The organism is Pseudonocardia sp. ICBG1293 (genome assembly GCF_020131355.1).
In the GTDB taxonomy this organism is placed as follows: Bacteria; Actinomycetota; Actinomycetes; order Mycobacteriales; family Pseudonocardiaceae; genus Pseudonocardia.
Map to the genome: position 1 here is coordinate 572,871 of NZ_JAHLEL010000044.1, position 114,290 is coordinate 687,160.

The following is a 114,290-nucleotide window of genomic DNA, read 5'->3' on the forward strand; positions in this document are numbered from 1 at the left end:
CTCGCCGCCGGACGGATCCGGCGCACGATCGGCTCCTACGTCGGCAACAACAAGGAGTTCGCCCGTCAGTACCTGGCCGGTGAGCTGGAGCTGGAGCTGACCCCGCAGGGCACCCTGGCCGAGCGGCTGCGGGCGGGCGGTGCGGGCATCCCGGCGTTCTACACCCCGGCCGGGGTGGGGACGCTGGTCGCCGAGGGCGGGCTGCCCTGGCGCTACGCGGCCGACGGCTCGGTCGCCGTCGAGTCCCCCGCGAAGGAGACCCGCGAGTTCGACGGCGTGCGCTACGTCCTCGAGCGGGCGCTCACCCCGGACTTCGCGCTGGTCCACGCCCGCCGGGGCGACCGGCACGGCAACCTCATGTTCCGGCGCTCCGCACGCAACTTCAACCCGGACTGCGCGGCCGCGGGCCGGATCACGATCGCCCAGGTCGAGCACCTGGTCGAGCCCGGCGAGCTGGACCCCGACGAGATCCACACCCCGGGCATCCACGTGCAGCGGGTCCTGCACGTGCCCGACGCCGAGAAGCCGGTCGAGTTCAGGACGGTGCGCGACTCATGAGCCTCACCCGCGACGAGATGGCCGCCCGGGTGGCCCGGGAGCTGCCCGACGGCTCCTACGTCAACCTCGGCATCGGCATGCCGACCCTGGTCCCCGGCCACATCCCCCACGACCGCACGGTGGTGCTGCACTCGGAGAACGGGATCCTCGGCGTCGGCCCCTACCCCACCGACGACGAGGTCGACGCCGACCTCATCAACGCCGGCAAGGAGACCGTGACCGTCGCCGACGGCGCCGCGTTCTTCGGGTCCGCGGAGAGCTTCGGCCAGATCCGGGCCGGGAAGCTCGACGTCGCCGTCCTGGGCGGGATGGAGGTCGCCGCGAACGGCGACCTGGCGAACTGGGCCGTCCCCGGAAAGATGATCAAGGGGATGGGCGGGGCGATGGACCTCGTGCACGGCGCGCGCTCGGTGATCGTGATGATGGACCACGTCGCCAGGGACGGGTCCCCCAAGATCGTCGAACGGTGCTCGCTGCCGATCACCGGGCTGGGCTGCGTCACGAAGATCGTCACCGACCTCGCGGTCATCGACGTGACACCGGACGGGCTCACGCTGGTCGAGACCGCGCCCGGCGTCACCGCCGAGGAGGTACGCGAGAAGACCGGGGCGCCGCTGGCGTGAACGCGTCCCGGGGCGGCCCCGGGACGCGTCCCACCCGTCAGGCCCGGGGCCCGGCGTGCACCGGCATCGACGCCAGCCCCCGGACGAACGTGCTGCGCCGCCGCACGAGCTCGGAGGGCGGCACCGCGAGCGCGAGGTCGGGCCGGTCCGCGATGAGCCTGCCGATCGCCACCCGGCCCTCGATGCGGGCCAGCTGGGCGCCCAGGCAGAAGTGCACACCGTGGCCGAAGAACACTCCCGACGCGGGCTCGCGCCCCACGTCGAGCTCGTCCGGACGCTCCACCCAGCGGGGGTCGCGGTTGGCGGTCCCGAGGCCCAGCATGACCATCTCGCCCGCCGGGATCGTCGTCCCGGAGAAGGTGACGTCCTCGGCGGTGAACCGCATGGGGGCCTGGACGACCGGGGTGTCGAAGCGCAGCAGCTCCTCGATCGCGGTGGGCACCAGCGACGGGTCGGCGCGCAGCCGGGCCAGCTGCTCGGGATGGGTCAGCAGCGCCAGCACGCCGTTGCCGATGAGGTTCACGGTCGTCTCGTGCCCGGCCACGAGGAGCAGCACCGCCATCGCGACGAGCTCCTCCTGGGAGAGCCGGTCACCGTCCTCGTCGCTGACCGCGGCCAGGGAGGACAGCAGGGCGTCGTCGGGCTCGGCGCGCTTGCGCCCGATCAGCTCGGACAGGTAGCCGGACAGCTTCCCCATCGCCGCCATCGACTCCTCGGCGGAGGACTCGTCGACCATGACGTTCGACCAGGCCGCGAACTGGTCGCGGTCCTCGGCGGGCACGCCCAGCAGCTCGCAGATCACCAGCACCGGCAGCAGGAACGCGTAGCGCTCCATGAGGTCGACCGTGCCCTCCTCGGGGAGGTCGGCCAGCAGGTCGGCGGCGATCTGCTCCACCCGGGGCTGGAGCGCGTTCATCCGCCGCAACGTGAACGACCGGCCGACGAGCTTGCGCAGCCGGGTGTGGTCCGGCGGGTCCATCAGGATCATCATCGGGGTCGGTGCGGCGGACTGGCCCGCGCGCTGGTCGGCCGGCAGCGTGTGGCGCCAGTCCTTGCTCAGCCGCGGGTCGACGAACGCCTCGCGCACGTCGTCGTACCGGCTGATCAGCCAGAACGGTCCGTCCGGGCCCGTCACCCTCCGGACGGGTTCGTCCTCGCGCAGGTCGGTGTAGGCGGGGTAGGGGTTCTCCCAGAAGTCGCCGGAGAACAGCTCCCGGGATCCGGTCGTCGTGGTGGGGGTGGACGCCATGGACCCGATGATGCCAGCCGAGGTAAGCGACTGCTTACTCCCGCCCGTCACGTGACCCGGATCACCGCCGGGTCGAGGTCGACGTCCGCGGGCGCCGGATGACCCAGCACCACCGCCGCGGCCAGGGCGGCCAGCGCCGGCGCGGACTCGATGCCCGACCCTCCCTGGCCCGCGACGAAGTGGAAGCCGGGATGCTCCGGGCGCGCCCCCACCACCGGCGCACGCCCCGGGCCGAAGGTCCGCAGGCCCGCCCACGCGGTCCGGACCGACCGCAGCCCCAGGGTGGTCGCCCGGCCCACCCGGTCCAGGGCCAGGGCGACGTCGAGCTCGTCGGGGCGGGCGTCGCCCGGCTCGGCCGGGGTCTCGTCGGCCGGGGAGACCAGCACCGTGTCCGCCTCGGCCTTGAGGTACCAGCGCTCGGCGGCGTCGGCGATCATCGGCAGGACGGCGCCGTCGACGGTCAGCACCGACGGGTCCGGGACGGGACAGGCGGCGATGGTGCGCCGGTAGGCCCGCAGCCCGGCGCCGGGGACGCCCGCCAGCGCGGCGACGGTGTCGGCCCAGGCACCGGCCGCGTCGACGACGACCCCCGCGCGCACCCGGTGCCCGGCCGTCGTCGTGGCCGACCAGCCGGCCCCGTCGCGCCGCAGGCCGTCGACCCGGGCGCCGCGCAGCAGGGTGCCGCCACGGGCACGCAGGCCGCGCCGGTAGCCGTCGTGCAGGGCGGCGGTGTCGACGTCGCAGGCACCGGCGGTCCACGCGGCCGCGACCGGCGCGAGGCGCAGCACCGGGGCGCGGCGCCGGGCCTCGGCGGGGCTCAGCTCGACCGGGGCGCCGGGCTCCCCGCGCTGCTCGCGCAGGGTGGCCTCCAGGTGCCGGGCCGCCGTGTCGTCCTCGGCGAGGTGCAGCACCGGGCGCGGCGTCAGCAGCGGCGGGGTGCCGAGCAGCTCGGGCAGCGCGGCGTAGCGCGGCCCGGAGGCGTCGATCAGTGCGCGGAACGGCCCACTGCCGTGGCCCGGGATGTAGGTGGCCGCCGAGCGGGCGGTGGAGTGGACCGGGAGGTCGCCCTCGGCCTCGGCGAGCACGACGTCGGCGTGCGCGGCCAGCTCCCAGGCGACCGAGATCCCGGCGATCCCGCCCCCGACGACCAGGACGTCGGCGAGGTGGCTGTCCGTTCCCGTGCTCATGCCCGTGACGATAGGCACCGCGGAAAACCGGTGGCGGGTCCCGGGGCGACCGGCCTACCGTCACCGCCATGCTGATCCGGTTCCTCTGACGCGGCCGCGGAGCGTCGCTCCGCCCTCCCGCCGCAGGCCCGTGACGTCGTCCACCGGGTCCGGAACCGCTGCCGCCCGCGGGCGGCACCTCCGGCGTCCCTGCACGTCACCGGCCCACCCGGTCCACGAGTCCGATCCGATTCCCCGGAGGCCCGCATGCCCGCACCCGTGCCCACGACCCCGTCCGCACCCGCCAACCGTGCCGAGCGCCGCGCCGCGCGCCGCGGCCGCCGCACCGGCGAGGGCGGCCCGGCCGCACCCCGTACCGCGGGGCCCGCGCCGCACGCGAAACCGGTGCACGTCCGCACCGACTTCGCCGCCAGCCGCACCGGCTGACCCGCCCCGCGGCCGTCGCCGGACCGGGCACCGGTCGTCCCGGTGCCCGGCCCGGTGCGGACGTGGCAGGCTGGACGCCGTGACCGTCACCGTCTGGTGGGCCGCCCCGGCCGATCCCGGCGACCGCCCCGACCTCGTCGCGCTGCTCGACCCGCACGAGCGCGAGCGCCTCGGCGTGCTGCGCCGCGACGAGGACCGGGCCCGCTACCTGGCCGCGCACGCCCTGGCCCGGCTGGTGCTCGCCGAGCACCTGGCCCTCGACCCCGCCGCGCTGCAGCTCGACCGCACCTGCCGGTGCGGGAGACCGCACGGTAAGCCCCGTCTCGCCGGGCGCGGCGACGCCCCCGGCTTCTCCCTCACCCACTCCGGCGAGCTGGTCGGGGTCGCGCTCGGCGCCGGGCCGGTCGGCGTCGACGTGGAGGCGCACCGTCCGCTGGACGGGCTCGACGGCCTCGCCCGGCACGCACTCTCCCCCGACGAGCGCGCCGCCGGGACGCCCGCCGCGGCCGGCGTCCTCGTGACCTGGACCCGCAAGGAGGCGCTGCTCAAGGCGACCGGGGAGGGCCTGTCGAGCCCGATGGACGCGATCACGCTGTCCGCGCCGGACGCCCCCGCCCGGGTCCTGCACTGGGCCGGGGAGGCGGGGACCTGGTGGGTCGCCGACGTCGCCACCGGTCGCGACGACCACCCGGGGGCCGTCGCCGGGCCCGGCCCGGTCGCGCCCCCCGTCACCGTCGCCGACGGCGACGCGATCCTGTCGGTGCGGCGGGGCACGATGCACCGGTGATGTGCCGGTGACCGACCAGAACACCGCGGACACGGGGGCCGCCGGGTCCGACCGGTGGGTACTGCACCTGGACATGGACGCGTTCTTCGCCTCCGTCGAGCAGCTCACCCGCCCGACGCTGGCGCAGCGCCCGGTCCTGGTCGGCGGGGCGGGCCCGCGCGGCGTCGTCGCGGGTGCCAGCTACCAGGCACGGGTGTTCGGGGCCCGCTCGGCCATGCCGATGGGCCAGGCCCGGCGGCGCTGCCCGCACGCCACGGTCCTGCCGCCCCGGTTCCCGCTGTACAAGGCGCTGTCCGACGAGGTGATGGCCGTCCTCGGCGAGTTCTCCCCGGTGCTGGAACCGGTGTCGGTGGACGAGGCGTTCGTCGAGCCGCCCGACCTGGCCGGTGCGACGCCGGAGCAGGTGCACGCGTGGGGCACCCGGCTACGGGCCGCGGTGCGCGAGCGGACCGGACTGCCCGCCTCCGTCGGTGCCGGCTCGGGCAAGCAGGTCGCGAAGATCGCCTCCGAGCTCGCGAAACCGGACGGGCTGCGGGTCGTGGCCCACGCCGAGCAGGCCGGCGTGCTGGATCCGCTCCCGGTGCGGTCGCTGTGGGGTATCGGCCCGGTGTCCGGGGAGGCGCTGCGCCGGATCGGGATCGAGACGATCGGGCAGCTGGCCGCGATGGACGCCCGGGAGGTCGCCGGGGTACTGGGCGGGGCGGTCGGGGCCGAGCTGCACCGCCTCGCCCGCGGCGTCGACGACCGGCCGGTCGCCCCGCGCGGGGCGGCGAAGCAGATCAGCGCCGAGACCACCTACGACACCGACCTGACCGCGATGACCGCGGTGCACGCCGCGGTGGAGTCGATCTGCGTCGCGGTGCACCGGCGGCTGGTCGCCGACGGCCGGGCCGCCCGCACGGTCACGGTGAAGGCCCGGACCGGGGACTTCACCACCCACACCCGGTCGGAGACGACGCCGTTCGGCACCCGGGACCTCGCGACCCTGACCGCGGTGGCGCGCCGGCTGGCCGACGGCGCGGTCGGCGAGGGCGGGGTGCGGCTGCTCGGGGTGTCGGTGTCCGGGTTCGGCGACGAGCCGCCGCTCGCCCTGTTCGACGCGGTGCCCTCCGCGGACGGATGGACGACCGCACCCCGCGGTGACGACCCGGGCAGCGCCTCCCCCGGCGACCCGGGCGGCCCCGGCGATCCGGGTGGGACCGGCGACCCGGGTGGGACCGGCGACCCGGGTGGGGCCGGCGATCCGGGTGGGGCCACGGTGCCGGGCCCGGCCGGGGTCGCGGTGCTCGACGAGCCGGGTACGCCGTACCGGCCGGGCCGGCCGGACCGGGAGCCCGACCCCGACCGCCCCTGGCGGGCCGGTGACGACGTCGGGCACCCGCAGTACGGACACGGCTGGGTGCAGGGCGCCGGGCACGGCCGGGTGACCGTGCGCTTCGAGACCGCGCTGACCGGTCCCGGCCGCACCCGCACCCTCGACGCCGCCGACCCGGAGCTGACCCGGGCCGACCCGCTGGACAGCTGGCGGGCCCGGCCGGCCGGGGCGGACCCGGTCAGCCGATGAGCGGGCTGCGGTGCGGTGGGGCGACCCGGCTGCCCCGCGCCACCCGCACGGTGAGCGCCGGCGCGGTGCGGGCGAGCCCGTCGAGGACGGCGCCGAGACCGGCGTCGTCGGCCGGGTCGCCGCCGACCAGCAGCACCGCGGGGCCCGCCTCCCCGGCGGCCCAGCCGCCGATGCGGGCGACCACGTCGCGCGGGGTCACGGCCTCGACCCGCCAGGCCTCGGCGTAGAACAGCGCCGTCGACTCGGCCTGGGGGAAGGCGAACACCGTCTCGGCGTCGGCGAGCAGGTCGGCCACCGGCTCCTGGGGGTCGAGGGTCGGGGTGCCGGCCGGGTCGGTCCCGAGCACCACCAGGTCGTGCGTCATCGCGTGTCCTCCTCGAGGGTCCGCGCCCTCGTCAGTGGGAATGTCCGACGACGGAGCAGTCTCCTGGCTCCCGGATCGACGCCCCCCTCCCTGCCTTCCCGCCCTCGCGGGCGGTGGCGTGGTGCCGGGAGGGGCACTCCCCGGTGACAGTGGCGGGACCGCGCCGGACTCGCACCGGCTTCCTGCCCCCGTCGTCGTGGCGGAGCCCATCACGCGACCGGGTCAGCGGTCAACCGTCGCCGACGGGCCCACCCCCCGCAGGTGGTCCAGCAGGTCGTGCTCGGCCAGCGTCCCGAGCAGTGGCCCGTCCGGGGCGTCCCGTACCGGCAGGGCGGTCCCGCGGTGCCCGGACAGCACCCCGAGCACGTCGTGCACCGGGCTCCGCGGGCTCAGCACGGGCAGCTCCGGGTCGGGGGACGGACCGTCGGCGGGGCCCATCACCTGGCCGACGGTGGTCCGGCGCAGTGCCTCGTCGGCCGGGGTGTCGGCGGCCAGGTCGATCCCGCGGCGCAGGAGCTTGAGGGTGTAGATGGTCTCGCGCGAGACGAGGTTCGACAGGCCGGTCGCGAGCACCACCGCCGCCATCAGCGGCAGGATCAGCGCGTAGTCCCCGGTGAGCTCGAACACGATGAGCACCGCCGTGATCGGGGCGTGCGCGGCACCGGCGAAGACCGCTGCCATCCCGACCAGCCCGAACGCGCCGGGCTGCAGCTGCAGGGCCGGGAACAGGGCCGCGGCCGCGTAGCCGAACGCGGTGCCGGCGGTACCGCCGACGAACAGCGACGGCGCGAAGACGCCGCCGGAGCCGCCGATGCCGATGGTGAGGCTGGAGGCGAGGATCTTTCCGACGACGAGCAGCAGCAGGAACCCGAGGGCGTAGCGGCCCCCGACCGCGTTCTCCAGCACCGGGTAGCCGACGCCGTATATCTGCGGGAGCGCGAGGAGCAGGGCGCCCAGCAGGAGTCCGCCGACGGCCGGGCGCAGCCACTCCGGGCCACGCCACACTGCGTCGCAGGCGTCCTCGACCGCGTAGAGGATCCGGGCGAACGCCCAGCCCAGGAGCCCGGCGAGCAGCCCGAGCAGGGCGTAGAGCGGCAGCTGCGCGGGACTGCCGAGGTCGAAGTGCGGCAGGGTGAGGACCGCCCGGTCCCCGGCGATCACCTCGGCCACGACGTTCGCGGTGACCGAGCTGACCACCAGCACACCGAACGCCTCGGCGCCGAACGAGCGCAGGATCAGCTCCAGCCCGAACACCACCCCGGAGATCGGGGCGTCGAAGGTGGCCGAGATCCCGCCCGCGGCGCCGCAGGCGACCATCAGCACCAGCCGGGTCGCGGGCACCCGCAGCCACTGCCCGATGGCCGATCCGAGCGCGGAGCCGATCTGCACGATCGGTCCCTCCCGGCCGACCGAGCCGCCGGTGCCGATACAGATGCCCGAGGCCAGGGCCTTCACCCCGGCGACGGTGGCCGGGATGCGTCCGCCCCGCCGCGCGACGGCGAGCATCACCTCCGGCACCCCGTGACCGCGGGCCTCGGGAGCGAAGCGCTGGACCAGCGGCCCGTACACGAGCCCGCCGAGCACCGGCGCGACCAGCAGGAACCCGGCGCCGAGCCAGGGCAGGTGGTCCGAGGCGACCCGGCCGGCGTCGGAGAAGTCCTCACGGCCGGTGACCAGCCAGGTCACCCCGAGGATCAGGTCGTGGAACAGCACCGACCCGACACCGGCGCCCACGCCGATGATCAGGGCCAGACCGACCAGGCCCGGCCGGGTCCCGACGAGCATCCGGTGCAGCGCGCACCCCGCTCACCGCGCGCTCCCCCGGCCGCGACGGGCGCGACGGCCCAGTCGGTCTCCCCGACCTCACCTGCGGCGTCGGCGAAGCGGCACAGGGCGTCGCGGACCGCGGCGCGCTCGCCGGTGGGCAGGGTGCTGAGCAGGCGGTGCATCTCGGCGCGGCGCAGCCGGGTCACCTCGTCGACCAGCGCCCGGCCCGCCGGGCTCGGCGCCACCACGACCTCGCGGCGGTCGTCGCCGGTGCGGGTGCGCTCGGCCAGACCGCGCCCGACGAGCCGGTCGCACATCCGGGTGGCCGTCGACGCGGACACGGTCAGCGCCGCGGCCAGGTCCGCGGGGCGGCGGGTCCCGTACTGGGCCAGCACGACCAGCGCGCGGTACTGGGGCAGGGTCACGTCGCCGGTCGTGTCGCCGCCGGTGTGCTCGCCCGCCGCGGCCAGGGACCGGGCCACCACCGAGAGCATCGCCCGGCTCGCGGTCATCACCGCGTCGACGACGTCGTCGATCTCGTCCGTCATGCCGCCGATGGTTGCACACTGCAACATTGCGGTGTGCAATCAGTTGTCGGGGTCACCCCCCGACGGGCGCCTGCAACCCGGCGACGGGTCCGATCACGACGATCGCCGGGGGGCTGACGTCGTGCTCGGCGGCCACCTTCTCGGCGGTCTCCAGGGTGGCGCGCACCGACCGCTCGATGCGGGTGGTGCCGTCCTGCACCATGAGGACCGGGGTGTCCGCGGGACGGCCGTGGGCGATCAACGCCTCGGCGAACCTCCCGAGCCGCTCCACGGCCATCATCAGCACGATCGTGCCGGTCATCCGGCCCAGCGCGGTCCAGTCGGTGAGGCTGCGCGGGTCGCCCGGGGCGACGTGCCCGGACACGACGACGATCTCGTGCGCGACCCCGCGGTGGCTCACCGGCGTCCCCGCGACGGCCGGCGCCGCGAACGCGCTGGTCACGCCCGGGACCACGGTCACCGGCACGCCCGCGGCGGCGCACGCCTGGACCTCCTCGAACCCGCGGCCGTAGACGAACGGGTCGCCGCCCTTGAGCCGCACCACGAACTTCCCGGCGCGGGCGTGGGAGACGAGCAGCTCGTTGATCCGCTCCTGGGCCATCGCCCGGCCGTAGGGGATCTTCGAGGCGTCGATGACCTCGACCTCGGGGGACAGCTCGTCGAGGATGTCGCGCGGCCCGAGCCGGTCGGCGACGACGACCTGGGCGCGGGCGAGCAGCCGCCGCCCGCGCACGGTGATGAGCTCCGGGTCCCCCGGGCCCCCGCCGACCAGCGCGACGCCGGGCTGCGGCGGCTCGGCCGACTGGTCGACGACACCGGCGGCCAGCGCCTCGACCAGCGCGGTCCGGACCGCGGCCGAGCGTCGGTGCGCACCGCGGGCGAGCACCCCGACGGTGAGCCCGTCGTGCTCGCCGGTGGCGGGGGTGACCGCGGTGCCCTTCGCGCCGTCGTCGGCGCGCACGCAGAACACCCGCAGCCGCTCGGCCTCGGCGACGACCGCGGCGTTGGTCGACGCCTCGTCGGTCGCGGCGATCGCGTACCAGGCGCCGTCGAGGTCGCCCGGGGCGTAGCGGCGCGCGGTCCAGGTGATCTCGCCCGCCGAGGCCATCCCCTCGACCGCCGGGGTGACCTCGGGCGAGACGACCTCGACCAGCGCCCCGGCCGCGATCAGCCGGGCGACCCGGCGCTGGGCGACCTGTCCCCCGCCGACGACGACGGCGCGGCGACCGGCCAGGTCCAGTCCGACCAGGTACTGCTCGTGGTGGGCGTTCAACGACGTTCCTCTCCCGGGCACGGACGCCCGGCGGTGGCGGCGGATCCCCGGGCCGGGCCCCCGCTCGACGGCGACGACGGAGGATAGCCGGGGCCGCATGTCCCCGAGGAGCCCCCGGAGGCCAATCCCACACCCGCGTGCGCCCCGGCCACGGCGACCGTCACGCCCTGACCTGCGGTCTTGCCGACGATCAGGTGGGCGCCGTCCCCCGCGGCGAGCAGTGCGGCGGCCTCCGCGACCGAGGAGGTCCCGACCGCCGAGGCCACCCGCGCGGCCGGGTGCGGCACCGCGACGGCGGCCAGCGCCGCAGCCGGGTAGCCGCGCGGTTCCCGCGGCGCGACGGCGGCCCGCAGCCCCGGCTCGGCCGCCCGCCGGTCCAGGGTCGCGACGACGGCGTCGTCCAGATCCAGCCCGTGTGCGGCGGCGACCCGGTCCAGCAGCGCGCGCACCTCGGCCTCGGAGGTTCCGGGGCGCAGCCCCAGCCCGATCGTGATCACCGGCTGTGGAGCGGGGCGCTCGGCACGCGGACGTCCCGCTCCACGACCGGTGATCATGCGGGTGCGACCGGGGCACCCGTACGGGCCGCCGCGACGAACCGCGCGACGGCTCCGGGGACACCGGCCGGATGGGTGTGCAGGAACGACGCGTGCACCGCGGCGTCGGCGTAGCCCTCCGGCTCGCCGCCGCGCCAGGCCCAGGCGGGGGCGGCCCCGGCCCGCGGAGTGACCGCGCACCGGTGGAACTCGTGGGCCGCGGCCCGCTCCCCCGCCGCGAACAGCGCCGAGCCCGAGACCGCGACGGCGTCGCGGTAGCCCAGGGTCAGTCGCGGGGTCATCCCCGCCGAGGCGTCGAGCACGCCGCACATCGGGGTGCCGTCGAGGTCGCGGCACAGGTAGAGCAGCCCGCCGCACTCGGCGTGCACGGGGGCCCCGGACCGGGCGAGCGCGGCGACGGCGGCCCGCAGCGACGCGTTCTCGCCGAGCACGCCGACGTGCTCCTCCGGGAACCCGCCGGGCAGCACCAGCGCGGCGGTGCCGGCCGGGAGCACCGGGTCGCGCAGCGGGTCGAAGGTCGCGACGTCGGCGCCGGCGGCGGTGAGCAGCTCGGCGTGCTCGGCGTAGCCGAACCCGAACGCGGGCCCGCCGGCGAGCGCGACCACCGGCCGACCCCGCGCCGCGCCGCTCGCCGACCCCTCGTCCTCCCTCCCCTCGTGCACGAGCGGGCCGTTCGTACCGACCTCCGGTACGGACGGCCCGCTCGTGCACACCTCGGCGGCCGGGTCCCAGACGGGGCCGGTGGGCAGCGGGCGGGCCAGCGCGACGACGGCGTCGAGGTCGACGTGCGCGGCGACGAGCTCGGCCATCGCGTCCACCGCGGCCGTCGCGGCGGCGCCGTGCTCGGCGGCGGTGACCAGCCCCAGGTGCCGGGACGGCACGGCCAGCTCGGCGCGGCGCGGGACGGCGCCGAGCACCGGCAGCCCGACCTCCTCGGCCGCGGCCCGGCACACCTCGGCGTGCCGCGCCGACCCGACCCGGTTCAGGATCACCCCCGCGACCTGCACGGAGTCGTCGAAGCTGCGGAACCCGTGCAGCAGCGCGGCCAGCGAGCGGGACTGCCCGCGGACGTCGACGACCAGCACCACCGGCGCCCCGAGCGCGGCGGCGACCTGCGCGGTCGAGCCTGCGCCGTCGGCGATGCGGCCGTCGAACAACCCCATCACCCCCTCGACGACGGCGACGTCGGCGTCGCGGGCCCCGTGCCGGGCCAGCGGCGCGAGCCGCTGCGGCCCCTGCAGGACGACGTCGAGGTTGCGGCCGGGGCGGCCCGCGGCGAGCGTGTGGTAGCCGGGGTCGATGTAGTCCGGCCCGACCTTGAACGGCGCGACCCGGGTGCCGCGCCGCGACAGCGCGGCCATCAGCCCGGTCGCGACGGTGGTCTTCCCGCTCCCCGACGACGGCGCCGCGACGACCAGCGCGCGGGCGGGGTTCACCACTCGATCCCCCGCTGTCCCTTCTGGCCTGCGTCCATCGGGTGCTTGACCTTGGAGGTCTCCATGACCAGGTCGGCGGCGTCGACCAGGGCCTGCGGCGCGTCCCGGCCGGTGATGATCACGTGCTGCTGCCCCGGCCGGTTCACGAGCACGTCGACGACCTCGTCGACGTCGATCCAGCCCCACTTGAGCGGGTAGGTGAACTCGTCGAGCACGTAGACCCGGTGCGCCTCGGCCCCGATCCGGCGGCGGATCTCGGCCCAGCCCTCGGCGGCGTCGGCGGCGTGGTCGGTCTCGGTGCCCGCCTTGCGCGACCAGGACCAGCCCGACCCCATCTTGTGCCACTCGACCGGACCGCCCTGCCCGGTCTCGGCGTGCACCCGGTCCAGGGCCCGGAACGCCTCCTCCTCGCCGACCTTCCACTTCGCCGACTTCACGAACTGGAAGACCCCGATCGACCAGCCCTGGTTCCAGCCGCGCAGTGCCATCCCGAACGCGGCGGTCGACTTCCCCTTCATGACGCCGGTGTGCACGACCAGCAACGGCCGGTTGCGACGCTGGCGGGTGGTCAGCCCGTCGGTGGGCGTGACGGACACCTGTCCCTGCGGCACGGTGGTCCTCCTTCTCGGGCGGTGTCTCAGGCGGCGTGCGCGGACCGGGTCGCCCGGACCAGGTCGCCCACGCTGTCGGCGGTCAGCTCGTCGAGGGTGACCAGCTCGCCGCCCGCGGCGGCGGCGAGCGGCGCCGCGAGCCCGAGGCGCACGTGCCCGGCCTCGCAGTCGACGACGACGGTGTGCACCCCGTCCGCGGCCAGCAGCCCGGCGGCGCGACGGGAGTCGGCGACGGGGTCCCCGCCGTCGCGGGCGGGCACGGTGGCGCGCCCGTCGGTGAGCAGCACGACCAGCGGGCGGCGGCGCGGGTCACGCCGGCGCTCGGCGTCGAGCACGGTGCGGGCCTTCAGCAGCCCGGTCGCGAGCGGGGTCCGGCCGCCGGTGCGCAGCCGGGCCAGGCGCTGCTGGGCGGTCGGCACCGACGAGGTCGGCGGCAGCGCCAGCTCCGCGGCCCGGGCCCGGAAGGTGACCAGGCCGACCTTGTCGCGGCGCTGGTAGGCGTCGCGCAGCAGGCCGAGCACGGCGCCGGACACGGCGGTCATCCTCCTGCGGGCGGCCATCGAGCCGGACGCGTCCACGACGAACAGCACCAGGTTGCCCTCGCGACCCTCCCGCTCGGCGCGGCGCAGGTCGTCGCGGCGCACGACCAGGCCGGGGCCACGGCGACCGCGACCGGCCTGGTGCGGGGCCGCGGCGAGCACGGTCGCGGGCAGGTGCAGGTCCGCGGCGCGGGTGGTGCCGGCCCCGGACGGGCGGACGACCCGGCCGGTGTCGGTCCGGGCGCGCGACCGGCGGCCGGGGGCGCCTGCGCCGAGCCCCGGGACGGTGAACCTCGCGACGGTGGCCCGGCGCAGCCGCGCCGCCGACCCGACGACGACCGCGCTGCCCGCGCCCCCGTCCCCGCCGGCGGGGGCCCGGGTCCCGGCGTCCCCTTCGCCCGGGTCGGATGCGTCCCCACCCTGCTCCGGGGCCTCGGCCGCGGGGCGCTCCTCGGGGCCGGTGATGTCCTCGGAGCCGGTGGTGTCGTCGGAACCGGTGGCGTCGCCGCGCGGGGTACCGCCGGGGTCGCCGCGGCCGGGGGCGTCGTCGTCCTGCGGGCGGACCTCGTCGGAGCCGTCGGGCCCGGTCCCCCCGGACCCGTCCGGCCCGTCCTGGGGGTCGCCCGGGTCCTCGGGGCCCTCCGGCCCGTCGGGTCCGTCGTCGGGGTCCGGGTCGTCGTCTTCGGGGCCGAGGTGGTCCTCGGCGTCGGCCAGTGCGCGGTCGAGCTCGGCCTCGTCGAGACCGGGCTCGTCGAAGGGGTCGCGACGGCGCCGGTGCGGCAGCGCGAGCCGGGCCGCGACGCGCACGTCGTCGGCGGTCACCGCGTCGCGGCCCTCCCAGGCGGCGTGCGCGGCGGCGGCGCGGGTGATGACCAGGTCGGCGCGCATCCCGTCGACGTCGAACCGGGCGCAGACGAACGCGATCCGCCGCAGCTCCCGGTCGCTCACCGCGACCGCGGCGACGTGGGCCTGCGCCGCGCGCAGCCGGGCCGCGGTCGCGGTCTCGTCGGGGGCGAAGCGGGCCGCGAACCCGGCCGGGTCGTCCTCGAACGCGATCCGCCGCCGGGTCACCTCGACGCGGGTGTCGACGTCGCGGCTGGCCCGGACCTCCACGGTGAGACCGAACCGGTCGAGCAGCTGCGGGCGCAGCTCCCCCTCCTCCGGGTTCATCGTGCCGACCAGCAGGAACCGGGCGGCGTGCGAGACCGAGACGCCGTCGCGCTCGACGTGTGCCCGACCCATCGCCGCCGCGTCGAGCAGCAGGTCGACGAGGTGGTCGTGGAGCAGGTTGACCTCGTCGACGTAGAGCACCCCGCGGTGGGCGTCGGCGAGCAGGCCGGGCTGGTAGGCCCGGCGCCCCTCGGACAGCGCCTTCTCCAGGTCCAGTGAGCCGACCAGCCGGTCCTCGGTGGCACCGACCGGCAGTTCGACCAGCCGCGCCGGACGGCGCCCGCCCGCGGCACCGGCGGGATGCGGGCGGTCCGGGCAGGCCGGGTCCGGCGCGGCCGGGTCGCAGCCGAAGCGGCAGGCCTCGACGACGTCGTGCGCGGGCAGCAGCGCCGCGAGGGCGCGCACCGCGGTCGACTTGGCGGTGCCCTTCTCCCCCCGCACCAGTACCCCGCCCACCCCGGGGTGCACGGCGTTGAGCAGCAGCGCCAGCCGCAGGTCGTCATGCCCGACGACGGCGGAGAAGGGGAAGCGCGGAGGTCCTGCGGCGGGGGCGGTGCTCGTGCTCACGCCGGTGAGGCTGCCAGAGAAGAGGTCAGGACCGGGAGGTCCGGCGGCGCACCGTGTCCGATCACATGTTCAAGTGACGACGTGTCCAGGTGATGTTCGACCAGGTCGGCCAGCAGATCCGCCTGCCGGGTGCGTTCGGCCGCGAACGACGTGTCCTGCGCCACCCGGAACCCGGCCCGCCCCGACTCGTCGGCGAGGCGGGTGAGCAGCAGGCGGCGGAAACCGTCGTTCTCGGCGAGGCCGTGCCAGTGCGTGCCCACCACGTGGCCCCGGTCGCTGCCCTCCTCCCCGACCAGCCCCGGGTCCCCGGAGCGCACGACCCGGCCGTGGTGGATCTCGTAGCCGGTCACGGTCTCCCCCCAGGCGGTCGCGGTCGGGGTGGCGAGGTGCTTGTCGCGGTCGAAGGCGATCTCCAGGTCGAGCAGCCCGAGCCCGGCCACGGTGGTGCCGGGGGCGGCCTCGGCGCCGTCCGGGTCGGTGACGGTGTGCCCGAGCATCTGGTAGCCGCCGCAGATCCCGAGCACCGGGCGCCCGGCCGCGGCGTGCGCGAGCACCGCGTCGGCCATCCCGGACGCGCGCAGCCACGCCAGGTCCGACACGGTCGCCTTGGTCCCGGGCAGCACCACGACGTCGGTGTCGGCGATCCGGGACGGCTCGGTCACGTACCGCACGGCGACGCCCGGCTCGCAGGCCAGTGCCTCGGCGTCGGTGGCGTTGGAGATCCGCGGGAAGCGCACGACGGCGACCCGTAGCCACTGGGTGCCCAGCGGTGGCGCCGGGTGGCCGAGCACGCCGTCGGCGACGGCGGACAGCGAGTCCTCGGCGTCGAGCCAGAGGCCCTCGGCGAACGGCACGACACCGAGTGTGGGTCGCCCGGTGAGCTCGCGCAGCCGGTCCAGGCCGGGTGCGAGCAGGCGGGGGTCGCCGCGGAACTTGTTGATCACGAACCCGGCGACCAGGGCCTGGTCGGCGGGTTCCAGCACCGCGAGGGTGCCGAACAGGTGCGCCAGGACCCCGCCGCGGTCGATGTCGCCGACGACGAGCACCGGCAGCCCGTTGCGCCGGGCGAAGCCCATGTTGGCGAGGTCGGTGGCCCGCAGGTTGATCTCCGCCGGGGAGCCGGCGCCCTCGCAGACGACGACGTCGTGGGTTGCGCGCAGCCGCGCGAGGGAGTCGGCGACGACGTCGGCCAGCGCGGCGGTGCGGTGCCGGTAGGACAGCGCCGAGACCTGCCCGTCGGCGCGGCCGCGCACCACGACCTGCGAGGTCCGGTCCCCGCCCGGCTTGAGCAGCACCGGGTTCAGGTCGACCGAGGGCGCGATGCCGCTGGCGAACGCCTGCATGGCCTGGGCACGCCCGATCTCACCGCCGTCCGGGGTCACCACCGAGTTGTTGCTCATGTTCTGCGCCTTGAACGGCGCCACCGACACCCCGCGCCGGTGCAGCCACCGGCAGATGCCCGCGACGACCGCGCTCTTGCCCGCGTCCGACGTCGTCCCCGCGACGAGGACCGCTCCCTGCACCGCCACGGCGGAAGTATCACCCCGGCGGTGCCGTCGGTGGACGCGGCTACCCTGGGCCGCGTGCGTTTCCTGCTGCGTCCCGGGTGGATCGCGTTCGTCGTCGCGGTGGTGGCCTTCGCCGTCGCCTGCTACACGCTGCTCGCGCCCTGGCAGTTCGACCGGGAGTCCGAGCGCTCCGCACAGAGCCGGGCCATCGCGGCCGCCGACGCGACCCCGGCCGTCGGCTTCGACAGCCTGGTCCCGCCCGGTACCGCGATCGGCGCAGACGACCAGTGGCGCCGGGTCACCCTGACCGGCACCTTCGACCGCGCCGCGGAGACGCTCGTGCGGCTGCGGGTCGTCGACGGCGCGCCCGCCTTCGAGGTACTGACGCCGCTGCGGATCACCGACGGGCGGACCGTCGTGATGAACCGGGGGTCCGTGCCGGCCGCGGACGGGGGCGCCGTGCCCGCCTACGCGCCCGCGCCCGCCGGCCCGGTCACCGTCGAGGGCAGGCTGCGGCTGGACGAGACCGACCCGCAGGGCCGCCCGCCGCTGGTCGAGAACGGCACCCGGCAGGTCTACGTGTCCGACTCCCGCTCGGTCGCCGCCGCCACCGGCCTCACCCCGGTCGAGGGTGTCGTGGTGCTGGAGGCGGGCCAGCCGGGCGTGCTGGACCCGATCCCGGTCGCGCCGGTCGGTGGCGGGGCGCCGTTCAGCAACTTCTCCTACGCCCTGCAGTGGCTGACCTTCGGCGCCGTCGCACTGGTCGCCCTGGCCCTGTTCATCCGACTGGAGCTGCTGCAGCGCAACGGGCGACGCGAGACGGCGGGCAGCCTGCGCGACCAGCTCTCCGGGCGCGACGGCTTCGGTGACGAGCCCGACCCCGGCGACCGGGCCGCCGACAGCCCCCGCGACACCGCCGGGTCCGGCCCGGGTTCCGGCTGACTCCACGACCCGGCCGGGTGCGCCGGGGCCTTCGCTTCCCCGACCGCTTACCTGGTGAGCGAGTTCGTCCAAGCCCACCCGTCGCCCGCATCGGACCACCGCCGCCGGCCCCGGGGCCCTCATCTTCCGAATCCGCTCACCGGGTAAGCGAGTTCACCCGACCACCCCACCCGGCGCCCGCGCGCCGGAGCACCGCCGCCGGCCCCGGGGCCCTCATCTTCCGAATCCGCTCACCGGGTAAGCGAGTTCACCCGACCACCCCACCCGGCGCCCGCGCGCCGGAGCACTACCGCCCGCCCCGGGGCCCATCACTCTCCGAACCCGCTGACCGGGTAAGCGAGTTCACCCAACCACCCCCGCCGACCCGCTGCCGGGCCGCGAGACCCCGCTCGGAACGCTCGCCCGGTGGGCAGGTCACCTCCGATGCCGCCTCACCGACCGTGCCGGCGTGCCGCCCCGCCTCCCAGGACCGCCGCCGCCGCGACGGCGAGCAGCCCGGCCGCCCCGGCCACCAGCCGGGACAGCCGCGCGACGCGGTGCAGGTCGGCGATCCGGGGCGGGTGCCCGTCACCGAGCGACGGGCGGTCCTCGGTGCCGTGGGAGTAGACCGTCGGCCCGCCCAGGCGCAGCCCGAGCGCACCGGCGGCGCTGGCCTCGACCGGCCCCGCGTTCGGGCTCGGGTGCCCGGCGGCGTCGCGCCGCCACGCCCGCAGCGCCGTCGCCGGTGAGCCGCCCACCAGCGGCGCGACGACGACGGTGATCATCGCGGTGACCCGGGCCGGGGCCAGGTTGGCCAGGTCGTCGAGGCGTGCCGAGGCCCACCCGAAGCGGGCGTGGCGGGCGGAGCGGTAACCGACCATCGCGTCGAGGGTGTTCACCGCGCGGTAGCCGAGCAGCCCCGGGATCCCGGCGACCGCGCCCCACACCAGCGGGCCGACCACGGCGTCGGAGGTGTTCTCGGCGAGCGACTCGGTCCCCGCGCGGGCCATCCCGTCGGGGTCGAGCAGCTGCGGATCACGGGCGCACAGGTGCGGGATCCGGGCCCGCGCGGCCGCCACGTCGCCGGCGTCGAGCGCGTCGGCGAGCGCCGCGCCCTCGGCCACCAGGGAGGTCCCACCGAGCACCGCCCAGGTCGCGACGGCGGTCAGGCCCGCCCGCAGGACGGTCTCTCGGCGACCCCCGGCCCGTCGGGCCGCCGCCTCGGCCAGCGCACCGGCGGCGACCGTGCCACCGACCAGCAACGCGGTGTAGGCGACGCCGGGGGCGACGGCGTCGCGGTGCATCCGGCGCTCCAACCGGGCGGCGACGGCACCGAACCCGGCGACCGGGTGCCCCCGCCGCGGGTCGCCGAGCAGCGCGTCGGCGACGATCCCGGCGGCGAGCCCGGTCGCGCGGCCACGTGTTCCCATGCCGGGGAACCTAGGTCACCGGGCGTCCGTCCGGTGCCGGCCCGGTCGGGAACTCCTGCACGCCGAGCACGCGCAGCAGCTCGAGCCGCTCGCGGGTCTCGTCGTCGGCCGGGTGAGCACGACCAGGTGCTGGCCGAGGTCGGGTGTCACGAGGGTCTCGCAGTCCATCACCAGCGCGCCGACCCGCGGGTGCAGCAGCGTCTTGCGGTCGGCCCGGCGGACGGCGACCTCGTGTTCGGCCCACAGCTCGCGGAACTCGGCGCTGGCGGCGGTCAGCCGTGCGACGAGCCGCTCGAGCACCGGGTCCCCCGCCCGCCGCCCGGCCACCGCCCGCAGGTCCGCGACGACCTGGCGGGAGTGGCGCAGCTGCTCCTGCGGCGGGTGGCCGGCACGCTGGTCGGGCCGGGTGAACCAGCGGTGGGCGAGGTAGCGGTCGTCACCGGTGAACCCGGTCTGCTCCCCGGCGACCACTCGCGACATCGCGTTCTGGGCCAGGACCTCCCCCAGGTCGGAGATCACCATCGCCGGCGTGGCCGGCAGCAGGTCGAGCAGGCGCAGCAGCCCGGCGCGAGCGAGCCGGGCCACCCCCTCCCCCGGAGCGGGCCGGTGCCCGGCCAGGCGGAAGAGGTGGTCGCGCTCGTCGTCGGTCAGGCACAGGGCCCGGGCCAGCGCGGCGAGCAGCTGGGTCGACGGCCGGCTGCTGCGCCCCTGCTCGAGGCGCACGACGTAGTCGACCGACATCCCCGCCAACATCGCCACCTCCTCCCGGCGCAGGCCGGTGGCCCGCCGGCGCGGCCCCGCCGCGATGCCGACCTCGCCCGGGCGGACCGACTCCCGCCGGCGACGCAGGAAGTCCGCGAGCTGTTCACGTTGCACCCTGCCATGGTCCCCGCGCGCAGGCCGCCCGGCCAGGGAGCGCCGCTCCCACGATCGACGCTCCGCTCCCGCTGCCGGCCGGTGCGGCGCACGCTGGCTCCCATGCAGACACGCACCCTCGGCACCACCGGCCCCACCGTCTCCGCCCTCGGCCTGGGCGCCATGAGCATGTCCGGTCCCTACGGCCACGCCGACCGTGCGGAGGCCGTCGCGACCGTGCACGCCGCGCTCGACGCCGGCGTCACGCTGATCGACACCGGCGACTTCTACGGCATGGGCCACAACGAGCTGCTGCTCGCCGAGGCGCGGCGCGGGCGCGACCGCGACGACTACGTCCTGTCGGTGAAGTTCGGCGGGCTCGGCGGCCCGGGCCTGCCACCGCTGACCCAGGACTGCCGCCCGGTCGCGGTGAAGAACTTCCTCGCGTACTCCCTGACCCGCCTCGGCGTGGACCACGTCGACGTCTACCGCCCGGCCCGGCTCGACCCGCAGGTCCCGATCGAGGACACCGTGGGCGCGATCAGCGAGATGATCGACGCCGGGTACGTCCGCCACCTCGGGCTGTCCGAGGTGGACGCCGCCACCGTCCGCCGGGCGCACGCCGTGCACCCGGTCGCCGACCTGCAGATCGAGTACTCGCTGATCTCCCGCGCCGTCGAGGCCGAGGTCCTGCCCACGCTGCGTGAGCTGGGCATCGGCCTCACCGCCTACGGTGTCCTGGCCCGCGGGCTGCTCTCCGGTCACTACGAGCCCGGCAGGCCCGGGGACGCCCGCGCCCGCAGCCCGCGTTTCAGCGGGGAGAACCTGACGCACAACCTGGGCCTGGTCGAGACGCTGCGCTCGCTGGCGGCGGAGCGCGGGGTCACCGTGGCCCAGCTCGTGATCGCCTGGGTCGCCGCGCAGGGCGACGACGTGGTCCCGCTCGTCGGCGCCCGTACCCGGGAGCGGCTGGCCGAGGCGGTGCCCGCCGCCGACCTCGACCTGGGCCCGGCGGACCTCGCCGCGATCACCGACGCGCTGCCGGCGGGCTCCGCACGCGGGGACCGCTACCCGTCGGCGTTCATGGGGGCGCTCGGCGTGGGGAACTGACCCCTCGCGGTGGGCGGGCACGCGGCGGGCCGGGGAGGATCAGGGGCATGCGCACGGACATCGTCCCCGAGGAGATGGGCAGCGGCCCGTTCTACAAGCTCCTGACCAGCGTCGTCGTCCCCCGGCCGATCGCGTGGGTCTCCACCCGCTCGGCCGACGGCGTCGACAACCTCGCCCCGCACTCGTTCTTCACGGTGTCCTGCGTGGACCCGCCCATGATCCAGTTCACATCGGTCGGGAAGAAGGACTCGCTGCGCAACGTCTCGCAGACCCGCGAGTTCGTCGTCTGCCTGGCGAACGAGCCGATGTTCGAGCGGATCAACGCGACGGGCACGGACTTCCCCTCCGGGATCAGCGAGTTCGCCTCGGTGGGGCTGACCGCCGAGGCGTCCTCGGTCGTGGCGCCGCCGCGGGTCGCCGAGTCACCGGTGGCGCTGGAGTGCGTGCTGCACGCGAACATCGAGCTCGGCAACTCGACCGTCGTCATCGGCCGGGTCGTGCACGCCGCGATCGACGAGAGCGTGTTCGTCACCGACGAGCGCGGCAACTCCCTGCCCGACGTCCGCCGGCTCGCCCCGCTGGCCCGCCTGGGCCGCAACGAGTGGTCCCGGCTGGGCGAGATCCTGGAGATCACCCGCATCCCCTACCAGCAGTGGCCGGGTCACTTCGACGAGCGGTGACCCGGCCCGCCGGTCAGAGGGTGTACTCGGTGGGCGGCGTCGCGGCGGGGTCGGCGTGGATCTCGCCCTCCCGGCCGCGCAGCTCCACCCGGCGGATCTTCCCGGAGATCGTCTTCGGGAGCTCGAAGAACTCGAGGCGGCGGATCCGCTTGTAGGGGGCGAGGTTGTCGTAGGCGAACCGTAGGATCGCGGTGGCCGTCTCCTCGGTCGGCTCGTGTCCCTTCGCGAGCACGACGTAGGCCTTCGGGACGGCCAGACGCACCGGGTCCGGGGACGGCACGACCGCGGCCTCGGCGACGGCCGGGTGCCCGATCAGCACGCTCTCCAGCTCGAACGGGCTGATCCGGTAGTCGCTGGCCTTGAACACGTCGTCGGCGCGGCCGACGTAGGTGATGTAGCCCGCCTCGTCACGGGAGCCGACGTCGCCGGTGTGGTAGTACCCGCCGGCCATGGCCTCGGCGTTGCGCTCCGGGTCGTCGGCGTAGCCGACCATCAGCCCGGTCGGGCGGTGGTCGAGGTCCAGGCAGATCTCGCCCTCGTCGGAGACCTGGCCGGTGGCCGGGTCGACCAGCGCGACGACGAACCCGGGGATGGGCCTGCCCATCGAGCCCGGCTTGACCGGTTGCCCGGGCGGGTTGCCGATCTGCACCGACGACTCGGTCTGACCGAACCCGTCGCGGATGCGCAGGCCCCAGGCCTTCTCGACCTGCTCGATGACCTCGGGGTTGAGCGGCTCACCCGCCCCGACGACCTTCGTGGGCGGGGTCGCCAGACCGGACAGGTCGGCCTGGATGAGCATCCGCCACACCGTCGGCGGCGCGCAGAAGCTGGTCACACCGCAGGAGTCCAGGACCGACAGGACGGACTCGGCGTCGAACCGGGCGTAGTTCATGACGAGCACGGTCGCCTCGGCGATCCACGGCGCGAACACGTTCGACCAGGCGTGCTTGGCCCAGCCGGGCGAGGAGATGTTCAGGTGCACGTCGCCGGGCTCGAGCCCGATCCAGTACATCGTCGACAGGTGCCCCACCGGGTAGGACGTGTGGGTGTGCTCCACGAGCTTGGGCTTGGCCGTGGTGCCGGAGGTGAAGTACAGCAGCAGCGTGTCCGACGCCTTCGTCACCCCGTCCGGGGTGAACCCGGCGGGCGCCGAGTAGGCCTCACCGGTGTAGTCGCGCCAGCCCGCGACCGCGCCGCGGACCGCGATCCGGGTGTAGTCGCCGTCGACGGCGTCGAACTTCGCGGCGTCCGCCGCACCCACGACGACGTGCCTCGCGCGCCCGCGGTCCACCCGGTCCTGCAGGTCGGCGGGGGTGAGCAGGGTCGTCGCGGGGATGACGACGGCGCCGAGCTTCATCGCAGCCAGCAGGGTCTCCCACAGCTCCAGCTGGTTGCCGAGCATCAGGATGATCCGGTCGCCGCGGGCGACACCCTGCTCACGCAGCCAGTTCGCGACCCGGTTCGACCGCTCCGACAGCTCGGCCCACGTCCAGTGCGCCTGCGAGCCGTCCTGCTCGACGATCCACAGGGCCTTCCGGGCACCCCGCTGCGGGTCCGCCGCGACGGCGTCGAAGTGGTCGAGCGCGAAGTTGAACTCGTCGAGCTCCGGCCAGCGGAAGTCGCGGTAGGCCGTGTCGTAGTCCTCGCGGTGGGTCAGCAGGAAGTCGCGGGCGGCGAGGAACGTCTCCGTCGCCGGGCTGCCGGTCGCCATGGGGTGCACCTCGGTGGGCTCGTGCGGGGGGCCCGTGCCCCGGGCCCGTCGTGCGGGGCCGCCGGTGCGGCCGTACCGCGACCCTAGTCACTCCGCCGGTGGGTCGGCAGGGTCCGCACCGCGCGCCGCCGGCCCGCCCCGCGCACGGTGACGATGCGGGGCCGATCACGCGATGGTGGCGGCGAGGTCGGCCGTCCCGGGTGGGCCGGTGATCGTAGGGTGCCCGCGTGAGCGTGCCGAACCTGCCGAAGGTGACGACCCCCGACGTGTCGGTGTCCCGCCTGCGCGTGGGCCGGTACGGACCGCGGCTCCTGCTGCGCGGGCTGCTCGTGGGGCTCGCCCTGGTGGTCCTCGTGCTGTTGCTGGCCGGCTGTGGCAACGGCGAGCTGCCCGCGTCGTGGCGCACACGGTCGCCGGCCCCGACGACGTCGCCGTCGGCCACCCCGACGCCCACACCGACCCTCTCACCCTCCCCGACCCGCACCGCGGACCCGTCGCGCACGACCGACGCGCCGGCACCCGCGCCGGGACGCGGCGGCGCCGACGGCGGCGGGACGGGAACGGGCCGGACCGGGGCCCCCGGGGCGGCCGCGGCGCCGTCCCCGATGTGGCCCGCGGGCGACGCGGCCACCGCGAGGCGGATGCAGCAGCAGTCCGACGCCGGGGGCGACCCGTGGCTGCTCGACCCGGAGGAGGTCACGATCTCCTACGTCGGCAGCGAGCTCGGCTACCGCAACCCCACCGTCACCCGCCTCGGCGACGGCGTCTACGCCGCCACCGACGGCCGGTCCGCGCAGCGCGCGACGGTCCGGCTCACCCAGCCCGTCCGCTCCGGCACCGGCGGGATCTGGGTGGTCGACCGCGTCGACCGCAGCTGACATTCCGTCGCCGCGCGCCCGCCGACGACCGGGACCGCGCCGCCGCGGCGGGACCGCACCCCGGTCACGGCACGTCACCCCGCGTGACCGCATGCGGTCTCACACGGCGACCGACTCCGGTGCCCGCCTCGCGTTACACCCTGTGCGCGCCTTGGGTACCGTGAGGTGAATGACAGTTGGCGCGAACGGGTGAAAACCGGCGTCGGGTGCAGCGTCCGGGCCGGTTCCGACGATGTTCCGTGTGAGGCCGTCGCGGTTCCGCGGCGGTCGGGGGGTCCAGGAGAGGCGGAGCACGATGGCCAGCGAGTCGGTCCAGCAGGACGTCTTCACCGTGTTGCACGGGCAGGCGTCGCCGATCGTGAGCCGGTGGGCGTACCGCGCCGCGGACCCGTTCGCGATCTCGTTCTCGGTGCGCCGGTCCTCGGACCGCTGGATCGAGTGGCTGGTCGCCCGTGACCTCGTGATCGAGGGACTGACCACCCCCACCGGCATCGGTGACATCCGGATGGCGCCGCGCCGCATCGACGGCTACAACGTCGTCGAGCTGGAGATCCGTTCCGACGGCGGGTCCGCCGTCCTCGAGGTCGACCGCGACCTGCTGGCCCAGTTCGTCGACTCGACGCTGGAGATCGTCGACCTCGGCGAGGAGCACGACCGCCTCGACATCGACGGTGCGATCGCCCGGCTCACCGGCAGCGCGGCGGGGCCCACCACCCCCTGACCACGACCACGACGAGGGCCCCGGACCGCGGGACGCGGTACCGGGGCCCTCGTGTGTCGGGGGTCGCTCAGCGGTCCTGCTCGACCCACTCCGGGTCGGTCGCGGCGTCCCACTCGGCGTCGGCGGCCGCCTCCTCGGCGTGGTCGGCGTCGCGGGCGAGCTGGTCGCTGACCTCCGGGTCCCCGACCGGGCTCTCGTCGACCACCGGCACGATGCCCTCGTCGACGTCGTGCACGGCGGCCTCCTCGGCGCTGGCCGCGCCGCCGTCGATGCCGACGTCGGTGCCGTCGCCGTCCGCGGCGGGGTCACCGGCGGCCGAGTCGGTGGCGGCGGTGATCCGACCGGTGCGGCCCGGGTCGCCCTCGGGCAGCTCCTCGGGCAGCTCCCGGGCCAGCCGTGCCTCGTGCGACTCGCCCTCCTGCTGGCCCGCGGCGGTGACCGCGTTGTCCTCGACGCCGTAGGGGCGGTCCGGCGGGACGTAGCCGGAGTCCAGCGGGTCGGTGTCCGACGGACCGGTCAGCGCCTCGTCGGTGTCCAACTGCAGGGCCGACGCCATGTCCGGCGCCTCCGGCTGGAACTCGTTCTCGTCACCTGAAGCGGGTGCCATCGGTCGCGGGTCTCCTCGGTGTGCACGTCGTGTGTCGCGGTCGTTCGGGTGTCGCGGTCGCTCGGGTGCCGCGGTCGCTCGGGCGTCGCGGTCGCTCGGGCGTCGCGGTCGTTCGGGCGTCGCGGTCGTTCGGGCGTCGCGGTCGTTCGGGCGTCGCGGTCGTTCGGGCGTCGCGGTCTCTTCGGGGTATCGACGGTGCATACCCCGCGCCGTGCCGCGCCATGCGCCGCCGCCCGGACGCTACGGTCGCCGACACCGGACCCGCCGTGGCCGGCGACCGCAGCACCCACCGCCCCGAAGGAGCACTCCCCCGTGACCGCCGCCCCGTCCGCACGTTCCGGTGACAGCACCCGCAGCGCCCTGCTCGCCGCGGCCGCGGACCTGTTCACCGAGCACGGCTACGACCGCACGTCGGTCCGCGCGATCGCCGAACGGGCCGGGGTGAACCAGGCGCTGCTGTTCCGCTACTTCGGCAGCAAGGACGCCCTGTTCGCCAGGGTCGCCGCCGAGCGCGCGCTCGCCGTCCTGCACGACGGCCCGCCCGAGGAGCTGCTGACCCGGCTGCTGCGGTCCATCCTGGACCGCGCCGAGGGCCCCGAGCGGGACCTGTTCGGGCCCGTCGTGCGGTCGGCGGGGACGTCCGAGGCGGCCGCGGCCGTCCGGGTGGAGCTGGCCGGGGCGTTCACCGAGGCGTTCGCCGCACAGGCCGACGGTGCCGCCGACCGGGCCGACGCCGAGCTGCGCGCCGAGCTGGTGCTGACCTGGCTGCTCGGGCTGAGCCTGGTCCAGCCGCTGCTGCCCGGGGGCGCGGTCGGGCGGGCCGACCCGGACGCCGTCCTGAGTCACGTCACGCGCGCCGCCCGCACCCTGCTGGAGGCACCCGGGCTCAGCCGGTGAGCCGGTCCACCTCGGCGCGGAACCGCTCGCGCTGGGCCGGGGTCTCCCGGGTCCGCGCCAGGTAGTGGGTCGGGCGCGGGGCGCGGTCGTGCCAGAACCGGCCGGTCCCGACCGCCGACGCCGGCGCCGCCGCGAGCCACACCGCGGTGTCCGCCCCCTGGGCCGGTGTGCGGAGCACCGGCCCGACGACCTTGTCGAACAGCGGCAGCGACCCGGTGACGCCCGGGGTGCGTGCCCAGCCCGGGTGCAGGGCGTGCACGGTGACGTGCCGGGGGGGCCAGCTCGTCGGCGAGCAGCCCGGTCAGGACGACCTGCATCCGCTTGGTCCGGGCGTAGGCGGCGGTGCCGCCGTAGTCGCCGGTGCGGAACTGCAGGTCGTCGGCACGCAGCGGCTGGGCGTACATGCCGCCCGAGGACATGATGATCACCCGGGAGTCGGCCCCCGACCGCTCGGCGCCCGCCGCGAGGGTGTCGGCGAGCAGCCGGGTCAGCAGGAGCGGCCCGAGGACGTGCACGGCCAGGGTCAGCTCGTTGCCCTCCGAGGTCTCGCTGCGCTCCGGCGGCAGCAGCCCGGCGTTGTGGACCAGCACGTCCAGCGCGTCGACCTCGGTGGTGAACCGGGTCGCGAACGCCCGGACGTCGGCGAGCTCTCCCAGGTCACAGACCTGCACCGGGAGCCGGTCGCGGGACAGCCCCGGCACCGCGGCGAGGATCCGGTCCTGCGCCGCCACACCCTTGTCCCGGGAACGCACCAGCAGGTGCACCGTCGCGCCGAGCCGGACGAGCCCGGTCGCGATCGCCTCCCCCAGCCCACCGCCCGCGCCGGTCACCAGCGCGGTGCGCCCGGCCAGGGCTCCCCGGGGCGGGTCGGCGCGGGCACCGTTCCACCCCGGGCGCCGCAGGAGGTACCCGATCCGTGAGTAGCCGGGGACCAGGGTGCGGTCGAGGACGGTATCCAGAGCGCTGCCGAGCACGGACCGATCCGACCACAGCACCGCGCCGCCCGCGCGTCGATCAGCCCTGCAGACCCGGACCGGAGACGTAGGGGGTGCCGGGGACGTTCGCCGTCGGGAGCTTCGGGACGGCGTCGGTGACCGGGTCGGCGGTGGAGATCCGCTCCATCGCGCCGCAGCTGGACAGCGAGTACGACAGCGGGTTCACCGGCGGGGCGGTGGCCTTGTCCAAGCCGTGCTCGACCTTGCGGATCGACATGGTGCCGCCGGTCAGCTTGTACATGTTCCCGGACGGGTTGGGCGCCTCCAGGGTGCCGTTGCCGTCCTCGTCGACCTCCCACTCGCCGACGGTCTGGCCCCCGGGCAGCGGGTTGGTGCCGTCGAGGATGCAGGGGTTGTTGTTCGTGGCGCTGGAGGTGGCGCCGTAGAAGAAGGAGACGTAGCGGGCGTCCGGGTCCATGCCGGTCGCGGTGCCGGAGACGGTGTCGGAGTCGACGGTGGCGGTCCCGGCGACCCCGTCGGTGTTCTTCGAGGCCAGGTCGACCTGCGTGGGCCCGTTGCTCGGCCCGCCGACCACACCGGCCACGTCCGGCAGCCCGCCGAGACCGGAGTAGTCCGGCAGCCCGGCCGCCCGCGCGACACCGGACAGGTCCGGCAGCGGGCCGTCCTTGCCGGTCAGCGGGCTGGTGTCGGGCAGGCCCGCGATCTCGTTGAGCCCCTCCAGGGGGCCGCCCGCGGTGAGCCCGGGGACGTCCGGGAGCTCGTCGGTGCTGCCGTCGGTGACACCGGGGACCGACGGGAGCTCCGGCACGACGTCGCCGAGTCCGGTGAGGGTGTCGGTCGGGCCGGCCAGCGGGCTGTTGCCGGTGTCGGTCCCGACGACCGTGCCCACGGCGCCGACGGCGGTGTCGACCAGCGAGCCCGCCTGTCCGGCACCGGGCACCGCGGTGCCGGCCCCGGCCAGGGTCTCCGCCGGATCCGGCAGCGAGGTCAGCGGCTTCGTGGGGGTGTTCAGGTCGACGCCCTTGCCGAGACCGCCCGTGAGGTCGCCGAGACCGGGGACCGCGTCGAGCGGGCCGGTGGAGGGCCCGGCGGTGTCCTTCCCCTCCGCCGCACCGGCCGTGGCCGTGTCCTCACCGGAGCCCGCGTCCTTCCCGGAAGCCGCGTCCTTCCCGGAGCCCGCGGACTTCCCCGAGCTGCCGTCCTCTGCCGAGCCGTCGTCCTCTGCCGAGCCGTCGTCCTCCGCCGAGCCGCCGTCCTTCGCCGAGTTCCCGTTCTTCGCGGAGCTTCCGTCGTTCGCCGAGCCGCCGTCCTTCGCGGAGCCGCCGTCCTTCGCGGAGCCGCCGTCCTTCGCGGAGCCGCCGTCCTTCGCCGAGCTCCCGTCCTTCCCCGAGCCCGCGTCCTTCCCGGAACCCGAGTCCTCGGAGCCCTCGCCCGACCCGGAGCCGTCGCCCGACCCGCCGGAGTCCGAGGAGTCCGCTCCCGCACCGCCCGTCCCCAGCACCGAGCCGACGACGTCCGCGCCGGTCACCAGGTCACCCAGGCCGCCGGAGGAGCCCGACGGACCGGACCCGTCGTCGGAGCACGACCCGCCGGACGAGGTGGTGCCGTCCGGGCAGCCCGCCGAGGTGCCCGAGGAGTCCTCGTCGCCCGACCCCGTGCCGGCGAACGCCGTCCCGGCCGTTCCGCCGGAGGCCAGCAGCAGTGCCGCCAGGGTCGCCGGTGCGGCGATCCGGCGCGTGGTGCCCGCGGACGCGGCGGCGTGCCTGCGCCGCCCGCGGGCGGACCGGCCGGCGGCCACCGCCGCGGCGACGCCGGTGGAACGGTGGCCGGTCCGGGTGTGCTTGCCCATCTCGAGCAGTCCTTCCGCCTCGCCGCGGGCGAGGGTGCTGGGGAGCGGTGGAGGACGGCGCGGGCACCGGCGTGGCCGGGGTGCGGGGGCACCCCTGGGGAGCGGCCGGATCGTGCCGGGTCACCCGGCTCGTCCGGTTCGGGACGGTACGAAAGGGTGCCCGGTCGAGGTTGCTTTCCTGAGAGGGTCACGACCACCCGGTCGATCACGGGTCGGCTCCGGACGCCGAGTGACGGGTCCGCTGGACCGAACGGCGCAGCGATCTACGACGAACACGCTCCGCGTTCTCAGGATCACGGGAGGACCCCGTCGTACAACGAGCGGGCCGCGACGGAGTGACGGGTCGTCGCGGATCCGCCACCGCTCGTGCCACCCGGGGCGTCGCGGGCCCCCGGACGGGGAACTACTGCAGGCGCTCGCGGACGGCGTCGAAGTTGCGCTCCATCCCGGCCCGCCACTCCCGCAGCCTGCCCTCGACGATCCGCTCCTCCTTGTCCGGCCACCGCTCGATCGCCCGGGAGAGACCGGACGGCGCGGGTCCCATCCGGGCCCACTGGCGCAGCTCGGTGCCCTCGCCGTCGGGGGTGAGCTCGAAGCGCCACACGGCCGTGGCCCCGCCGTCGCCACCGGGCTCGACGGTCCACTCGAACAACCGCCCCGGCTCCCACCCCGTCACCGTCGAGACGGTGCTCCACTCCCCGATGGCGTCGTGCCGGTGGTGCCCGTGCAACCGGGCCCCGAGGCCCGGCTCGTCACCCTCGCCCCACGCGGCGCTCTGCATCTCGGTCGAGGCCCCGGCGAGGAAGTCCGGGTCGGTCACCAGAGCCCACACCGCCTCGGGCGGCGCGGCGACCCGGCACCGGGCCTCGGTGGTGGGTCCGTCGGCGTAGCGCATACGACCTCCTCGTCGTCGGTGCCACCGGCCGGTCAGCGCTCGTCGGCACCCCGGCGCAGCAGGTAGGTGTCCATGATCCACCCCTTGCGCTCCCGGCGGCGGCCCGGATGCCGAGGATCTCGTCGGCGACCTCGTCGAGCGGTCCGGCGACCAGCAGCTCGTCGGGCGTACCGAGGTAGGCACCCCAGTAGATGTGCAGCTCGCGACGCTGCTCGACCGGCAGCGTCGCGAAGGCGGTGCGGCCGTCGAGCATCACGACGACGTCGTCGACGTCGGCGGGCATCCCCTCGGCGATCCGGCGCCCGGTGGTGACGAGCACGGGACGGCCGACCCGGTTGAGGATCAGCCGGTGGGCGGCGGCGAGCGCCGCGACGCTGGAGATGCCGGCGACCGACTCCACCGCCCACCCGTCGTCGGTGGAGCCGGTCCCGGCCCCGCCGTCGAGGACCCGGTCGAGCAGGCGCAGCGTGCCGTCGTAGAGGGACGGGTCGCCCCACACCAGGAACGCGCCGGTCGCACCGTCGGCCAGCTCGGCGTCGAGCATCTCGCGGTAGAGCCGGGCGCGGCGGTCCTGCCAGTCGACGACGACGTCGCGGTAGCGCTCGTCGTCGCGCTCGACCGCGGCACCACGGTCGCGGCCCACCTCGGGGGCGGTGACGAGCCGGTAGCCGCCGTCCGGGCGGTGCCGGCGCAGGATCTCGGTGCGCAGGGCGAGGAGGTCGTCCTGCGACCCCCCGCCGTCGAGCCCCTTGTCGATGACGAAGACGACATCGGCCCGTTGCAGGGCGCGGACCGCCTGGAGGGTGAGGTGGTCGGGGTCACCGGCCCCGATCCCGATCACGAGAACCGTGCGCACCGGGGTGACCGTAATGGACCCCGCACGCCCCGCGGCACACCCCCGATCGGCCGCGCACGCCCTCTCCCCCGGCGCGCACGGCACCGGCACCCCCGTCACGCGGCGTCGTCACTCGGTAGTGTCATGGTGACCGGCGAGCCCCGACCGGGTCACCGGCCCACCGCCGACGACCGACCCCGCAGCGCCACCCCGGGAGGCCACGTCACCGTGCCCACCAGCGAGCCCACCAGCGAGCCCGACAGCAGGACCCTGACGATCGGACACCTCGTCGAGTCCCTAGACGACGGCGGCGTCGCCGCCGCACTGGGCGACCTCGCGGCCGCGGGCCCGGACGCCGGGTTCACCGTGGTGGTCGTCGCGCTGACCCCCTCCGGGCGGTCCGCGGTCGCCGGGCGCCTGGCCCGGGCCGGGACACCGCCGGTCGAGCTGAACGTCGCACCGTGGGACCCGCGTGCGGTGCTGAAGGTGCTCGCGGCGCTCCGCGAGCACGACGTGGACCTGGTGCACACCCACGGCGCGCGGCCCGACGTCGTCGGATCGGCGGCCGCGGCCCGGCTGCGGGTGCCCGCGGTCTCCACGCTGCACCACATCCACGAGCACCCAGCCGACCGTGGCGACCACCTCCGCCGGACCGCGAAGACGCTGGCGCGCAAGCGGTTCATGACCCGCACGATCGCGACGTCGGCGCTGCAGCGCGACTGGTACCGCCGCGCCGCCGGGTCCACCGAGGGACTGTCGGTGATCCCGGACGGCGCCGCCGACCCGGGCGAGGGCACCGCCGTGGAGCGTGAGCGGCTGCGCCGCGGCCTCGGTGTCGACGACCACGAGGTCGTCGCCGTCTCGGTCGCGCCGATGCGCCGCGGCCAGGGGCAGGACATGTTGCTCGACGCCGTCGCCGGGATCGGGCCGGACGAGCCGCTGACCGTCGTGCTCGGCGGGGACGGGCCGCTGCGGCCGTGGCTGGAGTCGCGGGTGGCCGCCGACGAGGCGCTGTCCGGGCGGGTGGCGTTCCGGCGCAGCACCGACCCGGTGGCGCTGCTGCGCGCCGCCGACGTGCAGCTTCACACCACCCGGCACGACACGATGCCCCGGATGCTGCTCCTCGGTCACGGTACCGGCACCCCGGTGGTCGCGACCCGGGTCGGCGGGATCCCGGAGATCGTGACCCGGGAGACCGGGCTGCTCGCCCCGGTGGACTCCGCCCGCATCGCCGACGAGCTGGTGCGGCTGACCCGCGACGCCGACCTGCGCGCCCGGCTCGGCGCCGGGGCCCGGCAGCGGTTCCTGGACCGGTTCGAGGCGGCGCCGTGGGCCGCCCGGCTCGGCGAGGTCTACCGCAGCGCCGCCGGGGTCGCGGGCGCGCCCGCCCCCGCCGAGCTGGACACCCCGGAGCCGGTGGGCCGCGGCTGACCCCGGCCCGGCCGGGCCCCGGGAGGGCGCCGACGGCCCGGCCAGGGACCGGGTCCACACCGGGCCGGCCGGGTCAGGACCGCGCGGGTACGGGCCGGTCGGCGATCGGGTTCTCCAGGGCCCCGACACCGTCGATCTCCACGGTGACCCGGTCCCCCGCCGTCATCGGTCCGACCCCGCCGGGGCTCCCGGTGAGCACGACGTCGCCGGGCTGCAGCGTGATCCAGCGGGTCACGTGGGCGAGGATCCGCGCCACGTCGAAGAGCATCGCCCCGGTGTCGGACTCCTGGACGGTGCGGCCGTTGAGCGTGGTCCGCAGCCCCCACGGCCCCGCCCCGGGATCGGTCTCGATCCACGGACCGAGCGGGCAGAAGGTGTCCGCGCTCTTCGCCCGCGCCCACTGCCCGTCGGCGCGGTAGTCGTGCGCGGTGACGTCGTTGGCGCAGGTCAGGCCGAGCACGTGCGCCCAGGCGGCGCGTTCGTCCAGGTCACGGGCCCGGCGGCCGATCACCACCGCGAGCTCGCCCTCGTACTCCAGGCGCTCCACCCCGGCCGGGCGCAGCACCGGCTCCCCCGGCCCGACGACGGCGTTGGGCGCCTTGAGGAACAGGGCGGGCCGCTCCGGGCGCGGGCGTCCCTTCTCGGCGAGCTGGCAGGGGTAGTTGCTCCCGACGCACACGATCGTGCGGGGGTCGCAGGGGGCGAGCAGGGTGAGCCCGGCCAGCCGCCCGGCGACGACTCCCGGGCCGGACGGGCCGAGCTCGCGGACGACGTCGCCGTCGTCGGTGGTCTCCACCCGGCCGGTACGGGGGCCGTGGGGGGTGCCGTAGCGGACCAGTCGCATCCGCTCACACCGTCCCGGCCGGGCCGAGCGCCTCGCGCACCAGCTCCAACGGGTGCCAGGCGGTGCGCCCGGCGCCGTGGAATATCTGCTGGCGGCACGAGACGCCGGTCGCGGCGACCAGGGTGTCGGCGGGCTCGGCGTCGATCGCCGGGAGCAGGCGGTCCCGGCCGACCTCCATCGAGGTCGCATAGTGCTCGGCCTCGAAGCCGAAGGACCCGGCCATCCCGCAGCAGCCGGAGTCGATCTCGGAGACCTCCAGCCCCGGGATGCGGCGCAGCAGGGCGAGCGTCGCCGCGGTCCCGACCTCGGCCTTCTGGTGGCAGTGCCCGTGGTAGACCACCCGCCGCCCGCTCAGCGCGGACCGCTGCGGCAGGACCAGGCGGCCGTCGTCGATCGCCTCCACGAGCAGCTCCTCGACCTGCCGGACCCGCTCGCCCACCGACCGGGCCTCGGCGCTGTCCGGGAGCAGGGCCAGGGTCTCGTCGCGCAGGGTGAACACGCACGACGGCTCGCAGCCGACGATGGGCGCACCGGCCGGGGTGTCCCGGGCGAGCGAGGTGACCAGCCCGGTCGCCTTGCGACGGGCGTCGTCGAGCAGTCCCTTGGACAGGCTGGACCGGCCGCAGCAGCCGCCGCCGGCGAGCTCCACCCGCCACCCGGCGCGTTCCAGCAGGCCGATCGCGGCCCGCCCGATGTGCGGCTCGGTGAAGGTGGTGAACGAGTCGGCGAGCCAGACCACCGTCCCGGACGGCGCGGCGGCCGCCGCGGGGCGGCGGCGCCGGTGCCACCGCAGCAGGTTGTCCCGGTCGAAGCGGGGCAGCGGGCGGCGCGCGGTGATCCCGACCGTCCGTTCGGCGAGCCGGCGCAGCGGCCCGACCCGGCCGGGCAGGTTGGACAGCGGTGCGGTCGCCGACCCGAGCCGGTTGAGCGTGCGGATCGCGCCGAACAGCCGCGAGCGCAGCGGCGTGCCGTGCACCGCGTGCTGCTGGTGCAGCGCCTCGGCCTTGAGCGAGGCCATGTCGACGCCCATCGGGCACTCGCTCTTGCACGCCTTGCACATGAGGCAGAGGTCGAGGATCTCGTGCAGCCGCCCGTCGGCCAGCCCGGCGGCCGGGTCGGGCTCGGACAGCGCCTTGACCAGGGCGTTCGCCCGGCCCCGCGTGGAGTGCTCCTCCTCGAGGGTGACCTGGTAGGACGGGCACATCACCCCGGCCGTGGTCTTGCGGCACAGGCCGATGTTCATGCAGCGGTCGGCGGCGTCGCGCATCCCGGTGGCGCCCGGGCCACCGATCACCTCGAACGACAGCGCGGTGGTCAGCGACGGGGCGGGCGGGAGCGCGTCGCGGTCGCGCAGGTTCTCGGTCATCGACGGCGCGTCGACGATCTTGCCGGGGTTCATGACGTTCCCCGGGTCGAACAGGGCCTTCACCCGGCGCATCGCCTCGTAGAGCTCGTCGCCGAAGATCTCCCGGTTGAACTCCGACCGGGCCAGCCCGTCGCCGTGCTCGGAGGAGTTCACCCCGCCGTACTCGGCGACCAGGGCCTTGACCTGCTCGGCGACCCTGCGCATGGTCGCGACCTGCGCCGGGTCGGTGAGGTCGACGAAGGGGCGGATGTGCAGGCAGCCGACCGAGCAGTGGCCGTAGAACCCCGCCTCCAGCCGGTTCTCCTGGAGGATCGCGGAGAACCGCGCGGTGTACTCGGCGAGGTGTTCGGGGGCCACCGCGGTGTCCTCGACGAACGCCAGCGGCCGCCGGGTGCCCTCGCCCGCGGCCATGAGCAGCCCGAGGCTGGACTTGCGGACCTTCAGCAGGGCGGCCTGCTCGGCGGGGGTGACCAGCTCCAGGGTGTGGTAGCCGTGGCCGTGGCGCCCCCACAGTGCGGCCAGCCCGCGCAGCTTCGCCACCAGCTCGGCCTCGTCGTCGCCGGAGAACGAGACGAACAGCAGCGCCGCGGGGTCGCCGACGAGGTGGTTGCCCAGGTCGGCGTACTCGATCTTGCGACGGGACAGGTCGAGGATGGTCCTGTCCATCATCTCGACCTGGTGCGGGTTGCAGGCGAGCGCGTCGCCGGTGGCCGAGATGGCGCCGTGCACGGTGTCGAAGTGGCCGACGGCGTAGACCGTCCGGGCGGGCTTGGGCACCAGGTCGACGACGGCCCGGGTGACGAGCACCAGCGTGCCCTCGGCGCCGACCACGAACTTCGCCAGGTCGAACGTCCCGGACTCGGCGAAGCCCGCGAGCCGGTCCAGCCGGTAGCCGCAGGCCCGGCGCCAGAACAGCGGCATGCCCGCGGCGATCGCGTCCTCGTTCCCGGTGACCAGGGCGGGGAGCTCGCGGTAGAGCCTGCCCTCCAGGGTGTCCGCGGCGGCGCGGCGGCGGCGTTCGGTCTCGTCGACCGGTTCGAGGCGCGCGGTGGAACCGTCGGACAGCACGACGTCGAGGGCACGGACGTGGTCGATCGTCATGCCGAAGGTCAGCGACCCGCTGCCCGCGGAGTTGTTGCCGATCATGCCGCCGATCGTGGCCCGGTTGCTGGTGGAGGTGTCCGGGCCGAACATCAGCCCGTGCGCGGCCGCGGCCCGGTTGAGCTGGTCCTGGACCACGCCCGCCTCGACGACCGCGGTGCGCGCCACCGAATCGAGCTCGACGATCCGGTGGAGGTGCCGCGACGAGCCCCGGCCCGACGGTCTGCCCGGCGAGGCTGGTGCCCGCACCCCGGCCGACGACCGGGACGCCGAACTCGGCCGCGGTGCGCACGGCCGCGGCGACGTCGTCGTGGGTACGCGGGAAGACCACGCCCAGCGGGGTGATCGCGTACATGCTCGCGTCGCGGGAGAACAGGTGACGGCTGTAGTCGTCGAAGGCGACCTCACCGGCCAGCCGGGACCGGAGCGTCTCCTCCAGGCCCGGGACGGCGACGGCGGGGGTGGTGGGACGGGCCAGCTCGGCGGTCATGGGACGGCGTCCTCTCGCGACGGTGCGGGGGCGGGCGGGGTGGGGGTCAGTCGGCCTGGAGCCGCTGCAGCGCCGCGTCGAGGCCGGAGCGGTCGACCGGCACACCCGCCAGGCCGAGCCCCATTTGGACGCCGGCGAGGGTCCCGGCCAGCGTGAGGTCGTTGAAGGCGCCGAGGTGCCCGATCCGGAAGATCCGGCCCGCCAGGCGGCCGAGACCGGCACCCAGCGACATGTCGAAGCGGTCGAGGATCACCGCGCGGACCTTGTCGGCGTCGACGTCGTCGGGCACGAGCACGGCGGTGAGCGCGCTGGAGTACTCGCGCTCGTCGAGGGCCAGCACCTCCAGGCCCCATGCCCGTACCGCGGACCGGGTGGCCTCGGCGTGGCGGGTGTGGCGGGCGAAGACGTTCTCCAGTCCCTCGTCGTACAGCAGGCGCAGCGCCTCGCGCAGCCCGTACAGGAGGTTGGTGTTCGGGGTGTAGGGGAAGAAGCCGCGCTCGTTGGCGGCGAGCATCGGCCCCCAGTCCCAGAAGGTGCGGGGCATCGTCGCGGTGCGCGAGCGCTCCAGCGCCTTGGCGCTGATCGCGTTGAAGCTCATCCCCGGCGGCAGCATCAGCCCCTTCTGCGAGCCGGCCACCGTCACGTCGACGCCCCACTCGTCGTGCCGGTAGTCGATGGAGCCCAGCGAGGAGATCGTGTCGACCAGCAGCAGGGCGGGGTGGTCGGCGGCGTCCATCGCGGCGCGGATCTCGGCGACCCGGCTGGTGACGCCGGTGGAGGTCTCGTTGTGGACGACGCACACCGCGGCGATCCGGTGGGCGGTGTCGGCGGCGAGCCGCTCGGCGACGACGGCCGGGTCCGCCCCGTGCCGCCAGTCGCCCGGCACGAGGTCCACCTGCAGCCCCAGCCGGCCCGCCATCTCCTGCCACAGCGTGGCGAAGTGCCCGGTCTCGAAGCACAGCACCGTCTCCCCCGGGTCGAGGGTGTTGACCAGCGCCGCCTCCCACGCCCCGGTGCCGGTGGCCGGGTAGATCACGACCGGCCCGGTGGTGCCGAACACCGGCCGGACATCGCGCAGCAGCTCGGCCCCCAGCGCCTGGAAGTCCGGGCCGCGGTGGTCGATCGTCGCGGCCGACATGGCGCGCAGCACCGAGTCCGGCACGTTCGTCGGGCCGGGGATCTGCAGGAAGTGCCGACCGGCTGCGTACGTCATGAGGTCCTCCACGCTCGGTGACCGGTGGTTCCGGATGACGGAATCCGGGTCTCGCGCTGAAGACGGTATACCGTCTACAGTCTGCCGTCGAGAGGGTGCAGCACGGTCCTCCCATCCCCGGCGGGCAGCCACCGGTGCCGCTTGACGGGGATGTGTGACCCTGCTGATACTCCGGATATCGAATTCGTTTTCCGCATTGCGGAGAAGCGGCCCGGCGACGTCGCGCGGACCGCGTCATCAGTTCCTGTCTGCGTCAGTGTCGACCACAGAGGAAAACGATGTCCATCGAACTCATCACCATCGTGGCACTCGCCCTGGTGTTCCTGATAGCGACGATTCTCCCGGTCCACATGGGCGCGCTCGCCTTCGGCGCCGCGTTCGTCGTCGGGACGGCGTTCGTCGGCGAGGACACCGACGACATCGTCGGCGGGTTCCCCGGCGACCTGTTCGTGATCCTCGTGGGCGTGACCCTGCTGTTCGCCATCGCCAAGGGCAACGGGACCGTCGATCGGCTGGTCCAGCTGGCGGTGCGGGCCGTGGGAGGACGGATCGCCCTCATCCCCTGGGTCATGTTCGGCGTCACCGCGGTGCTGACCGCGGTCGGCGCCGTCGTGCCGGCCGCCGTCGCGATCATCGCGCCGATCGGGATGGGATTCGCCCAGCGCTACCGGATCAACCCGATGCTGATGGGTCTGCTCATCATCAACGGTGCGAGTGCCGGTGGTTTCTCGCCGATCAGCATCTTCGGCAGCATCGTGAACGGGGTGGTGGGCCGCAACGGTCTGCCGAGCAACCCGGGACTGCTGTTCCTGTCGTCGTTCGTGTTCAATCTCGCGCTCAGCGTCGTGGTGTTCCTGATGTTCGGCGGTCGGGAGCTCGTCCGCCGTTCCCGCGAGTCGGCCGGCGCGTCCGCCGTGGGCGACGACCGGGTCGCCGTGGCCGCCGAGCCGGGCACCTCGCTCGCACTCGGCGGCGGCGCCGTCCCGCACAACCGGTCACGGACGGTCACCACCGGTCCGGGGTCGGGCGCGGTGGGACCGGGCGGGACCGGCCCGGCGGAGCCGGACGCGGACGAACCGCACCGCCCGCTCGAACGCGACCACGTGTTCACGATCCTGGGGCTGGTCGCGCTGGCCGTCGGCGCGTTGGCGTTCGGGCTCGACGTCGGCTTCACCGCACTGACCGTGGCCGCCGTCCTCTCGGTCATCTCGCCGTCCTCGGCCAAGGCCGCCGTCGGTCAGGTCGCCTGGCCGACGGTGCTGCTGATCTGCGGGATCGTGACGTTCGTGTCGCTGATGGAGCGGGTCGGCACCATCGACTGGCTCGGCAACCTGGTCACGACGATCGGGTCCCCGCTGCTGGCTGCGATCATCATCTGCCTGATCGGCGCGATCGTGTCCGCGTTCGCCTCGACCACCGGCATCCTCGGCGCCCTGATCCCGCTGGCCGTGCCGTTCCTGCTCGCCGGTGACGTGGGCGCGGTCGGGCTGATCATCGCGCTCTCGCTGTCGTCGTCGGTGGTGGACTCCTCACCGTTCTCGACCAGCGGGGCGCTCGTCGTCGCGAACGCGCCGGGCGACCAGACCGACCGCGTGTTCCGTGGGCTGATGATCTGGGGCTTCAGCATGTGCGCGGTGGCACCGCTGCTGAGCTGACTGATCTTCGTCGTCCCCGGCTGGGGCTGATCCGGTGCCGGGAACGGGAGCCGGTCCGGGCGGCGGGGTCCAGTCCGTCGTCCGGGCCTTCCGGATCCTCGACGTGCTGGCCGAGGCGGGCGGGGAGCTGTCGATCAGCGAACTCGCCGAGGCCGTGGACCTGCCCCAGCCCACGATCCACCGGCTCGTCGCGACCCTGCGCGAGCTCGGCCACGCCCACCAGGTGGCCAACCGCCGCTACACCCTCGGGCCCCGCCTTATCGGGCTCGGGGACCGGGCGTCGCGGGTGCTGGGGGTGCGCGCCGGGGACGACCTGCGCGCGGTGGCGGAACGGTTCGGCGAGACCGCCAACATGGCCGTGCTCGACGGCGAGCGCGCCGTCTACACCGCCCAGGTGCCCGGGCCGCACTCGATGCGCACGTTCACCGAGGTCGGGCGGCGGGTGCCGCTGCACAGCACCGGGGTCGGGAAGGCGCTGCTCGCCCAGCTGCCCACCCCGAGGGCCCGGCGGCTGCTGGGCACCACCGGGCTGCCCGCCGCGACCGACCACACCGTCGTCGACCCCGACCGGCTGCTCGACGAGCTCGCCCGCATCCGCCGGGCCGGGTTCGCCGTCGACGCCGAGGAGCAGGAGATCGGCGTGTTCTGCGTGGCCGTCCCGCTCGCCGGTGTGTCCAGCCCCGCGGCGCTGTCGGTGTCCGGCCCGATCCACCGGTTCGGGCCCGACCGGGTCGCCGAGGCGGCCGCGCTGCTGCGGACCGCCGCCGACGGCATCGGTGGGACGCTCGCGTGAGCGCCGCCGGTGCCTCAGCCGCCGCGTCGTCGGGCGAGCCACTCCTCGGACTCGGGCGTGCCGCCGTCGAGCCGGTCGACGAGGTCGAGCAGGAACGACGTGTGACCGTGCTCGGTCAGGGCCCGCTGCGCGACGTCCGGGTCCCCGGCCTCGACCACCGCGAGCAGCTCACGGTGGCGCTCGACGTTCTCCAGCAGCGTCTCCCGGCGGGCGGTCCGGTTCAGCGCCATGCACAGCTGCATCTGGAACGACAGCGCGCGGTAGGCCTCGGTCAGCCGGGAGTGCCCGGCCAGCGCGACGAGCGAGAGGTGGAACTCGAACTTGTGGTGCAGGAACCGGCTCTCGTCACCCGCCCGGCCGACCTCCTCGAACGCCGCCAGGGCCGCCCGGCAGCGCTCCAGGCGCTCCGGCACCCGCACCGGCACACCGAGGCGGACGGCCAGCGCCTCCAGGTCCTCGCGCAGGGTCACGATCTCGTAGACGTCGTGCCGGGTCAGCGTGCGCACGGCCGCACCGCGCCGCGGGTGGGCGACGACCAGCCCCTCGTGGGTCAGCGTCTGCAGGGCCTCGCGCAGCGGCGGACGGGACACCCCGAGCCGCTCGGTCAGGCGTGCCTCGACCAGCCGCTCCCCGAGCGCGAGCTCGCCGGAGAAGATCATCGCGCGCAGGGCGTCGGTCGCCAGCTCCGCCATGGAAGGCGGCGCCACGATCCGGCCGCCGGCGCCCGTCTGCACCGCGGTCACCGCATCCACCCTTCGCCCGTTTCCGTATACCGTATATCAACGCCGACGCCGACGACCCGGAGGGCTGCCGATGCCGACCGACCCACCGCTGACCGGAGTGCTCGTCCTGGAGGTGGGGGCCTTCATGGCCGCGCCGTTCGCGACGATGCAGCTCGCCGACCTCGGGGCCCGGGTGGTGAAGATCGAGCCGCCGGGCACCGGTGACCCGACGCGGTCCGCGGGACCGTTCCTCGACGGCGAGAGCTCCCCGTTCCTGCGGCTCAACCGCAACAAGGAGTCCGTCGTGCTCGACCTCAAGGACGAGCGGGGCCGCGCCGCGTTCCTCGCCCTGGCCGACCGCGCCGACGTGGTGGTGGAGAACCTGCGGCCGGGCGCGATGGACCGGCTCGGGCTCGGGTACGCGGCGCTGGCGGAGCGCCGCCCCGAGCTCGTGTACGCCTCGGCCTCGGGCTGGGGTGGTGACGGAGCCGGCGCGACCCGGCCGGGGCTCGACATCATGGCGCAGGCCGCGAGTGGACTGATGAGCGTCACCGGGGAGCCCGACGGCGACCCGGTCAAGGTGGGCGTCCCCGTCTGCGACCTGGTCACCGCGCTGTACGTGGCGCTCGCGGTGACCGCCGCCCTGCGGGAGCGGGACCGCTCCGGGCTCGGCCAGCACGTCGACGTCTCGCTGCTGGAGTCGGGTGTCTCGCTCGCGGTGTGGGAGGCGGGCATGTACCTCGGCGACGGCGAGGTGCCGGGGCGGCAGGGCTCGGCCCACCAGCGCTACGCCCCCTACCAGGCCGTCCGCACCCGGGACGGGCACGTGACGGTCGGTGCGAACACGTCCCGGCTGTGGTCGTCGCTGTGCACCGCGCTCGGGCTGGGACGCCTGGAGCACGACCCGCGCTTCGCCGATCCCGGCTCGCGGCTGGCGAACCGGGTGGCGCTGATCGACTGCATCGAGACGGTCACGACCACCCTGCCCTCCTCCGACGTGCTCGCCGCGCTCGACGCGGCCGGGGTCCCGTGCGCGTCGATCGCCGGGTACGACGAGGTGTTCACCGACCCGCTGCTCACCGGGCGGGACTTCTTCTGGGACGCCGCGCACCCGACCCTGCCGCCGGTCCGGCAGCTGGGGTCGCCGATGCGCTTCTCCCGCACCCCCGCCCGCCGGGACACCGCGGGGCCCCCGCTCGGCGCGGCGACCGACGACGTCCTCGCCGAGCTGTCGGACCCCGTCCGCGGAGGTCACGCGTGAGCCCGGAGGTGACCGCGGAGCTCGCGGCCGGCGTCCTGACCGTGACCTTCCGCCGTCCCGAGCGGCGCAACGCGCTGACCTGGGAGATGTACGAGGGGCTGGTCGCGGCCTGCGACCGGGCCGACGACGACCCCGCGGTCCGGGCGCTCGTCGTGCGCGGCGAGGGCGACCGGGCGTTCGCGGCGGGGACCGACATCGGACAGTTCCGCGCGTTCGCCTCCGGCGCCGACGGGGTGGCCTACGAGCGCCGCGTCACCGCCGTGCTCGACCGGGTCCGCGCCGTCGGTGTGCCCACCGTGGCCGCGGTGGCCGGGTACTGCGTCGGCGGGGGGCTGGGCATCGCCTGCGCGACCGACCTGCGCATCGCGACGCCCGGGTCCCGGTTCGGGGTGCCGATCGCCAGGACGCTGGGCAACTGCCTGTCCGCGCGGACCCTGGACCTGATGGTCGAGGCCCTGGGCCGCCCACTGACCGCCGACCTGCTGCTCACCGCCCGGATGCTCGACGCCGAGGAGGCCGCCCGCGTACCGGGGTTCCTGCACGCGGTCGTCGACGACCTCGACGCCGGGCTGGAGACGCTCGCCGGGCGGCTCACCTCCGGCGCGCCGCTGACGATCTGGGCCACCAAGCGGCTCCTGGACGACCGCGGCGCCGACGACACCGCGGTGATCGAGCGGGTGTACGGCTCGGTGGACTTCCGCACGACGGTCGCCGGATTCGGGCAGGGCGACGCGCCCCGGTGGACCGGCACCTGACCCGGGACGCCGGTCCCCCACCGGAGCGCAGCGCGGCCGCGCCCGGTCGACCGCCCGGGGGCCGGCCCCGGGGCGTGGTCAGCGACGGGGCAGCGGCCGGGCCCGGCCGGTCAGCGGCGGCGCCGTCCCGCCCTCGGCCTGCACCTGCCGCCGGGCCTGCAGGTAGAGCGCCGGACCGGACACCAGTCCCCGCAGCTTGCGCGCCCCCGCGCCGCTCGGGAGCGCCACGACGTCCTGCGGCGGCGGGGACTCCTGGACCGCGACGGGGGTGCGGGACGCTCCCGGTCCGCCGGCCGGGGCGGGCACCTGGTCCGGCCGGGCCCCCGTGCCGGTCCGCGGAGCCGAGGACTCGCGGCGCACGATGTCGCGCAGCCGCCCCAGCGCGGCCGGGAACCGGCGCACCGCCAGCCGGCGCGCCCGCGGGTCCAGCGCCACCTTGCCCAGGAACGCGCCCAGCCCGAGCGCGTAGCCGCCCATCTGCTCGCGCAGCTCCCCCGGCGACGGCCGGTGGTGGTGCCACACCCAGGCCGAGGGGAGGTAGGCCAGGGTGCCGCCGTCGAGCACGATCCGGACCAGCAGCTCGATGTCCTCGCCGCCACGGGTGGGCCGGCCCGGGCCCAGCGCCTCGTCGAACCCGCCGAGCACACGGACCGACTCGGCCCGCACGGCCAGGTTGGCGCCGATCCCGAACAGCCCCGGGGAGAACGGGAACACCGGGGAGTCCGCGGGTGGGTCGTCGAGCCGGAACCGGCGGGGCAGGAAGCCCTTGTTCCAGGCCAGCGCGACGTCGGCGGCCCGCTCCTCGGGGGTCTCCAGACGCGCGGCGAGCACCGGCCCGCTCAGTGCGGTCAGCCCCGGGTCCTCGGCGAACGCCCCGGCGATCCGCGACGCCCACCGCGGGTCGGGCTCGGTGTCGTCGTCGGTGAACGCGACGACCGCGGTACGGGCCTCGGCGAGGCCCCGGTTGCGCCCGACCGAGACCCCGCGCCGGGGTTCGCGCACGTAGCGGACCCGTGGGTCGGCGCAGTCACGGACGACCTGGCGGGTGCGCTCGTCGGGCGGGTCGTTGTCGACGACGAGCACGGTCACGTCCGGGTGGTCGCCGGCCAGCACCGCGGCCAGGCAGCGGCGGACGCTCTCCGGTCGTCCCCGCGTCGCGACGACGACCGTCAGCGGCTCGGCCGACACCGCGGGCTCGGCGGGTGGCTCCCGCCCGGCGACCGCCGCGGCGGCCCGGACGAGGTCCTCGGCACGCGCCCGCCCCCCGTGCAGCGCGACGTCGGCCTGGCCGACCGGGACGCCGCCGTCGGTGACCAGCAGCCGGGCCGAGCCGAACCGGGGCGGGACGACGAGGTCTCCGGTGCCGTGCCCGGCGCCGTGCCCACGGTGGTGCTCGAGCTCGCCCACCCAGACGGGGCTGCCTGCTCGGTCCGGCACTGCTGTGACCTCCTGGGGTGCTGGGTCCGGTGGTCGGTCTCCGGGGCCGCCCGGTGCCGGACGTCCCCCGGGTACCTACGCCGGGCACCGGCCCCCGGTTCACCGGGTGCGGCCGACCTCACGGCCCCCGCACCGGGCACGGGGACCGGCGCCGGCCCGTGCCCGTCCGGATCGTTGCAGAGCGCCCGGTACCCGCGCTCGCCAGGCACGGGACGCCCGTGCCGCGCTGCTCCGTCCGCCACGGCACCGACACCCTCCCGGCGCAGTGACGCGAGGAGGTGTCGCAGACCGCCGGCCGACCGGCCTGTCGGGTTCGTGACGGGCTGGTCCGTCCGGGGCATTCCCGGTGACGGTCCGCACCGTCGACCCGGGCCGTTCCCACCGTTCGGCGCAGCAGAACGACCGTACGACCCGAATGGCGCACCGTGCCCACCGTTGGACGCGGCCTCGGTGCGCGGATCGCTCCATACCGGCCGTTCGCCGCACACCCGGCGATCCTGTTCGGTGTCCGTGTCACGGACCGGTTACGGTCCCCTCGGCTGGTCGACGTGATGTCGGCTGGTGCGCCTGGTCGGTCGCCTGCTCCCCGCTGGCCGACACTCCCCCTGGCGCCCACCCAGCACGCAGCGGGCGGAGCCGTGTCCGGTCACGAGGACCGGGGCGGGTCCGGGGCGGCGAGGACCCCTGAATGACCACTGCACTCACCCCCGAACTGCATACCCCCGGCAACGACGTCCCCCGGCGTCGCCGGGACCGTGACGCCGGCGCCGGCATCTCCGCCGCCGAGCTCCTGGCCCGCTACTCCGAGGCCGGTTTCGACGCTCCGGCGACCGGTGGCCGCCGGGCCCGCCGTGCCGACGCCGCGGGCCCGGACCTCGAGCGCATCGACACCCCCGCCACCGGCCTCGCCGTGACGCCCGGCGGCTCCGACACCGACACCGACACGGTCGTCACCCGCGACGCACCGGACACCCCCGCCGGTGTCACCTCGCGGACCGCGATCGGCCTGCTGCGCGGCGGCTCGGACACCGGCCCGCTCGGTAGGCACCCGCGCACCGTCGTCGCGACCATGTCGGCGACGCTCGTCGGCGCCACCGCGGTGATGGGGGTCGTGACGACGCTCAGCTCGCCGGAGCAGTCCCCGGAGACCACCGCGGACATGGACCTGGCCGGCGCGGCCGACCAGGCCACGATGAGGCTGTCGGTCCCGGCCGCGGGCTCCGAGCACGGCGGCACCGGGACCAGCGACGCCGCCTCCACCCTGACCAGCGGCTTCGAGCACGTCACCGCGTCGGTCCCGCAGGCCTTCGAGAAGGCCGACGCGGCCCGGATCGCCGCCGTCGCCCAGAAGGAGGCCGCCGCGAAGTCGGCCGAGGCCCGGGCGAAGGCCGCGGCGGCGGCCCGCGACGGCGGCGGGGACGACGGCGACGGCGACGGCGGCGGCGGCGGTCTCGGCGACATCGTCGGTGGCCTGACCGGCGGCTCCTCCGACGGCGCCCAGGCACTCGCGCAGGCCAAGCAGCAGCTCGGCAAGCCGTACAAGTGGGGCGCCACCGGCCCGAGCGCGTTCGACTGCTCCGGCCTGATGGTCTGGGCGTTCGAGCAGATCGGCGTCGACCTGCCGCGCACCTCCAGCGCGCAGTCCCAGATGGACGGCACCCCGGTCTCGAAGAGCCAGCTCAAGCCCGGCGACATGGTGTTCTTCTACTCCCCGGTCAGCCACGTCGGCATCTACGCCGGCAACGGCAAGGTGCTGCACGCCTCGACCAGCGGCGAGCCGGTCAAGTACTCCGACATCGACGCGATGCCGTTCCACAACGCGGTCCGGGTCTGACCCGCCGCACCACCGACGTCCGAGGCCGGTGCCCCTGGGGAGGGGCCCGGCCTCGACGCACGTCAGGGGCGGACCCGCCCGTGTCCGGTCGCGGTCTCGAACGCGGCCGCGACCTCCAGCAGCCGGGTCTCGGCCCGCGGGGCGGCGACCAGCTGCAGACCGACCGGTGACCCGGCCGCGGTGAACCCGGCGGGCACCGAGACCGCCGGGCAGCCGGTGGCGCTGATCAGCGTCGCCGACCGCATCCACCCGAGGTAGTCGGGCTGCGCGACCCCGGCGACGGTCTGCGGGTACTCCTGCTCCACGGGGAACGGCTCGACCTGCACGGCCGGGCAGGCCAGCACGTCGTAGCGGGTGAAGAACTCGGTGACGACCTCGTGCAGCCGGGCCTGGGCCAGGTGCGCCCGGGTCAGGTCGGCGACGGTCAGCCGGCGTCCGGCGTCGACGTTCTCCCGGATCGTCGCCTTGACCCGGTCCGGGTGTGTGTCGACGACCGGACCCAGCCCGGTCAGGAACTGCCAGGCGCGCAGCGTGGTGAACACGTCGTCGGCCTCGTCGAGATCCGGGCAGTCCGCGGTCACCTCGGCGCCCATCGCCCCGGTGAACACCCTGGGGACCTCGGCCAGCACCGCGGCCGGGCCGGGGTCGACCGGGATCCGCCCACCGAGGTCGGGGGCCCAGGCGACACGCAGGTCGCCCGGGTCGGGGTCGGCACGGGGCGCGACGAACGGGCCGTCCAGCGACAACGGCGCCCGCGGGTCCGGACCGGCCAGCACCGACAGCAGCAGCGCGACGTCGGCGACGGTGCGCCCCATCGGCCCCTGCACCGACAGCACCTGGCGCGACAGCGGCGCCGGGTGCGACGGCACCCGCCCCGGCGTCGGCCGCAGCCCGACCACGTTGCACAGCGACGCCGGGTTGCGCAGCGACCCGCCCATGTCGCTGCCCTCGGCCAGCGGTGCCATCCCGCAGACCAGCGCGGCCGCGGCACCCCCGGAGGACCCGCCCGCGGTGCGCCCGGGCCGGTAGGGGTTGTGGGTCGCCCCGAACACCGGGTTCGTCGTGTGCGAGCCGGCCGCCCACTCGGGGGTGTTGGTCTTGCCGAGCCGGATCGCCCCGGCCGCGGCCATCCTGGCCACCACCAGGTCGTCGGTGCGCGGGACGTGGCGGGCCATCAGCGGCGACCCGTGGGTGGTGCGCATCCCGGCGGTGAGGTGGGTGTCCTTGTGCAGGGCGGGCAGGCCGTGCAGCGGGCCGTCCGGCCCGGAGCGGACCAGCCGGTCGTCGGCGGCGGCCGCGGCGGCCAGCGCGCCCTCGGCGTCGAGGGTGACGACGGCGTTGACCCGGCCGTTCACCGCGTCGATGCGCTCCAGGCAGGCCGTGGTGAGCTCGCGCGCGGACAGCTCGCCGGACGCGACGAGCGCGGCCAGCTCGACGGCGGGACGGTCGACGAGGGGGAGATCGGGTTCCACCCGCACACACCTACAGCGAACGGAGCCGTTCCGCGACCGCCTCGGGCAGCACGTCGGAGATGAACGCGCCCGCGCCGGACTCCGACCCGGCCAGATACTTGATCTTCCCGGGGGCCCGGCGGATCGAGTGCAGGCGCAGGTGCAGCCGGGCGTCGGCACGGCCGTCGCTCTCGCGCACCGGGGCCTGGTTCCAGCCCGCGACGTAGGGCAGCTCGTCGTCGTAGAGGGCGTCGAGGCGGCGCAGCACGTCCAGGTAGAGGGTCGCGAACTCGGCACGCTGGGCCTCGTCGAGGGCGGGCAGGTCCGGCGTGGGCCGGTGCGGGTACAGGTGCACCTCGACCGGCCAGCGCGCCGCCTGCGGCACGAACACCGTCCAGTGCTCCCCGGCGACGACGACCCGCTCCCCGGACGCCCGCTCGGCGGCCAGCTGCGTGTCGAACAGGTTCTCCCCCGTGGCCTCCCGGTGGGCCGCGACGTGGGCGAGCATCCGCTGCGGGAACGGCGGGACGTAGGGGTAGGCGTAGATCTGGCCGTGCGGGTGCGACAACGTCACCCCGATCTCGGCGCCCCGGTTCTCGAACGGGAACACGTAGCGGACCCCGGGCCGCGCACCGAGCTCGGCGGTGCGGTCGGCCCACGCCTCCAGCACCAGGCGTGCCCGCTCGGGGGTGAGCCGGGAGAACGGCGTGTCGTGGTCGTCGGTGAAGCAGACGACCACGCACCGGCCCGACGCGGCCTGCGGCACCGGGCCCGGCTCCGGCAGCGGTGCCCCGGGTGCCGACCCGAAGGAGGGGAACCGGTTCTCGAAGGCCACGACGCCGTACTCCGGGCTCGGGACCTCGGTGTGGCGGCCGTCGCGGCTGGGGCACAGCGGGCACTGGTCGGCCGGCGGCTTGTAGGTCCGGTCCTGGCGGTGCGCCGCGATCGTGACCCACTCGCCGGCCAGCGCGTCGTAGCGCAGCTGGGAGGCCGGGACGACCCGCGGCAGGTCCCGGTGGTCGACGAGCGCCGCGGGATCGCGCGGCGCGTGCTCCGGGCCGTCGAACCAGACGATCTCCCGTCCGTCGGCCATCCGGGTGGTCAGCTTCTGCACCTTCTGCACGTCCGTCACCTTCCGGGGCGAGCGATGATCACGCGGTCGACCTCGCCCTCGAGGACCGCACGGTCGGCGTCGACCAGACCGGAGTCGGTGACCAGCACGTCGGCCTCGGACAGCTCGGCGATCGTCGAGATCCCGACGGTGCCCCACTTCGTGTGGTCGGCGACGACGACCAGCTGCCGGCCGGCGTCGACCAGTGCCCGGTTCGTGTCGCGTTCGGTCAGGTTCGGGGTGGAGAACCCGGCGGCGGCGCTCATGCCGTGCACCCCCAGGAACACCGTCTCCAGGTTCAGCGAGCGCAGCGCGGCGATCGCGACCGGGCCGACCAGCGCCTCCGACGGCGTCCGCACCCCGCCGGTGAGGATGACCGTGGTCCCGCGGGCGTCCGCGCCACCGGTGTGGAACGCGTCGGCGACGGCGACGGAGTTCGTCACCACGGTCAGCCTCGGCACCGCGGCGAGCAGCCGCGCGAGCCGCCAGGTCGTCGTGCCCGCGGACAGCCCGATCGCGGCCCCGGGGGTCACCAGCTCGGCGGCCGCGGCGGCGATGGTGTCCTTCTCCTCCAGCTCGCACACCGACTTCGCGGCGAACCCGGGCTCGGAGGTGGTGTGCTCGCCGACGGCCGTCGCCCCGCCGTGCACCTTGTCCACCAGGCGGCGCCGGGCCAGCACGTCGAGGTCGCGGCGCACGGTCATCTCCGACACGCCGAGATGGTCGGCCAGCTCGGACACCCGTACCGCGCCGCGGGTGCGGACCTGCTCCACGATCACCTCGCGCCGCTGCTCGGCGAGCAGGCTCATCGTGTCCGGGCCGGACACCGTCGGGACGTCACCCACACAGAATGCAACACAACCGAACGTGCGGCAAGGGTCGACCGTGCGTGTCGGAGCCACGACGGTCCGCGGCCGAGGTCACCGAGCGGCCTCGAATTCGAGCGAAAGTGTTCACTTCTGATCGAGTCCGGTCTAGCTTGTGCGTTGGTCCGCGCACCGTGTCGTGGCGCACCGGTGCCGTCGTGCACCACCGGCCCGCGGACCGGCGATACACACGCACTCGACGGCGAGGAGCTTTCCGAGATGGAACATCGAGAGACGGCCCGGCGGGCCCCGGGAACCTCCCGGAGGGATGCGGCATGACCGCCCAGGAGGTCCTGCGCCTCAACCCCAACCTGGTCGACTACCTGCTGGTCGCGTTCTACTTCGTACTGGTGCTCGGCATCGGGTTCGCGGCGCGCCGCTCGGTGTCCTCCAGCCTCGACTTCCTGCTCTCCGGCCGGTCGATGCCGGCGTGGATCACCGGCCTGGCGTTCATCTCGGCCAACCTGGGCGCGATCGAGCTGATCGGCATGGTCGCCAACGGGGCCCAGTTCGGCATCCCGACGGTGCACTACTACTGGCTGGGCGCGATCCCGGCCATGGTGTTCCTGGGCATCGTGATGATGCCGTTCTACTACGGCTCCAAGGCCCGCAGCGTCCCGGAGTTCCTGCTCAAGCGGTTCAACAAGACCACCCAGCGGGTGCAGGCGGTGATCTTCGCGGTCGCCTCGATCCTGATCGCCGGGGTCAACCTGTTCTCCCTGGGCCTGGTCCTGGAGGCGCTGCTGGGGTGGTCGCTGTACCTGGCGATCCCGGTCGCCGCGGTCGTCGTGCTGGGCTACATCTCCCTCGGCGGGCTGTCCGCGGCCATCTACACCGAGGTGCTGCAGTTCTTCGTGATCCTCGCGCTGCTCATCCCGCTCACCGTCGCCGGGCTGAACCGGGTCGGCGGCTGGGACGGCCTGACCCGCGCGGTCACCGAGGGGCCGAGCGGCGGTGCGGACCTGAACGCCTGGCCCGGCACCCCGCTCACCGAGATCGCGAACCCGTTCCTGTCGGTGCTGGGCATCGTGTTCGGTCTCGGTTTCGTGCTGTCCTTCGGCTACTGGACGACGAACTTCGCCGAGGTCCAGCGCGCCCTGTCGGCCAAGTCGATGTCCGCCGCGCGGCGCACCCCGATCATCGGCGCGTTCCCGAAGGCGCTGGTCGTGCTGGTCATCGTGACCCCGGGCATGATCGCCGGGATCCTCGTCCCGCAGATCGCCGCGGTGAAGTCCGGTGGTGCCGACGCCGTCGAGGGCATCACCTACAACAACGCGCTGTCGCTGCTGATGAAGGAGGTCCTGCCCAACGGGATCCTCGGCGTCGCGATCGCCGGCCTGCTGGCCGCGTTCATGGCGGGCATGGCGGCCAACATCAGCTCGTTCAACACCGTGTTCACCTACGACATCTGGCAGGACTGGGTGCGCCCGGGCCGGGCCGACCGCTACTACCTGGGCGTCGGCCGGATGGTCACGATCATCGGCTGCGTGCTCGCCATCGGCACCGCGTTCATCGCGTCCGGCTCGGCGAACCTGATGGACTACATCCAGTCGCTGTTCAGCTTCTTCAACGCACCGCTGTTCGCGATCTTCATCCTGGGTCTGTTCTGGAAGCGGATGACCGGGCCGTCGGCCTGGATCGGCCTGCTCTCCGGTACCGCCGCGGCGGTGCTCGTCGACGTCCTGGTGCGTACCGAGGTCTGGTCGATGTCCAGCCAGGCGGGCAGCTTCGTCGGCGCCATCGCGGCGTTCGTCGTCGGCGTCGGAGTCTCGGCGGGGGTCTCGCTGGTGAGCACCCCGAAGCCGGACGCCGAGCTGGTCGGCCTGACCTGGAGCCTCACGCCCAAGGAGGCCCGCACCCATTCCACCGACGGTGACGACGCGGGCTGGTACCGCAGCCCGGGCGTGCTCGGTGCGCTGGTGCTCGCGATGACCGTCGTCCTCTACATCGCGTTCGGCTGAGCGGAGACCTGCGATGAGCTCGAAGAGTGCTGACCACACCCCCGGCGACCGCGCCGGGGCCGACGCCCCGGTCTCGACGACCGCGGCCAACCTGTTCGACCTGCGGTCGGTGATCGCCCTGCTGTTCGGGGTCTACGGCATCGTGCTGCTGATCATGGGCATCGTGTCGGGGAACGACCCGGAGAACCTCGCCAAGACCGGCGGCACGAACCTGAACCTCGACACCGGCATCGGCATGCTGGTCATCGGGGCGCTGTTCGTGCTGTGGGTGTACCTGCGGCCGCTGAAGCTGGCCCCGCCGGCGACCGACGAGCAGGACTGACCCGGACCACGCCGGCCGGGAGTGCCCTCAGCGCTCGCGGCCGGCGGGGGTCGGGTAGACCGGGTTGAACGCCGCGAGGGTGTAGTCGTCGATCCGGCGCGCCACGCGGGTCAGGCCGGAACGCAGGACGCGGAGGGTGTCGCTCATGGATGGGGTTCCCTTCTCGTACGGCGGTGGCACCGCCGGTGGGGGACGAGGGAGCCCGCCGGGTGAGGCGGACGGCCTCGTCACCGGACCCGACCAGGATGCACTGAATCGATCCCGACGCGCCGCCGATCGCGAGCACGGTCACGGTGTGAGGCCGGTCGCGCCGTGCGGGTGATCGCCCGCGACGGGGAGCACGAGATCGCGATCTCCCGGTCGCGCTTCCGCTGCACCGTGGCCAGGGTCCCCGACGTCGCGGCCGCCCAGGCCGTGATCGACCGGGTCCGGCGCGCCGGACCGGACGCCACCCACCACTGCACCGCGCTGCGCGTCGGCGACCCCCGCACCGGGGACCTCACCGCCCGCTCCGCCGACGACGGCGAGCCGTCCGGCACCGCGGGCGTGCCGATGCTGGAGGTACTCACCCGTCGCGGGCTCACCGACGTCGTCGCGGTGGTGTCGCGCTGGTTCGGCGGGACGAAGCTCGGCGCGGGCGGCCTGGTCCGCGCCTACTCCGGCGCGCTCGCCGAGACCCTCGACTCCGTCGGCGAGCTGCGCCGGGTCCGGCACCGCGCGCTGCTGCTCGCGCTGGGCCACGACCGCGCCGGGCGCCTGGAGCACGACCTGCGCCACTCCCCCTACCGGTTGTGCGAGGTGACCCACGGCGCGGACGTGACGCTGACCGTCGCCGTCGAGGAGGGTGCGACCGCGGCCTTCGCCGACTGGCTGGCCGCCCACACCGGCGGCGACGTCGAGGCACTCGACACGGGCCCCCGCGACCTCTATCTACCCTGAGCGCGTGCACATCCGCGCCGCGACCCGCGACGACCTCCCCGCCGTCCTCGACGTGCTCCGCCCGATCTTCGCCGACGGCCGCACCTACACCGTCCCGCCCGACGCCGACGACGCCTGGATCACCCGCATGTGGATGCTCCCGCCGCCGGCCCGGGTCGTCGTGGCGGTCCGGGACGGGAGGGTCGTCGGGACCGCCAAGACCGGGCCCAACCAGGCCGGGCCCGGCTCGCACGTCGCGACCGCGAGCTTCGCCGTCGACGCGGGCGGGGCCGGCCGCGGGACCGGCCGCGCACTCGGCGAGCACGTGCTGGCCCTCGCCCGCGCCGACGGGTACTCCGCGATGCAGTTCAACGCCGTCGTGCAGACGAACACCCGTGCGGTCGCGCTGTGGCACTCGCTGGGCTTCGCCACCGTCGGCACGGTGCCCGACGCGTTCACCCTGCCCGACGGGTCGACGACCGGCCTGCACGTGATGCACCGCTACCTGTGAGCTGTGCGGCCCGCACCGTTGCGGCTCTGTACGCCGGGAGTTAGCCGCGCCTACACTGCGTCTTCGTCGGACCTCACCACCACGGGGGCGCACATGACGGGCACGGGCACCACCGCACCGGCCGAACCGGTCAGCGTGGAGCAGCTGCGCCGGCGCGGCTGGCGCGGCCGGCTCGCCGTCCTCGGGCCGGCGTTCGTCGCCGCGGTCGCCTACGTCGACCCCGGCAACTTCGCGACGAACTTCTCCGCCGGTGCCGGCTACGGCTACCTGCTGGTCTGGGTGATCGCCGTCGCGAACCTGATGGCGATGCTCATCCAGTCGCTCTCGGCCAAGCTCGGGCTGGCGACCGGGAGGAGCCTTCCCGAGCTGTGCCGCGAACACCTCACGCCGTGGCGGAACCGGTTCATGTGGGCCCAGGCCGAGCTGGTCGCGATCGCGACCGACCTGGCCGAGGTGATCGGTGGCGCCGTCGCGCTGCACCTGCTGTTCGGCATCCCGCTGTTCACCGGCGGTGTGATCACCGGCGTGATCGCGTTCGTGCTGCTGGGGCTGCAGTCGCGCGGGCACCGGCCGTTCGAGCGGGCCATCGTGTTCCTGCTCGCGATCATCCTGGTCGGGCTGGTGTCGACGGTGGCACGCACCGACGTCGACGGGCCCGCGCTGGCCGCCGGCCTGGTCCCGGGGTTCGACGGCGTCGGGTCGCTGGTGCTGGCCACCGGCATCCTCGGCGCGACCGTCATGCCGCACGTGATCTACCTGCACTCCGCGCTCACCCAGCGGCGGCTGGTCGCCCGCAGCCCGGAGGACACCCGGTTCCTGCTGCGGGTCGGGCGCACCGACATCGCGCTCGGCATGGGCGTCGCCGGGCTGGTGAACCTGTCGATGCTGGTCGTGGCCGCGGCCCTGTTCGCGGGCACCGACGTGCCGGGCACCGACACCCTGGAGGGGATCTTCGCCGGGCTCGGCAGCGAGCTCGACGCCGTCGCCGCGTACGGATTCGCGATCGCGCTGCTCGCCTCCTCGGGCGTCGGGACCTACGCCGGGCAGGTCATCATGGCCGGGTTCCTGCGGCGGCGGATCCCGCTGCTGCTGCGCCGGCTGCTCACCCTCGCCCCGGCGCTGGTCGTGCTGGGCGCCGGGATCGACCCGACGCAGGCACTGGTGCTGTCCCAGGTGGTGCTGTCGTTCGGCATCCCGTTCGCGCTGGTCCCGCTGGTGTGGCTGACCGCACGCCGCGACGTGATGGGCGAGCTGGTCAACCACCGGGCGACCACGGCCGCGGCGGCCGCGGTCGTGGTCGGGCTGAACGCGTTCCTGATCTGGGAGGCGTTCGTCGGCTAGGGCGTGTCTCCTAACGCGCGTAGCCAGGTCACGATGGTCTTCAGGACGACCCCGCCGCGGTAGGTCACGGCGAGTTTGTCGTAGCGGGTCGCCAGGCCGCGCCACTGCTTGACCTCGCAGAACCCGCGTTCGACGACGTTGCGGCCGCGGTAGTCGACCCGGTCGAACATCGGTGGCCGACCGCCGCGGGAGCCGCGGCGTTTCCGGTGTCCCTGCTGGTCAGCCGGTTCCGGGATGACCGCGACGATCCGCCGTTCGCGCAGGTGCCGGCGGATCGCGCGTGAGGAGTAGGCCTTGTCGCCGCGGACCCGCTCGGGGCGGGTCCGCGCCCGGCCCGCACCGACCCGGTCGATACGCAGGTGACTCATCAGGTGCAGGAACATCGGGGCGTCACCGGCCTGGCCGGGACCGACGAGCACGACCAGCGGGCGGCCGTGTCCGTCAACGAGCTGGTGGATCTTCGTGGTCAGCCCGCCGCGAGAGCGGCCCAAGGCGTGATCGGGCGGCTCGACGCGCAGATTCTTGTAGTTCGATCCGGCCCCCTGTGTCGCGCCTGAGAGTCGCGGCGTGCTGGTGGGCGCGGATGATCGACGAGTCGACGCTGACCGCCCAGTCCACCAGACCGGCGGAGTCGGCATCGGCCAGCAGAGCTGCGAGAACGTGATCCCAGGTGCCGTCACCTGCATAGCGGCGGTGGCGTTTCCACAGCGTCTGCCATGGCCCGAACTCGACCGGGACATCGCGCCAAGCCACTCCGCACCGGAACCGGTAGATAATCCCCTCGACCACCCGACGGTGATCGGCGAACGGGCGCCCCGGCATCCCGTCCGACGAGGGCAACAACGGCTCGAGCCTGGCCCACTGGGCATCGGTCAGGACCACACGACGCAACACCCGATGATCATCCCGCAGTCCCGATTGGCAGAGTTAAGAGACACTCCCTAGCGGCCGCGCCAGACCGGGTCGCGCTTCTCGGCGAAGGCGGTGGCACCCTCGCGGGCGTCCTCCGAGGTCAGCACCGGGCCGACGACGGCGTCGTGGCGCTCCCAGCGGTCGGCACCCCAGTCCGGGCTCTCCCGCACGATCCGCTTCGACGCGGCCAGCCCGAGCGGGCCGTTCGCCGCGATCCGCCCGGCGAGCTCGAGCGCCGCGTCCCGCGCGCCGCCGTCGTCGACGACCCGGTTCACCAGGCCGGCGGCCTCGGCACGCGCGGCGTCGATCGGGTCGCCGGTCAGCAGCATCTCCAGCGCGAGCGCCCGGGGCACCCGGTTCGCCAGCTCCAGCGCGCCCCCCGCGGCCGCGACCAGGGAGCGCTTGACCTCCGGCACGCCGAACCGGGCACCCCGCCCCGCGACGACGAGGTCGCAGGCAAGCATGATCTCGAACCCGCCGGCGAGCGCCCAGCCCTCCACGGCGGCGATCATCGGGGTGACCGGCGGGCGCTGGGTGATGCCGCAGAGCCCGCGACCGGGCAGCGACGGACGCTCGCCGCGCAGGAACGCCTTCAGGTCCATCCCGGCCGAGAACACCCCACCCGCACCGGTGAGCACGCCGACCCGCAGGTCCGGGTCCGCGTCGAGCTCGTCGACGGCCGCGGCCACGGCGTGCGCCACGCTCTCGTTCAGGGCGTTCTTGGCCCGCGGGCGGTTGATCGTGATCAGCAGGACGCCGTCACGGCGCTCGACGAGCACGTCCTGCTCGGAAGCGGTCAGTTCTGACTGCTCTGTCATGGCGCCGACCCTAGACGGCCGGGGCCACCACCGGAACCGAGTGCTCCCAGTCCGCGAGCAACGTGCGCAGCGCGGTCACCAGGGCCAGCGGCTGGTCGATCATCACGTGGTGCCCGGCGCCGGGGATCTCGACGACCGGGGCGGCCCGCCCCATCCGGTCGACGACCATCTCCCCCATGTCGGCCGGGACCAGGCCGTGCTCGGCCCGGAACAACGCGATCCGGCATCCGGGCCGCCCGAGGTCGCCGGGGGTCAGCGAGATCCCACCGAAGATGGCGGGGTCGAACTTCCAGCTCCAGCCGCCGTCGACGGCGCGCACGCTGTGCTCGGCGATGTGCCGGTGCACCCAGGGCAGGTCCCCGGCCTGCTCGGGGATCGTGCGGAAGCGGGCGACGAGGGCGTCGCGGCCGGGGTGGACCTTCGCCGGCCCGAAGGCGCGCCGCTCCCGGGCCGCCCGCTCCTCCGGGGAGCGGTCGCGGACCGGGGAGTCGACGGCGACGGCCCCCGCCAGCTCCTCGCCGTAGCGCAGCGCGGCGGTGAGCGTGACGAACCCGCCCAGGCTGTGCCCGATCAGGGTGGGGCGCGGCCCGAGCCCGGACGCGGCGATCACCGCACGCAGCTCGGTCGCCCAGCGGACCAGGTCGTAGGAGGGTGCCCGCCCGGAGTCGCCGTGCCCCGACAGGTCGACCGCCACGACCCGGCGGGTGCCCTCGACCAGCAGCGGCGCCACGTGGTCCCACCAGTGCGAGTGCGCGGCGCCACCGTGCACCAGCAGCACGCCGGGCCCGCCCGGAGCACCCCAGCTGCGGAAGCGGATCTCGACGCCGTCGCTCGCGACGACGCCGGGCTCGGCCTTCTCGGCGAGTGCGTCGGTGAACCAGGTGGGCGGAGCGGTGGACACGCGGGGACCTCGGATCGTGGTGCGGGGACGGCCGTGGAGAACCTACCCCGCCCGCGGCCCGACGACGCCCGGGTCACGGGACGCGGGGACCGGGCGACCGGCGTCCCGGCGGGGGCGGCGAGGGCGTGGCCCGACGCGGTGACGGTCCGGGGTGGCGTCTTGTTGACAGGTTTTCTACGATGACGTCGTGTCTCACAACGAGGTGGAGTCCGCGGGCCGCACCCGGACCGTCCTGACCACGGACGGCCTGGAGCTCGTCGTCGAGGAACGGGGCGACCCGTCGGGGCCGACCGTCGTGGCGGTGCACGGCTATCCCGACGACCGGCACGTGTGGGACCGCGTCGCCGCCGACCTGGCGGCCGACCACCACGTCGTCACCTACGACGTGCGCGGGCACGGCGGCTCGGCCGCTCCCGGCTCCCCGGCCGGCTACGACCTGGAGCTGCTCGCCGCCGACCTGCGCAGCGTCTGCGACGCCGTCTCCCCCGGTGCGCCGGTGCACCTGCTCGCCCACGACTGGGGCGCCATCCAGACCTGGCACGCGGTGACCGGCGAGGACGGGCTGCCCTCGGCGATGGACGGGCGGGTCGCCTCCTTCACCTCGGTCTCCGGCCCGTGCCTGGACCACGTCGCGCTGTTCCTGCGCCGGCGCAGGCCCCGTGACCTGCGCCCGGTGCTCGCCCAGGCGCTGCACTCCTGGTACACGCTGGCCTTCCGGCTGCCGGTGCTGCCCGAGCTGTTGATCCGCAGCGGGCTGCTCGGCGGGGTGGTCGCACGCACCGAGCGGATCCCGCGGCCCGCGGTCCGCGACGCCGTCAACGGCCTGGAGCTCTACCGCCGCAACCTCCCCCGCCGCCTGGGCCGCCCGCGCCCGCGGCGCACCGACGTCCCGGTGCAGGTCCTGGCCCCCCGTGCCGACGCCTACGTCACCCCCGCGCTCGCGACCAGCGCCGCGGAGTTCGCGCCCGACCTGCGGGTGCGGTACCTGCCGGGCGGGCACTGGGTGGTGCGCCACCGGGCGGGGGTCCTCGCGCGCTGCGTGCGCGAGTTCGTCGCCGAGCGCACCGGGTCCGACCCCGCACCCGCGCTCGCCCGGGCCCGCAGCCGCGGGGCCGCGCTGGTCCGCAGCGGCGGACGGCCGGACACCGCGACGCGCTGGGAGGGCTCGCTGTCCGTCGTCACCGGCGCGGGCAGCGGGATCGGCCGTGAGGTCGCCCGCCGGGTCGCCGACCTGGGCGGGCGGGTGGTCGTGGCCGACGTCTCCGAGGACGGCGCCGCGCAGACCGTCGACCTGGTCACCCGCCGGCACGGGCCCGGCCGGGCGTTCCCCGCGGTGCTCGACGTGGCCGACGAGGCCGCCGTCGCCGCGCTCGCCGAGCGGGTCGCCGCCGAGCACGGCGTGCCGGACCTGGTCGTGAACAACGCCGGGATCGCCGTCGCCGGGTCGTTCGCCGACACCAGCGCCGAGGAGTGGCGTCGCATCGTCGACGTCAACCTGTGGGGCGTCGTGCACGGCTGCCGGCACTTCGGGGCGCTGCTGGCCGGGCACGGCGAGGGCGGGACGATCGTCAACACCGCCTCGGCCGCGGCCTACCTGCCGTCGCGCTCGCTGCCCGCCTACGCGACGACCAAGGCCGCGGTGCTGATGCTGTCGCAGTGCCTGCGCGCCGAGCTGGGCCGCGCCGGGGTCGGGGTCACCGCGCTGTGCCCCGGGTTCGTCGACACCCCGATCACCGGTGCCACCCGCTTCGCCGGCACCGACGACACCACCCAGGACGCCCGTCGCCGCGCCGCCGCGGCCGCCTACACCCGTCGCGGGTACACCCCGCAGCGCGTCGCCGCCCGCCTGGTGCGTGCGGTCGAGCGGGACCTGCCGATCGCCCCGGTCACCGCCGAGGCGCACGTCGGCCTGCTGGCCTCCCGCCTGTCCCCCGCCCTCGTCCGCGCGCCCGCCCGCGTCGACGGGACCCGCTGAGCCCGAGAGGAGCGTCCACGATGACCGACCCGACCGAGGACCGGATCGCACTCGCGGCCCGCGACGTCCGCTTCGACTTCACCGAGCTGCGCACCGACTGGATCCCCGGTGAGCCGTTCGCCTCGCACCTGATCGACGTGCTGCACCTGCTGCTGCCCGAGGGTGAGCGCTGGTTCGTCGAGGTGTTCTCCCGGGCGCTGCCGATGGTGCGCGACGAGGCGCTGGCCGAGGACGTGCGCGGCTTCATCGGGCAGGAGGCCGTGCACGCCACGTCTCACCAGGGTGCACTCGACCACCTGGTCGAGGCCGGGGTGGACGTGACCCGGTTCGTCGAGCAGGTCGAGTGGATCTTCAACGAGCTGCTCGGCGACCGCGGGCTGACCGGCGACGCCGCCCGGGCCTGGCTGGTCGAGCGGGTCGGCCTGATCGCGGCGATCGAGCACTTCACCGCGGTGCTCGGCAGCTGGATCCTCGACACCCCCGAGCTCGACGCGGCCGGTGCCGACCCGCACATGCTGGACATGCTGCGCTGGCACGGGGCCGAGGAGGTCGAGCACCGCAACGTCGCGCACGACCTGTTCACCCACCTCGACGGCCGGTGGCTGCGCCGGATCCGCGCGATGGTGGTGGCCGGTCCCGCGCTGGCGAAGCTGTGGGTGGACGGCACCCGGCACCTGTGCGCCCGCGACCCGCACCTGCGCGGCACCCCGCAGCGCCGCGCCCGGCTGCGCGACTACCTGCGCGCCTCGCGACGCGGACTGGTGCCCGGCCCGTGGCTGTTCCTGCGCGCCGTGCTGACCTACCTGGGCCCCCGGTTCCACCCGGCCGCCCACGGCGACACCGACGCCGCGGTCGCCTACCTCGCGGTCTCCCCCGCGGCCCGCGCCGCCGAGGCCGGGCACGGTGGCGACCCCGCCCCGGGCAACGGGTCCGCCGGGAGCGCGGCGTGAGCCCCGCGCGGCTGCCCGGCGCGGGTGCCACCGCGCCGCCGCCGCACCCGAACCGGGGCGCCAGCGCGCTCGCGGTGCTCACCGCCCTCACCCAGGGACTCGCGACGGCCGGGGCGCGGCGGAGCCGTCCGGTCGCCGAGGTCGACCGGACCCTGGCCGTCGAGGTGCGCGCGGTGCGCCGCCCGTGCGCCGACGTCGCCGAGCTGGACCTGGTGCCGCCCGGCGGCGGACCGCTGCCGGGCTGGCGGCCGGGCGCGCACGTCGACGTCGAGCTGCCGTCGGGGGCGCTGCGCCAGTACTCGCTGTGCGGGGACCCGGCCGACCGGTCGCACTACCGGATCGCGGTGCGTGCGGTCCCCGGCGGGACCGGATCGCGGGAGGTGCACGCGCTGCGGCCGGGGGTGCGGCTGCGGCTGCACGGCCCGCGCAACGCGTTCCCGCTCGCCGCGGCGCCGTCGTACCTGTTCGTGGCCGGCGGCATCGGGATCACCCCGATCGCGCCGATGGTGCGGGCCGCGCACGCCGCCGGGGTGCCGTGGCGGCTGGTGCACACCGGCCGTGACCTGGGCTCGATGCCGCTGTCGGGCGCCCTGGCCGCGCTCGCGCCGGACCGGGTGCACCGCCGCCCCGACGACGCCGCCGGGGTCCCGGCCGCGGCCGAGCTGCTCGCCGGGGTCGACCCGGCCGCCGCGGTCTACTGCTGCGGGCCGCCGCCGATGATCGAGGCGCTGCGCCGGGCGCTGCCGGCCGGGCAGCGGTTCCACTCCGAGCGCTTCTCCCCGCCCCCCATCCGCGACGGCCGCCCGTTCACCGTGCGGATCGCCGGCGGCCCGGAGGTGGCGGTCCCGGCCGACCGGACCGCGCTCGACGCCGTGCGCGCCCTGCGCCCGGACGTGCCCTACTCCTGCCGGCAGGGATTCTGCGGCACCTGCCACGTGCGGCTGGTGGAGGGCACCACCGTGGGCGACCCGGCCGGGCCGGGGCTGACCGCGCTGTGCGTGGGGCGGGCGCAGGGCGGGTCGATCGTCGTCGATCTCGGGCGCTGAGGCGTGGGGTCCGTACCCTCGTCGGTGATGACCTCTCCGGCACGTTCCCCCCGGCGCATGACGCCCGAGGCCCGCCGCGCCCAGCTGGTGTCCGCGGCGCTGGACCTCTACGGCGCGCGGTCACCCGAGGAGGTGGCGGTCGAGGACGTCACGCGGGCCGCGGACGTGTCCCGGGCGCTGTTCTACCGCTACTTCTCCGGGATGGAGGAGCTGCACGTCGCGGCGCTGGGCAGCGTCGCCGACGAGCTGATCGACCGGGTCGCGCTGCCCACCGACGGCCCGCTCGACGCCCAGCTGGCCGACGCGCTGGACGTGTTCCTCGATGTCGTCGGCCGGCACTCGCGGGCCTACGTGGCGCTGCTGCGCAGCGGCTCGGTCGTCTCCACCGGGGAGACCGACGCGATGGTCGACGGGGTGCGCGACCACATCGTGGACCTGCTCTGCGTGCGCGGCGGGGTGCCCGACCCGACCCCGCTGCAGCTGATGACGCTGCGCGGCTGGGTCGCGCTGGTCGAGGGCTCGGTGCTGGTGTGGCTGGAGGCCGGGCGCGTGCCCGCCCACGCCGAGCTGCGGGACTGGCTGGTGGACCAGCTGTTCGCGATGCTCGGGGTGACGGTCGCCCGCGACCCGGGCGCTCAGTTCTCGACGACGCCGAGCGCGTTGGGCACCAGCCGGTAGGCGTCCTCGGAGGGGCTGTTCACGACCTGCCCGCGGAACACCATCGTCGAGGAGCCACCGCCGTCGAGGTTCACGCCGGCCACGGCTCCGGCCCGGCGCAGCTGCTCGGCGGTCTCGGCCAGGGTGATGCCGACCGAGGTGGACTCGCGCCCGTCGGCGGTGAGCAGGATCAACCGGCCCGCCGCGGTGTACCCGGCGGCGCTGCGCGGATCGCGCGAGCGGGCGTCCAGCCCGGCGACGGGTGCCCCGTCGCGCAGGATCGGCGACCCGCCGACGGCGGTGCGCGGCACCGACCCGGACGCCGCGGTCAGCGCGGTGCGCACGGTCACCCGGTCGCCGACGGCGAGCCCGCGCAGCGCGGCGGCGCCCTGGTCGCGACCGGCGAGGACCTGCTCCCCGGCGGGGATCGGCCCGCCCCCGGGCGGCCCGACCGCGGCGACCGCGCCGTCGCGGACGACGACCTCGACCCGGTCCGGGGCGCACGGCGCGTCGCGGTCGGTGTCGCTGCCGCACAACGCCGCGGCCCGGTCCCCGGACCAGTCGGGGGTGAACAGCCCGACCCCGCCGACGGGCACGGCGTAGGCGTTGAGGGTGTCGATCCGGATGCGGCCGCCCGGCCCGGGCGCGGCGGCGTCGAGGGTGAGCCGGTCCAGGCGCGGGGTGCCGTCGTCGGCGAAGGCGAGCACGTCGCCCTGCTCGGCGCCGGGGACGGCCGGGGCGAGCCGCCGCCCGGGCGGGACGGCGGAGGTCAGTGCGCGGCCGTCGCGGACCGACGGTCCGGCCGGGGCGTTGCTGCGGGCCAGGTCGAAGAAGTCGCCGTTGACCGCGGCCGCCGCCCCGCCGCGCTGGGCGTGCGAGGGCACCGAGGACCGCTCGCCCACGGTGGCCCCGGTGAGCAGGGCGGGGCGCAGCCCGGCGCGGTTCAGGTCGGCGACGACGACGTCGACGGTCACCGGCCCGGCCGGGGTGTCGACCCGCTCCTCGCGATGGGTGATCGCGGGCGCCGCCGGGGCGGAACCGGCAGTTCCGGGGACCACCGCACCGGGTGCGGCCGCCCCGGCCACGTCGGTACCCGGCGCATCGGCACCGTACGCATCGGCACCGTACGCATCGGCACCGTACGCATCGGCACCGTACGCATCGGCACCGTACGCATCGGCACCGTACGCATCGGCACCGTACGCATCGGCACCGTACGCATCGGCACCGTACGCATCGGCACCGTACGCATCGGCACCGTACGCATCGGCACCGTACGCATCGGCACCGTACGCATCGGCACCGTACGCATCGGCACCGTACGCATCGGCACCGGACGCATCGGCACCGTACGCATCGGCACCGGACGCATCGGCACCGGACGCATCGGCACCGGACGCATCGGCACCGGGGACGGTGCCGGACATCGCGACCGGTTCCGCCGCGCCGGGGGCCGCCGGCGCGGCCGAGGCGTTCCCGGCGATCGGCAACACCACCCCGACCGCCGTCGCGACCGCCAGCAGCGCCGCCCGGCCGCCCGTCCACCGCGTCATGCCCGCACCCCCCGATCGGCACCTCCGTCGGCCGAGGTGATCACGGCGCGACCGGTCCGGCGCGGGTCGTCACGCCTCCGTGGCGGACCTCCACCCGGACGGGGACGCGGGCGGGCGGGCGATCGCGCGCGGCGCGGGTGTCCGCCCGGCCCACGATCGCCGGGAGTGGGGCCGGGGGGCTCCACCCGGCACTCCGCTCCCGGCGACCACCGCGGGGCCGTCCGTCCCGGCGGCCACCGGACCCGCCGGCATCGGACGCCGGTCACCGTCGCAGCGCGCACCGTCGGCAGCGGCGCCGTCAGCGCGCGGTCACAGGGCGCGGTGTGCGGCCCCCGGGTGGTCCTTGGCGAGGCGGGCGCCGTCGCCGGTGTCGTAGCGCTCGCGCAGGGTGGGGCCGCCCGCGTCGGGCGCGGCCGGGACCCGGCCGCGGCGGCGCAGCTCGGGGACGACGTGGGTCACGACGTCGCGCATCGTCCCGGGAGTGACGGCGTAGGCGAGGTTGAACCCGTCGAGGTCGGCCTCGTCGGCCCAGCGTTCCAGCTCGTCGGCGACCGTCGCGCCGGACCCGACCACGACCGGCCCGCGTCCGCCGACGGTGATGAACTCGGCGAGCTCGCCGACCGTCCAGTCGCGGTCCGGTCCGGTGAACGAGGCCAGGGCCGAGCGGGTCGATTCGGTCTGCACGTACTCCAGCCTCTGCTCCGGCGACGCCCCGGACAGGTCGACGCCGGACCAGCCGCCGAACAGCGCGAGCGCCGCGGCCGGGTCGGTGAGCTGCAGGTACTCGGTGAGGGTGGCGTGCGCGGCGTCGTCGGTCCGTCCGGCGATCGCGGTGAGCATCCCGAAGATCTTCACCGAGCGCGGGTCCCGCCCGGCCCGCTCCGCCTCGGCGCGCACGGCGTCGACCGAGCGGCGCACGACGGCCGGCGAGGGCCCCGAGACGAACACGGCCTCGGCGTGGGTACCGGCGAAGCGCGCCCCGCGCGGCGACGCGCCGGCCTGGAAGATGACCGGGGTCCGCTGCGGCGACGGCTCGCACAGGAACGGCCCGGGCACGTCGAACCAGCGACCGTGGTGGCCGATGTCGCGGACCCGGTCCGGCTCGGTGAACACGCCGCGGTCGGCGTCGCGGACCACGGCGTCGTCGGCCCAGGAGCCCTCCCACAGCTTGTAGCAGACCTCCAGGAACTCCTCGGCGAGCTCGTAGCGCTCGTCGTGCGGGATCTGCCCGGAGCGGCCGAGGTTGCGCGCGGCGGAGTCCAGGTAGGAGGTGACGACGTTCCACGCGACGCGCCCGCGGGTGAGGTGGTCGAGCGTGGTGAGCCTGCGGGCCAGCGCGTAGGGGTGCTCGTAGGCGACCGACACGGTCACCCCGAACCCGAGCCGCGAGGTGGCCGCGGCCATCGCCGGGACGAGCAGCAGCGGGTCCGCGAGCGGGACCTGCGCGGCGGCCCGGACGGCGGCGTCGCGGGAGCCTCCGTAGACGTCGTAGACACCCAGGACGTCGGCGAGGAACAGCGCGTCGAAGCCTCCGTCCTCGAGCATCCGGGCCAGGTCGGTCCAGTGGTCGGGGTCGGTGTAGCGGTGCCCCTCGTCCGACGGGTGGCGCCACAGCCCGGCGGACTGGTGGCCCACGCAGGCCATGTCGAAGGCGTTGAGCAGGATGCGGCCGGTCATGCCGACACCTTCTCCCCTGCGCCGCGCAGCCCACCGCGGTGGGTCTCGGGCAGCAGCACGGTGGACGCGATGCAGATCGCGAACAGCACCCCGAAGTACCCCCAGATCAGCCAGGGCCGCCCGTCGGCGGCGTAGAGCAGGGCCGTCGCGACCAGCGGGGTCGTCCCGGCGACGACGGAGCCGACCTGGTAGCCCAGCGACGCGCCGCTGTAGCGGACCCGGGTGTCGAACAGCTCGCCGTACCAGGCGGCCTGCGGGCCGTACATCGCGTCGTGGAACAGGTTGACCAGCACGACCATGCCGACGACGACCAGCAGGGTGGAGCCGGTGTCGAGCAGCAGGAAGAACACCCCGAGGAACAGCGGCGCCCCGATCGCGCCGACCAGGTAGACCGGCCGGCGGCCGATCCGGTCCGACAGCACCGCCCACAGCGGCGTCGAGACCAGCCCGACCGCCGAGGCGACGATGACGGCGGTGAGCCCGGCGGTCTCCGACGCGGTGGTGCCCTGCGCGAGGTAGGTCAGCGCGAACGTCGTCGCCAGGATGTAGAGCGCGTTCTGCGCGATCCGCGACCCGATGGTAAGCAGCACGGTGCGCCAGTCGGTGCGCAGCACCTCCAGCACCGGGCGGCGGGCGAGGCGCCCGGAGTCGCGGGCCTCGGTGAACACGGCCGGGTCGGCCAGGCGCAGCCGGATCGCGAGCCCCACCACGACGAGCACGATGCTCAGCAGGAACGGGATCCGCCACGCCCACGCGAGGAACGCCTCCCGTCCGACGACGGCCAGCACCCCGGTGTAGACCCCGGACGCGAGCAGCATCCCGGCCGCGGAGCCGATCTGCGGGAAGCTGCCGAAGAACCCGCGGCGCCGCTCGTGCTCCGGGCCCGAGGCGTGCTCGACGGCCATGAGCACCGCCCCGGCCCACTCCGCGCCGACGGCGAGGCCCTGCACCAGCCGCAGCACGACGAGCAGGACCGGGGCGAGCAGCCCGGCCGTCGGGTAGGTGGGCAGCAGCCCGATCAGAGTGGTCGCCGCGCCCATCAGGACCAGCGACCCGACCAGCACCGCGCGGCGCCCGACCCGGTCGCCCAGGTGCCCGGCGACGACGGCACCGATCGGCCGGGCGCCGAACCCGGCCGCGTAGGTGGCGAACGAGGCGAGCACGCCGGCGGCGGGGTTCACGTCGGTGAAGAACAGCGGCGCGAACACCAGCGCGGCGGCCGTGGCGTAGAGGTAGAAGTCGTACCACTCGATGGTGGTGCCGACCAGGCTGGCGACGGCGGCGCGACGCGGGGTCGCGCCGGCGGCCGGGGTGGGTGCGGGCACGGCGGTGCTGGACACGGGAGACCTGCCGGGGTGAGGCGGAACGGGGGCGGGGGCTGGTCAGCGACAGGCGTGCGACGACAGGCGGCCGTGGTCCAGCCACCGCCGCCGGGTCAGCTCCGTGCGCTCCACGCCGCTCACCCGAACAGACCGCGGTGCCCGCGCGCAACGGGTGGGACCGGAGTCACGTCCGGCCCGTGACCCGGTCGTGCAGCAGGACCCAGGCCCGCGCGTCGAGGTCGCGGGGCAGCGCCCGCGGACCGATCCCGCAGCTGCGGGCCCAGTCCCGGGCGACGACGCGACCGTGGCGCCGGGCGACGACGTCGACCACCCCGCGGCCACGGCCGGTGAACACCGCGTCGACCAGGCGCTGGTAGCCGCCCCGCGGCGCGTCGAGCAACGGGGTCGCGCGCCGCGCGACCTCCAGGACACCGCCGTCGACGGCCGGGACCGGCCGGAACGCCCGTGCCGGGACGCGGCCGTGCAGCCGGAACTCGAACCACGGCCACCAGCGGGCGGTGAGCGCGCTGGTCGGGCCGACCGCGGCGCGTTTGCGGGCGACCTCCCACTGCACCAGCAGCAGCGCGTGCCGCCAGTGCGGTGCGGCGAGCAGCCGGCGCAGCAGCGGGGTGGTCAGCGCGTAGGGCACGTTCGACACCACGTCGACGGGCCGGTCCAGGCGGGTGTGGAGCAGGTCGCCGTGCACGACGGACACGGCGTCGCCGAACCGCCTGCGCAGCCGGGCCACGAGGTGGGGGTCGAGCTCGACGGCGGTCAGCGGGCGGCCCGGCAGCCGCCGCAGCAGCGCCGCGGTCAGCGCACCGTCACCGGGGCCGAGCTCCAGCAGCGGGCGCGGCTCCCAGCTCTCGGCGACGGCCGCGAGCGCCGCGGGGACCGCCGGGTCGACAAGGAAGTTCTGGCCGTGCTCGTGACGGCCGAGTGGGCGTGACAAGGAGGCTCCCCGGTTCGGGAGCCGGACGCGCGCACGAGGGTGCGCCGCCCGGCAGGGGTACGGATACCGGCTGCTCGGACGGCGGCGCCTGGATCGGCGGGATCAGAGGTGGTGGCGCCGCCGTCGGGCGACGCGCAGGCGTATCGAGGCCACGCCGGGACCGTAGGGGTCCGGCCACCCCCGGCGCACCCGGGTTTCAGTCCACCAGGTCCGCGGGCGGCGCGGGCCAGCGCTCCACGACGTCCTCCGGGTAGTCGGCCGAGACGGTGTCGGGGAAGGCGGGCGGGCGCTTCTCCAGGAAGGCCGTGACGCCCTCGGCGACGTCGCGGCCCTGCCCGAGGTGCGCGATCGCGGCCGAGTCGGCGCGGTGCGCGTCCCACGGCGACGACGCGCCGAGCATCCCCCACAGCAGCCGGCGGGTCAGCGCGACCGAGACCGCGGAGGTGTTGTCGGCGATCTCGCGGGCGATGCCGTACGCGGCGTCGAGCAGCTCGTCGTCGGGCAGGACGCGGGAGACCAGCCGGCCGTCGAGGGCCTCGGCGGCGTCGAACACCCGGCCGGTCGCGGCCCACTCCATCGCGCGGGAGATCCCCACGATGCGCGGCAGGAACCAGCTCGACGCCGCCTCGGGGACGAGCCCCCGGCGGGCGAAGACGAACCCGAACCGGGCCGAGGCCCCAGCGAGCCGGATGTCGGCGGGCAGGGTCATCGTCGCCCCGATCCCGACGGCGGGGCCGTTGACGGCGGCGATCACCGGGGTGCGCAGCGCGGCCATCCGCATGGTGACGGTGCCGCCGCCGTCGCGCACGACACCACCGATGGTGCCGACGCCCGCGCGGTCGGCGGCGCGCTGCGGGTCGGTGGGGTCGAACGTCGCGCCGCCGCGGCCCAGGTCGGCGCCGGCGCAGAACCCACGCCCGCGCCCGGTGAGCACGATCGCGCGGACGGTGTCGTCGGCGTCGGCGCGGTCGTAGGCCGCGATCAGCTCGCGGGCCATGGTCGGGGTGAACGCGTTGAGACGGTCCGGGCGGTCCAGCGTGATCGTGGCGACCCGGTCGTGGACGTCGTAGGAGATCTCGGTGGGGGCGGGAGCGTCGGTGCTCATGATCGGCGAGTCTGCCCCGCGCCGGGCCGGGCCGACAGTGCCGGCGCCCCCGCAGCCCGGCCGCAAGTGGGCTGCAAGCGCCCGGGCGCACGGTGGCCGGGTCGCGCCGGACGGACCGGACGCGCCCCGTCGGAAGGAACCACCGTGACCCTGCAGACCTCCCCCGCCGCCCCGGCCGTCCCCGCCGTGGACCCCGCCCGGCGACGCCTGGTGGTGGGCGGTGGCGCGATGCTCCTCGCCTCCGCCGTGCTGTCGCTCGCCGGCGGCGTCGCCCACCCCGTCGTCGACGGGAACGCCCACTCCGTCGAGTCCCTGCTCGCGCCCGGGTCGCCGTGGGCGCAGCTGTCGATCTACGCCGGGGCACTGGCGCTGATGATGGGCCTGCCCGCCGCCTGGGCCTGGTTCGCCCCGCGGGCCGGGGTGCTCGGCACCCTCGGGTTCGGCCTGTACTTCCTCGGCAACGCCCTGAGCGCCCAGGGGCACCTGGTCGTCGAGGGGCTGGTGGCACCCGCGATCGCCCGGGCGGCACCGGAGCTGGTCCCCGACGACGGCAGCATCCTCGCCGCACCCGGTTTCGCGCTGCTGCAGATGGTCGGCGGCCTGGTCCTGCTGGCCGGTCTCGCGCTGACGGGCGTCGCGCTGCTGCGCACCGCCGGGGTGCCGCGCTGGATCGGCGCGGCCGCGCTGGCCGGGTCGCTGCTGTTGTTCGTGCCGCTGCCCGAGGCCCCCGTCTTCAGCGGGTTGCACGTGGAGCTGCTGCGCGGGATCGCCGTCGCGGGCCTCGGGATGGTCATGATCCGTGAGGTGCGGCCGGTCCGGTGACGCCGCGGTGTCAGCCGGCGGTCGGGAACCGCCGGGTGCGCACCGTCACGCCGCCGTCCGGGCGGCCACCCGCGAGGGCGGCCGCCCGGATGCAGGCGTGCGTCCACATGTTGAACTGCACCTCCTTGGCCACCCGCAGCGTGTTGTAGAGCACGTGCGAGAGCCGGTCCCCGGGACGTGCCCAGGACTCGATGTCGAAGCGCAGCATCTGCGGGTGGTCCGGGTCGACACGGGTGCGGAAGTCGATCCGGCCCGCCTCCAGGTGCCCGCGCAGCGTGACGAAGGAGAACTCCGTCGGTGCGGCGGCGGCCACCCGCACCGGGCCGTCCCACGGACCGGGCATCCGGATGAGGAACTCGTCGCCGACCGCCATCGCCCCGTGCTCACCCCGGGTGCGGCGGAACACCGCGAACTCCGGTGACCAGCGGTCGGGGTCGGCGGCGAGGGCCGTCATGAGCTCCTCGGGGCTGCACCGGGAGCCGCGGATGCGCACGGAGTAGCGCCGGTGCAGCAGCGTCCCGTAGCCGTCCGAGGGGCGCTGGACGTCATCGGTCCCGGCACCCTGCGGGGAGGCGGGCGGCAGGTCCGCCAGGTCCCCGACGACGTCGCTGCGGTGGATCGGGGTGGTGCGCCAGAAGTAGCGCCAGGACACCAGCACCAGCCCCACCGGCCAGCGCAGCAACGCCGACACGCGACGGGACCGCCGGTCACCGGTCACCGGGGTGGACCGTTCGCTCGCCGTGGCCGTACTGGAGGTCCGCACGGCGTAGGCATACCCCCTGTACGGGATTACATCCGCCGGGAGCGGGGAACGGAGGGCCATGACGGTCGGACGTGTCCTGCACCGGGTCGGGTTGCGCGGTGCCCAGCTCCAGTGGTTCTCCCTCGGCTCGGTGGGCTTCTCCATCGCCCTGTGGCTGCGCGCGAAGACCGTCGACCAGGACGAGCGCGGCAACGCCGAACGCCGCGCGGTCTTCGTCGGCCTGTGGCCGTCGATGTTCTGGCTGATCGGTGACGCGATGCGGCGCGAGGAGAAGGGCCTGCGGTCCTGAAGCGCCCCGCCCCCGAGGACCGTCGCACCGACCTGGACGGGCTCGCCGCACGAGGCGTGAACTTCGACGACGCCGAGACCCCCACCGACACCCACGACCCCCGATGGCACGTCGACCACGGCCGGGCCCTGGTCGGCACCGAACCGCCCGGCGACCCGGTGCCCGACGGCCCCTGGGAGCGCGCCTGCGCGGTGCTGCGCGACTACCAGTTCACCGCCCCGAGCCGGCTGCGCGGGGTGTTCCGCCCGGCCGACCCGTTGCTGGGGCGGGACATGCTGCTGGAGGGCCGGTTCGGCCCGATGCGGTTCCACCTCGGCGTCCGTGTCACCGGCCTGGTCGACGGGACCGTCGACGGCCGCCGCGTCTGGGGCTGGACCTACGAGACCCTGCACGGGCACCTGGAGGAGGGCCGGCTCACCTACGAGGTGGTCAAGGACCTCACGACCGGCGACGTCGAGTTCGTCATCCGCGCGTTCTCCCGGCCCGCACACATCCCGAACCCGCTGTACCGGCTCGGCTTCGGCCTGTTCGGCCGCGCGGTGCAGCTCGAGTTCTACCATCGGGCCGGGCAGCGGGTCCGCGAGCTCGTCGCGGCCGCGGCGGCGGGCAGACCGCTGCCGCAGCCGTTGCCGGGTGCCGACGGCGTGACCGTCGCCCCGCAGAACAGCGGACGGCACTGGACGGACCCGTTCGCCGTGCTCGTCCGCCACCCGGGTGCGTGATCCGGTGAAGGGGGAGCCCGAGATGGACGAGGAGATCCGGCGTCCGAACCCGTTCCGCTGGCTGGCCTACGCCTTCGGTGCCCGGCTGCCGCCGCGGAACCGGCGCTGGGTGCTGTACGACGTCACGACCCGTACCTGGGTCCTGCGCCATCTCGTCCGCACCACGGTGCAGCTGGTCCCGCTGCTGGCCCTGCTGTACCTGGTCGTGCCCGGCCCGCCGTGGGTGCGGCTGGGTGCCATCGCCTCGGGTGCGGTGATCGGCTACTTCTACTCGACGGTCTACGTCGTCGAGGCGTGCGAGACCCGGGTGATGAAGGCCGACTACCCGGTGGGGGCGGCCGCCGCGACCCGCGAGGCACGGCGGGCCGAGCAGCACGTCGACGCCCGGCTCCGCCACGACCACGAGTACCGCGAGGAGCGCGGCCGGGACGACCGCCGCGGCTGACGCCCCGCCCTCGGCCGCACCGGGCCCGCCCTCGGCCGCACCGCACCGCCACCGTGCCCGCCGTCGACACGCCGTGGCGCCCCGGGCCGGTGCGCGGCGCCCGGCGGACGGGGTACCGCGCGGCGGCCCGGGGCGCCACGGGTGGAGCAGGTCGGACCGGGGGTCAGGGGATGACGACCGGGCCGGTCGTCGGGGCCGGGTCGTCGGCCCAGCGGTGCCCGGTCTCGCGCGGGGTGACGCCCTCCTCGGACCACGCGGCCAGCAGCTGCGCGACCTTGGTGTGCATCACCGTGCGGAGCCGGTCGAAGGAGTTCTGCGGGTCGTCGTCGACCTCACCGAGCAGCAGCCACCAGGCCCAGGCGACCGCACCGGCGTTCGCGACGAAGTCCGGCAGCACCGGCACCCCGCGGGCGGCGAGCATGGCCTCGGCCTCCGGGGTGGTCGCGGCGTTCGCGGCCTCCACGACGACGCGGGCCCGCACGTCGTAGGAGTTGTCCGGGGTGATCGCGTAGGAGATCGCGGCCGGGACCAGGATGTCGACCTCGGCGGACAGGATCGCGGTGCGCGGCAGCTGCTCGACGCCCGCGGGCAGCCGGCTGCGGTCGATCTCGCCGAAGCCGTCGCGCAGGTCCAGCAGCGCGGGCACGTCGAGCCCGTCGGCGCAGTGCAGGGTCCCCGCGGCGTCGGCCAGGGTGGTCACCTTCATCCCGGCCTCGTGCAGGTAGAAGGCGGCCGCGCCGCCCATCGTGCCGACGCCCTGGATCGCGACCGTCGTGTCGGCCGGGATCCGGCCCCAGGACACCGCGGAGGCCAGGCAGGCGTGGGCGACGCCGTAGCCGCCGATCACGTCGCCCAGCTCGAACCCGCCGTCGACCTCGGCCGTGAGCCCGGTGCGCACCCGCTCCAGGGTCGCGGCCGGGTCGGCGGCGCGGCTGATGGCGGCGTGGTAGCTCTGCCCGAGCCCGATCCTCTCGAAGACCTCGTCGATCAGGTGCTGCGGGACGCCGAGGTCCTCCGCGGTCACCCAGTGCGCGTCGATCCAGGGACGCATGGCCTCGCAGAAGCGCTCGAGCACCTCGACGGCACGCGGGTCCTTCGGGTCGAAGTCGATGCCGCCCTTCGCCCCACCGATCGGCAGGTCGAAGGTGGCGGTCTTGTTGGCCATGCCGCGCGCGAGGTCCTCGACCTCGGACAACGTACAGCCGGCCCGCATCCGGGTACCGCCGGTGGCCAGACCCGCCCGCAGGGTGTGCACGACCAGGTAGCCGACCGCGCCGGTCACGGCGTCGTTCCACTGCAGGCGCATGTAGGGCTCGGGACGGCGGACGACCGGAGCGACGGTGGGCGCCGGGGCGCCGGAGACGTAGGGGACGGCCGTGGCCGCCGTCTGCGGGGTGCTCCCGGCCGGGTTCTGCATCGTCGTCATGGCGACCCACCTCCTGCTCGTACTGCACCGGTCGTCGCCGCCAGGGGCCGTTCCGGTCTCGTCGACATCGCGGACCTCGTCGTCCCCCCGGCGGCAGTCGTTCCCGACCGGTGGCCCCAGGTTGCGGTCGCACCCGGCCCCGCGTCCATTTACGGATCATTCACGGCGCTGTTCACCGTTCCTGCACAGCGCAATAAGCTCTGCCACATGGAGCTGTCCCTGCCCCGGCTGCGGATGTTGCGTGAGCTGCACCGGCGGGGAACGATCACCGCGGCGGCGACCGCGATGCACTACACCGCCTCGGCGGTGTCCCAGCAGCTCGCCCAGCTCGAACGCGACGTCGGGACCCGCCTGTTCGAACGGCGGGGGCGGCGGGTCCAGCTCACCGACCTGGGTGTCCTGCTGGCCGAGCACGCCGAGGAGATCCTGGCCTCGGTCGAGCGCGCCACCCAGGCGCTGGAGGAGGCGGGCGAGACCGTCGCGGCGAAGCTCAGCGCCGGGGTCTGGGCCTCGGTCGCCTCGGGCCTGCTGCCGGACGCGTTGACCGCTCTGGCCCGCACCCACCCGGGGATCGTGGTGCGCACCCGTGAGCTCGCCCCGGAGGAGACCGCGGCGGCGGTGCGCGACGGTGAGCTCGACCTGTCGTTCGTCATCGACTACTCCAACTACCCGATGACGTGGGACACCGGCCTGGAGCGCGCGGTCATCGCCGTCGAGCGGGTCTACGCGGCGGTGCCCGCCGGGGCGGTGCCCGCGGCGAGCGTGATGCTGTCGGAGCTGGCCGAGCACCCGTGGATCGTGTCGCCCGCCCGGTCGCACTTCGGACATGCGGCCCGGCTGGCCTGCCAGAGCGCGGGCTTCGAGCCGCGGATCCACCACGAGGTCGAGGAGCAGGCCACCGCGATGGCGATGGTCGCGGCCGGGCTCGGCGTCACCCTGGTGACCGACCTGGGCCTGGCGCTGCGACCGCCCGGGGTCGACATCGTCGCGCTCGGCGACGCCCTCACCCGCACCGTGTCGCTGGCCTACCGCACCACCACCGGGCGCCGGGCCGCGCTGCCGCTGGTGATCGAGGCCGTCCGGACCGCGGCGGCCCAGAAGGGACTCGGGGCGGACACGCCCGTCCCGGTGCAGCCGGAGTCACTCGGCCTGGCCTGAGCCCCGGCCCGGCACGGAATCGTCGGGAGCCGGTCGAACCGTTTCCGCCGCCGGTTCCGAAGAACTGTTCGTGCTGACCGAGAACCGGGCCGACGAGAACGGGCCACTGGCCCTTCCGTCGCGTTCCGTGGCGATCCTGGTGGAACTGCTGGCGATCGCCGCCGCGGTGGCATCGGGGCACCTCGTCGCGGCCCTGGTGGCGCCGGCGTCGTCGCCGTTCGTGGCGGTCGGCGACGCGGTCGTGCGGCTCTCGCCGCAGCCGGTCGTGGAGTTCGCCAAGTCCGCGTTCGGGACGGCCGACAAGCCGGTCCTGCTCGCCGGGATCGGCGTGCTGCTGGTGCTGCTCGGCGCCGTGGCCGGACTCGCGGCGCGCCGCCGCCCCGCGGTGGGGACCGCGGCCGTCGCCGCGCTCGGGCTGCTCGCGGTGGCCGCGGTGCTGACCGGCCCGGTGCCGGCCGCGGCGGACCTGGCCGCCCCGGTCGTCGCGCTGGTGGTGGGGGTGGCGGTACAGCGGGGGCTGGACCGCCTCGCCCGCCGGTCCGGTGCGTCCCGGACCGGGGACGGCGGCACCGGGGTCGGTGACGGGGTCCCGCGGCGCACCGTGCTCGCCGGTGCCTCGGCCGCCGTCGCCGCCGGGACGCTCGTCGCGGGCGGGGTGGGCGCGACGCTGACCTCCTCGGGCAGCGGGATCGCCGCCTCGCGGACCGCGCTGACCGGCAGGCTGGCCGCGGCGACGCTCGCCGAGACCGCGCCGCCGGTGCCGGCCTCGGCGGCGTTCCCGCAGCTCGGGACCGTTCCGTTCGTGACCCCGAACGCCGACTTCTACCGGATCGACGTCGCCCTCACGATCCCGGCGGTCCGGGCCGAGGACTGGTCGCTGCGGGTGCACGGCCGGGTGCGGCGCGAGCTCGTCCTCACGGTCGACGACCTGCTACGACGCCCGCTCGTCCAGCGCACCATCACGATGACCTGCGTCTCCAACACCGTCGGCGGGAACCTGGTGTCCACCGCGGACTTCGTGGGCGTCGAGCTGGCGCCGCTGCTGCTGGAGGCCGGGGTCGACCCGGCCGCGGACCAGATCGTCTCCACCAGCCGGGACGGCTGGACGGCGGGCACCCCGACCGCGACCGTGCTGGAGCCCGGCCGTGGCGCGCTGCTCGCACTCGGCATGAACGGCGAGTCGCTGCCGGTGGAGCACGGCTTCCCGGTGCGCATGGTCGTCCCCGGACTCTACGGCTACGTCTCGGCCACCAAGTGGCTCGCCGACCTCGAGCTGACGACCTTCGCCGAGCGCAGTGTCTACTGGCGGGACCGCGGCTGGGCCGAGCGCGCCCCGATCAAGACCCAGTGCCGGATCGACGCCCCGGTCGGGTTCGCGCAGCTACCGGCCGGACGCGTGCAGGTCGCCGGGGTGGCGTGGGCCCAGCCGGTCGGGATCACCGCCGTCGAGGTCCGCGCCGACGACGGCCCGTGGGTGCGGGCCGAGCTGGCCACCGAGGTCAATCCGAACACCTGGCGGATGTGGCGGGCCGAGCTCGACCTGTCCCCCGGCAGCCACACCCTCACCGCCCGTGCCACCGACCGCCGTGGACTCGTCCAGACCGACGTCCGCGTCGACCCGATCCCGGACGGCGCGACGGGGTGGCCGAGCACGATCATCACCGTCGTCTGAACCGTTCCACGACACCGCGAAGAAATTCCCGAAAAAACTTCCGGAACCGCCGAACCGCCCGGAACCACAGTCCGAACAATTCAACGAAGTCCACACAGGACAGACAGTTTCCTCGAAAGGGAATCAGACATGCGCGCCTCTCGCACCCTCGCCACCGTCGGCCTGCTCGCCGCCCTCTCGCTCGGCCTCACCGCCTGTGGCGGCGGCAGCGACACCTCCGCCCCGCCCGCGGCGGCCCCGGCCACCTCCTCGGCCCCGGCGACCACCGCCGCCGCCGACGGCGTCACGACCAACGACGACGTCTTCGGCCCGGCCTGCGGCCAGCTGCCGCAGGGCGACGAGCCCGGCTCGCTCGACTCGATGGGCCCGCAGCCGGTCGCCACCGCCGCGAGCACCAACCCGCTGCTGACCACCCTGGTCACCGCCGTCGGCAAGGTGCCCGGTCTGGCCGACACCCTGAACCAGCAGAAGGGCATCACCGTGTTCGCCCCGGCGAACGACGCCTTCACCGCGGTGCAGCAGCAGCTCGGCGACGAGAAGTTCAACGCCCTGCTCGCCGACACCACCCAGCTGCAGGGCCTGCTCTCCTACCACGTGACCCCGGAGCGCCTGGACGCCGCGGGCCTCGTGGAGAAGAAGACCCTGACCGAGCTGGCCGGCGGTGACCTCACCATCGGCGGCACCGCCGAGGCCCCCACCGTCACCGACGGCCAGGGCAACACCGCCAACATCCTCTGCGGCAACATCCCGACCGCGAACGCCACCGTGTTCGTGATCGACAAGGTCCTCATGCCCAAGAGCTGACGACCGAGATCGACGACCGACGGGCCCGGGGTGCGAACCCCGGGCCCGTCGGCGTACGAACACCCTGACGTGACCGTGACCCCGACCCGCACCACCGGGTCCCTCAGCCGGGCCGGGGCGGTGGTGACCGGTCTGCTCGGCGTGGGTTCGGCCCTCGCGGCGGGTGACCTGGTGGCCGGGCTGGCCTCCCCCGCGTCCTCGCCGTTCCTGACCGTCGGCGACCAGTTCGTGCGGCTGACCCCGGAGTGGCTCAAGCAGTTCGCGATCACCACGTTCGGCACCGCCGACAAGCTCGCACTGCTGACCGGCATGGCGCTGGTGATCACCGGGCTGGCCGCGGCCGCCGGGCTCGTGGCCCGGCGACGACCGGCCCCCGGCCTGGCGGTCGTGGTCGCGATGGGGGTGACCGCCCTGCTCACGACAGTGGCCGCGCCCGCGTTCCGGCCGGTCGACCTGACGGCCCCGGTGGCCGCGCTCCTCGTCGGGCCGAGCGTGTTCCTGGCGGTGCACGCCGCGTTCGTCCGGGCGAACCGGCCCCGGCGGGGCACCACCGCGGCGGTGTCACGCCGGCGGGCGCTGGGGCTGGCCGGCGGGACCGCCGTCGTCTCCCTGGCCGCGGCCGTCGCGGGGCGGCTGCTCGCCGCCGGACCGCCGTCGGCCGGGCCCGCGGCGCTCGCGCTCCCACCCGCTCCGCCGGTGCCCTCGCTCCCACCGGACGCGAGCCTGCCGGGCACCCCGCCCTGGCTCACCCCGACCGCGGACTTCTACCGGATCGACACCGCGCTGCAGGTCCCCCGGGTCGACGCCGCGTCGTGGACCCTGCGGGTGCACGGCATGGTCGAGCGCGAGCTGACCCTCTCCCTCGCGGACCTGCGGGCCCGCCGGGTCGTCGAGGTGCCGATCACGATGGTGTGCGTGTCCAACCCGGTCGGCGGCACGCTCGTCTCCAACGCCCGGTTCACCGGGGTGCGCCTGGCCGACCTGCTCGCCGAGGCCGGCATCGCGCCCGGGGCCCAGCAGCTGCTGTCCACCAGCGTCGACGGGTTCACCACCGGTACCCCGGTCGGCGTCGTCACCGACGGCCGCGACGCCCTGCTCGCCTTCGGGATGAACGGCGCCGCGCTCCCGGTCGAGCACGGGTTCCCGGTCCGGATGGTGGTCCCCGGCCTGTACGGCTACGTCTCCGGCTGCAAGTGGATCACCGACATCGAGGTCACCACCCGGGACGCGGCCACGCCGTACTGGGCCGAGCGCGGCTGGGCCCGCGAGGGGCCGGTGAAGACCCAGTCCCGCATCGACACGCCCGTCGCCGGGGCGTCGGTCCCGGCCGGACGGGTCGCGGTCGCCGGGACGTCCTGGGCGCCGCACGGCGGCATCACCCGGGTCGAGGTGTCCGTCGACGGCGGGCCGTGGGGCCGGGCCCTGCTCGGCGCCGACCTCGGCGCCGACAGCTGGCGGATGTGGCGCACCGAGATCGAACTGGTACCCGGTGAGCACACCCTGCGCGTGCGCGCGACCGACCGGACCGGCACGGTGCAGACCGAACGGGAACAGGTCTCGATCCCCGACGGCGCGACCGGCCGGCACACGGTGCCGGTCACCGCGGTCTGACGGGCGGCCCGCCCCGCGCTCCCCCGCCGAGCCGATCCGGAAGTCGATGCACTCCTCAGACCGCCCCGCCGCACCTGCCCTCCCCCGCCGCCTGGTGGTCGCGACCCTGCTCACCGGCCTGCTCGCGGGGCTGCTCGCCGCGCTGGTGCCGTTCGCGCCCGTCGACACCCGCACCACGACCGTGACCTGGCCGCGGGTGGGCGAGCAGCCGGTCTCGACGACCGCGGCGTTCCAGCCCTACGCACCCGAGGCGGTCCGTGTCGAGGTCCCCTGCCCGGTGCTGCGTGCCGCCGTCGCGCGCTCGGCCGGGACCGGGACGGCCACCACCGTGGTCGGGTCGCGGGTCACCCCGGGCGACGGTGAGCCGCGCGTCGTCCCCGGCGCCGTCGTACGCGCCGTGGCCGCCTTCACGACCCAGCTGTCCCCCGCCGACGCCGACGGTCTGCGGGTCACCGCGCGCACCGCGGACTGGTTCGCCGCCGCCTCGTCCCCGGCCAAGACCGTCCTGGTCGGGGTGCAGTGGCTCGCCGCGGCCGTCGCCGCGCTGCTGCTGGCCCGCCTGGCCGGGGACCGGTTCCGGCGCCGGCACGGCGCGGCCCGGCTCCGACGGGCCCGGCTGGCCGCGGTGGGCACCCCGGCCGGGATCGGGCGGGCCGCCGCGGACGTGCTGGTGCTCGTCACGCTCGCGGCGTGGACGGTCCTCGGGCCGCTGTCCACCGACGACGGCTTCACCGAGGCCATCGCGCGCAACGCGAGCGCTACCGCGACCGGCGACTTCGGCAACGTCTACCGCTGGGGCAACGCCTCGGAGGCGCCGTACACGCTGGTCATCCGGCTGGTCCGGGCACTGGCCGAGACCGGGGTGGGACCGCTGGTGCTGCGGGTGCCGTCGGTGCTCGCGGGCATGGCGGTGTGGCTGCTGCTGTCGCGGGTCGCGCTGCCGGCGGTGCTGCCGCGCCACCACCGCCGGGCCTGGGTGCGGGGCACGCTGGGCGTCGCGCTGCTGGCGTGGTGGCTGCCGCTGAACCTCGGGGTGCGCCCCGAGCCGTTCGCGGCGCTCGCGGCGACCGCGGCGCTGTGCTGCGCGCTGCGCGCCGCCGCCCGGCCCGGGCGCCGCGGCGGGACGTGGACCGCGGCCGCCGCGCTGACCGCGGGGCTGGCGCTGGCCGTGACACCGTCGGCGCTGACCGTCGCCGGTCCGCTGGTGCTGCTGCTCCCGGCGCTGTGGCGGCGGGTCACCCGGCACGCCGGCGGAGGTGTCGCCGCCGGGATCGCGGCCACCGTCGCCGCGGCCGGGATCGCGGCGGCCGGCCTGACCCCGGTGTTCACCGGGCAGAGCCTGTACACGGTCGCCCGGGCCACCGAGATGCACCAGTTCTACGGGCCGGCGTCGCCGTGGTTCCAGGAGCTGCGCCGCTGGAGCTACCTGCTGGGGTTCGGCACCGAACAGGGCGGGCTCGGGCGACGGGTACCGGTGCTGCTCACCGTCGCCCTGCTGGTCGCGGCGCTGCCGCTGGTCGCCCGCGGCGCGCACCGGTGGGGCCCGGGGCGGCGCCGGACACCCGTGCCGCTCGCCGGGTTCGCGCTCGGACTCGTGCTGCTCACCCCGGCACCGTCGAAGTGGACCCACTACTTCGGGACGCTCGCCGGGACCGGCGCACTCGCCGTCGCCGTGGGGGTGGTGCTGGTGGTGACCGCGGCCCGGCGGCCCGCCGACGCGACCGTGCGCGGCGCGGCGGCCGCGGGGACCCTCGCCGCCGTGGTGCTCGCCGCGCTCGCCTTCGCCGGGCGCAACGAGTGGTTCCTGTGGTCGGGCTGGGGCGTGCCGCGCAACGACGGGCCGTTCACCCCGCTGGACTCACCGGTGTCCTGGGCGCTGGTGGCGGTGCTGGTGCTGGTCGTGTCCGCCGCCGTGGCGTACCGGGCAGGACGGGGTGGACGGCGCTCCGTACGGGAGGGAGCGGCCCGCACCGCGGCGGCGCTGCCCGCCGGGGTCGTCGTGGTCGCGCTGGTCACCGGGGTGTCGGTGGTGGTCTCCTCGTTCGTCGTCGCCCCACTGCGCCAGGGCGGGGGCTACAGCGTCGGCGGCCAGCTGTGGGACGAGCTGACCGGCCGGGACACCTGCGGGATCCTCGACCACGTCTCGGTCCCGGTCGACGCCGGGGCGCTGCCCGTGGCCGGTGGCGCGGACACGCTCACCGGGTTCACCGAGGGCCGCGGCTGGGTCGAGGCCCCACCGCGCGGCGGACTGGCCTGGGGCGGCCTCGACGGCGGACCGGGCACCACCGGTGAGCTGCGGACCCGCTGGTTCGCCGTCACGCCGGGCCCCGGCGACCGGGTGTTGTCGGTCGACGTCGCCGGGCGGACCGGGCAGGGCAACACCCTCGAGCTGGAGTACGCCCTGGCCGGGTCGCCGGGACCCGACGGGCGGCTGTCGCTGGACGACACCGCCACCGGTGCCCGCGGCACCTACCCCACCGAGCGCGTACAGGAGGCCGTGCCCCTCGACCGGCCCGGATGGCGCACCGTGCGGGTGCCCGTCCCGGCGCTCCCGGACGGCGTCGACCGGGTCCGGGTGCACGCGGTCGACGACGCCGTCGGACCGGGCGGCTGGGTGGCCGCCGCCGCCCCGCGGATGCTCACCCCGGCGCCGGTCGTGCCGATGCTGCGCGACGCCGACGGCCCCGTGTACGTGGACTGGTCGATCCTCTGGGCGGCGCCCTGCCTGCGCGACCTGCCCGCGGTCCGGGCCGGGCTGGTACAGACCCCTCGCTACCTGGTGCTGGGCCCGTCGTCGCTGGGGTTCGCCCTGGACGTGTCGTTCGCGGACGTGGCCGGGGGCAGCTTCGCGGCGATGCGCCGGACCACCACCGAGCAGGTCGTGGCGACCCGGGTCGACACCGCCGACGACCCGGACCAGGCCGACTGGGGGGCGATCACCCGGATCGACACCGATCTCGCCGTCGACGCCTACGACGTCGCCTCGGTCCCGGTGCGCCGCTGGGGCTGGGAGGGCGACCGGGCCCCGATCGGCTACCCCGCCCTCCCGGCACCGTGAGCACCCTCCGGTCGGAGGGGGCCCGCGGCCGGATCGGGCTGATAGACACATGCCGACACCCGCACGCAACGAAGCGAGGGACACCGTGGCCTTCCCCGGTCTGCAGCACGTCGCCCTGACCGTCAGCGACCTCGACCGCAGCACCCGCTGGTACGCGGCGCTGTTCGGTACCGAGCCCGTCCTCGACGAGGACGAGGAGGGCGGCCGCTTCCACCACACCGTCTTCGCGCTCGAGGGCGGGATGCTGTTCGGCCTGCACACCCACCAGGGCCGCGAGTCCGGCGAGCCGTTCAGCGAGGAGCGGACCGGTCTGGACCACGTCGGGTTCGCGGTCGGCTCGCACGCGGAGCTGGAGCAGTGGGCGCAGAGGCTCACCGAGCTCGGCATCGCCCACGACGGTGTCAAGAAGGCCCATTACGGCAGCGGCGTCTCCTTCCGCGACCCGGACAACATCGCCCTGGAGTTCTTCACCGGGCCGGAGTGATCCGGGCCGGTGTGTCCGGACAGGCACCCACCGTGCCCAGACGGTGGACGTCTGCTTGCTCCGAACCGGGTATCGCGATCGAATCATGCGGTGATGCGCACCCTGCTGGAGCCGTTCTGGCCGGGCCGGCGTGTCGTGGCGTTCGACGAGCTGTGTCGGTGGGCCGCGTAGCGATCCGAGGGGTCGCCGCGTGGCCGCCCCCGTGCCCCGCGCGCGGGTAGGACACCCGCGCCACCGACACCAGCCACTCCGGGAGACCCCGTGTCCGTCACCGACGAACTGCTCGAGAACAACGCCCGCTACGCCGAGAACTTCTCCGGCCCGCTGCCGCTGCCGCCGGCCCGCAAGGTCGCCGTCGTCGCCTGCATGGACGCCCGGCTCGACGTGTACCGCATCCTCGGTCTGGCCGAGGGCGACGCCCACGTCATCCGCAACGCGGGCGGCGTCGTCACCGACGACGAGATCCGCTCGCTCGCGATCAGCCAGCGCCTGCTGGGGACCGAGGAGATCATCCTCATCCACCACACCGACTGCGGGATGCTGACCTTCACCGACGACGGGTTCAAGGCCTCCATCCGCGACGAGACCGGCATCAAGCCGCAGTGGGCCGCGGAGGCGTTCGACGATCTCGACGCCGACGTCCGCCAGTCGGTCGCCCGGATCCGGGCCAACCCGTTCGTCCCGCGCACCGACGCCGTCCGCGGCTTCGTGTTCGACGTCGCGACCGGGAAGCTGAACGAAGTCAAGTAGTCCCCGCCGCCCCCCGCGTGCGGTCGTCGCCCCCGCCACGGCGGGCGCGACGACCGCCGCAGCGCACCGCCGCAGCACACCGCACGAGCGGGCCGTCCGTACGAACCTTTCGTACGTGCGGCCCGCTCGTGCGGTGCGGAGGGGCGGGTCAGGCGGCGCGGGGGCGGCGGCGCAGCGCCGTACGGGCCGCTGCGAGCTGCTGCGCCACCTCGGCGGTGATCAGCTCGGCGTGCAGGGCGTCGTTGCCCGGGTCGCCGCCGCCGAGCAGCGCGCGGTGCCGCCGGACCAGGGCGTCGAGCCCGTCGAGCAGCTGGGTGCCCGGATCGGCGGAGGGCAGGGTCGGAACGCTCACGGTGTCTCCTGGGGACTGTGGTGTCGGTGTCGATCCGTCGGGTCGATCGACCGGCCGACACAGCGTCGAGGAGATCCGCACGTAGTCGATGTGACGCCGCCGGGACAGGACGGTGTCGATGTATCGGCTCACGACACCCCGGCTTTCCTACCGGCGATCGCAGCGAGCAGCTCTGCGGTGTACTCGTCGCGCGGGTCGTCGAACAGCTCCGCGGTGGGCCGCAGCTCGCGGAGCCGTCCGTCGCGCAGGACACCGGTACGGTGCGCGACCCGCCGGACCACGGCGAGGTCGTGCGAGATGAACAGGTAGGACAGGCCGTCGCGCTGCTGCAGCTCGGCGAGCAGCTCCAGCACCTGGGCCTGCACCGAGACGTCGAGTGCGGAGACCGGCTCGTCGGCCACGACGAGGTCCGGCGACAGCGACAGCGCCCGGGCGATCGCGACCCGCTGGCGCTGCCCACCGGACAGCTCCTCGGGTCGCCGGTCGAGCACCCCGGAGGGCAGCGCGACCCGGTCGACGAGCTCCGCGGCGCGGTCGGCCTGCTCGGCGAACGAGCCGACGGAGAACGCCCGCAGCGGCTCGGTGACGATCTCGCGGACGGCGAACCGGGGATCCAGCGAGGCGTAGGGGTTCTGGTAGATCAGCTGGGCGCGGCGGCGCAGCGCCCGCCACGCCTCGCCGCGGACGCGGGTGACGTCCTCGCCGTCGAGGAGCACCTGCCCGGAGGTGGGGTCCTCCAGGCGCAGCAGCAGCCGCGCCGTCGTCGACTTGCCCGACCCGGACTCCCCGACCAGTGCGACGGTCTCGCCGCGGGCGATCGTGAACGACACCCCGTCCACGGCGCGGTGGGTGCGCCGCGTCCAGGACCCACGGGCCCGCGGCAGCGGGAACTCCTTGACCAGGTCGCGGACCTCGGCGACCGGGGGGCCCGCGGTGTCGACCGGCGGCAGCACCGGCGGGGCGGTGAGCGCCAGACCGGGGGCGGCGGCGAGCAGTTCCCGGGTGTAGGGGTCCTGCGCCCCGGCGAGCAGCTCGGCCGGGGTGCCCTGCTCCACGACCCGGCCGTGCCGCATCACGACGATCCGGTCGGCCCGGTCGGTGGCCACGGCGAGATCGTGGGTGATCAGCAGCAGCGCGGTCCCCAGGTCGCAACGCAGCGCGTCGAGGTGGTCGAGGATCCGCCGGGCCACCGTCGCGTCCAGGGCGCTGGTCGGCTCGTCGGCGACGACCAGCGCGGGCCCGGCGGCGATGGCGATCGCGATGAGGACACGCTGGCGCATCCCGCCGGACAGCTGGTGGGGGTACTGCCCGGCGCGGGTGTCCGGGTCGTCGAGACCCGCCTGCCCGAGCAGCGCGACGGCGCGGGCCGGCGCCGAACGGCGGTCGGCGAGCCCGTGGGTGCGCAGGACCTCGGCGACCTGCACGCCGACCTTCTGCACCGGGTTGAGCGCGACGCCCGGGTCCTGCGGGACGAACCCGATCCGGGCGCCGCGCACCGACCGGTACGCGCGCTCGGGCAGCCCGGTGAGGGTGGTGCCGGCGAGGGTGACGGTGCCCGCGGTGACGGCCCCCGCGGCGGGCAGCAGCCCGAGCACCGCCGCGGCGAGGGTGGTCTTGCCCGACCCGGACTCCCCGACGACGGCGACGACCTCTCCGGGCGCGACGGTCAGGTCGACGCCGCGTACGGCGTGCACCGTCCCGCCGCCCCCGGCGTAGGCGACCTCCAGGCCCGCCACCTGCAACAGGGCGCTCACGCCGACCGCCCCCACTCGCCGTCCAGGGCCCGGGAGATGCGGTTGACCGACAGCACGGTCGCGGCGATGACCAGGCCGGGCATCGCGCACACCCACCACGCGACGGCCAGGTAGTTGCGCCCGTCGGCGACCAGGGTGCCCCACTCCGAGGCCGGTGGCGGTGCGCCGTACCCGAGGAAGCTCAGCGCGGACACCGCGAGGATCGCCAGGCCGAACTCGAGCACCGCGAGCACCACGACCGGCCCGGCCGCATTGGGCAGGACGTGGCGCCACAGCGAGGTGTACCACCGGGTGCCGACGGCGCGGGCGGCCTCGACGTAGAGGGCCCGGCGCACCCGCAGGGTCTCGGCGCGCATCACCCGGGCGAAGCTGGCCACGCTGGCGACGCCGACCGCGATCGCGACCTTCAGCGTGCCGAAGCCGAGCGCGGTGATCAGCGCCAGGGAGAGCAGGATCGCCGGGATCGCGAGCAGCACGTCGACGCCGCGCATGAGGACCTCGTCGACCCAGCCGCCCGCGAACCCGGCGACGAGCCCGATCAGCCCGCCCGCGACGAGCGCGACGGCGACCGCGACCACGGTGGCCTGCAGGGACAGCGAGGCGCCGTGCACGACCCTGGTCCAGACGTCGCGGCCCAGGTGGTCGGTGCCGAACCAGTGGCCCGGCCCCGGCGGGGCGAGCCGGCGGGCGGTGTCCCCGATGGCGGGGTCACCGGGGGCGAGCAGGGACGGCACGAACGCCGCGGTCAGCACGAGCACCACGACCGCCACGGCGAGCACCAGCCCGGGCCGGGTCCGCAGGAAGCGCCCGAGCCGGGCCGCCGGGCGGCGCGGGGCCGGGCCGGGTTCCGGGCGGGCGTCGGGCGCGGCCGGGGACAGCAGGCCGCGGTCGAGCAGGGTCATCGGGAACTCCCGGAGGCGACGGCGACCCGCGGGTCGAGCAGCGGGTAGGCCAGGTCGACGAGCAGGTTGACCACCACGAAGGCGAGCGCCGCGAAGAGCACGATCCCCTGCACGACGGGGATGTCCTGCGCCCCCACCGACGCGACGGTGAGCCGGCCGAGACCGGGCCGGGTGAACACCGTCTCGACGACGACGGACCCGGCGAGCACGTTGCCGACGACGTAGCCGAGGACGGTGAGGGCGGGGATCGCGGCGTTGCCCAACGCGTGCCGCAGGTGCACGGCGGCCTCGCCGACCCCCTTGGCGCGGGCGGTGGTGACGTACGGCGAGTCCAGCGACTGGGTGAGGCTCTTCGCGAGCACCTGGGCGACGAGCGCACCGGTCGGCAGCCCGAGGGTGACCGCGGGCAGGATCAGCGACTCCGGGCCGCGGTCCCCGACCGAGGGCAGCCACCCGAGGGAGAACGAGAACAGCTGCACCAGCATCAGCCCGACCCAGAACACCGGCAGCGACACCGCCAGCGACGGGAGCGACGACAGCACCTGACGCAGCCACGGCGACCGGACCCAGGTGGCCGCGACCGCGACCGCGGTCCCGCCGACGACGGCGACCAGCAGCCCGGCGGCCGCGATCTGCAGGGTCGGCGGGAGTGCCTCGGCGACCGCGGACCGCACGTCCTGCCCGCTGGCGAACGACGTCCCGAGGTCCCCGTGCAGCGCGGCCCAGAGCTTCGTCACGTACTGCACCGGCAACGGCTGGTCGAGGCCGTAGCGGGCGCGCAGGGCGTCGAGCTCGGCCGGGGACACCGGCTCACCGTCCGAGGCCGACGCCATGGTCGCGACCGGGTCGCCGGGCAGCAGGTAGAGCACGACGAAGCTGACCGTCCACGCCGCCCACGCCACGACGACGGCGAGCCCGAGCCGCCGCAGCAGGTAGGGAAGGGTCATCGCGCGTCGGACTTCCAGGCGTCGTGGAGCTGGATGCGCGAGGACGCGTCGAACGCGACCCCGTGCGCGTCCGGGCCGACACCGAGCACGGTGGTGAGCTCGACGACGGGCGCGGTGTCGAACCGCTCGGCGAGCAGCTTCTGCGCCTGCCCGGCGAGCGCCGCGCGCTGCGCGGGGTCCACCGTCGCGGCCTGGGCCAGCAGCGGTGCCTGCAGCGGCCCGTCGGGCAGCCGGTACCGGTTGGTCCCGTCGGTGCCGTAGGTCGACCGCAGGATGTCGGGGTCGGCCCGGGTCAGGTTGCCCCACGCGGCGACGAAGTCACCGCCGTCGAGGACGACCTGGGTCTCGGCGATCTGGACCTCGCGCAGCTGGAGGTCGATCCCGATCCGGCGCAGCTGCTGCTGGATCAGCTCCAGCGCGGGCTTGGTCGTACCGATGTTCTGCGCGAACGTCAGCGGCACGGTCAGCCGCTGGCCGCCCTTGGCGCGGATGCCGTCCGGGCCCGGCACCCAGCCGGCACGGTCGAGCGCGGCGGTCGCGGCGGCCGGGTCGTACCCGACGAGTGCGGACTGGTCGGCGTAGGACGGCGTCGTCGAGGACAGCGGGCTCGTCGCCGCCCGGGTCTGGCTCGGGTACACCGCGGCGACGACCTCGTCGCGGTCGACGCCCCGGCTCACCGCCTCCCGGACGGCGGCGTCGGCCCCCAGCGGGGTGGCCTGGTTGAAGGTGATCCCGAACGGCAGGCCCGGGTTCGGCCGGGCCGGGAGCTGCACTTCCGCCCCGGTCAGCGGGGCCTCGTCCTGCTGACCGACGCTGGCGATCGCATCGACCTCGCCGGACTGCACGCTGCCCGCACGCACCCCGGACTCCGGGACGACGCGGAACTCGGCCCGGTCGAGCCAGGCCTCGCCGGGGTGGGTGAACAGCTGCGAGCCCCAGTCGTAGCCGGCTCGCTTCGCGAGCACGGTGACGTCGTTCTTCGCGTAGCGCTCGAGGGTGAACGGCCCGGAGCCGACCACACCGGCGCAGCGCTCGTCGTCGGAGCGGACGGCGCTGGCCGGGGACAGCAGGCCGAGGCTGTGGGTCGAGGTGCCCTGCAGGAACTGCACGTTGGGCTCGGCGAACCGGACGGTGAACTCGGTGGGGCTCACGACGTCGGTACCGGCGTAGCCGGAGAGGTAGCCCTTGGGGAGGGCGCCGCGGGCGCCGAGGCTCTCCACCCGGTCGAAGTTCGCCTTGACCGCGGCCGCGTCGACCGGTGCGCCGTCGGAGAACGTCGCGCCGGACCGCAGGGTGAACGTCCACGCCGTCGCCTCGGCGTTCGACGACCAGCGGGTCGCCAGCCAGGGCACGATCGCGCCGGAGGCGGGGTCCTGGTCGGTGAGCGAGTCGACGATCTGGCGCAGCGAGTAGACCGAGTCGTTGCTCTGCACCTGCTGGGGGTCGGCGCAGCCCTGGTCCGACGACACCGCGAACACCAGCGTCCCGCCGGGCCGGGGCGGCCCCGCGTCGGCGTCGCCGCCGGTACCGGAGCCGCAGGCGGTGAGGGTGAGCGCGGTGGCGGCGAGCAGCACCGCAGCGCGTCCGCCGGGGAGGTGACGCCGCGGCGAGCGGGACGGCCGGGGGAACCTCACGAGGCCACCGCCGACCGGCGCTCGCCGAACCGCGACGGGCTCGCGAGCCCGAGGTTGTCCCGCAACGTCGAACCCGGGGTGTAGTCGGTCCGGAACACACCACGCTCCTGGAGGATGGGCACCATCCGGTCGACGACCTCGTCGAGGCCGGACGGGCTGACGTGCGAGCCGAGGATGAAGCCGTCGGAGGCGTCGGACTGCACGTAGCGGTCGATCTCGTCGGCCACGTGCTCCGGGGTCCCGACGAACACCGCGCGGTCGAAGACGTGCTTGACCGTGTCGCGCAGCGAGTACCCGTGGGCCTGCGCGAGCTCGCGCCAGGCGGCGACCGTCGCGTGCGCGTCCTGGGTCAGCGGCGCCCGGCCCTCGATCCACTTCGGAGCCTCGGGGGTGGGCTCGACGTCGGGCAGCGGGCCGTCCGGGTCGTAGGCCGACAGGTCCCGGTTCCACACCATCTCGGCGAGCACGATCGAGGTCCAGGGGTCGACCTGCTGGTCGTGGATGTGTTCGTGGCGTTCACGGGCCTCGACGGCGGTGTCGCCGAGCACGACGCCCGCGCTGGGCAGGATCCGCACCTCGTCGGGGTCGCGGCCGGCCTTGCGGACCCGGGCCTTGACGTCGTCGTAGAAGGCGCGGGCCTCGTCGAACTTCTGGTACCGGGAGAAGATCGCGTCGGCGGACGCGGCGGCGAAGTCGCGGCCGGCCGGGGACTCCCCGGCCTGCAGGACCACCGGGTGGCCCTGCGGGCTGCGCGGGGTGGTGAAGCGCCCGGCGATGTCGAACTGGTTGCCGGAGACGGCGAAGTCGCCGACGTGGCCGTCGCGCAGGAACGTGCCCGAGGCCACGTCGGCGACGACCGCGTCGGAGCCCCAGGAGTCCCACAGCGCGCGGACCGCGGCGAGGGTCTCCCCCGCGCGCTCGTAGCGCTGGTGGTGGCCGAGGTAGGCACCGCGGCGGAAGTTCTCGCCGGTGGGGGCGTCGGAACTGATCACGACGTTCCACGCGGCCCGTCCGCCGGAGAGCAGGTCCAGCGTGGCGAACTTGCGGGCCAGCTCGTAGGGCTCGTTGAACGTGGAGTTGATGGTGCCGGCGAGCCCGATGTGGTCGGTCACCGCGGCGAGCGCGGCGAGCACCGTGAAGGTGTCCGGGCGCCCCAGGACGTCCTGGTCGAAGACCTCGCCGCCGCGGGTGCGCAGCCGCAGCCCCTCGGCCAGGAACAGCAGGTCGAGCCGGCCGCGCTCGGCGGTGCGCGCCCAGTGCTCGAAGGACTCCCAGTCGATGTGGCTGCCGGAGGCGGGGTCGCTCCAGACGGTGTCGTGGTTGACGCCGGGGAAGTAGGCGCCGAGCACGATCTGCTTCCTGCCGGTCCTGCTCATGCGGTCGCTCCGGAGAGGGTCGGTACGGCGGCGGGATCCGCCCCGGTGGCGTAGCGGCTGACCGGGCGGGGCAGCCCGAAGCGCGCGCGCAGGGTGGACTCGCCGTAGGCGGTGCGGAACACGCCCCGTGTCTGCAGTTCGGGGACCAGGCCGTCGACGATCGCGTCCAGGTCGGTCGGGAGGACGGCCGGTCGCAGCCGGTAACCGTCCAGACCGGCGCGGCGCCAGGACAGCAGGGTGTCGGCGAGCCCGGCCGGCGTGGTCGCCAGGACGGCCGCGTCCGAGGAGAGCGGGTCGAGGGCGTCGAGGCGGGCGAGCCGCTCGCGGGCGGCGCGTTCGGTCGGCTCCAGGACCACGACGACGTCGCCGAGGATCCGCAGCGGCGGCGCGGTGCGGCCCACGGCGGCCTCGGCGGCGCGGACCTGGGCGACGATGCGGGCGGCGTCATCGTCGTCGTGCGGGGTGGTGAACACGACGTCGCCGACGCGGGCGGCGAGCAGCGCCGGGTCGTAGCCGTGGGCCAGCGAGACGACCAGCGGCTGGCCCTGCGGCGGGCGCGGCACGATCGACGGACCGGCGACGCCGAAGTGCTCCCCGGCGAAGTCGACCCGGTGCAGCCGGTCCCGGTCGACGAAGCGCCCGGTCAGCGCGTCGCGGATCTCGGCGTCGTCCTCCCAGGAGTCCCAGAGCCTGCGCACGACCTCGACGGCGTCGGCGGCCTCGCCGAACAGCTCGGCGACGAGCTCGCGGCCGGCCGGGGTGCCCAGGTCCTCGCGACGGATCCCGGGGACGGTACGACGTCCGAAGTGGGCGGCCTCGTCGGGACGTACCGAGGTCTGCACCCGCCAGCCGGCGCGGCCGTGGCTGTCGTGGTCGAGCGTCGACAGCGCGGACGCCACGTGGAACGGCTCGGTGTGGGTGGTCGTGACGGTGGGGACCAGTCCGATCCGTGACGTCGTCGGGGCGAGGAAGGCGGCGACCAGCGAGGCGTCGAGGCGCCCCTGCACCCGGTCGGTGCGACGGTCGGCGCCGCTCAGGTGGTCCCCGGACTGCAGTCCGAGCGCGTCCTCGATCGTCAGCAGGTCCAGCAGCCCGCGCTCGGCGGTGCGGGCCAGGTCGGCCCAGTACCGCGCGGAGAAGAGGTCGCCGGGCCGGGCGCCGGGCTCGCGCCAGGCGGCGGGGTGCCAGCCGGCGCCGTCGAGCGCGACGGCCAGGTGCAGGGCACCCGGACCGGTGGTGGTGTCCGATGTGGACATGCATTGTCGCTTTCTCGCCGCGGGGTGCGCGACGGGGCGGAGAGCCTGGGGAGGACGGGGGCCACCAGTGGCGGCGGCGCCCGGAGCGGACTCCGGTCAGCCCCGACAGGTGGCGCCGGCGACCCGCATCAGGTCGACGTGCCGGCGGTACCGGGGGTGGTGTGCGGCACGCACCTGATCGGCGACCGTGCGCATGGTTTCCTCCATCGATCCCGGCTGGAGCACCCGCACCCGCGGGTGGCGGGGGGTTGCTGCGGCGTCGTCGAACCGGGTCTCTCGGCCGCTCGGAGATGGTGTGCGTGCCGACTGTAGGTATGCGGTGCCCGACGGTGTCAACCCGCATCGCGACCGAGTGACCCGCACCGCAGCGAGCCTCCCGACCTGCGGAATCACCACCCGGATGCCGCGCTAGTGTTGCGGTAACTAGGTTACTTTACTCACGGGCTGGTTTACGGGATCATGAGCTGTGCCGTTGACTGTGACCGTGGACGTTCCGGCCGCCGACCGCGAGGTGCTGGAGTCCTGGCTGCGTTCCTCGTCGGTTTCGGCGGGACTGGCCCGACGGGGCAGGATCGTGTTGCTGGCCGCGGACGGGGTGGCGGTCAAGGACATCGTCACACTGGTCGGGGCGTCGAAGGCGACGGTGATCGGGTGGAAGAAGCGTTACGCCGCTGAGGGGATCGCCGGGCTGGCCGACCGGCCCAAGGCGGGCCGGCCGCCGGTGATCGACGAGGTCGCGGTCGTGCTCGCCACGCTGGAACCGCCGCCTGAGCGGCTCGGAGTCACGCACTGGTCGTCACGGCTGCTCGGTGCCGAGCTCGGGATCTCCCACGTGTGGATCGGCAAGATTTGGCGGCGGTGGGGGCTGCAGCCGTGGAAGTCCGAGACGTTCAAGTTCTCCACCGATCCCGAGCTCGAAGCCAAGGTCCGCGACATCGTCGGGTTGTATCTGAACCCGCCGGACAAGGCCGTCGTGCTCTGCGTCGACGAGAAATCCCAGGTCCAGGCCCTGGACCGGACAGCGCCGATCCTGCCGATCATGCCCGGTATCCCGGAGAAACGGACGCATGACTACGTCACTACGTCCGTCACGGCACCACCACGCTGTTAGCGGCGTTAGAGGTCGCGACCGGGCGGGTCGAGCAGGCGTGCCTGCCGCGGCATCGCCATCAGGAGTTCCTGCGGTTCCTCAAGCAGGTCGCGAAGGCCTACCCCTGAGTTGCACAGGTAGTCGGGGGTTGTGAGGTGTCGTTGCTGGTCAGCGGGCTGTGGGGTCGGGATCTGGGGCACTAATCGGTAGTCTCGGGTGGTGTTCGTCCGGAAGGTGAAGACGGCGTCCGGGGCGACGGCGGTGCAGATCGTGGAGAAGCGCCACGGGGTCCGGCGGATCGTCGCCCACGTCGGTTCCGCTCATGATGACGCCGAGCTCGCAGTGCTGATCGCCTCAGCGCGGGATCGCATCCATGCAGGTCAGCAGGCCCTCGACCTCGACGCCCCTGCCACCGGGGGCGCGGCGGGCGCGGTCGTGACCGGGTCGGCGAGCGAGGTCCTGTGGAACGTCCTGTGCGATGCCTACCGCCGGTTGGGGTTCGACCAGCTCGCCGACGAGGTGTTCCGGGCGCTCGTGCTCGCCAGGATCGTGGAGCCCACCAGCACCTCTGCCGCGGTCGGGGTCCTCGATGAACTCGGGGTGGTCGCGCCGCATCGCAACACCTTCACCGCGGCGCTGCGCCGCTGCAGCGACAAGGACTACCGGGCCGTCCTGGCCGCCGCCTGCACCGTGGCCTCGCGGGTGGGGGCGGCGTCGCTGGTGCTCTATGACGTGACCACGCTGCATTTCGAGGTCGAGCACGAGGACACGCTGCGCAAGGTAGGGATGAGCAAGGAACGCCGGGTCGACCCGCAGATCCAGGTCGGGCTGCTCGTCGACCCGTCCGGGTTCCCGCTCGAGGTCCGCTGCTTCGAGGGCAACAAGGCCGAGACGACCACTCTGCTACCCGTTCTGGAGGACTTCCGCAAACGGCACGACGTGAAGGACATGGTGGTCGTCGCCGATGCCGGAATGCTGTCCGCGTCGAACCTGAACGCGTTGGAGGACAACGGGTTCTCCTTCATCGTGGGGTCGAGGATCAGCAAGGCGCCCTACGATCTGGCCGCGCACGTCGAGCGTCACGGCAACGCCTTCGACGACGGCCAGGTCCTGGAGTCGCGCCGCGACATGGGGACAGGGAAGGCGAAACGGAGCCGGCGGGTCGTCTACCAGTACCGCTTCGCCCGCCACAAACACGATGACCGGGCGATCAACGCCATGGTCGACCGCGCGGAGAAGGTCGCCGCCGGCACCCGGCCGTTGAAGAAGGACCGCTTCGTCCGCATCGCCTCCACCGGCACCGAGGTCGACTGGGGCCTGGTCGAACGCGCCCGCCAGCTCGCCGGGTTGAAGGGCTACGTCACCAACCTGGCCGAGTCCACCATGGACGGGCACAAGGTCGTGGCCGCCTACCACGACCTGTGGCAGGTCGAGGCCAGCTTCCGCATGGCCAAGTCCGACCTGCGAGCCCGACCGATCTTCCACCGCGAACGCGACGCCATCGAAGCCCACCTCACCGTCGTCTTCGCCGCCCTCGCGGTCTCCCGACACCTCCAGGACGCGGCAGGCGTGACCATCAAGAAGCTGGTCACAGCCCTGCGCCCACTACGAACCGTCCGAGTCGACGTCGGCGGTCACCCGATCACCGCCGCCCCGCAGATCACCAGCGGCGCGCGTGCCATTCTCGACCGGCTCCCCACCATCACCGCGCCGGGGCACTAAGAGGTCGTTTCAGAACGACTTGTCGAGTTTCCATTGACCCCTCGACGACAGATCAAACGGCAGGTCAGATAGCCGCTTGTCGTCTACAACAGACACGTCGACCTCGTTCTGAAATGACCTCTAAGAGCGCCCGGCGATTGATGGTTATCGGAGTCGACGGGTCGTGGGTCGGGTTGTCCAGCGGTAGCGGCTGCGGGCACGGTTGATCAGCCGGCGGATCACGGTGAGCGCGGCGGCGAGGTCGAGGTAGAACTCGACGATGATCTTCCGGCGATCGGTGAACCGGCGCAGCTTGCCGTAGCCGTTCATCCAGGAATGGGTGCGCTCGACCGGCCACCGCTTACCGACCTGGATCGGGGCGGGCCGGCCCTTGGTGGCGATCTGTGCGTCGAACCCGAGTCGTTCGAGCAGATCGCGGGTCTTGCCTGAGTCATAGCCCCGGTCCAGGTGCAGGCACGGTCGCTCGGGCAGCGGCCCGATCATGTCGTAGATCCCGATCAGGGTCGGTTTCAGCAACGGCGAGTCGTGGTCATTGGCGCGGGCGCTGATCAGGTGCAGCGGGATCCCCGCACCGTCGCAGACCACGGAGCGTTTGGTGCCCTGTTTGCCCCGGTCGACCGGGTTACAGCCGGCGACCTCGCCACCGCAGGGAGCCTTGGTGATCGCTCCGTCGGCAGACAGATCGTCGAGGTCGAGACCGATCATCTGGTCATAGCCGGCCAGCGCGGCCCGAAGGACCTGCTCCCCGACGCCGGCGGCGGCCCACTGGGCGAGACGGCGGCGGATCGTGCGGTCCGAGCAGCCGGGGGTGGCGATGCGTTCGTAGCCGCTGCCGTGCACCAACGCCGCGAGCACGTGCTCGAACACCAGGCGGTCGGGGATACGGCGGCGGTGACATCCCCACGGATGGGCCGGGTCGAACTCCGGGCGCCGCTCTGCCTCGATCAGGGCAGCGAACTCGACCCAGAGGGGGTCGATCAGCGATTCTGGCAATAGAGGCACGGACCCTCCAGGCGACCATCAGGACATCAGCAATCCCATGATCACTTGCAGGTCCGTGTCTCTACCAACACCGACACACGGCCACCTCTACTGCCGGACGCTCTAAGAGGTCGTTTCAGAACGACTTGTCGAGTTTCCATTGACCCCTCGACGACAGATCAAACGGCAGGTCAGATAGCCGCTTGTCGTCTACAACAGACACGTCGACCTCGTTCTGAAATGACCTCTAAGACGTCGTTTCAGAAGTGGTGGGCCCGGTTCTGCCGGTGACGGCGGGGCTGGCAGCATCGGCTGATGGTCGCGCCTCGTGTGTCTGAGAAGACGAAGATTTTCGAGTTGGAGATCGTCCTGACCGAGGTGGTGCCGGCGGTCCGGCGTCGGGTGCAGGTGCCGGGCGAGGTCGACTTGGCGGTGTTGCACGAGGTGGTGCAGTCAGTGATGGGCTGGACGAACTCTCATCTGCACGAGTTCGAGATCGTCGGGCGCCGCTACGGGATCCCAGACCCGGACTGGCCCGGACAGGATGTCGCCGACGAGACGAAAGAGAAGCTGTTTCGGCTGGTCAAGGCTGGTGACCGGTTCGGTTACGTCTACGACTTCGGTGACAACTGGGCCCACGAGATCACCGTCGAGGCGGTCGCGGCCGTCGAGCCGGGAGTGTGCTATCCGCGATGCGTCGCCGGGCAGGGGGCGTGCCCGCCCGAGGACGTCGGCGGGATCGGGGGGTATGAGGACTTCCAGGCCGTGCTCGCCGACCCTGACCATCCCGACCGCGCCGAGCGCCTGGAGTGGGCGGGCGGGCCGTTCGACCCGCACCGCTTCGACCCTGACGAGGCCGACCGGGCCTTGGAGTGGCTGGCCTGGCGGCCGCTGGCCCCGACCTCGTAGGCGAGTGCCTCAGCGAGGGCTGGGTCGACCATCACTTCGGCTTCGGCTTCGGCTTGGTGAGGCGGCGGTGGCAGATCAGGGCGCAGGCCAGCGATAACAGCGCGGTGATCGTGGATTCGGCGCGGTCGTAGCGCAGCGCGAGGCGGCGGAAGTCCAGCAGCCAGGACATGGTGCGCTCGACGACCCAGCGGACCCGCCCGAGCCGGGTGGAGTCCTCGATCCCGCGCCGGGCGATCCGCACCCCGATCCCACGCCCACTCAGGTAGCGGCGGCAGCGGGGATAGTCGTAGCCCTTGTCGGCGTGCACCTTGTCCGGCCGACGTCGCGGACGCCCCGGCTGTCCCGCCCGTTCGCGGACGCCGGGGTTGGTGTCCAGCAGCGGGGCGAGCATCCGACTGTCGTGGGTGTTCGCCCCGGTGACCAGCGCATGCAGCGGGAGCCCGCCTCGGTCGCAGAGCACGTGGTACTTGCTGCCCGCCTTCCCGCGATCGGTCGGCGAGGGCCCGGTGGCCTCGCCGCGGCGCTTGGCCCGCACGCTCACGCTGTCCACCGCCGCCCGCGACCAGTCCAGCAGGCCCTGCTGGGCGAGGCGGTCGAGCATCACCCGGTGCAGCTGGGCCCAGACCCCGGCCTGCTGCCACTGCCGTAGCCGCCGCCAGCAGGTCACTCCGGACCCACAGCCGAGCTCGGCGGGCAGCGCGTTCCAGCTGATCCCGGTCTTGAGCACGAACACGATCCCGGCCAGAGCGGCCCGATCCGGCACCCGCGGACGGCCTGTCCGTCCCCGCTTGTGCTTGCGCGGCTTGGGCAGCAGCGGCTCCACCAGCGCCCACAGCTCGTCGCTCACCAATCGCTCGACACAAGATCGCCGCGCCACGACCGGACATGATCAGCTACCAGCGCCGATCCACACAGGACCGACACGCCGACTTCTGAAACGACCTCTAAGAGGTCATTTCAGAACGAGGTCGACGTGTCTGTTGTAGACGACAAGCGGCTATCTGACCTGCCGTTTGATCTGTCGTCGAGGGGTCAATGGAAACTCGACAAGTCGTTCTGAAACGACCTCTAAACCTGTGCAACTCAGGTTAGAGGTCGCGACCGGGCGGGTCGAGCAGGCGTGCCTGCCGCGGCATCGCCATCAGGAGTTCCTGCGGTTCCTCAAGCAGGTCGCGAAGGCCTACCCGCGGCGCAAGCTGCACCTGGTGGTGGACAACTACGCGACCCACAAGCACCCCGCAGTGAAGGCCTGGCTGGCCCGCAACCCGCGGATCACCCTGCACTTCACCCCGACCTCGGGATCGTGGCTGAACATGGTCGAGGTCTTTTTCGGGGTCATCACCCGCCAGGCCATTCGCCACGGCAGCTTCGGCAGCGTCAGAGAACTGATCGGCGCGATCGGCCGGTTCATCGACGGCTGGAACGAACGCTGCCACCCGTTCATCTGGACCAAACCCGCAGACCACCTACTCAACCACTGCCGACCCGGTCAAAGAACATCGTTTACGCGACACTAGTGTTGCGGTAACTAGGTTACTTTACTCACGGGCTGGTTTACGGGATCATGAGCTGTGCCGTTGACTGTGACCGTGGACGTTCCGGCCGCCGACCGCGAGGTGTTGGAGTCCTGGCTGCGTTCCTCGTCGGTTTCGGCGGGACTGGCCCGACGGGGCAGGATCGTGTTGCTGGCCGCGGACGGGGTGGCGGTCAAGGACATCGTCACACTGGTCGGGGCGTCGAAGGCGACGGTGATCGGGTGGAAGAAGCGTTACGCCGCTGAGGGGATCGCCGGGCTGGCCGACCGGCCCAAGGCGGGCCGGCCGCCGGTGATCGACGAGGTCGCGGTCGTGCTCGCCACGCTGGAACCGCCGCCTGAGCGGCTCGGAGTCACGCACTGGTCGTCACGGCTGCTCGGTGCCGAGCTCGGGATCTCCCACGTGTGGATCGGCAAGATTTGGCGGCGGTGGGGGCTGCAGCCGTGGAAGTCCGAGACGTTCAAGTTCTCCACCGATCCCGAGCTCGAAGCCAAGGTCCGCGACATCGTCGGGTTGTATCTGAACCCGCCGGACAAGGCCGTCGTGCTCTGCGTCGACGAGAAATCCCAGGTCCAGGCCCTGGACCGGACAGCGCCGATCCTGCCGATCATGCCCGGTATCCCGGAGAAACGGACGCATGACTACGTCCGTCACGGCACCACCACGCTGTTCGCGGCGTTAGAGGTCGCGACCGGGCGGGTCGAGCAGGCGTGCCTGCCGCGGCATCGCCATCAGGAGTTCCTGCGGTTCCTCAAGCAGGTCGCGAAGGCCTACCCGCGGCGCAAGCTGCACCTGGTGGTGGACAACTACGCGACCCACAAGCACCCCGCAGTGAAGGCCTGGCTGGCCCGCAACCCGCGGATCACCCTGCACTTCACCCCGACCTCGGGATCGTGGCTGAACATGGTCGAGGTCTTTTTCGGGGTCATCACCCGCCAGGCCATTCGCCACGGCAGCTTCGGCAGCGTCAGAGAACTGATCGGCGCGATCGGCCGGTTCATCGACGGCTGGAACGAACGCTGCCACCCGTTCATCTGGACCAAACCCGCAGACCACCTACTCAACCACTGCCGACCCGGTCAAAGAACATCGTTTACGCGACACTAGGTGTCCGGACAACCAGAGGTCGTTCCTGGTTGGTGGACACCGGGTTGTCCGGGGAGGTGACCACCCAGCACCCTGGTCGGGTGACGACGAGCCGGCGGCGACCCTCGCGCCCGCAGCGGTTCGTGCGGGGCGTGACGGAGGCCGTCCACCTGCACCGTGCCCGCACCGCGTGGCACGCCGTCCCGCTGCGCCCGACCGGCCTGGAGCAGTTCTGGCCGAGCCGACGCGCGCCCGCCTACAGCGAACTCTGTCGCTGACCGAGCCGCACCGGTCCCCCTCCTCCCGCGGACGGTAACGCCGCACGCCCGGCGTGCGACGCACCCGCCGGAACCGGGATCGCCCGCCGGACACCACTCCGGCCCGCCACCCGTCCTGTACCCCGGCACGCCGTCCCGGCCGGCCGGTCCCGGCGCGCCGCGGTCGTCCCGACCGCCCGCCGCCCACCACGGAAGGACCCCCTCCCGCGATGTCCCCGCACGTCCTGCGCCCCGGATCCCGGGCGCGCACCGCCGCCGTCCTGCTCGCGTTGCTCACTGCGCTCGGGCTGCTGGCCGGCTGCTCCCGCGCCGAGGAGAGCACCACCGCCGCGGGTGCCACCTCCCCCGCCACCGAGGTCCGCCTCGGCTACTTCCCGAACATCACCCACGCCCCCGCGCTGGTCGGGGTGAAGCAGGGCCTGTTCGCCACCGAGCTGGGGAACACGACGCTCACCACCCAGACCTTCAACGCGGGCCCGGACCAGGTCAACGCCCTGCTCGGTGGGTCGATCGACGTGGCGTTCATCGGCTCCGGGCCGGCGATCAACGCCTTCACCAAGTCGGGCGGCGAGGCCGTGCGCCTGGTCGCCGGCTCCACCTCGGCCGGGGCCCAGCTGGTGACCAGCCCGGACATCACCTCGCCCGAGCAGCTCAAGGGCAAGATCATCGCGACGCCGCAGCTGGGCAACACCCAGGACATCGCGTTCAAGACCTGGCTCAAGGAGAACAACCTCCCGATCGGGGACGGCCCGGACGCGGTGACCGTGCAGAACATCGACAACCCGCAGACCCTCGACCTGTTCAAGCAGGGCAAGCTCGCCGGCGGATGGCTGCCCGAGCCGTGGAGCTCGCGGCTGGTCGACGCCGGGGCGAAGGTCCTGCTCGACGAGAAGTCCCTGTGGCCGGACGGGAAGTTCCCGACCACCGTGGTCATCGTCCGGACCGAGTTCCTGCAGCAGCACCCGCAGACCGTCGAGGCGATCCTGCGCGGCGAGCAGAAGGCCATCGCGTTCATCCGCGACGACCCGGCGCAGGCGAAGACCGTGTCGAACCAGGCCATCGAGGAGATCACCGGCAAGCCGCTGGCCGCGAACATCCTCGACCGCGCCTTCACCGAGCTGTCCTTCGACAGCGACCCGCTGGCCTCGACCTTCCCGCAGCTGGCGAAGGACTCGGTCACGGCGGGCATCGCGCAGAGCGAGGCCGACCTGACCGGCTTCCTCGACCCGACCGCGGTCGACGCGGTCCGGACGAGCTCCGGGGAGGCCGCCGTGGACCCGGCCGGGCTCGCCGCCGCGAACTGACCTTTTCCGATCGACGAGGGGAACCACCGATGACCGTCGACCTGACCAGCCGGCGCCCGCGGACCCGCGACACCGCCGTGGAGCTGTCCGGGGTGGCCAAGACCTTCGGGGCCGGCACCGGGGCGGTGACCGCGCTCAACGGGATCGACCTGCGGGTCGGCGACGGCGAGTTCGTCTGCGTACTCGGCGCGTCCGGCTGCGGCAAGTCGACGCTGCTGAACCTGCTCGCCGGGCTCGACGAGCCGACGTCGGGCGAGGTCGCGGTGGGGTCCGCCCGGCCGTCGTTCATGTTCCAGGAGGCCGCGCTCATGCCGTGGCTGACCGCGCTGCGCAACGTCGAGCTGCCGCTCAAGCTCGCCGGGCACGGCCGGTCGGCCCGGCGGGAGCGGGCCGAGGAGCTGCTCACCCTGGTCCGGCTGGAGGGTGTGGGCGGCAAGCGACCGCACGAACTGTCCGGCGGCATGCGCCAGCGCGTGTCGCTGGCCCGGGCACTGGCCGCCGCGACCGGGCTCGGGGACGAGCACGGCACCGGCGGGCTGCTGCTGATGGACGAGCCGTTCGCCGCGCTCGACGCGATCACCCGCGACGTGCTGCAGGGCGAGCTCCTGCGGGTCTGGCGGGCGACCGGCACGACGATCGTGTTCGTCACCCACGACGTGCGCGAGGCGGTCCGGCTGGCCGAGCGGGTCGTGCTGCTGTCATCGCGCCCCGGCACCGTGGTCCGCGAGTGGGTCGTGCCCGCCGACGGTCACGACGCCGAGGCCCAGGCCGAGCTGCACGACGACATCACCGGACGGTTGCGGCAGGTGATCACCAGCCATGCCGCGTGAGGACTCCTCGATGACGGTCGTCGAGAACGACCGGGACTCCGCCGCCGCGGTCGCCGGGCTCGACGCCCTCGACACCCCGGTCGAGCGCACCACCCCGTGGTGGCAGCGCTTCCTGCGGACCTGGCTGCCGCCGCCCGTCGCCCTCGTCCTGATCGTCGTGGTCTGGCAGATCGTCTGGGCCTCGGCGATCACCCCCGAGTACCGCCTGCCCTCCCCGGGCGCGGTGGCCGAGGCGTTCGGGGAGACCGTCGTCAGCGGCGAGATCTGGTCGATCCTGTGGACCTCGATCAGCCGGGCCGCCCTCGGCTTCCTGCTCGCCCTGGTCATCGCCACCCCGCTCGGGGTGGTGGTCGCCAAGGTGCCGGTGGTGCGCGCGGCGATCGGACCGCTGCTCACCGGGCTGCAGCCGCTGCCGTCGGTGGCGTGGGTCCCGGCCGCGGTGCTGTGGTTCGGGCTGACCAACACCACGATCTTCTTCGTCGTGCTGCTCGGCTCGGTGCCCTCGATCGCCAACGGCCTGGTGGCGGGGATCGACCAGGTGCCGCCGATCCTGCCGCGGGCAGGGCAGGTGCTGGGCGCGACGGGCTACCAGATGGCCCGCTACGTGCTGCTCCCCGCGGCGCTGCCCGGCTACCTCGCAGGCTGCAAGCAGGGCTGGGCGTTCTCCTGGCGCTCGCTGATGGCCGCGGAGATCATCGCCGCCGGTCCGGCACTGGGGGTCGGGCTGGGCGCCTACCTGAAGAACGGCGCCGACGTGAACGACATCGTCCAGGTCTTCGCCGCGATCCTGCTCATCCTCATCGTCGGCATCGGGGTCGAGCTGCTGGTCTTCCGACCCCTGGAGCGACGGGTGCTGCGCGCCCGGGGACTCGCTCTCTCCGTGTGACCCCGCGCCTCCCACCCACCCGCCCCGCACCGCACGAGCCCCGCACCGCACGAGCGGGCCGTTCGTACGAAAGGTTCGTACGAACGGCCCGCTCGTGCGATGCGGTGCGGGGCTCGTGCGCCCGCGACGGCGGCCGGGTGCGGTGACGGGCGCGCGGCCGGAGCCCGGTCGGGTGCCGTGCGTGCCCGGCCGGGCCGGGGTGTCCGGACGTGTTCGGCACCCGTTCCCAGCAGCCGAAACGCCGTGACCCAATCCCAACGCCAAGGGTTGGGTTTCCTCCGCCGGCCGGTTACCGTTCCCCCATGACCGTTCCGGTTCCGCTGACGACACGCGCGCACATCGACCTCGCGCGCGTCGCGTCGGCGCTCTGTCGGTCCTGACCCGGCGTCCCGGCCGCCCCGCGCCCGGGGACGTGACGGCGCACCCACCGCGCACCGGTCCCACCGCACCACGCCCGCCGGGCCACGTCCACCAGCCACGTCCGCCGACCCGGCCGGGGCCTGCGCCGTGCACGTCCGCGGCACCGCACCCCGGCAGGACGCCGGGCCCCGCCGCGCGCACCGTCCGCGCCGGGCCAGCACGTCGAGCACCCGTCGTCCGCGACGTCCTCTCCGCACACCCGACCCGCCCACCGGCCGTCGCCGGCGGGTCGGTCCGGCGTGCCCGCCGACCCCCAGGAGTTCCGATGACGACCACGTCCACCCGGGAACGGGCCCCCGCGGCTCCCGAGGTCGAGACCCTCCGCACCCGCCACACCCGCGGCCCGGACCGGGTCCCCCGCTGGCTGGTCAAGACCGCATCCCCGGTCGTGCTCATCGGGCTGTGGCAGGTGCTGTCGAGCACCGGCGTGCTCCCCCGCGACGTCCTCGCCTCGCCCGCGACCGTCGCGGTCACCGCTGCCGAGATGTGGGCCGACGGCGCGCTGCAGAGCGCGGTGGCGGTGTCGAGCGTGCGGGTGCTGTCCGGCATCGCGATCGGCCTCGTCGCCGCCGTCCTGCTCGCCACCCTGTCCGGGCTGTTCCGCCGCGGCGAGGACGTGATCGACGCGCCCGTGCAGATGCTGCGCACGGTTCCCGTCATCGGGCTCATCCCGCTGCTGATCATCTGGTTCGGCATCGGCGAGGAGCCCAAGATCGCGCTCATCGCGCTCGCCGTGACCTTCCCGCTCTACATGAACCTCTTCGGCGGGATCCGCAACGTCGACGCGACCCTCGTCGAGGCCGCCCGCACGCTGGGACTCGGCTGGTTCGGCCAGGTCCGCCACGTCATCCTGCCGTCGGCGATGCCCCAGTTCCTGGTCGGGCTGCGCTACGCGCTGGGCACCGCGTGGCTCGCCCTGGTCTTCGGCGAGACCATCAACGCCACCTCCGGGATCGGCTACGAGATGAACACCGCCCGGGAGTTCTTCCAGACCGACGTGATCGTCGTCTGCCTCGCGCTCTACGCGGTGCTCGGGCTGGTCGGCGACCTCGTGGTGCGCACCCTGGAGAGGGGGCTGCTGTCATGGCGACCGGCGTTCAGCGGACGGTGAGCACCACCGCGCGACCCGTGTCAGTCCGCGGCCTGGGCCGACACTTCGGTGACCGGGCCGTCCTGACCGACCTCGACCTCGACATCGAGCCCGGTCAGTTCGTGGCGCTGCTCGGCGCCTCGGGCTGCGGCAAGTCCACCCTGCTGCGGATCCTGGCCGACCTCGACAACGACGTCACCGGCGAGGTCACCGTCGCCCGCAGGCGGGCCGTCGGGTTCCAGGCACCACGCCTACTGCCGTGGAAGAAGGTCTGGCGCAACGTCGTGCTCGGCCTGCCCGGGCGCCCCGACCGCGCCCGGGCCGAGGCCGCCCTGGCCGAGGTCGGCCTCGACCACCGCACCGACGTGTGGCCCAAGGTCCTCTCCGGCGGCGAGGCCCAGCGCGCGGCGCTGGCCCGCGCCCTGGTCCGCGACCCGGACCTGCTGCTGCTCGACGAGCCGTTCTCCGCACTCGACGCGCTCACCCGGATCACCGCCCGCGGGCTCGTCGACGAACTCTGGCAGCGCCACCGGTGCGCGGTGCTGCTCGTGACCCACGACGTCGAGGAGGCGCTCGTGCTCGCCGACCGCGTCCTGGTGATGGAGGGCGGCCGGATCGCCCACGACGCACCGGTCGACCTACCCCGCCCCCGCGACGTCACCGACCCCGACTTCCAGCGCATGCGTGCCGATCTGCTCGGCCGCCTCGGCGTGCACCGACCCCAGGAGCGCACATGAGCATCGAGTTCATCGGCATGATCGGGACCCAGGAGGTCTCGGAGATCCTGCCCGCCACCGGACCGGTCCTCGATCCGGCCCTCGTCCGCCGGTTCGCCACCGCCCACGAGGAGGCCGGCTTCGACAAGGTCCTCATCGGCCACTCGTCGTCCACCCCGGACGGGCTGCAGGTCGCCGCGTACGCGGCCGCGCACACCGACCGGCTCGGTTTCCTCGTCGCGCACCGGCCCGGCTTCACCGCCCCCACCCTGGCCGCCCGCCAGTACGCGACGCTGGACCACTTCAGCGGCGGCGGCCGGGTCGCGATACACGTCATCTCCGGGGGCAGCGACACCGACCAGCGCCGCGACGGCGACTGGCTCGGCAAGGACGAGCGCTACGCCCGCACCGACGAGTACCTGTCGGTCGTGCGCCGGGCCTGGACCGAGCGCGAGCCCTTCGACCACACCGGCGAGCACTACCGGGTCGCGGGTGTGGCCCAGGAGATCCGCCCGCTCGGTCCGATCCCGGTGTACTTCGGCGGGTCCTCCGAGGCCGCGTACCGGGTGGGCGGGCGGCACGCCGACGTCTTCGCCCTGTGGGGCGAGCCGCTCGCCGGGACCGCCGAGCAGATCGCCCGGGTGCACGAGGCCGCCCGCGCCGCGGGCCGCACCGACCCGCCCCGGATCAGCGTGTCGTTCCGGCCGATCCTCGGCGACACCGAGGAGCAGGCCTGGGCCCGCGCGCACGACGTACGGGACCGGATCGTCGCCGCCCGCGGCGGTCACGGCTCGTTCACCGGCACCCGGATGCGCGAGCCGGGGGCCCCGGCCAACGTCGGGTCCCAGCGCCTGCTCGCCGCCGCCGAGGCCGGGGAGCTGCACGACCGCTGCCTGTGGACGGCCACCGCGGCGGCCTCCGGCGCGGCCGGGAACTCCACCGCCCTGGTCGGCACCCCGGACACCGTCGCCGCCGCGCTCGCCGACTACGTCGACATCGGCGTCAGCACGCTGCTCATCCGCGGCTACGACCCGATCGACGACGCCCGCCGCTACGGCCGCGAGCTGCTGCCCGCCGTGCGCGCCGAGCTCGCCCGCCGCGGCGCGGCCGCCGGGGTGGGGGTCCCCGCGTGAGCGCACCCGCCACCACCGGCACGGTGTGGACCCCCGAGGGGACCTCGCGGGGCACCGTCGCCGTCCTGACCGGCCGCGGCGAGCACCCCGGCCTCTACGCCCGCCTCGGCAGGCGGCTCGCCGCCGACGGGTGGACCCTCGCCGTGCCCGGCCCCGGTGCCGGGGCCGACGACGTCACCGCCGCGCTGGCCGGCGCGGCCGGGGCCCGGGTGCTGCTCGGGTCCGACACCGGCGCGCTGCGCGCCTGGGAGCTGGCCGGGGCCGTCCGCCCGGACGGGCTCGTGCTGGCCGGGCTGCCCACGGGCGCCCCGGGCGAGCCGCCCGCGGACCGGGCCGGGGAGCTCGACGCCCGGACCGCCTGCCCGGTGCATCGAGGGCTCCTCGAGTCCGACCCCGACTTCGCCTGGGGGGCACTCGCGCAGGCGCCGCCCCCGCCGCCGACCGACCCGCTGCCCGACGCGGCGGTGCTGTGGCTGCACGGCGACGCCGACCCGGTCGCCCCGGTCGCCGGGATCCGGTCGCTGGCCCGCCAGGGCGACGACGTGGCCGTCGTCGTCGACGGGGTGCACGACGTGCTCAACGACCAGTTCCACCGGATCGTCGCCGCGCGGCTCGTGCAGTTCCTCGAACGCCTCGCCAAGGGCGCCCGCTTCGCCGACGAGGCGCCGCCCGCCACGGCGGGGCCCGCCCGGTCGCGCCGCGCCGCGCCGCTGAACGTCTCCGCGCGGCTCGACCACGCGATGCGCGCACTCGCCGAGCTCGTCGCCGCCGACGGTGCGACCGTCACCTGCGACGCGATGGCCCGCGCCCGAGGTGTCCCGCTGAACTCCCTGGTCAACGTGATGCTCGCGCTGCGCCGGGCCGGTCTGGTGACCAGCCGTCGTGGCTGCGAGGGCGGCTACCGGCTGGCCCGCCCGGCCGCGGAGATCACCGTCGCCGACGTCGTGCGCGCCACCGAGGGCTCGATCGCCTCGGTCCGCGGTACCGGCCCGGCCGCCCCGCTGTGGGCGGACCTGGAACGCACCGTCGCGGACTTCCTGACCACCCGCACCCTGACCGCCCTGGAGGGCGATACCCGGTGACCACGCACGCGCACGGGACCGACCCGTTCCACCCCGACCTCGCCCCCACCCCGCCGGACCACGCCCGGGTGCACCTCGTCCGCGGTGCCGACCTGTCCGGCGACACCGCCCAGACCAGCGGCATGTCCCGCCGCGAGGCCGTGAGCGGACGGACCGTCGGCTCCTCGAAGCTCTGGACCGGCGAGACCCACGTCGCCCCCGCCACGAACTCCGGCGACCACCACCACGGCGAGGCCGAGACCTCCATCTACGTCGTCTCCGGCCGACCCCGGTTCGTGTTCCACGACGGCACCGGGGAGGTCGTCCTGCAGACCGAGCCCGGCGACTACGTGTTCGTGCCGCCGTGGGTCCCGCACCGCGAGGAGAACCCCGACCCCGAGGTGCCGGCCGTCGTGGTCATCTCCCGCAGCACGCAGGAGGGGATCGTCGTGAACCTGCCCTCGCTCACCCCGCTCACCGACCCGGAGACCACCCCGTGACCCGCCGTCCGCTGCTCACCCTGCCCGCCCTGCTCGCCGCGCTGGCGCTGCTGCTCACCGGCTGCTCCGGCGCCGCCGACGACGGCCCGGTCGACCTCTCGCAGGTCACGCTGCGGGTCGGCGACCAGGCCGGTATCCAGCAGGCGCTGGTGAACGCCTCCGGCGCCCTCGACGGCGCGCCCTACCGGGTCGAGTGGGCGCAGTTCCCGGCCGCCGCCCCGCTGTTGGAGGCGCTGCGCAGCGAGGCGATCGACGTCGGCGTCGCCGGCGACGCGCCCACCCTGACCGCGCTGTCCTCCACCGACCGCATCAAGATCGTCGAAGCGACCCGCTCCCCGAGCCAGGGCGGGCTGGCGCTGCTCGTGCCGAAGGACTCGCCGATCCGCTCGGTCGCCGACCTGCGCGGGAAGACGATCTCGCCGACCACCCAGGGCAGCATCGGGCACTACCTGCTGCTGCGCGCGCTGGAGGAGGCCGGGGTGCGGCCCGACGAGGTCACCATCTCGTTCCTGCAGCCGGTCGACGCCGCCGCCGCGATGAACTCCGGCGCGATCGACGCCTGGTCGACCTGGGACCCCTACACCGCCGTCGCCCAGCAGGAGTCCGGCGCCCGGGTCCTGCGCGACGCGAAGGGCCTCGGCACCGGGCTGACCTTCCTCGACGCCAACACCGCGGCGCTGGAGGACGCCGGGACCCGCGCGGCCCTGACCGACTTCACCGAGCGCTACGGCCGTGCGCTGCAGTGGGCCCGGGAGAACTCCCGGGAGAACGCCGCGATCTACGCGGAGCTGACCAAGCGGCCCGCGGCCGTGGCCGACCTGATGGCGCAGCGGGCGCTGCGCGACACCCAGCCACTGTCCCCGGAGCTCGTCGCCGAGCTGCAGGGGGTGGCCGACCGCTACTCCGACTACGGTGTGCTGCGCAACCGGGTCGACGTGGCCTCCGCGGTCGAGGACCTGCGCGCCCCGTCCGGCTCCTGACCCGGCCGGACCCGCCCCACCGATCGGTGGGGCGGGTCCGGTCCGTCCTGCCGCGCCACGGCGGGCGCGACGTCGTTCACGTGCGGTGGTCGGCGGCGAACGGCACGGAGCGGGCGGCGTCGTCGACATCGGCGACGCCGTCGGGCGGGGTCCACAGACCGCGCTCGCGCAGCACCGGCACGACCCCTTCGCCCATCCACCACGCCTCCTCAAGGTGCGGGTAGCCGGACAGGACGAACTCGTCGATGCCGGCCTCGTGGTACTCGGCGATCCGGTCCGCGACCTCGGTGTGGCTGCCGACGAGCGCGGTCCCCGCGCCGCCCCGGACCAGGCCGACGCCGGCCCACAGGTTCGGCGCGATCGTCAGCTCCTCGACCGAGGTCTTGACCCCGCCGTGCAGCGCGCGCATCCGGCGCTGGCCCTCCGACTCGCTCGCGGCCAGGCCCGCCTGCACCCCCGCGATGGTCTCGGGGTCGAGCGCGTCGAGGAGCCGGTGCGCCTGCGCCCACGCCTCGGCCGCGGTGTCGCGGGTGATCACGTGCAGCCGGATCCCGAAACGCACGGTGCGCCCGCGGTCGGCGGCGAGCGTGCGGATCCGCTCGATCTTCTCGTGGACCGCCTCGACCGGTTCGCCCCAGGTCAGGTAGACGTCGGCGTGCTCGGCGGCGACCTGGGCCGCGGCCGGGGACGAGCCGCCGAAGTAGACCGGCGGGACCGGGTCGGGCAGCCGCGACAGCGACGCCTGCTCGACCCGGACGTGCTCGCCGTCCAGGTCGACGGTCCCGCCGCGCCACAGCCGGGTGACGACCGAGAGGAACTCCCCGGTGCGGGCGTAGCGGGAGTCCTTGTCGAGGAAGTCGCCGTAGGCCCGCTGCTCACGGGACTCGCCGCCGGTGACGACGTTGAGCAGCAGCCGACCGCCGGAGTGTCGCTGGAAGGTGGCGGCCTGCTGGGCGGCCAGGGTCGGGGAGATCGACCCGGGCCGGAACGCGACGAGGAAGCGCAGGCGCTCGGTGTGCGCGACGAGCATCGCGGTGGTGAGCCACGAGTCCTCGCACCAGGCCCCGGTCGGGGTGAGTACGCCGTCGAACCCGGCCTGTTCGGCGGCCCGGGCGACCGTGGTGAGGTACTCGATCGAGGCGGGCCGGATGGCGCCCGCGGACCCGGTGGCGGTGCCGTGCCCTCCCCCGACGAGGTGACGGCCGTCGCCCATCGTGGGCAGGAACCAGTGCAGGGTGACTCCCATCCGGCTGACGCAACAGGCCCGCACCGGCCGGCGCAAGTCGGTGGCGACGCCGGTCACACCGGCCTCCACAGTGGAGCTTCCAGCTCGCGGGACACGTGTCCGGACGACTCCGCACCGGGCTCCCACCAGGCAGGATGCCGGTGATCCGGATCGCCGGCGTCTTGGGTGGCGACGCCGGTCGCGGCTACCGTGGGGCCGTGACCGGATCGGTGCTGCTGACCACGCGAGGGCATGTCGACCTCGCCCGTGTGGCGTCGGCACTGTGTCCCCGCTCGACCCGGCACCGCTGAGGCCGCACCCCGCCGACCGGTATCCGCTGCGCGCTCGACCACCCGGGACCACGCCGGGCCCGTGCGGCCACGACCCGGTCCCGCCGACCGACCCGCCCGCCGCGGCCGTGTCCGCACGCCCGGTCCGCGCCGACGCCCCGCACCCGACACCACGGCGCCGCCCGCCGTCCCGGCGCGCCACCGCCCCATCGGAAGGATCTCCGTGACCGCCACCTCCCCCCTCCCCACCGGCACCGACGGCCGGGCCCCCTGGACCGACGAGCAGCTCGACGCCGTCTTCGCGCCGGTGTTCGCCCGGATCGCCGAGGGCGCCCTCGCGCGCGAGCAGGGTCGCACCCTGGCCCACGACGAGGTGGCCGCGCTGCGCGCGGAGCGCTTCGGCGCACTGCGGCTGCCCGTGGAGCTCGGCGGCTACGGCGCCACCGTCCGCCAGCAGTTCCGGCTGCTCGTCGACCTCGCGGCCGCCGAGTCGAACCTGCCGCAGGCGCTCCGCGTGCACTGGTGGTACGTCGACGACCTGCTGCTCGCCGCACCGGGCCCCGACCGCGACGCCCGCCTCGCCGCCGTCGCGCAGGGTGGTCTGGTCGGGAACGCGATCACCGAGCCCGGGGTCGGCGCGATCGACCGCTACCGCACCACCCTGACCCCCGACGGCGAGGGCTACCGCCTCGACGGCACCAAGTACTACTCGACCGGAAGCCTGTACGCCGACCAGATCCTGGTCGCCGCCGACCTCGACGGACAGCGGGTGTCGGTGCTCGTCGACGGTGACGCCGACGGCGTCGTGCAGCACGACGACTGGGACGGCTTCGGGCAGCGCCTCACCGCCAGCGGCACCACCGGGTTCCACGGGGTCGCCGTCCCCCGGGAGCGGGTCCTCGGCCCCGGCTACGGCACCGAGGGCCGCGGCTGGGGCACCTCCTACCTGCAGCTCGTGCAGCTCGCCGTGCTCGCCGGGATCGCCCGGCGCGCCACCGACGACGTCAGCGCCTGGGTCCGCGAGCGCACCCGCACCTTCACCCACGCCCCGGCCGACCTGCCCCGCCACGACCCTCTCGTCCAGCAGGTCATCGGGCGGCTGTCCGCGGCCGCCTGGTCCTCGCGCGCCCTGGTCCTGACCATCGCCGAGCAGCTCGACGAGCTGCTCGCCGCGGGCGGTGAGGACCCGGAACTGCTCGACCGGGTGGAGCTCGACGTCGCCCACGCCCAGGCCGCGGTGATCCCGGCGGTGCTCGACGCGACCACGCAGCTGTTCGAGGTCGGCGGCGCCTCGATCACCTCGGAGAGGCTCCGCCTGGACCGGCACTGGCGCAACGCCCGGGTGATCTCGGTGCACAACCCGCTCATCTACAAGCTGCAGTCGGTCGGGGACCACGTGCTCAACGGCACCGACCTGCCCTACGCCTGGAGCGCCGGCACGCGATGACCGACCACCCGCGACGTCTGCACCTCAACGCGTTCGACATGACCTGCGCCGGGCACCAGTCGCCCGGGCTGTGGCGCCACCCCGAGGACCGCTCGCACACCTTCCACGACCTGCGCTACTGGACCGACCTGGCGCAGCTGCTGGAGCGCGGCGGGTTCACCAGCCTGTTCGTCGCCGACGTCGTGGGCCTCTACGACGTCTACCGCGACGGCCCCGAACCAGCGATCCGCGACGGCGTGCAGGTCCCCGTCGGGGACCCGACCCTGGCCGTCTCGGCGATGGCCGCGGTCACCGAGCGGCTCGGCTTCGGGATCACGGTGTCGCTCACCTACGAGAAGCCCTACGCACTCGCGCGGCGGTTCTCCACCCTGGACCACTACACCCGGGGCCGGGTCGCGTGGAACGTCGTCACCTCCTACCTGGAGTCCGCGGCCCGCAACCTGGGCCTGGAGAAGCAGGTGCCGCACGACCGGCGCTACGACGTCGCCGACGAGTTCATGGAGGTCTGCCACCAGCTGTGGGAGGCCTCCTGGGACGACGACGCCGTGCTGCTCGACCGGGACAAGGGCGTCTACACCGATCCGGCGAAGGTCCGGCCGATCGCCCACCACGGCGAGTTCTTCGACGTCCCCGGGATCGGTCTGACCGAGCCCTCGCCGCAGCGCACTCCGACGATCTTCCAGGCAGGCGCCTCCGCGCGCGGCACGACGTTCGCCGCCCGGCACGCCGAGGGCGTCTTCGTCATCTCCCCGACCCCGGAGACCCTGGCGCCGCGGGTCGCCGAGCTGCGCAGGCAGACCGGCGAGCAGGGCCGCGACCCCCGTGCGGTGAAGGTCTTCACGATGGTCACCGTGGTCACCGGCGCCACCGACGAGCAGGCCCGCGAGCGCTACGCCGATCTCGCGCAGTACGTCAGCCTGGAGGGCGCGCTCACCCTCTACGGCGGCTGGTCCGGCCTCGATCTGTCCACTATGGACCCCGACGAGCCGCTGCGCTTCGCCGAGACCGAGGCCATCCGCAGCGCGGTCGAGCTGTTCACCACCGCCGACCCGACGCGGGAGTGGACGCCGCGGGCGATCGCCGAGCACATCGGGATCGGCGGGATGGGAGCCGTCGTCGTGGGCGGCCCGCGGACGGTCGCCGACGAGCTGGAGCGCTGGGCCGAGGTCGCCGACGTCGACGGCTTCAACCTCGCCTACGCGGTCACCCCCGGCACCTTCGCCGACGTCGTGGAGCACGTGGTGCCCGAGCTGCGGCGGCGCGGGGTCCTCGCCGAGGCCCCGGAGGGCGCGACCCTGCGCGAGCACCTGCAGGGTCCGGGGCAGGCCCGGGTCCGCGCCGACCACCCCGCCGCGGTCCACGCGCGGCGCCGCGGCGCCGACCCCGCCTGACCCGGCTCCCCTCCCCGGCCCGCGGTCCCGCCCCCGTTACTTTCTTGATCAAGCCCGCTGAGGGCTTGCAGGCCGCCGGCCGCGGTATGACTGACTGCCCCTGTCGCCCGATGATCTGGGGGGTGTTGTCGCCGTGGCCGGAGGGCGCCAACGACCGCTGATAGAGACCTGACCCGTGTGGTCTGCTCGTAACGTGGCTGCCGGCGCGGGTGCTCGTGGTCGGCCTGCCGCGACGAGAAGGGAGCGGCGGTTGCCCGATCCTGACCAGCACCCGACCGGGTTCGCGGTGTTCTGCGGCCCGGACGTGGGCAAGTCCGAACACCACGCCTGCGCGGTCGACACCAACGGGAAGCGGGTGCACGACAAGGCCCTGCCCAACGACGAATCGGCGCTGCGCACCGTGCTGTCCGGGCTGGCCGAGCACGGCGCGGTGCTGATGGTCATCGACCAGCCCGCCTCGATCGGAGCGCTGGCCATCGCCGTCGCTCGTGATCTGGGGATCACGGTGGCCTACCTGCCCGGGCTGGCGATGCGCCGCATCGCCGACCTGCATCCCGGGCAGGCCAAGACCGACGCCCGCGACGCCCACGTGATCGCCGAGGCCGCCCGGACGATGCCGCACACCCTGCGCCGGGTCGGCACCGACGACGAGACCCTCGCCGAACTCACTGTGCTCGCCGGTTACGACGATGACCTGGCTGGGCAGAGCACCCGGCTGACGAACCGGCTGCGCGACGCCCTGCTGCATGTTCATCCCGCCCTGGAACGCCTGCTCGGGCCACGCCTGGACCGCGGTGGCGTGCTCGACCTGCTCGCGGCCGCGCCCACCCCGCAAGCCCTGCGAGAGCTCGGCGCTGACGGGATCGCCGAGACGATGCGGGCCCGGTCGCCTCGACTGGCCCGCACCCTTCCCGCCCAGATCCTGACCTCGCTCGACGCCCAGAGCCTGACCGTTCCCGGCACGGCCGCGTTCGCCCGTGTCATCACCGGCGTCGCCGGGCAGCTGCGCCAGGTCCACACCGAACGCGACCAGCTCGCCGACGAGCTCGAAGCCCGCCTGGAGGCCCACCCTCTTGGACCGGTCCTGACCTCGATGCCCGGACTCGGGGTCAGGACCGCCATCAAGATCCTCACCATCGTCGGCGACGGCTCCGGGTTCCCCACCGCCGGGCACCTCGCCGCTTACGCCGGCCTCGCCCCAGTCACCCGCCGCTCCGGCACCTCGATCAAAGGCGAAACCCGATCCCAGCGCGGCAACCACGCCCTGAAATCCGCGCTGTTCCTGTCCGCATTCGCCGCCCTGGCCGACCCCGCCAGCCGCGCCTACTACGACCGCAAACGAGCCGCCGGCAAACGACACAACGCCGCCCTGATCTGCCTCGCCCGACGCCGCACCGACGTCATCTACGCCATGCTCCGCGACCGCCGCCCCTACAACCCGCCCACGGTCAACAACCCCGATCCAGAACTCGCCGCCGCTTGACGAACCCATAGAGACACCCCCCGGCCCCACGGTCGCCGGGGTCACGCACACCCGGTCCGGAGGCACCCGACCCGGGCCGGGTGGACGGGCCGGGCCGGCGCCGGCGCTCCCGCCCGGCGGGACGGGACCCCGCGCTGTCCGGACCCCCAGCGCCGACCGTCCACCGGCTGGACGGGGAACCGGCGATGCTTGCCGACCGCGGTGCGGGTCGGTCACGATCGCTCCCGTGACCGGAACCGCGCGCCTCGTCGCGCGCCTGCACGTGGACCTGGGTCGTACCCGCTCCGCGCTCTGTCGCTGACCCGGTCCCCCTCGGCCCGCGCGGTGTCGCCCCGCGGGCCGGTCACGACGCACCGGTCGACCCGATCCCGGCCCGCCCCGGCGGTGGCGCCGGCCGGCTGCGCGCACCCGTTCCCGCCGTACCGACCTCGTCCGGGAGGACACCCATGACCGCAGTCCGTCCGAAGCAGACCGTCGTTCCGTTCGTCGTGCACTCCGAGGGGACCGGGGTCTTCCAGACCCTGCGCCCCGAGGGCGACGCCGGGCACGTCTTCACCGCCGACGCCTACCCGGCCTTCGGCGGCGCCGACTCCGCGCCCAGCCCGCTGTTCTTCGCCCTCGGCTCCCTGACCTCCTGCAACCAGGTGACGGCGAGCCTGGTCGCGAAGGACCTGGGCATCCGCCTGGGCCGCTGGACCTTCGAGGTGCGCGGTGACCTCGACACCGCCGTCCTGGTCGGTGGCGCCGAGGGCAACGCCAACTTCGACCGGGTGCAGGTCCGGGCCACCGTGGAGACCGACGCGACGCCCGAGCAGTTCGCGCGGCTGGTGTCGGAGACCGCGCGGCGGTGCCCGGTCACCCAGCTGTTCGAGCGCAGCGGCCTGGAGTTCACCAACGACTGGACCCCTGTCGCGCTGCCCGACGCCGGCTGACCCGGCAGCACTGTCCTGCTCCCCGCACCGCACGGGCGGGCCGGGAAGCGGCCCGAGGCGGAGGGCCGGGGGTCAGGCCGCGGCGGTGAACCCGGCCGCGCGGCCGGCGTCGGCGGGGCCCCACAAGGTCGTCGACACCTCGCGCCGCACCAGCGGCACCACCTCGGTGGCGAACCGGGTCAGCACCTCGTGCTGCCGCTCGTAGGGCAGCACCGGGTTGACCGACACCGACTGGACGTCGTGGCCATAGGCCCCGTGGTAGTCGAGGATCTTCGCCGCGACCCGCTCCGGGCTCCCGACCAGCGCGGGGCCGTGCGCCACCGCCTCCTCGACGGTCGCGAACGAGGTGGCCTTCCCGGGACGGTCGTCCCCGGCGTGTGCGGCCCGCAGCTTCGCGGCGAAACCCTCGTAGACGGGGCGGTACTCGGCGATCGCCTCGGCGTCGGTGT

104 protein-coding genes, 5 pseudogenes and 1 riboswitch (2 of these 110 cut by a window edge) are annotated in these 114,290 nt (G+C 74.8%); of the genes and pseudogenes, 58 read left to right on the forward strand and 51 right to left on the reverse strand.

What is annotated here, in order from left to right; translation table 11 throughout:
- On the forward strand, positions 1-558 hold the 3' portion of the coding sequence (locus KPF47_RS22415) for a CoA transferase subunit A (protein ID WP_224390819.1). It extends 192 nt beyond the left edge of the window; only the last 558 of its 750 coding nucleotides appear in the window; its start codon lies beyond the left edge, outside the window; its stop codon occupies positions 556-558.
- Positions 555-1,181, forward strand: coding sequence for a 3-oxoacid CoA-transferase subunit B (locus tag KPF47_RS22420; protein WP_224390820.1), 627 nt, complete (start codon positions 555-557; stop codon positions 1,179-1,181). Before KPF47_RS22415 ends, KPF47_RS22420 begins: the two co-directional genes overlap by 4 nt.
- Positions 1,182-1,218: 37 nt before the next feature.
- Here the strand turns inward: KPF47_RS22420 and KPF47_RS22425 are convergent, their stop codons facing one another.
- Together KPF47_RS22425 and KPF47_RS22430 are read right to left on the reverse strand one after the other, a co-directional pair.
- A complete protein-coding gene (locus tag KPF47_RS22425; RefSeq protein ID WP_224390821.1) occupies positions 1,219-2,430 on the reverse strand; it encodes a cytochrome P450 in 1,212 nt (403 codons plus the stop codon).
- A 47-nt stretch (positions 2,431-2,477) separates the two neighbouring features.
- Positions 2,478-3,617: an FAD-binding oxidoreductase gene (locus KPF47_RS22430; RefSeq protein ID WP_224390822.1), complete on the reverse strand. Its 1,140-nt coding sequence runs from the start codon at positions 3,615-3,617 to the stop codon at positions 2,478-2,480.
- Positions 3,618-3,875: 258 nt separating this feature from the next.
- Between KPF47_RS22430 and KPF47_RS22435 the strand changes: the two genes are divergently transcribed.
- The 3 genes from KPF47_RS22435 to KPF47_RS22445 all read left to right on the forward strand — a co-directional run bounded on the left by KPF47_RS22435 (position 3,876) and on the right by KPF47_RS22445 (position 6,394).
- The gene (locus KPF47_RS22435; protein ID WP_224390823.1) at positions 3,876-4,043 is read left to right on the forward strand and encodes a hypothetical protein; all 168 of its coding nucleotides are present in this window, start codon (positions 3,876-3,878) and stop codon (positions 4,041-4,043) included.
- 79 nt (positions 4,044-4,122) lie between these two features.
- Complete coding sequence (locus tag KPF47_RS22440) at positions 4,123-4,830, forward strand: 4'-phosphopantetheinyl transferase superfamily protein (protein ID WP_224390824.1); 708 nt, start codon at positions 4,123-4,125, stop codon at positions 4,828-4,830.
- A 7-nt stretch (positions 4,831-4,837) separates the two neighbouring features.
- The gene (locus tag KPF47_RS22445; RefSeq protein WP_224390825.1) at positions 4,838-6,394 is read left to right on the forward strand and encodes a DNA polymerase IV; all 1,557 of its coding nucleotides are present in this window, start codon (positions 4,838-4,840) and stop codon (positions 6,392-6,394) included.
- On the opposite strand, the gene KPF47_RS22450 is transcribed toward KPF47_RS22445, so the two are convergent.
- The 9 genes from KPF47_RS22450 to KPF47_RS22490 all read right to left on the reverse strand — a co-directional run bounded on the left by KPF47_RS22450 (position 6,384) and on the right by KPF47_RS22490 (position 16,746).
- Positions 6,384-6,758, reverse strand: coding sequence for a hypothetical protein (locus KPF47_RS22450; protein WP_224390826.1), 375 nt, complete (start codon positions 6,756-6,758; stop codon positions 6,384-6,386). The genes KPF47_RS22445 and KPF47_RS22450 overlap by 11 nt on opposite strands.
- Before the next feature lie 35 nt (positions 6,759-6,793).
- A riboswitch (cobalamin riboswitch) is annotated at positions 6,794-6,983 on the reverse strand.
- Complete coding sequence (locus tag KPF47_RS22455) at positions 6,981-8,543, reverse strand: chloride channel protein (protein ID WP_224390827.1); 1,563 nt, start codon at positions 8,541-8,543, stop codon at positions 6,981-6,983. Its footprint overlaps the riboswitch before it by 3 nt.
- Positions 8,501-9,073: a MarR family winged helix-turn-helix transcriptional regulator gene (locus tag KPF47_RS22460; protein WP_224390828.1), complete on the reverse strand. Its 573-nt coding sequence runs from the start codon at positions 9,071-9,073 to the stop codon at positions 8,501-8,503. Before KPF47_RS22460 ends, KPF47_RS22455 begins: the two co-directional genes overlap by 43 nt.
- Positions 9,074-9,125: 52 nt before the next feature.
- A complete protein-coding gene (cobA, locus tag KPF47_RS22465; RefSeq protein WP_224390829.1) occupies positions 9,126-10,346 on the reverse strand; it encodes a uroporphyrinogen-III C-methyltransferase in 1,221 nt (406 codons plus the stop codon).
- A complete protein-coding gene (locus KPF47_RS22470) occupies positions 10,343-10,900 on the reverse strand; it encodes a cobalamin biosynthesis protein (protein WP_224390830.1) in 558 nt (185 codons plus the stop codon). The genes cobA and KPF47_RS22470 overlap by 4 nt, the downstream gene beginning before the upstream one ends.
- Entirely contained in the window at positions 10,897-12,339 is a 1,443-nt protein-coding gene (locus KPF47_RS22475; RefSeq protein ID WP_224390831.1) for a cobyrinate a,c-diamide synthase, read from the reverse strand. Before KPF47_RS22475 ends, KPF47_RS22470 begins: the two co-directional genes overlap by 4 nt.
- Positions 12,333-12,947: a cob(I)yrinic acid a,c-diamide adenosyltransferase gene (cobO, locus tag KPF47_RS22480; protein ID WP_224390832.1), complete on the reverse strand. Its 615-nt coding sequence runs from the start codon at positions 12,945-12,947 to the stop codon at positions 12,333-12,335. Before cobO ends, KPF47_RS22475 begins: the two co-directional genes overlap by 7 nt.
- A gap of 26 nt (positions 12,948-12,973) precedes the next feature.
- The gene (locus KPF47_RS22485; RefSeq protein WP_224390833.1) at positions 12,974-15,223 is read right to left on the reverse strand and encodes a putative cobaltochelatase; all 2,250 of its coding nucleotides are present in this window, start codon (positions 15,221-15,223) and stop codon (positions 12,974-12,976) included.
- Entirely contained in the window at positions 15,220-16,746 is a 1,527-nt protein-coding gene (locus KPF47_RS22490; RefSeq protein WP_224390921.1) for a cobyric acid synthase, read from the reverse strand. Before KPF47_RS22490 ends, KPF47_RS22485 begins: the two co-directional genes overlap by 4 nt.
- A gap of 60 nt (positions 16,747-16,806) precedes the next feature.
- Between KPF47_RS22490 and KPF47_RS22495 the strand changes: the two genes are divergently transcribed.
- Positions 16,807-17,673 (forward strand): SURF1 family protein, encoded by an 867-nt coding sequence (locus tag KPF47_RS22495; protein ID WP_224390834.1) that lies wholly within the window; start codon positions 16,807-16,809, stop codon positions 17,671-17,673.
- Between the two features lie 431 nt (positions 17,674-18,104).
- On the opposite strand, the gene KPF47_RS22500 is transcribed toward KPF47_RS22495, so the two are convergent.
- A complete protein-coding gene (locus KPF47_RS22500) occupies positions 18,105-19,082 on the reverse strand; it encodes a cobalamin biosynthesis protein (RefSeq protein WP_224390835.1) in 978 nt (325 codons plus the stop codon).
- Positions 19,083-19,097: 15 nt separating this feature from the next.
- Positions 19,098-19,958 (reverse strand): helix-turn-helix transcriptional regulator, encoded by an 861-nt coding sequence (locus tag KPF47_RS22505; protein ID WP_308015459.1) that lies wholly within the window; start codon positions 19,956-19,958, stop codon positions 19,098-19,100.
- 102 nt (positions 19,959-20,060) lie between these two features.
- Between KPF47_RS22505 and KPF47_RS22510 the strand changes: the two genes are divergently transcribed.
- Both KPF47_RS22510 and KPF47_RS22515 read left to right on the forward strand, forming a co-directional pair.
- Positions 20,061-21,047, forward strand: coding sequence for an aldo/keto reductase (locus KPF47_RS22510; protein WP_224390836.1), 987 nt, complete (start codon positions 20,061-20,063; stop codon positions 21,045-21,047).
- A 47-nt stretch (positions 21,048-21,094) separates the two neighbouring features.
- Positions 21,095-21,727, forward strand: a complete 633-nt coding sequence (locus tag KPF47_RS22515) for a flavin reductase family protein (protein ID WP_224390837.1) — start codon at positions 21,095-21,097, stop codon at positions 21,725-21,727.
- Positions 21,728-21,740: 13 nt separating this feature from the next.
- Here the strand turns inward: KPF47_RS22515 and KPF47_RS22520 are convergent, their stop codons facing one another.
- Positions 21,741-23,438 (reverse strand): AMP-binding protein, encoded by a 1,698-nt coding sequence (locus tag KPF47_RS22520; RefSeq protein WP_224390838.1) that lies wholly within the window; start codon positions 23,436-23,438, stop codon positions 21,741-21,743.
- A gap of 227 nt (positions 23,439-23,665) precedes the next feature.
- On the opposite strand from KPF47_RS22520, the gene KPF47_RS22525 reads away from it, so the two are divergent.
- Both KPF47_RS22525 and KPF47_RS22530 read left to right on the forward strand, forming a co-directional pair.
- On the forward strand, positions 23,666-24,316 hold the full coding sequence (locus tag KPF47_RS22525; RefSeq protein WP_224390839.1) for a hypothetical protein: 651 nt from the start codon (positions 23,666-23,668) through the stop codon (positions 24,314-24,316).
- Between the two features lie 295 nt (positions 24,317-24,611).
- Positions 24,612-25,037 (forward strand): SsgA family sporulation/cell division regulator, encoded by a 426-nt coding sequence (locus KPF47_RS22530; RefSeq protein WP_224390840.1) that lies wholly within the window; start codon positions 24,612-24,614, stop codon positions 25,035-25,037.
- A 67-nt stretch (positions 25,038-25,104) separates the two neighbouring features.
- Here KPF47_RS22530 and KPF47_RS22535 read toward each other — a convergent pair whose 3' ends face one another.
- Positions 25,105-25,644 carry a DUF5709 domain-containing protein gene (locus KPF47_RS22535; RefSeq protein WP_224390841.1) on the reverse strand — a complete coding sequence of 180 codons (540 nt, stop codon included), beginning with the start codon at positions 25,642-25,644 and terminating at the stop codon, positions 25,105-25,107.
- A gap of 312 nt (positions 25,645-25,956) precedes the next feature.
- On the opposite strand from KPF47_RS22535, the gene KPF47_RS22540 reads away from it, so the two are divergent.
- A complete protein-coding gene (locus KPF47_RS22540) occupies positions 25,957-26,541 on the forward strand; it encodes a TetR/AcrR family transcriptional regulator (RefSeq protein ID WP_224390842.1) in 585 nt (194 codons plus the stop codon).
- Here KPF47_RS22540 and KPF47_RS22545 read toward each other — a convergent pair.
- The 4 genes from KPF47_RS22545 to cobF all read right to left on the reverse strand — a co-directional run bounded on the left by KPF47_RS22545 (position 26,487) and on the right by cobF (position 31,097).
- Complete coding sequence (locus tag KPF47_RS22545) at positions 26,487-27,515, reverse strand: SDR family NAD(P)-dependent oxidoreductase (protein WP_224390843.1); 1,029 nt, start codon at positions 27,513-27,515, stop codon at positions 26,487-26,489. The genes KPF47_RS22540 and KPF47_RS22545 overlap by 55 nt on opposite strands.
- 40 nt (positions 27,516-27,555) lie before the next feature.
- Positions 27,556-29,346 (reverse strand): hypothetical protein, encoded by a 1,791-nt coding sequence (locus tag KPF47_RS22550; protein ID WP_224390844.1) that lies wholly within the window; start codon positions 29,344-29,346, stop codon positions 27,556-27,558.
- A 403-nt stretch (positions 29,347-29,749) separates the two neighbouring features.
- On the reverse strand, positions 29,750-30,166 hold the full coding sequence (locus tag KPF47_RS22555; protein WP_308015460.1) for an SRPBCC family protein: 417 nt from the start codon (positions 30,164-30,166) through the stop codon (positions 29,750-29,752).
- Positions 30,099-31,097 carry a precorrin-6A synthase (deacetylating) gene (gene cobF, locus KPF47_RS22560; protein ID WP_308015461.1) on the reverse strand — a complete coding sequence of 333 codons (999 nt, stop codon included), beginning with the start codon at positions 31,095-31,097 and terminating at the stop codon, positions 30,099-30,101. The genes KPF47_RS22555 and cobF overlap by 68 nt, the downstream gene beginning before the upstream one ends.
- A gap of 207 nt (positions 31,098-31,304) precedes the next feature.
- On the opposite strand from cobF, the gene KPF47_RS22565 reads away from it, so the two are divergent.
- Positions 31,305-32,507 carry a glycosyltransferase family 4 protein gene (locus KPF47_RS22565; protein WP_224390846.1) on the forward strand — a complete coding sequence of 401 codons (1,203 nt, stop codon included), beginning with the start codon at positions 31,305-31,307 and terminating at the stop codon, positions 32,505-32,507.
- A 73-nt stretch (positions 32,508-32,580) separates the two neighbouring features.
- On the opposite strand, the gene KPF47_RS22570 is transcribed toward KPF47_RS22565, so the two are convergent.
- From KPF47_RS22570 to KPF47_RS22590, 4 genes and pseudogenes are all read right to left on the reverse strand, one after another.
- Entirely contained in the window at positions 32,581-33,351 is a 771-nt protein-coding gene (locus KPF47_RS22570) for a fumarylacetoacetate hydrolase family protein (protein WP_224390847.1), read from the reverse strand.
- A gap of 4 nt (positions 33,352-33,355) precedes the next feature.
- Positions 33,356-35,986, reverse strand: coding sequence for an FAD-linked oxidase C-terminal domain-containing protein (locus tag KPF47_RS22575; RefSeq protein WP_308015462.1), 2,631 nt, complete (start codon positions 35,984-35,986; stop codon positions 33,356-33,358).
- A 94-nt stretch (positions 35,987-36,080) separates the two neighbouring features.
- A pseudogene (locus KPF47_RS40355) lies at positions 36,081-36,308 on the reverse strand (hypothetical protein); the annotation flags it as partial.
- A 46-nt stretch (positions 36,309-36,354) separates the two neighbouring features.
- Entirely contained in the window at positions 36,355-37,521 is a 1,167-nt protein-coding gene (locus KPF47_RS22590) for an alanine--glyoxylate aminotransferase family protein (protein ID WP_224390848.1), read from the reverse strand.
- 278 nt (positions 37,522-37,799) lie between these two features.
- Between KPF47_RS22590 and KPF47_RS22595 the strand changes: the two genes are divergently transcribed.
- Both KPF47_RS22595 and KPF47_RS22600 read left to right on the forward strand, forming a co-directional pair.
- The gene (locus KPF47_RS22595; RefSeq protein WP_224390849.1) at positions 37,800-39,176 is read left to right on the forward strand and encodes an SLC13 family permease; all 1,377 of its coding nucleotides are present in this window, start codon (positions 37,800-37,802) and stop codon (positions 39,174-39,176) included.
- Between the two features lie 34 nt (positions 39,177-39,210).
- Positions 39,211-39,969 (forward strand): IclR family transcriptional regulator, encoded by a 759-nt coding sequence (locus KPF47_RS22600; RefSeq protein ID WP_224390850.1) that lies wholly within the window; start codon positions 39,211-39,213, stop codon positions 39,967-39,969.
- A 14-nt stretch (positions 39,970-39,983) separates the two neighbouring features.
- On the opposite strand, the gene KPF47_RS22605 is transcribed toward KPF47_RS22600, so the two are convergent.
- Positions 39,984-40,712, reverse strand: a complete 729-nt coding sequence (locus KPF47_RS22605) for a GntR family transcriptional regulator (RefSeq protein ID WP_374108875.1) — start codon at positions 40,710-40,712, stop codon at positions 39,984-39,986.
- 70 nt (positions 40,713-40,782) lie between these two features.
- Here KPF47_RS22605 and KPF47_RS22610 point away from each other — a divergent pair, with 70 nt between their 5' ends.
- Both KPF47_RS22610 and KPF47_RS22615 read left to right on the forward strand, forming a co-directional pair.
- Complete coding sequence (locus KPF47_RS22610) at positions 40,783-41,952, forward strand: CaiB/BaiF CoA-transferase family protein (protein ID WP_224390851.1); 1,170 nt, start codon at positions 40,783-40,785, stop codon at positions 41,950-41,952.
- Positions 41,949-42,707, forward strand: a complete 759-nt coding sequence (locus KPF47_RS22615) for an enoyl-CoA hydratase (RefSeq protein WP_224390852.1) — start codon at positions 41,949-41,951, stop codon at positions 42,705-42,707. Before KPF47_RS22610 ends, KPF47_RS22615 begins: the two co-directional genes overlap by 4 nt.
- Before the next feature lie 78 nt (positions 42,708-42,785).
- Here the strand turns inward: KPF47_RS22615 and KPF47_RS22620 are convergent, their stop codons facing one another.
- The gene (locus tag KPF47_RS22620; protein WP_224390853.1) at positions 42,786-44,114 is read right to left on the reverse strand and encodes a glycosyltransferase family 2 protein; all 1,329 of its coding nucleotides are present in this window, start codon (positions 44,112-44,114) and stop codon (positions 42,786-42,788) included.
- A gap of 718 nt (positions 44,115-44,832) precedes the next feature.
- Between KPF47_RS22620 and KPF47_RS22625 the strand changes: the two genes are divergently transcribed.
- A complete protein-coding gene (locus KPF47_RS22625; RefSeq protein WP_224390854.1) occupies positions 44,833-45,978 on the forward strand; it encodes a C40 family peptidase in 1,146 nt (381 codons plus the stop codon).
- 62 nt (positions 45,979-46,040) lie between these two features.
- Here KPF47_RS22625 and KPF47_RS22630 read toward each other — a convergent pair whose 3' ends face one another.
- Genes KPF47_RS22630 through KPF47_RS22640 form a run of 3 tightly spaced genes read right to left on the reverse strand, consistent with a single transcriptional unit; the run spans position 46,041 to position 49,349 of the window.
- The gene (locus tag KPF47_RS22630; RefSeq protein ID WP_224390855.1) at positions 46,041-47,450 is read right to left on the reverse strand and encodes an amidase; all 1,410 of its coding nucleotides are present in this window, start codon (positions 47,448-47,450) and stop codon (positions 46,041-46,043) included.
- A 10-nt stretch (positions 47,451-47,460) separates the two neighbouring features.
- Entirely contained in the window at positions 47,461-48,543 is a 1,083-nt protein-coding gene (gene galT / locus KPF47_RS22635) for a galactose-1-phosphate uridylyltransferase (protein WP_224390924.1), read from the reverse strand.
- 14 nt (positions 48,544-48,557) lie between these two features.
- Complete coding sequence (locus KPF47_RS22640; RefSeq protein ID WP_224390925.1) at positions 48,558-49,349, reverse strand: DeoR/GlpR family DNA-binding transcription regulator; 792 nt, start codon at positions 49,347-49,349, stop codon at positions 48,558-48,560.
- 332 nt (positions 49,350-49,681) lie between these two features.
- On the opposite strand from KPF47_RS22640, the gene KPF47_RS22645 reads away from it, so the two are divergent.
- The 5 genes from KPF47_RS22645 (at position 49,682) to KPF47_RS22665 (ending at position 54,459) form a co-directional block, all read left to right on the forward strand.
- On the forward strand, positions 49,682-51,367 hold the full coding sequence (locus KPF47_RS22645; RefSeq protein ID WP_224390856.1) for a sodium:solute symporter family protein: 1,686 nt from the start codon (positions 49,682-49,684) through the stop codon (positions 51,365-51,367).
- A 13-nt stretch (positions 51,368-51,380) separates the two neighbouring features.
- Positions 51,381-51,689 carry a hypothetical protein gene (locus KPF47_RS22650; protein ID WP_224390857.1) on the forward strand — a complete coding sequence of 103 codons (309 nt, stop codon included), beginning with the start codon at positions 51,381-51,383 and terminating at the stop codon, positions 51,687-51,689.
- Between the two features lie 312 nt (positions 51,690-52,001).
- Positions 52,002-52,628, forward strand: a complete 627-nt coding sequence (locus KPF47_RS22655) for a YigZ family protein (protein ID WP_224390858.1) — start codon at positions 52,002-52,004, stop codon at positions 52,626-52,628.
- 4 nt (positions 52,629-52,632) lie between these two features.
- Complete coding sequence (locus KPF47_RS22660; protein ID WP_224390859.1) at positions 52,633-53,118, forward strand: GNAT family N-acetyltransferase; 486 nt, start codon at positions 52,633-52,635, stop codon at positions 53,116-53,118.
- Positions 53,119-53,211: 93 nt separating this feature from the next.
- Positions 53,212-54,459 carry an Nramp family divalent metal transporter gene (locus tag KPF47_RS22665; protein WP_224390860.1) on the forward strand — a complete coding sequence of 416 codons (1,248 nt, stop codon included), beginning with the start codon at positions 53,212-53,214 and terminating at the stop codon, positions 54,457-54,459.
- Here KPF47_RS22665 and KPF47_RS22670 read toward each other — a convergent pair.
- The 3 genes and pseudogenes from KPF47_RS22670 to KPF47_RS22680 form a co-directional block, all read right to left on the reverse strand.
- Positions 54,456-55,353: pseudogene (locus KPF47_RS22670) on the reverse strand (IS5 family transposase). The gene KPF47_RS22665 and the pseudogene KPF47_RS22670 sit on opposite strands and share 4 nt — an antisense overlap.
- Before the next feature lie 47 nt (positions 55,354-55,400).
- On the reverse strand, positions 55,401-56,189 hold the full coding sequence (locus tag KPF47_RS22675; protein WP_224390861.1) for a crotonase/enoyl-CoA hydratase family protein: 789 nt from the start codon (positions 56,187-56,189) through the stop codon (positions 55,401-55,403).
- A 10-nt stretch (positions 56,190-56,199) separates the two neighbouring features.
- Complete coding sequence (locus tag KPF47_RS22680; protein WP_224390862.1) at positions 56,200-57,090, reverse strand: alpha/beta fold hydrolase; 891 nt, start codon at positions 57,088-57,090, stop codon at positions 56,200-56,202.
- Between the two features lie 187 nt (positions 57,091-57,277).
- On the opposite strand from KPF47_RS22680, the gene KPF47_RS22685 reads away from it, so the two are divergent.
- The 4 genes from KPF47_RS22685 to KPF47_RS22700 are packed head-to-tail and all read left to right on the forward strand — an operon-like array spanning position 57,278 to position 61,739.
- Complete coding sequence (locus tag KPF47_RS22685; RefSeq protein ID WP_224390863.1) at positions 57,278-59,065, forward strand: SDR family oxidoreductase; 1,788 nt, start codon at positions 57,278-57,280, stop codon at positions 59,063-59,065.
- A gap of 20 nt (positions 59,066-59,085) precedes the next feature.
- Positions 59,086-60,015, forward strand: a complete 930-nt coding sequence (locus KPF47_RS22690; RefSeq protein WP_224390864.1) for a metal-dependent hydrolase — start codon at positions 59,086-59,088, stop codon at positions 60,013-60,015.
- The gene (locus tag KPF47_RS22695) at positions 60,012-61,061 is read left to right on the forward strand and encodes a PDR/VanB family oxidoreductase (protein WP_224390865.1); all 1,050 of its coding nucleotides are present in this window, start codon (positions 60,012-60,014) and stop codon (positions 61,059-61,061) included. The genes KPF47_RS22690 and KPF47_RS22695 overlap by 4 nt, the downstream gene beginning before the upstream one ends.
- A gap of 57 nt (positions 61,062-61,118) precedes the next feature.
- Positions 61,119-61,739 carry a TetR/AcrR family transcriptional regulator gene (locus tag KPF47_RS22700; RefSeq protein ID WP_224390866.1) on the forward strand — a complete coding sequence of 207 codons (621 nt, stop codon included), beginning with the start codon at positions 61,119-61,121 and terminating at the stop codon, positions 61,737-61,739.
- Here the strand turns inward: KPF47_RS22700 and KPF47_RS22705 are convergent.
- The 6 genes and pseudogenes from KPF47_RS22705 to KPF47_RS22730 all read right to left on the reverse strand — a co-directional run bounded on the left by KPF47_RS22705 (position 61,697) and on the right by KPF47_RS22730 (position 68,327).
- Complete coding sequence (locus KPF47_RS22705; RefSeq protein ID WP_224390926.1) at positions 61,697-62,776, reverse strand: phosphodiester glycosidase family protein; 1,080 nt, start codon at positions 62,774-62,776, stop codon at positions 61,697-61,699. The two genes, KPF47_RS22700 and KPF47_RS22705, sit on opposite strands and share 43 nt — an antisense overlap.
- A 264-nt stretch (positions 62,777-63,040) precedes the next feature.
- Positions 63,041-63,271, reverse strand: a pseudogene (locus KPF47_RS41035) (pentapeptide repeat-containing protein); the annotation flags it as partial.
- Positions 63,272-63,580: 309 nt separating this feature from the next.
- Positions 63,581-64,948 (reverse strand): LLM class flavin-dependent oxidoreductase, encoded by a 1,368-nt coding sequence (locus KPF47_RS22715; RefSeq protein WP_224390867.1) that lies wholly within the window; start codon positions 64,946-64,948, stop codon positions 63,581-63,583.
- Positions 64,945-66,288 carry an MFS transporter gene (locus KPF47_RS22720; protein WP_224390868.1) on the reverse strand — a complete coding sequence of 448 codons (1,344 nt, stop codon included), beginning with the start codon at positions 66,286-66,288 and terminating at the stop codon, positions 64,945-64,947. Before KPF47_RS22720 ends, KPF47_RS22715 begins: the two co-directional genes overlap by 4 nt.
- 166 nt (positions 66,289-66,454) lie before the next feature.
- The gene (gene erm, locus KPF47_RS22725; protein ID WP_224390869.1) at positions 66,455-67,222 is read right to left on the reverse strand and encodes a 23S ribosomal RNA methyltransferase Erm; all 768 of its coding nucleotides are present in this window, start codon (positions 67,220-67,222) and stop codon (positions 66,455-66,457) included.
- A 196-nt stretch (positions 67,223-67,418) separates the two neighbouring features.
- The gene (locus KPF47_RS22730; protein WP_224390870.1) at positions 67,419-68,327 is read right to left on the reverse strand and encodes an enoyl-CoA hydratase-related protein; all 909 of its coding nucleotides are present in this window, start codon (positions 68,325-68,327) and stop codon (positions 67,419-67,421) included.
- 144 nt (positions 68,328-68,471) lie between these two features.
- On the opposite strand from KPF47_RS22730, the gene KPF47_RS22735 reads away from it, so the two are divergent.
- Positions 68,472-69,149 carry a hypothetical protein gene (locus KPF47_RS22735; RefSeq protein WP_224390871.1) on the forward strand — a complete coding sequence of 226 codons (678 nt, stop codon included), beginning with the start codon at positions 68,472-68,474 and terminating at the stop codon, positions 69,147-69,149.
- Positions 69,150-69,159: 10 nt separating this feature from the next.
- On the opposite strand, the gene KPF47_RS22740 is transcribed toward KPF47_RS22735, so the two are convergent.
- Positions 69,160-69,912, reverse strand: coding sequence for a DUF1990 family protein (locus tag KPF47_RS22740; protein ID WP_224390872.1), 753 nt, complete (start codon positions 69,910-69,912; stop codon positions 69,160-69,162).
- A 58-nt stretch (positions 69,913-69,970) separates the two neighbouring features.
- On the opposite strand from KPF47_RS22740, the gene KPF47_RS22745 reads away from it, so the two are divergent.
- The 3 genes from KPF47_RS22745 to KPF47_RS22755 are packed head-to-tail and all read left to right on the forward strand — an operon-like array spanning position 69,971 to position 71,368.
- Positions 69,971-70,201: a hypothetical protein gene (locus tag KPF47_RS22745; protein WP_224390873.1), complete on the forward strand. Its 231-nt coding sequence runs from the start codon at positions 69,971-69,973 to the stop codon at positions 70,199-70,201.
- Positions 70,202-70,257: 56 nt separating this feature from the next.
- A complete protein-coding gene (locus KPF47_RS22750) occupies positions 70,258-70,923 on the forward strand; it encodes a DUF1990 family protein (RefSeq protein ID WP_224390874.1) in 666 nt (221 codons plus the stop codon).
- 22 nt (positions 70,924-70,945) lie between these two features.
- Positions 70,946-71,368, forward strand: coding sequence for a DUF5313 family protein (locus KPF47_RS22755; RefSeq protein ID WP_224390875.1), 423 nt, complete (start codon positions 70,946-70,948; stop codon positions 71,366-71,368).
- A gap of 163 nt (positions 71,369-71,531) precedes the next feature.
- Here KPF47_RS22755 and KPF47_RS22760 read toward each other — a convergent pair whose 3' ends face one another.
- The gene (locus KPF47_RS22760; protein WP_224390927.1) at positions 71,532-72,674 is read right to left on the reverse strand and encodes a Glu/Leu/Phe/Val dehydrogenase; all 1,143 of its coding nucleotides are present in this window, start codon (positions 72,672-72,674) and stop codon (positions 71,532-71,534) included.
- 327 nt (positions 72,675-73,001) lie between these two features.
- On the opposite strand from KPF47_RS22760, the gene KPF47_RS22765 reads away from it, so the two are divergent.
- From KPF47_RS22765 to KPF47_RS22795, 7 genes are all read left to right on the forward strand, one after another.
- Positions 73,002-73,952: a LysR family transcriptional regulator gene (locus tag KPF47_RS22765; RefSeq protein WP_224390876.1), complete on the forward strand. Its 951-nt coding sequence runs from the start codon at positions 73,002-73,004 to the stop codon at positions 73,950-73,952.
- A gap of 70 nt (positions 73,953-74,022) precedes the next feature.
- On the forward strand, positions 74,023-75,624 hold the full coding sequence (locus tag KPF47_RS22770; RefSeq protein ID WP_224390877.1) for a molybdopterin-dependent oxidoreductase: 1,602 nt from the start codon (positions 74,023-74,025) through the stop codon (positions 75,622-75,624).
- Positions 75,625-75,753: 129 nt separating this feature from the next.
- Positions 75,754-76,428, forward strand: a complete 675-nt coding sequence (locus tag KPF47_RS22775; RefSeq protein ID WP_224390878.1) for a fasciclin domain-containing protein — start codon at positions 75,754-75,756, stop codon at positions 76,426-76,428.
- 69 nt (positions 76,429-76,497) lie between these two features.
- The gene (locus KPF47_RS22780; RefSeq protein ID WP_308015463.1) at positions 76,498-78,039 is read left to right on the forward strand and encodes a molybdopterin-dependent oxidoreductase; all 1,542 of its coding nucleotides are present in this window, start codon (positions 76,498-76,500) and stop codon (positions 78,037-78,039) included.
- Between the two features lie 46 nt (positions 78,040-78,085).
- Positions 78,086-81,097, forward strand: coding sequence for an arabinosyltransferase domain-containing protein (locus tag KPF47_RS22785; RefSeq protein ID WP_224390879.1), 3,012 nt, complete (start codon positions 78,086-78,088; stop codon positions 81,095-81,097).
- Positions 81,098-81,182: 85 nt separating this feature from the next.
- Positions 81,183-81,581: a VOC family protein gene (locus KPF47_RS22790; RefSeq protein ID WP_224390880.1), complete on the forward strand. Its 399-nt coding sequence runs from the start codon at positions 81,183-81,185 to the stop codon at positions 81,579-81,581.
- 261 nt (positions 81,582-81,842) lie between these two features.
- A complete protein-coding gene (locus KPF47_RS22795; protein ID WP_224390881.1) occupies positions 81,843-82,331 on the forward strand; it encodes a carbonic anhydrase in 489 nt (162 codons plus the stop codon).
- Positions 82,332-82,479: 148 nt separating this feature from the next.
- Here the strand turns inward: KPF47_RS22795 and KPF47_RS22800 are convergent, their stop codons facing one another.
- The 8 genes from KPF47_RS22800 to KPF47_RS41040 form a co-directional block, all read right to left on the reverse strand.
- A complete protein-coding gene (locus tag KPF47_RS22800; protein ID WP_224390882.1) occupies positions 82,480-82,683 on the reverse strand; it encodes a hypothetical protein in 204 nt (67 codons plus the stop codon).
- Between the two features lie 128 nt (positions 82,684-82,811).
- Entirely contained in the window at positions 82,812-84,437 is a 1,626-nt protein-coding gene (locus KPF47_RS22805; RefSeq protein WP_224390883.1) for an ABC transporter ATP-binding protein, read from the reverse strand.
- A complete protein-coding gene (locus tag KPF47_RS22810; RefSeq protein WP_224390884.1) occupies positions 84,434-85,339 on the reverse strand; it encodes an ABC transporter permease in 906 nt (301 codons plus the stop codon). The genes KPF47_RS22805 and KPF47_RS22810 overlap by 4 nt, the downstream gene beginning before the upstream one ends.
- Positions 85,336-86,286, reverse strand: a complete 951-nt coding sequence (locus KPF47_RS22815) for an ABC transporter permease (RefSeq protein ID WP_224390885.1) — start codon at positions 86,284-86,286, stop codon at positions 85,336-85,338. Before KPF47_RS22815 ends, KPF47_RS22810 begins: the two co-directional genes overlap by 4 nt.
- Positions 86,283-87,920 (reverse strand): ABC transporter substrate-binding protein, encoded by a 1,638-nt coding sequence (locus KPF47_RS22820; protein ID WP_224390886.1) that lies wholly within the window; start codon positions 87,918-87,920, stop codon positions 86,283-86,285. Before KPF47_RS22820 ends, KPF47_RS22815 begins: the two co-directional genes overlap by 4 nt.
- The gene (locus KPF47_RS22825; RefSeq protein WP_224390887.1) at positions 87,917-89,296 is read right to left on the reverse strand and encodes an NtaA/DmoA family FMN-dependent monooxygenase; all 1,380 of its coding nucleotides are present in this window, start codon (positions 89,294-89,296) and stop codon (positions 87,917-87,919) included. Before KPF47_RS22825 ends, KPF47_RS22820 begins: the two co-directional genes overlap by 4 nt.
- On the reverse strand, positions 89,293-90,552 hold the full coding sequence (locus tag KPF47_RS22830; protein WP_224390888.1) for an LLM class flavin-dependent oxidoreductase: 1,260 nt from the start codon (positions 90,550-90,552) through the stop codon (positions 89,293-89,295). Before KPF47_RS22830 ends, KPF47_RS22825 begins: the two co-directional genes overlap by 4 nt.
- A gap of 96 nt (positions 90,553-90,648) precedes the next feature.
- Positions 90,649-90,747, reverse strand: a complete 99-nt coding sequence (locus KPF47_RS41040; RefSeq protein ID WP_374108876.1) for a putative leader peptide — start codon at positions 90,745-90,747, stop codon at positions 90,649-90,651.
- 277 nt (positions 90,748-91,024) lie between these two features.
- Here KPF47_RS41040 and KPF47_RS22835 point away from each other — a divergent pair.
- Positions 91,025-91,767: pseudogene (locus KPF47_RS22835) on the forward strand (IS630 family transposase); the annotation flags it as partial.
- Positions 91,768-91,858: 91 nt separating this feature from the next.
- Positions 91,859-93,364, forward strand: coding sequence for an IS1634 family transposase (locus tag KPF47_RS22840; protein WP_374108799.1), 1,506 nt, complete (start codon positions 91,859-91,861; stop codon positions 93,362-93,364).
- 144 nt (positions 93,365-93,508) lie between these two features.
- Here the strand turns inward: KPF47_RS22840 and KPF47_RS22845 are convergent, their stop codons facing one another.
- Entirely contained in the window at positions 93,509-94,366 is an 858-nt protein-coding gene (locus tag KPF47_RS22845; protein ID WP_224389877.1) for an IS5 family transposase, read from the reverse strand.
- A gap of 294 nt (positions 94,367-94,660) precedes the next feature.
- Between KPF47_RS22845 and KPF47_RS22850 the strand changes: the two genes are divergently transcribed.
- Positions 94,661-95,254 (forward strand): plasmid pRiA4b ORF-3 family protein, encoded by a 594-nt coding sequence (locus KPF47_RS22850; protein ID WP_224386178.1) that lies wholly within the window; start codon positions 94,661-94,663, stop codon positions 95,252-95,254.
- Positions 95,255-95,285: 31 nt separating this feature from the next.
- On the opposite strand, the gene KPF47_RS22855 is transcribed toward KPF47_RS22850, so the two are convergent.
- Positions 95,286-96,131 (reverse strand): IS5 family transposase, encoded by an 846-nt coding sequence (locus KPF47_RS22855; protein ID WP_224386179.1) that lies wholly within the window; start codon positions 96,129-96,131, stop codon positions 95,286-95,288.
- 211 nt (positions 96,132-96,342) lie between these two features.
- Here KPF47_RS22855 and KPF47_RS22860 point away from each other — a divergent pair.
- The 13 genes and pseudogenes from KPF47_RS22860 to KPF47_RS22910 all read left to right on the forward strand — a co-directional run.
- Positions 96,343-96,771: pseudogene (locus KPF47_RS22860) on the forward strand (IS630 family transposase); the annotation flags it as partial.
- Positions 96,772-96,831: 60 nt separating this feature from the next.
- On the forward strand, positions 96,832-97,896 hold the full coding sequence (locus tag KPF47_RS22865; protein ID WP_255659991.1) for an IS630 family transposase: 1,065 nt from the start codon (positions 96,832-96,834) through the stop codon (positions 97,894-97,896).
- A gap of 131 nt (positions 97,897-98,027) precedes the next feature.
- A complete protein-coding gene (locus tag KPF47_RS39040; RefSeq protein ID WP_255660137.1) occupies positions 98,028-98,153 on the forward strand; it encodes a hypothetical protein in 126 nt (41 codons plus the stop codon).
- A 209-nt stretch (positions 98,154-98,362) separates the two neighbouring features.
- Positions 98,363-99,457 (forward strand): ABC transporter substrate-binding protein, encoded by a 1,095-nt coding sequence (locus KPF47_RS22870; protein ID WP_224390889.1) that lies wholly within the window; start codon positions 98,363-98,365, stop codon positions 99,455-99,457.
- Between the two features lie 29 nt (positions 99,458-99,486).
- Complete coding sequence (locus tag KPF47_RS22875; protein WP_224390890.1) at positions 99,487-100,287, forward strand: ABC transporter ATP-binding protein; 801 nt, start codon at positions 99,487-99,489, stop codon at positions 100,285-100,287.
- Positions 100,277-101,173, forward strand: a complete 897-nt coding sequence (locus tag KPF47_RS22880; protein ID WP_224390891.1) for an ABC transporter permease — start codon at positions 100,277-100,279, stop codon at positions 101,171-101,173. Before KPF47_RS22875 ends, KPF47_RS22880 begins: the two co-directional genes overlap by 11 nt.
- Positions 101,174-101,475: 302 nt before the next feature.
- On the forward strand, positions 101,476-101,553 hold the full coding sequence (locus tag KPF47_RS41045) for a putative leader peptide (RefSeq protein ID WP_368858483.1): 78 nt from the start codon (positions 101,476-101,478) through the stop codon (positions 101,551-101,553).
- A 305-nt stretch (positions 101,554-101,858) separates the two neighbouring features.
- Positions 101,859-102,704, forward strand: a complete 846-nt coding sequence (locus KPF47_RS22885) for an ABC transporter permease (protein ID WP_224390892.1) — start codon at positions 101,859-101,861, stop codon at positions 102,702-102,704.
- Positions 102,677-103,420 (forward strand): ABC transporter ATP-binding protein, encoded by a 744-nt coding sequence (locus KPF47_RS22890; protein ID WP_224390893.1) that lies wholly within the window; start codon positions 102,677-102,679, stop codon positions 103,418-103,420. The genes KPF47_RS22885 and KPF47_RS22890 overlap by 28 nt, the downstream gene beginning before the upstream one ends.
- On the forward strand, positions 103,417-104,532 hold the full coding sequence (locus tag KPF47_RS22895; RefSeq protein WP_224390894.1) for an LLM class flavin-dependent oxidoreductase: 1,116 nt from the start codon (positions 103,417-103,419) through the stop codon (positions 104,530-104,532). Before KPF47_RS22890 ends, KPF47_RS22895 begins: the two co-directional genes overlap by 4 nt.
- Positions 104,529-105,614, forward strand: coding sequence for an Rrf2 family transcriptional regulator (locus KPF47_RS40360; RefSeq protein ID WP_308015464.1), 1,086 nt, complete (start codon positions 104,529-104,531; stop codon positions 105,612-105,614). The genes KPF47_RS22895 and KPF47_RS40360 overlap by 4 nt, the downstream gene beginning before the upstream one ends.
- A gap of 68 nt (positions 105,615-105,682) precedes the next feature.
- On the forward strand, positions 105,683-106,093 hold the full coding sequence (locus tag KPF47_RS22905; RefSeq protein WP_075312065.1) for a cupin domain-containing protein: 411 nt from the start codon (positions 105,683-105,685) through the stop codon (positions 106,091-106,093).
- Positions 106,090-107,073 carry an ABC transporter substrate-binding protein gene (locus tag KPF47_RS22910; RefSeq protein WP_224390895.1) on the forward strand — a complete coding sequence of 328 codons (984 nt, stop codon included), beginning with the start codon at positions 106,090-106,092 and terminating at the stop codon, positions 107,071-107,073. Before KPF47_RS22905 ends, KPF47_RS22910 begins: the two co-directional genes overlap by 4 nt.
- A 76-nt stretch (positions 107,074-107,149) precedes the next feature.
- On the opposite strand, the gene KPF47_RS22915 is transcribed toward KPF47_RS22910, so the two are convergent.
- Positions 107,150-108,319: an LLM class flavin-dependent oxidoreductase gene (locus KPF47_RS22915; RefSeq protein WP_224390896.1), complete on the reverse strand. Its 1,170-nt coding sequence runs from the start codon at positions 108,317-108,319 to the stop codon at positions 107,150-107,152.
- A gap of 134 nt (positions 108,320-108,453) precedes the next feature.
- Between KPF47_RS22915 and KPF47_RS41050 the strand changes: the two genes are divergently transcribed.
- The 5 genes from KPF47_RS41050 (at position 108,454) to KPF47_RS22935 (ending at position 113,841) form a co-directional block, all read left to right on the forward strand.
- Positions 108,454-108,609, forward strand: coding sequence for a putative leader peptide (locus tag KPF47_RS41050; RefSeq protein ID WP_374108877.1), 156 nt, complete (start codon positions 108,454-108,456; stop codon positions 108,607-108,609).
- A 202-nt stretch (positions 108,610-108,811) separates the two neighbouring features.
- Positions 108,812-110,035 (forward strand): acyl-CoA dehydrogenase family protein, encoded by a 1,224-nt coding sequence (locus KPF47_RS22920; protein WP_224390897.1) that lies wholly within the window; start codon positions 108,812-108,814, stop codon positions 110,033-110,035.
- Positions 110,032-111,426: an LLM class flavin-dependent oxidoreductase gene (locus tag KPF47_RS22925; protein WP_224390898.1), complete on the forward strand. Its 1,395-nt coding sequence runs from the start codon at positions 110,032-110,034 to the stop codon at positions 111,424-111,426. The genes KPF47_RS22920 and KPF47_RS22925 overlap by 4 nt, the downstream gene beginning before the upstream one ends.
- A 250-nt stretch (positions 111,427-111,676) precedes the next feature.
- Complete coding sequence (locus tag KPF47_RS22930; protein ID WP_224389991.1) at positions 111,677-112,909, forward strand: IS110 family transposase; 1,233 nt, start codon at positions 111,677-111,679, stop codon at positions 112,907-112,909.
- Between the two features lie 446 nt (positions 112,910-113,355).
- Positions 113,356-113,841 (forward strand): OsmC family protein, encoded by a 486-nt coding sequence (locus KPF47_RS22935; RefSeq protein WP_224390899.1) that lies wholly within the window; start codon positions 113,356-113,358, stop codon positions 113,839-113,841.
- Between the two features lie 72 nt (positions 113,842-113,913).
- On the opposite strand, the gene KPF47_RS22940 is transcribed toward KPF47_RS22935, so the two are convergent.
- On the reverse strand, positions 113,914-114,290 hold the final stretch of the coding sequence (locus tag KPF47_RS22940) for an LLM class flavin-dependent oxidoreductase (protein WP_224390900.1). It continues 724 nt past the right edge of the window; only the last 377 of its 1,101 coding nucleotides appear in the window; its start codon lies beyond the right edge, outside the window — the gene reads right to left on this strand; its stop codon occupies positions 113,914-113,916.

What these genes read in the sequence shown, in the direction of transcription:
- KPF47_RS22420 (WP_224390820.1), top strand. Translation starts at nt 555, where the DNA reads ATGAGCCTCACCCGCGACGAGATGGCCGCCCGGGTGGCCCGGGAGCTG.
- KPF47_RS22425 (WP_224390821.1), bottom strand. Translation starts at nt 2,430, where the DNA reads ATGGCGTCCACCCCCACCACGACGACCGGATCCCGGGAGCTGTTCTCC.
- KPF47_RS22430 (WP_224390822.1), bottom strand. Translation starts at nt 3,617, where the DNA reads ATGAGCACGGGAACGGACAGCCACCTCGCCGACGTCCTGGTCGTCGGG.
- KPF47_RS22450 (WP_224390826.1), bottom strand. Translation starts at nt 6,758, where the DNA reads ATGACGCACGACCTGGTGGTGCTCGGGACCGACCCGGCCGGCACCCCG.
- KPF47_RS22455 (WP_224390827.1), bottom strand. Translation starts at nt 8,543, where the DNA reads ATGCTCGTCGGGACCCGGCCGGGCCTGGTCGGTCTGGCCCTGATCATC.
- KPF47_RS22460 (WP_224390828.1), bottom strand. Translation starts at nt 9,073, where the DNA reads ATGACGGACGAGATCGACGACGTCGTCGACGCGGTGATGACCGCGAGC.
- KPF47_RS22470 (WP_224390830.1), bottom strand. Translation starts at nt 10,900, where the DNA reads ATGATCACCGGTCGTGGAGCGGGACGTCCGCGTGCCGAGCGCCCCGCT.
- KPF47_RS22500 (WP_224390835.1), bottom strand. Translation starts at nt 19,082, where the DNA reads ATGGGAACACGTGGCCGCGCGACCGGGCTCGCCGCCGGGATCGTCGCC.
- KPF47_RS22510 (WP_224390836.1), top strand. Translation starts at nt 20,061, where the DNA reads ATGCAGACACGCACCCTCGGCACCACCGGCCCCACCGTCTCCGCCCTC.
- KPF47_RS22515 (WP_224390837.1), top strand. Translation starts at nt 21,095, where the DNA reads ATGCGCACGGACATCGTCCCCGAGGAGATGGGCAGCGGCCCGTTCTAC.
- KPF47_RS22520 (WP_224390838.1), bottom strand. Translation starts at nt 23,438, where the DNA reads ATGGCGACCGGCAGCCCGGCGACGGAGACGTTCCTCGCCGCCCGCGAC.
- KPF47_RS22530 (WP_224390840.1), top strand. Translation starts at nt 24,612, where the DNA reads ATGGCCAGCGAGTCGGTCCAGCAGGACGTCTTCACCGTGTTGCACGGG.
- KPF47_RS22535 (WP_224390841.1), bottom strand. Translation starts at nt 25,644, where the DNA reads ATGGCACCCGCTTCAGGTGACGAGAACGAGTTCCAGCCGGAGGCGCCG.
- KPF47_RS22550 (WP_224390844.1), bottom strand. Translation starts at nt 29,346, where the DNA reads ATGGGCAAGCACACCCGGACCGGCCACCGTTCCACCGGCGTCGCCGCG.
- KPF47_RS22570 (WP_224390847.1), bottom strand. Translation starts at nt 33,351, where the DNA reads ATGCGACTGGTCCGCTACGGCACCCCCCACGGCCCCCGTACCGGCCGG.
- KPF47_RS22590 (WP_224390848.1), bottom strand. Translation starts at nt 37,521, where the DNA reads ATGACGTACGCAGCCGGTCGGCACTTCCTGCAGATCCCCGGCCCGACG.
- KPF47_RS22595 (WP_224390849.1), top strand. Translation starts at nt 37,800, where the DNA reads ATGTCCATCGAACTCATCACCATCGTGGCACTCGCCCTGGTGTTCCTG.
- KPF47_RS22610 (WP_224390851.1), top strand. Translation starts at nt 40,783, where the DNA reads ATGCCGACCGACCCACCGCTGACCGGAGTGCTCGTCCTGGAGGTGGGG.
- KPF47_RS22625 (WP_224390854.1), top strand. Translation starts at nt 44,833, where the DNA reads ATGACCACTGCACTCACCCCCGAACTGCATACCCCCGGCAACGACGTC.
- KPF47_RS22640 (WP_224390925.1), bottom strand. Translation starts at nt 49,349, where the DNA reads ATGAGCCTGCTCGCCGAGCAGCGGCGCGAGGTGATCGTGGAGCAGGTC.
- KPF47_RS22645 (WP_224390856.1), top strand. Translation starts at nt 49,682, where the DNA reads ATGACCGCCCAGGAGGTCCTGCGCCTCAACCCCAACCTGGTCGACTAC.
- KPF47_RS22650 (WP_224390857.1), top strand. Translation starts at nt 51,381, where the DNA reads ATGAGCTCGAAGAGTGCTGACCACACCCCCGGCGACCGCGCCGGGGCC.
- KPF47_RS22665 (WP_224390860.1), top strand. Translation starts at nt 53,212, where the DNA reads ATGACGGGCACGGGCACCACCGCACCGGCCGAACCGGTCAGCGTGGAG.
- KPF47_RS22675 (WP_224390861.1), bottom strand. Translation starts at nt 56,189, where the DNA reads ATGACAGAGCAGTCAGAACTGACCGCTTCCGAGCAGGACGTGCTCGTC.
- KPF47_RS22690 (WP_224390864.1), top strand. Translation starts at nt 59,086, where the DNA reads ATGACCGACCCGACCGAGGACCGGATCGCACTCGCGGCCCGCGACGTC.
- KPF47_RS22700 (WP_224390866.1), top strand. Translation starts at nt 61,119, where the DNA reads ATGACGCCCGAGGCCCGCCGCGCCCAGCTGGTGTCCGCGGCGCTGGAC.
- KPF47_RS22715 (WP_224390867.1), bottom strand. Translation starts at nt 64,948, where the DNA reads ATGACCGGCCGCATCCTGCTCAACGCCTTCGACATGGCCTGCGTGGGC.
- KPF47_RS22730 (WP_224390870.1), bottom strand. Translation starts at nt 68,327, where the DNA reads ATGAGCACCGACGCTCCCGCCCCCACCGAGATCTCCTACGACGTCCAC.
- KPF47_RS22745 (WP_224390873.1), top strand. Translation starts at nt 69,971, where the DNA reads ATGACGGTCGGACGTGTCCTGCACCGGGTCGGGTTGCGCGGTGCCCAG.
- KPF47_RS22755 (WP_224390875.1), top strand. Translation starts at nt 70,946, where the DNA reads ATGGACGAGGAGATCCGGCGTCCGAACCCGTTCCGCTGGCTGGCCTAC.
- KPF47_RS22760 (WP_224390927.1), bottom strand. Translation starts at nt 72,674, where the DNA reads ATGCGCCTGCAGTGGAACGACGCCGTGACCGGCGCGGTCGGCTACCTG.
- KPF47_RS22765 (WP_224390876.1), top strand. Translation starts at nt 73,002, where the DNA reads ATGGAGCTGTCCCTGCCCCGGCTGCGGATGTTGCGTGAGCTGCACCGG.
- KPF47_RS22775 (WP_224390878.1), top strand. Translation starts at nt 75,754, where the DNA reads ATGCGCGCCTCTCGCACCCTCGCCACCGTCGGCCTGCTCGCCGCCCTC.
- KPF47_RS22785 (WP_224390879.1), top strand. Translation starts at nt 78,086, where the DNA reads ATGCACTCCTCAGACCGCCCCGCCGCACCTGCCCTCCCCCGCCGCCTG.
- KPF47_RS22810 (WP_224390884.1), bottom strand. Translation starts at nt 85,339, where the DNA reads ATGACCCTGCTCGACCGCGGCCTGCTGTCCCCGGCCGCGCCCGACGCC.
- KPF47_RS22815 (WP_224390885.1), bottom strand. Translation starts at nt 86,286, where the DNA reads ATGACCCTTCCCTACCTGCTGCGGCGGCTCGGGCTCGCCGTCGTCGTG.
- KPF47_RS22825 (WP_224390887.1), bottom strand. Translation starts at nt 89,296, where the DNA reads ATGAGCAGGACCGGCAGGAAGCAGATCGTGCTCGGCGCCTACTTCCCC.
- KPF47_RS22830 (WP_224390888.1), bottom strand. Translation starts at nt 90,552, where the DNA reads ATGTCCACATCGGACACCACCACCGGTCCGGGTGCCCTGCACCTGGCC.
- KPF47_RS41040 (WP_374108876.1), bottom strand. Translation starts at nt 90,747, where the DNA reads ATGCGCACGGTCGCCGATCAGGTGCGTGCCGCACACCACCCCCGGTAC.
- KPF47_RS22850 (WP_224386178.1), top strand. Translation starts at nt 94,661, where the DNA reads ATGGTCGCGCCTCGTGTGTCTGAGAAGACGAAGATTTTCGAGTTGGAG.
- KPF47_RS22870 (WP_224390889.1), top strand. Translation starts at nt 98,363, where the DNA reads ATGTCCCCGCACGTCCTGCGCCCCGGATCCCGGGCGCGCACCGCCGCC.
- KPF47_RS22875 (WP_224390890.1), top strand. Translation starts at nt 99,487, where the DNA reads ATGACCGTCGACCTGACCAGCCGGCGCCCGCGGACCCGCGACACCGCC.
- KPF47_RS22880 (WP_224390891.1), top strand. Translation starts at nt 100,277, where the DNA reads ATGCCGCGTGAGGACTCCTCGATGACGGTCGTCGAGAACGACCGGGAC.
- KPF47_RS41045 (WP_368858483.1), top strand. Translation starts at nt 101,476, where the DNA reads ATGACCGTTCCGGTTCCGCTGACGACACGCGCGCACATCGACCTCGCG.
- KPF47_RS22885 (WP_224390892.1), top strand. Translation starts at nt 101,859, where the DNA reads ATGACGACCACGTCCACCCGGGAACGGGCCCCCGCGGCTCCCGAGGTC.
- KPF47_RS22890 (WP_224390893.1), top strand. Translation starts at nt 102,677, where the DNA reads ATGGCGACCGGCGTTCAGCGGACGGTGAGCACCACCGCGCGACCCGTG.
- KPF47_RS22895 (WP_224390894.1), top strand. Translation starts at nt 103,417, where the DNA reads ATGAGCATCGAGTTCATCGGCATGATCGGGACCCAGGAGGTCTCGGAG.
- KPF47_RS22915 (WP_224390896.1), bottom strand. Translation starts at nt 108,319, where the DNA reads ATGGGAGTCACCCTGCACTGGTTCCTGCCCACGATGGGCGACGGCCGT.
- KPF47_RS41050 (WP_374108877.1), top strand. Translation starts at nt 108,454, where the DNA reads ATGCCGGTGATCCGGATCGCCGGCGTCTTGGGTGGCGACGCCGGTCGC.
- KPF47_RS22925 (WP_224390898.1), top strand. Translation starts at nt 110,032, where the DNA reads ATGACCGACCACCCGCGACGTCTGCACCTCAACGCGTTCGACATGACC.
- KPF47_RS22935 (WP_224390899.1), top strand. Translation starts at nt 113,356, where the DNA reads ATGACCGCAGTCCGTCCGAAGCAGACCGTCGTTCCGTTCGTCGTGCAC.